The 112,995-nt window shown below is 45.8% G+C and carries 121 protein-coding genes, 1 tRNA gene, 1 pseudogene, 1 riboswitch and 1 other annotated feature (1 of these 125 running past the window's edge); of the genes and pseudogenes, 62 read left to right on the plus strand and 61 right to left on the minus strand.

Annotated elements, in window-relative coordinates; all coding sequences use genetic code 11:
- Window positions 1-111 precede the first annotated feature (111 nt).
- The 5 genes from BQ5375_RS00470 to BQ5375_RS00495 form a co-directional block, all read right to left on the minus strand.
- A complete protein-coding gene (locus tag BQ5375_RS00470; protein ID WP_022132859.1) occupies window positions 112-252 on the minus strand; it encodes a helix-turn-helix domain-containing protein in 141 nt (46 codons plus the stop codon).
- Between the two features lie 505 nt (window positions 253-757).
- Window positions 758-1,531 carry an HAD-IIA family hydrolase gene (locus tag BQ5375_RS00480; RefSeq protein WP_022132861.1) on the minus strand — a complete coding sequence of 258 codons (774 nt, stop codon included), beginning with the start codon at window positions 1,529-1,531 and terminating at the stop codon, window positions 758-760.
- Window positions 1,532-1,743: 212 nt separating this feature from the next.
- Window positions 1,744-1,820, minus strand: a tRNA-Met gene (locus BQ5375_RS00485).
- A gap of 146 nt (window positions 1,821-1,966) precedes the next feature.
- Complete coding sequence (locus BQ5375_RS00490; protein WP_022131396.1) at window positions 1,967-2,245, minus strand: hypothetical protein; 279 nt, start codon at window positions 2,243-2,245, stop codon at window positions 1,967-1,969.
- Between the two features lie 120 nt (window positions 2,246-2,365).
- On the minus strand, window positions 2,366-3,058 hold the full coding sequence (locus BQ5375_RS00495) for a GTP pyrophosphokinase (RefSeq protein ID WP_076917230.1): 693 nt from the start codon (window positions 3,056-3,058) through the stop codon (window positions 2,366-2,368).
- Between the two features lie 356 nt (window positions 3,059-3,414).
- Between BQ5375_RS00495 and trmL the strand changes: the two genes are divergently transcribed.
- The 4 genes from trmL to BQ5375_RS00515 are packed head-to-tail and all read left to right on the plus strand — an operon-like array spanning window position 3,415 to window position 6,030.
- The gene (gene trmL, locus BQ5375_RS00500) at window positions 3,415-3,948 is read left to right on the plus strand and encodes a tRNA (uridine(34)/cytosine(34)/5-carboxymethylaminomethyluridine(34)-2'-O)-methyltransferase TrmL (protein WP_022131394.1); all 534 of its coding nucleotides are present in this window, start codon (window positions 3,415-3,417) and stop codon (window positions 3,946-3,948) included.
- 12 nt (window positions 3,949-3,960) lie between these two features.
- The gene (locus BQ5375_RS00505) at window positions 3,961-4,833 is read left to right on the plus strand and encodes a DegV family protein (protein WP_076917232.1); all 873 of its coding nucleotides are present in this window, start codon (window positions 3,961-3,963) and stop codon (window positions 4,831-4,833) included.
- Window positions 4,834-4,867: 34 nt separating this feature from the next.
- A complete protein-coding gene (locus tag BQ5375_RS00510; protein ID WP_076917234.1) occupies window positions 4,868-5,716 on the plus strand; it encodes a patatin-like phospholipase family protein in 849 nt (282 codons plus the stop codon).
- A gap of 47 nt (window positions 5,717-5,763) precedes the next feature.
- Window positions 5,764-6,030, plus strand: a complete 267-nt coding sequence (locus BQ5375_RS00515; protein WP_076917235.1) for a DUF1294 domain-containing protein — start codon at window positions 5,764-5,766, stop codon at window positions 6,028-6,030.
- 30 nt (window positions 6,031-6,060) lie between these two features.
- On the opposite strand, the gene BQ5375_RS00520 is transcribed toward BQ5375_RS00515, so the two are convergent.
- Window positions 6,061-6,375, minus strand: coding sequence for a sigma-70 family RNA polymerase sigma factor (locus BQ5375_RS00520; protein ID WP_083687439.1), 315 nt, complete (start codon window positions 6,373-6,375; stop codon window positions 6,061-6,063).
- A gap of 155 nt (window positions 6,376-6,530) precedes the next feature.
- Between BQ5375_RS00520 and BQ5375_RS00525 the strand changes: the two genes are divergently transcribed.
- Window positions 6,531-6,773 (plus strand): helix-turn-helix domain-containing protein, encoded by a 243-nt coding sequence (locus BQ5375_RS00525; RefSeq protein WP_076917237.1) that lies wholly within the window; start codon window positions 6,531-6,533, stop codon window positions 6,771-6,773.
- A 41-nt stretch (window positions 6,774-6,814) separates the two neighbouring features.
- Here the strand turns inward: BQ5375_RS00525 and BQ5375_RS00530 are convergent, their stop codons facing one another.
- Window positions 6,815-8,248: an MATE family efflux transporter gene (locus BQ5375_RS00530; RefSeq protein WP_076917239.1), complete on the minus strand. Its 1,434-nt coding sequence runs from the start codon at window positions 8,246-8,248 to the stop codon at window positions 6,815-6,817.
- Window positions 8,249-8,649: 401 nt separating this feature from the next.
- Between BQ5375_RS00530 and BQ5375_RS00535 the strand changes: the two genes are divergently transcribed.
- The 4 genes from BQ5375_RS00535 to BQ5375_RS00550 all read left to right on the plus strand — a co-directional run bounded on the left by BQ5375_RS00535 (window position 8,650) and on the right by BQ5375_RS00550 (window position 13,640).
- Window positions 8,650-9,969 (plus strand): patatin-like phospholipase family protein, encoded by a 1,320-nt coding sequence (locus tag BQ5375_RS00535; protein ID WP_076917240.1) that lies wholly within the window; start codon window positions 8,650-8,652, stop codon window positions 9,967-9,969.
- Window positions 9,970-9,997: 28 nt separating this feature from the next.
- Window positions 9,998-10,744: a gamma-glutamyl-gamma-aminobutyrate hydrolase family protein gene (locus BQ5375_RS00540; protein ID WP_076917242.1), complete on the plus strand. Its 747-nt coding sequence runs from the start codon at window positions 9,998-10,000 to the stop codon at window positions 10,742-10,744.
- A gap of 244 nt (window positions 10,745-10,988) precedes the next feature.
- The gene (locus BQ5375_RS00545) at window positions 10,989-12,497 is read left to right on the plus strand and encodes an IMP dehydrogenase (protein ID WP_022131385.1); all 1,509 of its coding nucleotides are present in this window, start codon (window positions 10,989-10,991) and stop codon (window positions 12,495-12,497) included.
- A gap of 213 nt (window positions 12,498-12,710) precedes the next feature.
- Window positions 12,711-13,640: a helix-turn-helix domain-containing protein gene (locus tag BQ5375_RS00550; protein WP_076917245.1), complete on the plus strand. Its 930-nt coding sequence runs from the start codon at window positions 12,711-12,713 to the stop codon at window positions 13,638-13,640.
- On the opposite strand, the gene BQ5375_RS00555 is transcribed toward BQ5375_RS00550, so the two are convergent.
- Window positions 13,637-13,861, minus strand: a complete 225-nt coding sequence (locus BQ5375_RS00555; protein WP_022131382.1) for a hypothetical protein — start codon at window positions 13,859-13,861, stop codon at window positions 13,637-13,639. The genes BQ5375_RS00550 and BQ5375_RS00555 overlap by 4 nt on opposite strands.
- Window positions 13,862-14,099: 238 nt before the next feature.
- Here BQ5375_RS00555 and BQ5375_RS00560 point away from each other — a divergent pair, with 238 nt between their 5' ends.
- From BQ5375_RS00560 to BQ5375_RS00590, 7 genes are all read left to right on the plus strand, one after another.
- Window positions 14,100-14,576: a hypothetical protein gene (locus tag BQ5375_RS00560; protein WP_022131381.1), complete on the plus strand. Its 477-nt coding sequence runs from the start codon at window positions 14,100-14,102 to the stop codon at window positions 14,574-14,576.
- A gap of 12 nt (window positions 14,577-14,588) precedes the next feature.
- On the plus strand, window positions 14,589-14,867 hold the full coding sequence (locus tag BQ5375_RS00565; protein ID WP_076917247.1) for a hypothetical protein: 279 nt from the start codon (window positions 14,589-14,591) through the stop codon (window positions 14,865-14,867).
- Window positions 14,868-14,988: 121 nt separating this feature from the next.
- Window positions 14,989-15,516: a hypothetical protein gene (locus BQ5375_RS00570; RefSeq protein ID WP_076917249.1), complete on the plus strand. Its 528-nt coding sequence runs from the start codon at window positions 14,989-14,991 to the stop codon at window positions 15,514-15,516.
- A 135-nt stretch (window positions 15,517-15,651) separates the two neighbouring features.
- Entirely contained in the window at window positions 15,652-16,371 is a 720-nt protein-coding gene (locus BQ5375_RS00575) for a hypothetical protein (RefSeq protein WP_076917250.1), read from the plus strand.
- Window positions 16,372-16,459: 88 nt separating this feature from the next.
- On the plus strand, window positions 16,460-16,822 hold the full coding sequence (locus tag BQ5375_RS00580; RefSeq protein WP_143529388.1) for a hypothetical protein: 363 nt from the start codon (window positions 16,460-16,462) through the stop codon (window positions 16,820-16,822).
- A 124-nt stretch (window positions 16,823-16,946) separates the two neighbouring features.
- Window positions 16,947-17,564 (plus strand): hypothetical protein, encoded by a 618-nt coding sequence (locus BQ5375_RS00585; RefSeq protein ID WP_022131376.1) that lies wholly within the window; start codon window positions 16,947-16,949, stop codon window positions 17,562-17,564.
- 32 nt (window positions 17,565-17,596) lie between these two features.
- Window positions 17,597-17,821 (plus strand): hypothetical protein, encoded by a 225-nt coding sequence (locus BQ5375_RS00590; protein WP_022131375.1) that lies wholly within the window; start codon window positions 17,597-17,599, stop codon window positions 17,819-17,821.
- 36 nt (window positions 17,822-17,857) lie between these two features.
- On the opposite strand, the gene gpmI is transcribed toward BQ5375_RS00590, so the two are convergent.
- The 7 genes from gpmI to metF all read right to left on the minus strand — a co-directional run bounded on the left by gpmI (window position 17,858) and on the right by metF (window position 26,911).
- Complete coding sequence (gpmI, locus tag BQ5375_RS00595) at window positions 17,858-19,372, minus strand: 2,3-bisphosphoglycerate-independent phosphoglycerate mutase (RefSeq protein ID WP_022131374.1); 1,515 nt, start codon at window positions 19,370-19,372, stop codon at window positions 17,858-17,860.
- Window positions 19,373-19,925: 553 nt separating this feature from the next.
- Window positions 19,926-20,690: a triose-phosphate isomerase gene (gene tpiA, locus BQ5375_RS00605; RefSeq protein WP_022133401.1), complete on the minus strand. Its 765-nt coding sequence runs from the start codon at window positions 20,688-20,690 to the stop codon at window positions 19,926-19,928.
- Between the two features lie 28 nt (window positions 20,691-20,718).
- Window positions 20,719-21,300, minus strand: a complete 582-nt coding sequence (locus BQ5375_RS00610; RefSeq protein ID WP_022133402.1) for a hypothetical protein — start codon at window positions 21,298-21,300, stop codon at window positions 20,719-20,721.
- Between the two features lie 81 nt (window positions 21,301-21,381).
- Window positions 21,382-22,578, minus strand: a complete 1,197-nt coding sequence (locus BQ5375_RS00615) for a phosphoglycerate kinase (RefSeq protein ID WP_022133403.1) — start codon at window positions 22,576-22,578, stop codon at window positions 21,382-21,384.
- Between the two features lie 331 nt (window positions 22,579-22,909).
- Entirely contained in the window at window positions 22,910-25,369 is a 2,460-nt protein-coding gene (locus tag BQ5375_RS00620) for a homocysteine S-methyltransferase family protein (RefSeq protein WP_022133404.1), read from the minus strand.
- Window positions 25,350-26,018 (minus strand): hypothetical protein, encoded by a 669-nt coding sequence (locus tag BQ5375_RS00625; protein WP_076917256.1) that lies wholly within the window; start codon window positions 26,016-26,018, stop codon window positions 25,350-25,352. The genes BQ5375_RS00620 and BQ5375_RS00625 overlap by 20 nt, the downstream gene beginning before the upstream one ends.
- An 11-nt stretch (window positions 26,019-26,029) precedes the next feature.
- Window positions 26,030-26,911 (minus strand): methylenetetrahydrofolate reductase [NAD(P)H], encoded by an 882-nt coding sequence (gene metF, locus BQ5375_RS00630; protein WP_022131621.1) that lies wholly within the window; start codon window positions 26,909-26,911, stop codon window positions 26,030-26,032.
- Between the two features lie 253 nt (window positions 26,912-27,164).
- On the opposite strand from metF, the gene BQ5375_RS00635 reads away from it, so the two are divergent.
- Entirely contained in the window at window positions 27,165-27,605 is a 441-nt protein-coding gene (locus BQ5375_RS00635; protein ID WP_022131620.1) for a GNAT family N-acetyltransferase, read from the plus strand.
- Between the two features lie 34 nt (window positions 27,606-27,639).
- On the opposite strand, the gene BQ5375_RS00640 is transcribed toward BQ5375_RS00635, so the two are convergent.
- Entirely contained in the window at window positions 27,640-27,894 is a 255-nt protein-coding gene (locus BQ5375_RS00640; RefSeq protein ID WP_022131619.1) for a hypothetical protein, read from the minus strand.
- Window positions 27,895-28,437: 543 nt separating this feature from the next.
- Here BQ5375_RS00640 and BQ5375_RS00645 point away from each other — a divergent pair.
- From BQ5375_RS00645 to BQ5375_RS00660, 4 genes are all read left to right on the plus strand, one after another.
- Window positions 28,438-29,601, plus strand: a complete 1,164-nt coding sequence (locus tag BQ5375_RS00645) for a C39 family peptidase (protein ID WP_022131618.1) — start codon at window positions 28,438-28,440, stop codon at window positions 29,599-29,601.
- Between the two features lie 160 nt (window positions 29,602-29,761).
- Window positions 29,762-30,133, plus strand: a complete 372-nt coding sequence (locus BQ5375_RS00650; protein ID WP_022131617.1) for a GntR family transcriptional regulator — start codon at window positions 29,762-29,764, stop codon at window positions 30,131-30,133.
- A 23-nt stretch (window positions 30,134-30,156) separates the two neighbouring features.
- Window positions 30,157-31,008: an ABC transporter ATP-binding protein gene (locus tag BQ5375_RS00655; protein ID WP_076917258.1), complete on the plus strand. Its 852-nt coding sequence runs from the start codon at window positions 30,157-30,159 to the stop codon at window positions 31,006-31,008.
- A gap of 25 nt (window positions 31,009-31,033) precedes the next feature.
- Window positions 31,034-31,648, plus strand: a complete 615-nt coding sequence (locus BQ5375_RS00660; RefSeq protein ID WP_076917260.1) for an ABC-2 transporter permease — start codon at window positions 31,034-31,036, stop codon at window positions 31,646-31,648.
- Here the strand turns inward: BQ5375_RS00660 and BQ5375_RS00665 are convergent, their stop codons facing one another.
- Window positions 31,649-32,035, minus strand: coding sequence for a hypothetical protein (locus BQ5375_RS00665; RefSeq protein WP_076917262.1), 387 nt, complete (start codon window positions 32,033-32,035; stop codon window positions 31,649-31,651). It lies immediately after the preceding gene.
- Window positions 32,036-32,139: 104 nt separating this feature from the next.
- Window positions 32,140-34,620 (minus strand): peptidoglycan DD-metalloendopeptidase family protein, encoded by a 2,481-nt coding sequence (locus tag BQ5375_RS00670; protein ID WP_022131613.1) that lies wholly within the window; start codon window positions 34,618-34,620, stop codon window positions 32,140-32,142.
- A gap of 410 nt (window positions 34,621-35,030) precedes the next feature.
- On the opposite strand from BQ5375_RS00670, the gene BQ5375_RS00675 reads away from it, so the two are divergent.
- Window positions 35,031-36,269 carry a class I SAM-dependent rRNA methyltransferase gene (locus BQ5375_RS00675; RefSeq protein WP_022131612.1) on the plus strand — a complete coding sequence of 413 codons (1,239 nt, stop codon included), beginning with the start codon at window positions 35,031-35,033 and terminating at the stop codon, window positions 36,267-36,269.
- 67 nt (window positions 36,270-36,336) lie between these two features.
- Here BQ5375_RS00675 and BQ5375_RS00680 read toward each other — a convergent pair whose 3' ends face one another.
- The 4 genes from BQ5375_RS00680 to BQ5375_RS00695 form a co-directional block, all read right to left on the minus strand.
- Window positions 36,337-37,656: a cation:proton antiporter gene (locus BQ5375_RS00680; protein WP_022131611.1), complete on the minus strand. Its 1,320-nt coding sequence runs from the start codon at window positions 37,654-37,656 to the stop codon at window positions 36,337-36,339.
- Window positions 37,657-38,006: 350 nt separating this feature from the next.
- Window positions 38,007-38,822, minus strand: coding sequence for a hypothetical protein (locus tag BQ5375_RS00685; RefSeq protein ID WP_022131516.1), 816 nt, complete (start codon window positions 38,820-38,822; stop codon window positions 38,007-38,009).
- Complete coding sequence (locus BQ5375_RS00690) at window positions 38,816-39,556, minus strand: ABC transporter ATP-binding protein (RefSeq protein WP_022131517.1); 741 nt, start codon at window positions 39,554-39,556, stop codon at window positions 38,816-38,818. The genes BQ5375_RS00685 and BQ5375_RS00690 overlap by 7 nt, the downstream gene beginning before the upstream one ends.
- A 117-nt stretch (window positions 39,557-39,673) precedes the next feature.
- Entirely contained in the window at window positions 39,674-40,039 is a 366-nt protein-coding gene (locus BQ5375_RS00695) for a GntR family transcriptional regulator (protein ID WP_022131518.1), read from the minus strand.
- Between the two features lie 275 nt (window positions 40,040-40,314).
- Between BQ5375_RS00695 and BQ5375_RS00700 the strand changes: the two genes are divergently transcribed.
- The 12 genes from BQ5375_RS00700 (at window position 40,315) to BQ5375_RS00755 (ending at window position 53,166) form a co-directional block, all read left to right on the plus strand.
- A complete protein-coding gene (locus BQ5375_RS00700) occupies window positions 40,315-41,007 on the plus strand; it encodes a GntR family transcriptional regulator (protein WP_022131519.1) in 693 nt (230 codons plus the stop codon).
- Window positions 41,008-41,302: 295 nt separating this feature from the next.
- A complete protein-coding gene (locus tag BQ5375_RS00705; RefSeq protein WP_022131520.1) occupies window positions 41,303-42,001 on the plus strand; it encodes a GntR family transcriptional regulator in 699 nt (232 codons plus the stop codon).
- 132 nt (window positions 42,002-42,133) lie between these two features.
- A complete protein-coding gene (locus BQ5375_RS00710; protein ID WP_022131521.1) occupies window positions 42,134-43,825 on the plus strand; it encodes a peptide ABC transporter substrate-binding protein in 1,692 nt (563 codons plus the stop codon).
- 135 nt (window positions 43,826-43,960) lie between these two features.
- Window positions 43,961-44,884: an ABC transporter permease gene (locus BQ5375_RS00715; RefSeq protein WP_022131422.1), complete on the plus strand. Its 924-nt coding sequence runs from the start codon at window positions 43,961-43,963 to the stop codon at window positions 44,882-44,884.
- 17 nt (window positions 44,885-44,901) lie between these two features.
- Window positions 44,902-45,861 (plus strand): ABC transporter permease, encoded by a 960-nt coding sequence (locus tag BQ5375_RS00720; protein ID WP_022131423.1) that lies wholly within the window; start codon window positions 44,902-44,904, stop codon window positions 45,859-45,861.
- Window positions 45,862-45,874: 13 nt separating this feature from the next.
- Window positions 45,875-46,897 (plus strand): ABC transporter ATP-binding protein, encoded by a 1,023-nt coding sequence (locus tag BQ5375_RS00725; RefSeq protein WP_022131424.1) that lies wholly within the window; start codon window positions 45,875-45,877, stop codon window positions 46,895-46,897.
- Window positions 46,897-47,892, plus strand: coding sequence for an ABC transporter ATP-binding protein (locus tag BQ5375_RS00730; RefSeq protein ID WP_022131425.1), 996 nt, complete (start codon window positions 46,897-46,899; stop codon window positions 47,890-47,892). The genes BQ5375_RS00725 and BQ5375_RS00730 overlap by 1 nt, the downstream gene beginning before the upstream one ends.
- A gap of 64 nt (window positions 47,893-47,956) precedes the next feature.
- Window positions 47,957-49,336 (plus strand): TldD/PmbA family protein, encoded by a 1,380-nt coding sequence (locus tag BQ5375_RS00735; protein WP_022131426.1) that lies wholly within the window; start codon window positions 47,957-47,959, stop codon window positions 49,334-49,336.
- Window positions 49,333-50,676: a TldD/PmbA family protein gene (locus BQ5375_RS00740; protein WP_076917264.1), complete on the plus strand. Its 1,344-nt coding sequence runs from the start codon at window positions 49,333-49,335 to the stop codon at window positions 50,674-50,676. Before BQ5375_RS00735 ends, BQ5375_RS00740 begins: the two co-directional genes overlap by 4 nt.
- 169 nt (window positions 50,677-50,845) lie before the next feature.
- The gene (locus tag BQ5375_RS00745; protein WP_022131428.1) at window positions 50,846-52,123 is read left to right on the plus strand and encodes a M28 family metallopeptidase; all 1,278 of its coding nucleotides are present in this window, start codon (window positions 50,846-50,848) and stop codon (window positions 52,121-52,123) included.
- 167 nt (window positions 52,124-52,290) lie between these two features.
- Entirely contained in the window at window positions 52,291-52,665 is a 375-nt protein-coding gene (locus BQ5375_RS00750) for a desulfoferrodoxin family protein (RefSeq protein ID WP_022131429.1), read from the plus strand.
- A gap of 153 nt (window positions 52,666-52,818) precedes the next feature.
- Window positions 52,819-53,166: a NusG domain II-containing protein gene (locus tag BQ5375_RS00755; protein WP_022131430.1), complete on the plus strand. Its 348-nt coding sequence runs from the start codon at window positions 52,819-52,821 to the stop codon at window positions 53,164-53,166.
- A 37-nt stretch (window positions 53,167-53,203) separates the two neighbouring features.
- Here the strand turns inward: BQ5375_RS00755 and BQ5375_RS00760 are convergent, their stop codons facing one another.
- The 3 genes from BQ5375_RS00760 to BQ5375_RS00770 are packed head-to-tail and all read right to left on the minus strand — an operon-like array spanning window position 53,204 to window position 55,118.
- Window positions 53,204-53,887, minus strand: a complete 684-nt coding sequence (locus BQ5375_RS00760) for a hypothetical protein (protein WP_022131431.1) — start codon at window positions 53,885-53,887, stop codon at window positions 53,204-53,206.
- A gap of 14 nt (window positions 53,888-53,901) precedes the next feature.
- Window positions 53,902-54,753, minus strand: a complete 852-nt coding sequence (locus BQ5375_RS00765) for an ATP-binding cassette domain-containing protein (protein WP_022131432.1) — start codon at window positions 54,751-54,753, stop codon at window positions 53,902-53,904.
- Entirely contained in the window at window positions 54,750-55,118 is a 369-nt protein-coding gene (locus BQ5375_RS00770) for a GntR family transcriptional regulator (protein WP_022131433.1), read from the minus strand. Before BQ5375_RS00770 ends, BQ5375_RS00765 begins: the two co-directional genes overlap by 4 nt.
- Window positions 55,119-55,337: 219 nt before the next feature.
- On the opposite strand from BQ5375_RS00770, the gene BQ5375_RS00775 reads away from it, so the two are divergent.
- Both BQ5375_RS00775 and BQ5375_RS00780 read left to right on the plus strand, forming a co-directional pair.
- Window positions 55,338-55,748, plus strand: a complete 411-nt coding sequence (locus tag BQ5375_RS00775; protein WP_076917265.1) for an SdpI family protein — start codon at window positions 55,338-55,340, stop codon at window positions 55,746-55,748.
- Between the two features lie 172 nt (window positions 55,749-55,920).
- A complete protein-coding gene (locus BQ5375_RS00780; RefSeq protein WP_022131439.1) occupies window positions 55,921-56,694 on the plus strand; it encodes a hypothetical protein in 774 nt (257 codons plus the stop codon).
- 43 nt (window positions 56,695-56,737) lie between these two features.
- Here the strand turns inward: BQ5375_RS00780 and glsA are convergent, their stop codons facing one another.
- The 4 genes from glsA to BQ5375_RS00800 form a co-directional block, all read right to left on the minus strand.
- Window positions 56,738-57,658, minus strand: coding sequence for a glutaminase A (gene glsA / locus BQ5375_RS00785; protein ID WP_022131440.1), 921 nt, complete (start codon window positions 57,656-57,658; stop codon window positions 56,738-56,740).
- Between the two features lie 89 nt (window positions 57,659-57,747).
- Window positions 57,748-58,932, minus strand: coding sequence for a macrolide family glycosyltransferase (locus tag BQ5375_RS00790; RefSeq protein WP_076917267.1), 1,185 nt, complete (start codon window positions 58,930-58,932; stop codon window positions 57,748-57,750).
- A gap of 41 nt (window positions 58,933-58,973) precedes the next feature.
- Window positions 58,974-59,264: an AbrB/MazE/SpoVT family DNA-binding domain-containing protein gene (locus tag BQ5375_RS00795; protein WP_022132405.1), complete on the minus strand. Its 291-nt coding sequence runs from the start codon at window positions 59,262-59,264 to the stop codon at window positions 58,974-58,976.
- Between the two features lie 136 nt (window positions 59,265-59,400).
- Window positions 59,401-60,594 carry an acetate/propionate family kinase gene (locus BQ5375_RS00800; RefSeq protein ID WP_022132902.1) on the minus strand — a complete coding sequence of 398 codons (1,194 nt, stop codon included), beginning with the start codon at window positions 60,592-60,594 and terminating at the stop codon, window positions 59,401-59,403.
- A gap of 239 nt (window positions 60,595-60,833) precedes the next feature.
- Here BQ5375_RS00800 and BQ5375_RS00805 point away from each other — a divergent pair, with 239 nt between their 5' ends.
- Window positions 60,834-62,018 carry a tRNA(Met) cytidine acetate ligase gene (locus tag BQ5375_RS00805; RefSeq protein WP_076917270.1) on the plus strand — a complete coding sequence of 395 codons (1,185 nt, stop codon included), beginning with the start codon at window positions 60,834-60,836 and terminating at the stop codon, window positions 62,016-62,018.
- A gap of 47 nt (window positions 62,019-62,065) precedes the next feature.
- On the opposite strand, the gene BQ5375_RS00810 is transcribed toward BQ5375_RS00805, so the two are convergent.
- Window positions 62,066-62,587, minus strand: coding sequence for a spore maturation protein (locus BQ5375_RS00810; RefSeq protein WP_076917271.1), 522 nt, complete (start codon window positions 62,585-62,587; stop codon window positions 62,066-62,068).
- Entirely contained in the window at window positions 62,584-63,207 is a 624-nt protein-coding gene (locus tag BQ5375_RS00815) for a nucleoside recognition domain-containing protein (protein ID WP_076917273.1), read from the minus strand. The genes BQ5375_RS00810 and BQ5375_RS00815 overlap by 4 nt, the downstream gene beginning before the upstream one ends.
- Before the next feature lie 178 nt (window positions 63,208-63,385).
- Here BQ5375_RS00815 and BQ5375_RS00820 point away from each other — a divergent pair, with 178 nt between their 5' ends.
- Together BQ5375_RS00820 and BQ5375_RS00825 are read left to right on the plus strand one after the other, a co-directional pair.
- Window positions 63,386-63,628 (plus strand): AbrB/MazE/SpoVT family DNA-binding domain-containing protein, encoded by a 243-nt coding sequence (locus tag BQ5375_RS00820; protein ID WP_022132906.1) that lies wholly within the window; start codon window positions 63,386-63,388, stop codon window positions 63,626-63,628.
- A 114-nt stretch (window positions 63,629-63,742) separates the two neighbouring features.
- Entirely contained in the window at window positions 63,743-63,967 is a 225-nt protein-coding gene (locus tag BQ5375_RS00825) for a DUF378 domain-containing protein (protein WP_022132907.1), read from the plus strand.
- A 54-nt stretch (window positions 63,968-64,021) separates the two neighbouring features.
- Here the strand turns inward: BQ5375_RS00825 and BQ5375_RS00830 are convergent, their stop codons facing one another.
- From BQ5375_RS00830 to BQ5375_RS00875, 10 genes and pseudogenes are all read right to left on the minus strand, one after another.
- Window positions 64,022-65,038, minus strand: a complete 1,017-nt coding sequence (locus BQ5375_RS00830; RefSeq protein ID WP_076917275.1) for a permease — start codon at window positions 65,036-65,038, stop codon at window positions 64,022-64,024.
- A gap of 90 nt (window positions 65,039-65,128) precedes the next feature.
- Window positions 65,129-65,362 (minus strand): thioredoxin family protein, encoded by a 234-nt coding sequence (locus BQ5375_RS00835; RefSeq protein ID WP_076917317.1) that lies wholly within the window; start codon window positions 65,360-65,362, stop codon window positions 65,129-65,131.
- A gap of 15 nt (window positions 65,363-65,377) precedes the next feature.
- Window positions 65,378-66,313, minus strand: coding sequence for a CobW family GTP-binding protein (locus BQ5375_RS00840; RefSeq protein WP_076917318.1), 936 nt, complete (start codon window positions 66,311-66,313; stop codon window positions 65,378-65,380).
- Window positions 66,314-66,402: 89 nt separating this feature from the next.
- Window positions 66,403-66,649: pseudogene (locus BQ5375_RS14095) on the minus strand (ArsR/SmtB family transcription factor); the annotation flags it as partial.
- 114 nt (window positions 66,650-66,763) lie between these two features.
- Window positions 66,764-66,991 (minus strand): DUF3006 domain-containing protein, encoded by a 228-nt coding sequence (locus tag BQ5375_RS00850; RefSeq protein WP_022132911.1) that lies wholly within the window; start codon window positions 66,989-66,991, stop codon window positions 66,764-66,766.
- Between the two features lie 24 nt (window positions 66,992-67,015).
- A complete protein-coding gene (locus BQ5375_RS00855) occupies window positions 67,016-68,002 on the minus strand; it encodes a ComEC/Rec2 family competence protein (protein ID WP_022132912.1) in 987 nt (328 codons plus the stop codon).
- 18 nt (window positions 68,003-68,020) lie between these two features.
- Window positions 68,021-69,994 carry a YgiQ family radical SAM protein gene (locus tag BQ5375_RS00860; RefSeq protein WP_083687458.1) on the minus strand — a complete coding sequence of 658 codons (1,974 nt, stop codon included), beginning with the start codon at window positions 69,992-69,994 and terminating at the stop codon, window positions 68,021-68,023.
- Between the two features lie 156 nt (window positions 69,995-70,150).
- On the minus strand, window positions 70,151-70,525 hold the full coding sequence (gene rplL, locus BQ5375_RS00865; protein WP_022132914.1) for a 50S ribosomal protein L7/L12: 375 nt from the start codon (window positions 70,523-70,525) through the stop codon (window positions 70,151-70,153).
- 90 nt (window positions 70,526-70,615) lie between these two features.
- Window positions 70,616-71,170: a 50S ribosomal protein L10 gene (rplJ, locus tag BQ5375_RS00870; protein ID WP_022132915.1), complete on the minus strand. Its 555-nt coding sequence runs from the start codon at window positions 71,168-71,170 to the stop codon at window positions 70,616-70,618.
- Between the two features lie 106 nt (window positions 71,171-71,276).
- Window positions 71,277-71,440: a sequence feature (ribosomal protein L10 leader region), on the minus strand.
- A 126-nt stretch (window positions 71,441-71,566) separates the two neighbouring features.
- Window positions 71,567-72,907 (minus strand): MATE family efflux transporter, encoded by a 1,341-nt coding sequence (locus tag BQ5375_RS00875; RefSeq protein WP_022132916.1) that lies wholly within the window; start codon window positions 72,905-72,907, stop codon window positions 71,567-71,569.
- Window positions 72,908-73,161: 254 nt separating this feature from the next.
- Here BQ5375_RS00875 and BQ5375_RS00880 point away from each other — a divergent pair, with 254 nt between their 5' ends.
- Window positions 73,162-73,578: a Fur family transcriptional regulator gene (locus BQ5375_RS00880; protein ID WP_022132917.1), complete on the plus strand. Its 417-nt coding sequence runs from the start codon at window positions 73,162-73,164 to the stop codon at window positions 73,576-73,578.
- Window positions 73,579-73,610: 32 nt separating this feature from the next.
- Window positions 73,611-74,147, plus strand: coding sequence for a rubrerythrin (gene rbr, locus BQ5375_RS00885; protein ID WP_022132918.1), 537 nt, complete (start codon window positions 73,611-73,613; stop codon window positions 74,145-74,147).
- Between the two features lie 345 nt (window positions 74,148-74,492).
- Here rbr and BQ5375_RS00890 read toward each other — a convergent pair whose 3' ends face one another.
- From BQ5375_RS00890 to BQ5375_RS00910, 5 genes are read right to left on the minus strand one after another with little or no spacing between them, the layout of a single operon-like run.
- Window positions 74,493-75,722 carry a putative glycoside hydrolase gene (locus tag BQ5375_RS00890; protein ID WP_076917280.1) on the minus strand — a complete coding sequence of 410 codons (1,230 nt, stop codon included), beginning with the start codon at window positions 75,720-75,722 and terminating at the stop codon, window positions 74,493-74,495.
- Window positions 75,723-75,776: 54 nt separating this feature from the next.
- Window positions 75,777-76,373 carry an Rnf-Nqr domain containing protein gene (locus tag BQ5375_RS00895; protein ID WP_076917281.1) on the minus strand — a complete coding sequence of 199 codons (597 nt, stop codon included), beginning with the start codon at window positions 76,371-76,373 and terminating at the stop codon, window positions 75,777-75,779.
- Window positions 76,370-77,047, minus strand: coding sequence for an Rnf-Nqr domain containing protein (locus BQ5375_RS00900; RefSeq protein WP_076917282.1), 678 nt, complete (start codon window positions 77,045-77,047; stop codon window positions 76,370-76,372). Before BQ5375_RS00900 ends, BQ5375_RS00895 begins: the two co-directional genes overlap by 4 nt.
- A complete protein-coding gene (locus BQ5375_RS00905; RefSeq protein ID WP_022132922.1) occupies window positions 77,044-78,030 on the minus strand; it encodes an RnfABCDGE type electron transport complex subunit D in 987 nt (328 codons plus the stop codon). Before BQ5375_RS00905 ends, BQ5375_RS00900 begins: the two co-directional genes overlap by 4 nt.
- Before the next feature lie 33 nt (window positions 78,031-78,063).
- Complete coding sequence (locus BQ5375_RS00910) at window positions 78,064-79,119, minus strand: 4Fe-4S dicluster domain-containing protein (protein WP_022132923.1); 1,056 nt, start codon at window positions 79,117-79,119, stop codon at window positions 78,064-78,066.
- Window positions 79,120-79,230: 111 nt separating this feature from the next.
- Here BQ5375_RS00910 and BQ5375_RS00915 point away from each other — a divergent pair, with 111 nt between their 5' ends.
- Window positions 79,231-79,779, plus strand: coding sequence for an adaptor protein MecA (locus BQ5375_RS00915; RefSeq protein ID WP_022132924.1), 549 nt, complete (start codon window positions 79,231-79,233; stop codon window positions 79,777-79,779).
- Here the strand turns inward: BQ5375_RS00915 and rpe are convergent.
- Window positions 79,776-80,420 (minus strand): ribulose-phosphate 3-epimerase, encoded by a 645-nt coding sequence (rpe, locus tag BQ5375_RS00920; protein WP_022132925.1) that lies wholly within the window; start codon window positions 80,418-80,420, stop codon window positions 79,776-79,778. The two genes, BQ5375_RS00915 and rpe, sit on opposite strands and share 4 nt — an antisense overlap.
- A 291-nt stretch (window positions 80,421-80,711) precedes the next feature.
- Between rpe and BQ5375_RS00925 the strand changes: the two genes are divergently transcribed.
- A complete protein-coding gene (locus tag BQ5375_RS00925) occupies window positions 80,712-81,869 on the plus strand; it encodes an aldo/keto reductase (RefSeq protein WP_022132926.1) in 1,158 nt (385 codons plus the stop codon).
- A 57-nt stretch (window positions 81,870-81,926) separates the two neighbouring features.
- Here the strand turns inward: BQ5375_RS00925 and BQ5375_RS00930 are convergent, their stop codons facing one another.
- The 9 genes from BQ5375_RS00930 to BQ5375_RS00970 form a co-directional block, all read right to left on the minus strand.
- Window positions 81,927-82,835, minus strand: coding sequence for a cation diffusion facilitator family transporter (locus BQ5375_RS00930; RefSeq protein WP_022132927.1), 909 nt, complete (start codon window positions 82,833-82,835; stop codon window positions 81,927-81,929).
- 108 nt (window positions 82,836-82,943) lie between these two features.
- Window positions 82,944-83,022: riboswitch (NiCo riboswitch) on the minus strand.
- Between the two features lie 65 nt (window positions 83,023-83,087).
- Window positions 83,088-83,288 (minus strand): helix-turn-helix transcriptional regulator, encoded by a 201-nt coding sequence (locus tag BQ5375_RS00935; RefSeq protein WP_022132928.1) that lies wholly within the window; start codon window positions 83,286-83,288, stop codon window positions 83,088-83,090.
- Between the two features lie 3 nt (window positions 83,289-83,291).
- Window positions 83,292-83,864 (minus strand): DUF3796 domain-containing protein, encoded by a 573-nt coding sequence (locus BQ5375_RS00940; protein ID WP_076917283.1) that lies wholly within the window; start codon window positions 83,862-83,864, stop codon window positions 83,292-83,294.
- A gap of 100 nt (window positions 83,865-83,964) precedes the next feature.
- Window positions 83,965-84,414 carry a GNAT family N-acetyltransferase gene (locus BQ5375_RS00945; protein WP_076917284.1) on the minus strand — a complete coding sequence of 150 codons (450 nt, stop codon included), beginning with the start codon at window positions 84,412-84,414 and terminating at the stop codon, window positions 83,965-83,967.
- A 126-nt stretch (window positions 84,415-84,540) separates the two neighbouring features.
- Window positions 84,541-84,987 (minus strand): Hsp20/alpha crystallin family protein, encoded by a 447-nt coding sequence (locus BQ5375_RS00950; RefSeq protein ID WP_076917285.1) that lies wholly within the window; start codon window positions 84,985-84,987, stop codon window positions 84,541-84,543.
- 270 nt (window positions 84,988-85,257) lie between these two features.
- Window positions 85,258-85,989, minus strand: a complete 732-nt coding sequence (locus tag BQ5375_RS00955) for a class I SAM-dependent methyltransferase (protein WP_076917286.1) — start codon at window positions 85,987-85,989, stop codon at window positions 85,258-85,260.
- 115 nt (window positions 85,990-86,104) lie between these two features.
- On the minus strand, window positions 86,105-87,433 hold the full coding sequence (locus BQ5375_RS00960; protein ID WP_076917287.1) for an MATE family efflux transporter: 1,329 nt from the start codon (window positions 87,431-87,433) through the stop codon (window positions 86,105-86,107).
- Window positions 87,405-87,860, minus strand: coding sequence for a MarR family winged helix-turn-helix transcriptional regulator (locus BQ5375_RS00965; RefSeq protein ID WP_022132934.1), 456 nt, complete (start codon window positions 87,858-87,860; stop codon window positions 87,405-87,407). The genes BQ5375_RS00960 and BQ5375_RS00965 overlap by 29 nt, the downstream gene beginning before the upstream one ends.
- A 133-nt stretch (window positions 87,861-87,993) precedes the next feature.
- Window positions 87,994-88,917, minus strand: coding sequence for a GNAT family N-acetyltransferase (locus tag BQ5375_RS00970; protein ID WP_022132935.1), 924 nt, complete (start codon window positions 88,915-88,917; stop codon window positions 87,994-87,996).
- Between the two features lie 168 nt (window positions 88,918-89,085).
- Here BQ5375_RS00970 and BQ5375_RS00975 point away from each other — a divergent pair, with 168 nt between their 5' ends.
- The 3 genes from BQ5375_RS00975 to BQ5375_RS00985 are packed head-to-tail and all read left to right on the plus strand — an operon-like array spanning window position 89,086 to window position 92,088.
- Entirely contained in the window at window positions 89,086-90,120 is a 1,035-nt protein-coding gene (locus BQ5375_RS00975; protein ID WP_022132936.1) for a FecCD family ABC transporter permease, read from the plus strand.
- Window positions 90,117-90,926, plus strand: coding sequence for an ABC transporter ATP-binding protein (locus tag BQ5375_RS00980; RefSeq protein WP_022132937.1), 810 nt, complete (start codon window positions 90,117-90,119; stop codon window positions 90,924-90,926). The genes BQ5375_RS00975 and BQ5375_RS00980 overlap by 4 nt, the downstream gene beginning before the upstream one ends.
- Before the next feature lie 19 nt (window positions 90,927-90,945).
- Window positions 90,946-92,088, plus strand: a complete 1,143-nt coding sequence (locus BQ5375_RS00985; RefSeq protein WP_022132938.1) for an ABC transporter substrate-binding protein — start codon at window positions 90,946-90,948, stop codon at window positions 92,086-92,088.
- Between the two features lie 49 nt (window positions 92,089-92,137).
- Here the strand turns inward: BQ5375_RS00985 and BQ5375_RS00990 are convergent, their stop codons facing one another.
- Genes BQ5375_RS00990 through BQ5375_RS01000 form a run of 3 tightly spaced genes read right to left on the minus strand, consistent with a single transcriptional unit; the run spans window position 92,138 to window position 93,955 of the window.
- On the minus strand, window positions 92,138-92,677 hold the full coding sequence (locus BQ5375_RS00990) for an AlkZ-related protein (protein ID WP_022132939.1): 540 nt from the start codon (window positions 92,675-92,677) through the stop codon (window positions 92,138-92,140).
- A 36-nt stretch (window positions 92,678-92,713) separates the two neighbouring features.
- Window positions 92,714-93,325 (minus strand): hypothetical protein, encoded by a 612-nt coding sequence (locus BQ5375_RS00995; protein WP_022132940.1) that lies wholly within the window; start codon window positions 93,323-93,325, stop codon window positions 92,714-92,716.
- A 21-nt stretch (window positions 93,326-93,346) separates the two neighbouring features.
- Window positions 93,347-93,955: a hypothetical protein gene (locus BQ5375_RS01000; RefSeq protein WP_022132941.1), complete on the minus strand. Its 609-nt coding sequence runs from the start codon at window positions 93,953-93,955 to the stop codon at window positions 93,347-93,349.
- A gap of 268 nt (window positions 93,956-94,223) precedes the next feature.
- Here BQ5375_RS01000 and BQ5375_RS01005 point away from each other — a divergent pair, with 268 nt between their 5' ends.
- Window positions 94,224-95,099 carry a YitT family protein gene (locus tag BQ5375_RS01005; protein ID WP_235849966.1) on the plus strand — a complete coding sequence of 292 codons (876 nt, stop codon included), beginning with the start codon at window positions 94,224-94,226 and terminating at the stop codon, window positions 95,097-95,099.
- 30 nt (window positions 95,100-95,129) lie between these two features.
- Here BQ5375_RS01005 and BQ5375_RS01010 read toward each other — a convergent pair whose 3' ends face one another.
- Window positions 95,130-96,470, minus strand: coding sequence for an MATE family efflux transporter (locus tag BQ5375_RS01010; RefSeq protein ID WP_076917288.1), 1,341 nt, complete (start codon window positions 96,468-96,470; stop codon window positions 95,130-95,132).
- Between the two features lie 638 nt (window positions 96,471-97,108).
- Here BQ5375_RS01010 and BQ5375_RS01015 point away from each other — a divergent pair.
- From BQ5375_RS01015 to citG, 15 genes are all read left to right on the plus strand, one after another.
- Window positions 97,109-97,948, plus strand: coding sequence for a fumarate hydratase (locus BQ5375_RS01015; protein ID WP_022132945.1), 840 nt, complete (start codon window positions 97,109-97,111; stop codon window positions 97,946-97,948).
- A gap of 12 nt (window positions 97,949-97,960) precedes the next feature.
- Window positions 97,961-98,518, plus strand: a complete 558-nt coding sequence (locus BQ5375_RS01020) for a Fe-S-containing hydro-lyase (RefSeq protein ID WP_022132946.1) — start codon at window positions 97,961-97,963, stop codon at window positions 98,516-98,518.
- A gap of 48 nt (window positions 98,519-98,566) precedes the next feature.
- Complete coding sequence (gene glmS, locus BQ5375_RS01025; RefSeq protein ID WP_022132947.1) at window positions 98,567-98,980, plus strand: methylaspartate mutase subunit S; 414 nt, start codon at window positions 98,567-98,569, stop codon at window positions 98,978-98,980.
- Window positions 98,981-99,028: 48 nt separating this feature from the next.
- Window positions 99,029-100,420 carry a methylaspartate mutase accessory protein GlmL gene (gene glmL, locus BQ5375_RS01030; RefSeq protein ID WP_022132948.1) on the plus strand — a complete coding sequence of 464 codons (1,392 nt, stop codon included), beginning with the start codon at window positions 99,029-99,031 and terminating at the stop codon, window positions 100,418-100,420.
- Complete coding sequence (locus tag BQ5375_RS01035) at window positions 100,416-101,882, plus strand: methylaspartate mutase subunit E (protein ID WP_076917323.1); 1,467 nt, start codon at window positions 100,416-100,418, stop codon at window positions 101,880-101,882. Before glmL ends, BQ5375_RS01035 begins: the two co-directional genes overlap by 5 nt.
- A 150-nt stretch (window positions 101,883-102,032) precedes the next feature.
- Window positions 102,033-103,280 (plus strand): methylaspartate ammonia-lyase, encoded by a 1,248-nt coding sequence (locus tag BQ5375_RS01040; RefSeq protein WP_022132950.1) that lies wholly within the window; start codon window positions 102,033-102,035, stop codon window positions 103,278-103,280.
- An 86-nt stretch (window positions 103,281-103,366) separates the two neighbouring features.
- Complete coding sequence (locus tag BQ5375_RS01045; protein WP_076917289.1) at window positions 103,367-104,344, plus strand: lantibiotic ABC transporter; 978 nt, start codon at window positions 103,367-103,369, stop codon at window positions 104,342-104,344.
- A gap of 87 nt (window positions 104,345-104,431) precedes the next feature.
- Window positions 104,432-104,968 carry a cob(I)yrinic acid a,c-diamide adenosyltransferase gene (locus BQ5375_RS01050; RefSeq protein WP_022132952.1) on the plus strand — a complete coding sequence of 179 codons (537 nt, stop codon included), beginning with the start codon at window positions 104,432-104,434 and terminating at the stop codon, window positions 104,966-104,968.
- 40 nt (window positions 104,969-105,008) lie between these two features.
- Complete coding sequence (gene citD, locus BQ5375_RS01055; protein ID WP_022132953.1) at window positions 105,009-105,275, plus strand: citrate lyase acyl carrier protein; 267 nt, start codon at window positions 105,009-105,011, stop codon at window positions 105,273-105,275.
- Complete coding sequence (locus BQ5375_RS01060; RefSeq protein ID WP_022132954.1) at window positions 105,275-106,156, plus strand: HpcH/HpaI aldolase/citrate lyase family protein; 882 nt, start codon at window positions 105,275-105,277, stop codon at window positions 106,154-106,156. The genes citD and BQ5375_RS01060 overlap by 1 nt, the downstream gene beginning before the upstream one ends.
- Window positions 106,149-107,561: a citrate lyase subunit alpha gene (gene citF / locus BQ5375_RS01065; RefSeq protein WP_022132955.1), complete on the plus strand. Its 1,413-nt coding sequence runs from the start codon at window positions 106,149-106,151 to the stop codon at window positions 107,559-107,561. Before BQ5375_RS01060 ends, citF begins: the two co-directional genes overlap by 8 nt.
- Before the next feature lie 375 nt (window positions 107,562-107,936).
- Window positions 107,937-108,383: a GNAT family N-acetyltransferase gene (locus BQ5375_RS01070; RefSeq protein ID WP_022132956.1), complete on the plus strand. Its 447-nt coding sequence runs from the start codon at window positions 107,937-107,939 to the stop codon at window positions 108,381-108,383.
- 382 nt (window positions 108,384-108,765) lie between these two features.
- Window positions 108,766-109,371 carry an MBL fold metallo-hydrolase gene (locus BQ5375_RS01075; RefSeq protein ID WP_076917290.1) on the plus strand — a complete coding sequence of 202 codons (606 nt, stop codon included), beginning with the start codon at window positions 108,766-108,768 and terminating at the stop codon, window positions 109,369-109,371.
- Window positions 109,372-109,398: 27 nt separating this feature from the next.
- The gene (gene citC / locus BQ5375_RS01080; protein WP_022132958.1) at window positions 109,399-110,445 is read left to right on the plus strand and encodes a [citrate (pro-3S)-lyase] ligase; all 1,047 of its coding nucleotides are present in this window, start codon (window positions 109,399-109,401) and stop codon (window positions 110,443-110,445) included.
- Entirely contained in the window at window positions 110,442-111,836 is a 1,395-nt protein-coding gene (gene citG, locus BQ5375_RS01085) for a triphosphoribosyl-dephospho-CoA synthase CitG (protein ID WP_076917291.1), read from the plus strand. Before citC ends, citG begins: the two co-directional genes overlap by 4 nt.
- A 40-nt stretch (window positions 111,837-111,876) precedes the next feature.
- Here citG and BQ5375_RS01090 read toward each other — a convergent pair whose 3' ends face one another.
- Window positions 111,877-112,995, minus strand: the 3' portion of a protein-coding gene (locus BQ5375_RS01090; RefSeq protein WP_022132960.1) for an oleate hydratase. 657 nt of this gene lie beyond the right edge of the window; only the last 1,119 of its 1,776 coding nucleotides appear in the window; the start codon falls outside the window, past its right edge — the gene reads right to left on this strand; it ends in the stop codon at window positions 111,877-111,879.

Consider the following 112,995-nt stretch of genomic DNA (forward strand, 5'->3'; position numbering starts at 1 on the left):
AGAAAAGGCGGTACGCTACCCCTCCACGGGGCGCATACCGCCTTTTCTTGTTATCCAGCCCTCCGGCTGTATCGGTTGAGCAAAAGTCAGCGTGGGATTGATGTGGTATCTTTAACTTTGGGAAACTCCACGTTCCCATTTAGAAACTGCCTGAAACGAAATATTTAATCTTTCCCCAAGTTGATTCTGCGTCAATCCTTTTGCTTTCCTTAAGGAAGCAATCTGTTTTCCAACCAGAATGGTATCAATCATACTCAAAACCTCCATCATGTGTTTTGAAACCGGTTTCTGATATTGAGTATAACAAGGTTGGTTTGCAGTTTCAATAACGCTGTCGTAGAGTAGATGACAGGAAGATTCAATCACTGGTTTAATCTTAAAGAAGGTAGCGTTATGTTATGAATAAGGCGGCAGCTGGAAAACCAGCTGCCGCCTTGAGAAATTTTGTTCTATTGTATCGGAATTGGAGTCTACATTAAATTTCAGGGGAAGCTGAAATTATTTTTTTCCATACTTGTCTTTTACTTTTTTTACAGTATAGTCAGCCATTCCGATACTTAAAATCAATGCGATGATCCAACAAATCACTGCCAATATATCGGTGAATACACTTAACGTATTTCGAAAGATCAAATCGATGAAAAATAAAAATATACAGAAGTAGACTACTGCAAAAAAGGCCTTGAGCATATCATTTTACCTCACTGGGATTTTTAACTTTGAGATGAGAAAAGAAAAATATGCTGACAAAGTAAGATTAGTCTGGAATATCTCCCACGCCGTTGAGAATCAGTCTTGGACGGTAAGGGAACAGTTTAACCGTTTCGCGGGTGGAAACACCGGACAGAACCAGTGCGGTGTCCAGACCACTTTCGATGCCGGCAACAATATCAGTATCCATACGGTCGCCAATCATGACAGCCTCCTGAGAATGTACGCCGAGCATGTTTAAGCCGGTGCGCATCATCAGAGGATTTGGCTTGCCGATATAGTAAGCTTCTTTGCCGGTAACCAGCTCAATCGGTTTTACAAAGGCGCGGCAGGCAGGCATAATTCCCTGTTCGGTCGGACCGGTGAGGTCATAGTTTGTTCCAATCAGACGGGCACCGTTCTGGACATGGTGAACTGCCTTACAGATATTATCGTAGTTATAGCTGGAAGATTCTCCGATTACAACATAATCCGGGGAGGTGTCATCCAAGGTAATGCCCTTTTCATATAAAGCATTGTATAATCCAGGTTCCCCGATAACAAAGACATGGGCACCAGGACTTTGACGGGAAATGAACTCGGCGGTAGCAAGGGCGCTGGTATAGAAGTGATGCTCGTCGACTTCCAGCCCCATTCGTGCCAGTTTTTCCTGCAATTCTTTTGGTGTCTTGCCGCTGTTGTTGGTCAGGAATAAGAATTGTTTGTTTTCGCGATATAACCATTCAACAAATTCCTTGACACCTGGTAAAATTTTGTTTCCGTGGTAGATAACTCCATCCATATCGCAGATGAAGCCTTTTGCTTTACGAAGCTGTTCCATGTGATAGCTCCTCCTTCAAATTTTTCTCTTTCTTTTTCACACCACTATTGTAACATGAGTAAACCCGAAATTCAATTTAACAGTCTGTGAAAAAACATGAAGATTTGTGGAACGACAGGATGTCATGGATCGAAACTTTTTTTAAACGTTTTGATTTTAAGGAGCAGTATAGAAAAAGAAAAACCTGAACACATTCTGTGTTCAGGTTTTATTGGTTGCGGGAGCTGGATTTGAACCAACGACCTTCGGGTTATGAGCCCGACGAGCTACCAAACTGCTCCATCCCGCGATATATAATTTTGAGTGCTTAAATATAATACCATATTACATTCAAAAAAGCAAGAGCTTTTTTGAAATTTTTAAAAATATATTTTTAAATCCAAAATAAACTTCCTTCCCTAAAAGGGAAGGAAGTTTTTCTAAATCCCAAAAGGATTAGAGCTCGACGTCTGGAGCAAGAGAATCATCCTCATCACTGGATGTTTCTTCCTGTTCTTCCGGCTCGTTTTCTTCTTCTGCCTCTTCTTTTGCAGGATGGTCCATATACTGGGCAGCGATGTATTCGGCATCTTCATCCTCGTCTGTCAGAAGGTCATCGTCAAAATCATCGCAGATGAGGTCTTTTTTCTTGTGCAGCCAAGCTGCCAGTGCAATGACCAGACCGATCAAAGAAATTCCCAATGCAATCAGGGAAATCAATACGCTTTTTTTCATGGAGCACACTCCTTTGTTGATGAATTTCCTTTCATAAAAGGTTCTGATAGGTTCATTATACCCAATTCGGATGAAAATTACAATCAAATTTTCATGTAAATTCGCTTTTTTAGCAGGATTCTATTTTTCGTGGGTGTCGCGAATGCATCGAATCTGCTTGGAAAGACTCTGCATCCGTTCATCTGTGTGTGCGATGATGTCAGCGCACTCTTTGAGTTCATCTACAACACAGTCAGGAACTTCGCGGCTTGCCTTATAATGAATTTGATGTTCCAGACTTGCCCAGAAGTCCATGGCAATGGTGCGCAGCTGAATCTCCACACGGACAGGCTGTTTGCGGTCGGAAAGAAAGACTGGAACTTCCAAAATCATGTGATAGCTGCGGTAGCCGTTCGGTTTTGGATTTTGGATGTAATCCTTCTTTTCGATAACGGTCAGGTCATCTTGTCGGCTGAGCATCTCGACGACAGTATAAATGTCCTCGATAAACGGGCAGATGACGCGGATGCCTGCAACATCGTTGAGGTTAGCCCGCATGGATTCCAGAGAGATAGGATATCCTTTTCGATGCATCTTTTCGATAATGCTCATCGGTTTTTTGATTCGGCTTTTGATCGATTCAATTGGATTGTGTCCTGCTCCAAAACGGGCATCTCGCTGCAAAATCTCCAGTTTTGTCCGTACTTCCTGAATGCCGGATTCGTACAAAGCCATGTCTTGTTCCATGTCCGCAAAGGTTTCCAACAGATCCTGCGGAGACTGGATCGCGTTAATATCCTTTAAGAGTTTTTTTGCGTTGCTGAACTGTCCCATGTGTGATGTTCGTCCTTCCTTTTTATGCTCAATATCGCCGTTTGATTGATCAGTTTTCCGACAAAAATGGTAACTGATATTAGTATATCATATTTTGATGCAAAAATCTATGATATGTTCTATCCCTTTCCTTATAATAACAGCATACTGTTTCCACAGACAAAAATCAATTGCAACAAAGAAAAAAGTTTGTGAATGCATTGGAACGAATATTGCACGACGACAATCGGGGCGTTTTGATTGACAAATGAGGTCAGATTGATTAATATAAAGAATATAACAACTGTTACAAAAATGTAGCAGGCGGTACTACTTAATGTCGTATTGCAAGCTATTTTTGAAAGGAGGAAGTGTAGTTGAGTAAAGAAAATCCAAGGCTCAACATTGTATTGTTTGAGCCGCAGATACCACAGAACACCGGAAACATTGCAAGAACCTGTGCCTGCACAGGGGCAAGGCTGCATCTGGTTGGACCGATGGGATTTTCTATCGATGACAAAAAGCTCAAACGTGCCGGACTGGATTACTGGCATTTTCTGGATATTACCTATTATAACTCCACCCAGGAGTTTTTGGAAAAGCATAAAGAGGATCATCTGTATTTCTTCACAACCAAAGGAAGAAAGGTTTATTCGGAGCAAACTTATCCGGACGACAGCTATCTGATTTTTGGTAGGGAGGATGCCGGAATTGATGAGGAGATTTTATTTCATCACCCGGATACCTGTCTGCGTCTGCCGATGATTGGGCCGGTCAGAAGCTTGAATCTTTCCAACACGGTTGCAATTGCAGTGTATGAAACGCTGCGTCAGTGGGGATTTCCTGCACTGCAGAACGAAGGACAGCTGCATCGCTTGAGCTGGGATCAAATAAACCAAACTGTAGAATAAAGAGGAGATTATATGAATCAGGAAAAAATCTTTTTTATCACCGATTCTGCCTGTGATATTCCGGCAAAGGATGAGCAGGAGCTGGAGAATCTTTGCATCCTGCCAATTCCGGTTACAGCAGACGGAAAAGGCTACTATGAAAGAGAAAGCTTTACACCGGAAGAATTTTATGATCTGATCGATTCCTGCGAAAACATTCCTTCCACTTCGCACATTCCGGCAATCGCCTTTCAGGAAAAATATGAGCAGGCATGGGAAAAAGGTTATACCCATCTGGTGGTAGTTACTATTTATTCCGGTGCTTCTGCAATGTATCAGTCCGCTTTGATGGCAAAAAATGCATTTCTGGAGGAGCATCCGGATGCAATGAGAATCGAAGTAATCGATTCCAACTGCTATGCAATGGGATATGGCTATCCGATTATTCAGGCTTGTCATAAAGCACTGGAAGGGGAAAGCTTTGAAAATGTTGTTTCCTATATTAAGGATTATCTTTCCAGAGTTAAAATTTACTTTAGCCCCTTTACATTGAAATACGTTAAGAAATCGGGACGTGTCAGCTGTACAGCAGCCTTTGTGGGAGAACTGATTGGCCTGCGTCCGGTTATTTCCGCTGTAGGAACAACCAACATCGTGGAGAAGGTGCGCGGCAATGCTGCAATCCTGACAACCATGGTTAAATTCTTCAAGGAACAGCGCAGCAAGGCCGAGGAAAAAGCACCATACATGATTCTGGTTGCAAGAGATACCGAGATGAGTGAAGAGCTTGCAAAAGCTTGCGAGAACGTTGCAGGTTATCCTCCGGTTGGCGTCTTCAAAATTGGCGCAGCAATCACCATCAACACCGGCCCGCAGATTATCGGTATGACCTTCTTAGGTGACTAGTCAAAGACTCCTTGTGGGAAAGGAAGTGCGGGGTTTGTATCAGGGAGCTTTGATTTTGGAAGGCGGTGGATTCCGCGGAGTTTATACAGCTGGAGTATTGGATTATCTGATGGATCAGAACATCCAGTTTTCGGATGTCTATGGAATTTCTGCCGGTGCCTGCAACGCACTCAATTATCTGTCGCAGAATCGGGGAAGATACATCAAGGTGGCGAAGGAATACTGCAATGACCCACGTTATATGGGAATCAAGCAGCTGGTGAAAACCGGATCTATCTTTAATTGGCAGTTTTCCTTCTATGAAATCGGCGAAAAATATGTGCTGTTTGACTATGATACCTTTTATGCTTCACCGATGCACCTCTGGGTTGGAGCAACCGACTGTGAGAGCGGAGACTGTCACTGGTTCTCCAATCAGAATGGGGACGATATGCTTCGCAGCAGTATTGCATCCAGTTCAATGCCTCTTTTGTCGGTGATTCAGCAAATCGGCGGCAGAAAGTATCTGGACGGAGGGGTTGCCGATTCCATTCCAGTGCAGAAAGCGCTGGAGGATGGGCATGCAAAACAGCTGATTGTATTGACACAAAATGATGGTTATGTCAAAAAGCCAAATAAGATGATGCCGATGATCCGCAAAAAGTATAAGGCTTATCCAAAGCTGTGTCAGGCGATGGAGCATCGGCACGAAAAGTATAACCAGAGTGTTTGCCTTGCAAAAGAACTGGAGCAAAAGGGACAGGCAGTGATCCTGTGTCCAAGCAAACCGATGGTACTCAAACGCATTGAGCATGATGTGGATAAATTGCAGGCGGCATACGAAAACGGATATGAGGACGCAAGGGCAGCGTCCGAAAAAATCCGTCGCCTGTTCGAGCAGTAAACATCTCAACGGCATGACAAAGCCAAAAGGGCAAGAGGAGAGAAAATATGGCGCAAAAAATTCTGTTTGGATATATTCTGGTGATGAGCATTGTGGCATTTTGTGTGTGCGGCGCGGATAAATTTGCGGCTCAACGCCAAAAAAGACGTGTGCCCGAAAAGGTGCTGTTTTTGTTGTCGGCGCTGGGTGGAAGTGTCGGAATGTATCTTGGGATGTTTACCTTCCGCCACAAGACCAAACACTGGTATTTTGTAGTCGGTATTCCGGCGATTATTCTGGTCCAGGCGGCATTGATTCTCTACTTTATCCGATAATAAAAAGGATGGTCTTTTGACCATCTTTTTTTATTTGATCTCAAAATACAGCCGCGCCAAGTCGGTCAATCGGTTTAAAGAACGCCGGAGGGTGCGGGATATCGTGGATTTATTTAGCCCCAGTTCCTGCGCAATCTCGGTGATATTTTTTCCCTCGAAGTAATATAACAGCATGACCTGAGTCTGCCGATGTGTCAGTTGAGTCTTGATGGCGCGATAAAGGAATCTTCGGTATTCTTCACGTTCTCTGCGGTTGGTTTGGCCCTGAAAGCAGGTCATCAGATCCGGATAGTGCTCAATGTGGCAGCTGGCAATTTCTCTTGACATTCTGCCCCCTCCTCTCATAAGCTGTGTGTATCATGTGAATTTAATTTTAGGATATCACATGTATTCTGCAGTGTCAATATTATAAACACACAAAATATAAGAAAATTTCATTGAAAATTACACAAATTGTGTTATAATAAAGATGGCAAAAAATCATGGGATGGAGGGATGAAATGTACGGTAAGCGGCTGCGGGAACTGAGAATTTCGCTTGGATATACACAGAAACAGCTTGCTGACAGATTGGGAATCTCGGCAGAATCGGTCAGTATGTACGAGTTAGGAAAAAGAAGGCCACAAAAAGAAATTCAAAAGAGAATCAATCATTTGTTTTGTGTGACAGATCAATACTTTTCTCAGGAGACAGAGAAGGATCGGGTAGAAGAATTGATGATGGAAATAAAAAGGAGAATATAAAAAAAGCAGAGCGGAAACATTCCGCTCTGCCCCAAATGTTTTTAAGCTTTGGCTGTATTTTCTTCGGATGAAGCTTTGAGTGTATAGGCAGTAACCCATTTGCCCTGAAGATAACGATAAAGATAAAGGAAGAAACGCACGATATTGTCCAGACACATTGCTGCACAAACCCAGCGCAGATCCTTGTGGAAAACGCGAACCACCAGAACGGAACCGAGAATACGAACGCCCCACATGGAAAACAGGGTGATGAGGAATGGGCTCTTGGTATCGCCGGCTCCTTTTAATGCACCGGAATAAACCATGGCGAGCATCTGTGGCACCTGAATGAAGGCAAGAATCTTTAAGAGCTGACCACCCAGAACAATAACCTGTTCATCTGGTGTGAAAAGGGCAATAATATTTTCCGAAAGGATAAACAGCAAGAAGCTCATGAACAACATGACGATGGAACCAATCCAACCGGAAAGGCGGACGTACTTCCTTGCAAGGTCTTCACGGTTTGCACCCAGCGACTGTCCAACCAGTGTGGTGGCAGCAGTACCAAAAGCAAATCCCGGCATAAAGCTCAAAGACTCTGCCTGTGCTGCAAGTGAGTTTGCTGCAAGCGATACGGTACCAAGGGTGGCGATGATCGAAGAGGTCATAACGAAAGCACCGGAAATGGTGAAGCGCTCAAACATAACCGGAAGGCTGACGCGGAACACTTCCTGTAAAGTATCGCGGCTTGGACGGAAGCTGTCATGTACTGAGATGCGCATTGGACCAGAACGCGGCAGGAAGCACATCAGCAGCAGTGTCAGGGAACCAAGTGTCTGGGAACAGGTTGTGGAAAGAGCAGCACCGGCAACTCCCAGGTTTGCGCCCCAGACGCTGAAGGTATGTCCGAACAGGGTGACATCGTGCACATCATAGATAAGCAGGTAGTTGCCCACAACGTTTAAAGCATTGATGGCGACGTTAATCAGCATTGGCGTTCGACTGTCGCCAAAACCGCGGTAGATTGCAGTCAGTACCATCAGCAATCCACGGAAGAGCATGGAAAAGGCGATGATTCGAATATAAATCTGTGCATCGTCCAGAATTTCCGGAGCAGCACCCATCCAGATCGGAATTTGTCGGGAAAGCGCAAAGCATAAAGCAGAAAGTGGAATTCCCAGAGCAATAACAACCACGATGGATTGACGAATCAGCAGTTTGCTGTAATCGTACTGCCCTGCACCGACTGCCCGGGCAATCATGGTGGTAAAACCAACGCCCAGAGCCAGAATAACCGAGTTGATCAGGTTGATGGGGTTTTGGCTGATGGCGACCGATGCAGTAGCGTTCGCGCCAAGGAAACCAACCATGGCAGTATCGATCGACTGTACCAGGGATACCAGAACCTGTTCCAAAAAGATTGGCCACGCCAGCGTAATAATGACAGAAAACGGATTGCTGGTGGGGTCTGTAACAGAAACCATACGTTGTCTCATAAAACCCTCCTGAAAACACATAAAAATACAATAAAAAAATGGTTGTTTCATGCAGACCCGACAACTAAAGCACGAAACAACGATTTACTGTGTTAAATATATCATATTTTATTTTTGATTACAAGGCGGCTTGCTTCCATAAAAAAATGAGGTTTTTTGTGTATAACATATAAAGGAAAGGTTAAAACCAAAATACTTCTTGTAAAACAGGGCGGTTTATGGTATTAATGAGAAGATAGATAATAAAAAATAATCTGTAGATAGAAAAGAAAAGGACGATGGGCTACAAATAAAATTCCCGTATCAGATAAAAGCTTTTTTAAAACAGAATTTTATGAATAAAAATTCCCTGTCACTACCCTGACAGGATATAGTCTCAACAAGAAAAGGAAGTGAGGCAGATGAGTAAAACAGCAATTGTGTTGGCAGGAGGAGGTTCCCGTGGAGCGTATCAGCTTGGTGTATGGAAAGCACTGCGGGAGATGGGCGTTGATTATCAGCTTGTGACCGGAACATCGGTTGGAGCGCTCAACGGAACGCTGATGGTGCAGCAGGATTATGAAAAGGCATGTCAAGTATGGGAGAATATTACCTCGGAAGATATTGTCGGGGATATGCTGGCAGAAAAAGGGGACCTCAATGACCATCAGTTAAATCGAATCTTTGCAAGAGAAGCGTTGGAAAAAGGCGGAGCAGATATCTCATATCTGGAAAAGTTTGTCTATTCACTGCTGGACGAAGAAAAATTCTGGAACTCAGAAATTGATTTTGCGCTGGTGACGGTGGAGTATCCATCCCTGAAGCCGTTGGAGCTGAAAAAGAAAGATATTCCAAAAGGAATGCTGGGAGAATATCTGCTGGCATCCGCAGCCTGCTTCCCTGCCTTTCAGACAAAGGAAATCAATGGACAGCGATATATCGATGGAGGATACCACGACAATATGCCGGTGAATCTGGCAATCGAGATGGGTGCGGATGAGATCATTGCGGTGGATTTGGAGTCGGTGGGTGTCAGCCGGAAAATAAAAAAGGGAAATCAGCGGGTGACGTTAATCCGCAGCCTGTGGCCGCTGGGTTCCTTTTTAAAATTTGACGGGTCACTTGCAAAGAAAAATATCCGTCTGGGATATCTGGATACCCTCAAAGCGTTTGGAAGCTTAGACGGACAGCTATATGCTTTTGAAAAGGACAGTGCGTTCTTCTATACTTCCGCTTTGCGCAGCGAAGCAGAAAAGCTGTTTGAGAGGGCAAGAAAAAGGGAGCCTAAAATCTTTTCCGGTATCCACACCGTTTTGATGAGGCGCATGCTGAGGGAATTCCGCAGACGCTCTTTGCACACAAGAGCACAGCATTCCTTCACCCTGTCCCGACAGTTGATGATGGCGGCGGAATATCTGGGCGAAGCATGCCGGATGAACCCGGAAGAAGTCTATGAGTTTGGACATTTTCTGGAACTTTTGCAGGAACGTGTAGCAGAATATCGAAAAAGACCGTTCCCGCAGGATTTTTCTGATCTGAGAAAGGTTGGAGAAGAACTCAAAAAGATCGACAAAATTTTCCTGGTGCTGTTGATTCGGGAGCGAATCGAGCGCTATTTGCAGGGCGGAGGAACATTGGGAGAGCTGGTGTTTGCTTCTGCTTTCTGGAGAGAATTTGTGGCAGCAATCTTTTTATATCTAATAGAACACCTTCCAAAAGAAGAATTTATTCTGGAAGAATAACCTGAGTTATCATACGGAGGAATTACAGATGAAACGACCGATCATTGCGATCACCCCAAAAACAGGAAAAGATCAAAGGGAAGAAAGCCCATATTGCTATGTTTTTCCTAAATTCATTCAGATGATCAGTGAATGCGGCGGCATTCCAATCACCTTGTGCAATCAGGAAGGCTCCTTTCAGGTTTCGGATATGCACAGCATTCTGGAAAGGGTGGATGGTGTCCTGTTCACTGGTGGACCGGACCTGCATCCTGGCTTGTATGGAGAGGATGTGATGGACTGCTGTGGAGAGATTGCAGAAGAAAGGGATGCGCTGGAAATTCCGCTGATGCAGGAAGCAATCCGGATGAACAAACCGGTGCTTGCAGTGTGCAGGGGATTCCAGATCATGAATGTGGCGCTGGGCGGAAGTTTGTACCAGGATATCGGCAAACAGCACAAGTCCTCGGTTCAGATCAATCACAGCCAGGAGGAAAAGGATGCAGTGCATCCAGCGCACAAAGTGAATGTTATTCGGGATACACCGCTGCATCAGTTCAGCAAGGGTTTGCTGCAAATCGGAGTAAACAGCCTGCATCATCAGGCAATCAATAAACTGGCGGAACCGCTGCGCAGCATGGCGGCAGCAGATGACGGCATCATCGAGGCAGTATATCATCCGGAAAAAGACTTTGTAATCGGTGTGCAGTGGCATCCGGAAATCCTGGGAATTTCCGACAGCGTTTCGGAAGAACTTTTCCTGGCATTTGTAGACGCGTGTGCAAAACAGGGGTAAGATGTCCTGACTGCAATGAGCAAAAAGCAGACGCAGAAAGCCAAAAACAAATTCCGAAAAATGTCAGATTTTGCAGCATTTTCATGGAACTGACGGCAGGAATTTTGCTCAAATTTATTCACAGTGCTGTTTTGTATCGATAGTGGTTGAAATTGTGAATGCCTTATAGTATCATAATTAGAAATATAAGCCTTGTGTACACATTGTTTTTTCAGAAAATTATGGATCGAGGAGAGTTGAGATTATGGCGTTTTATTTTAATGAACCATCCCATACCTTTGGTGAGTACCTGTTAGTTCCAGGCTATTCTTCTTCGGAGTGCATTCCAGCAAATGTAAGCCTGAAGACCCCACTGGTTAAGTACAAAAAGGGTCAGGAAGAATGTCCTCTGACCATGAACATCCCGCTGGTATCTGCAATCATGCAGTCGGTATCGGATGACAAAATGGCAATCGCTCTTGCAAAAGAGGGCGGAATTTCCTTTATTTATGGTTCCCAGAGCGTCCAGGACGAAGCGGCAATGGTAGCAAGAGTAAAGAGCTACAAAGCAGGCTTTGTTACAAGTGATTCCAACATCAGCCCGGACAAAACACTGAAAGATATCCTCGAACTCAAAGAAAAGACCGGTCACTCCACCGTTGCAGTTACTGACGATGGAACCGCAACCGGCAAACTGGTTGGTATCGTTACCAGCCGTGACTATCGTGTCAGCAGAATGAGCCTGGACACCCCTGTTTCCGAGTTCATGACCCCATATGAAAACCTCATTATGGCAAGTGCAGACACCTCTCTGAAAGAAGCAAACGACATTATCTGGGATCACAAACTCAATGCACTGCCATTGGTTGACGAAAACCAGAGACTCAAATACTTCGTATTCCGCAAGGACTATTCTTCTCACAAGGAAAACGCAAATGAGCTGCTGGATGCTCAGAAACGTTATGTTGTTGGTGCTGGTATCAACACCCGCGACTATGAAGAACGTGTACCTGCTCTGGTAGAAGCTGGCGCAGACGTTCTGTGTATCGACTCTTCGGAAGGTTTCTCCGAATGGCAGAAACGCACCATCGACTTCATCCGTGCAAAATACGGCGATACCGTTAAGGTTGGTGCAGGCAACGTTGTTGACCGTGAAGGCTTCCTCTTCCTGGCAAAAGCAGGTGCTGACTTCGTTAAAGTTGGTATCGGCGGCGGTTCTATCTGCATTACCCGTGAACAGAAAGGTATCGGACGCGGACAGGCTACAGCAGTAATCGAAGTAGCAAAAGCTCGTGACGAATACTTCAAAGAAACCGGTATCTATGTTCCGATCTGCTCCGACGGCGGTATCGTTCAGGACTACCACATGACTCTGGCTCTGGCTATGGGTTCTGACTTCATCATGCTCGGCCGTTACTTTGCTCGTTTTGATGAAAGCCCAACAAACAAGGTTAACATCAACGGCAACTACATGAAAGAGTACTGGGGCGAAGGTTCTGCTCGTGCAAGAAACTGGCAGAGATACGACCTCGGCGGTGACAAGAAACTGTCCTTCGAGGAAGGCGTTGACTCCTACGTTCCATACGCAGGTTCGCTCAAAGATAACGTATACCTCTCTTTGAGCAAGGTTCGCTCCACTATGTGTAACTGTGGTGCGCTGACCATTCCAGAACTGCAGGAAAAAGCAAAGATCACTCTGGTATCTTCCGTTTCCATCGTAGAGGGCGGTTCTCACGACGTAGTCCTCAAAGACAGAGGCAACCAGATTGTCTAGTTCTTTCTGAGAAAGTAGCAGGCTGAGCCTGCACCTTGTGCAAAGCGGCAGTGTCAGCACACTCTCTCGTTTGAGAAAGAACAGAAGTTTGCGTGGCGTAATAGAATCAAACACCCCACCGGATTTTCCGGTGGGGTGTTTTTGCTATATGACAAAGGTGGCGAAGGTCTTGCCATTATGGTATAATGAAATATGATAGGAAGGTGAAGACTTGTGTACAACTATCATATCGGGGAATATATCAAAAGAAAACGGGAAGAAAAAGAAATCAAACAGGATGAGCTTTGTTACGGTATCTGTGACCGTTCAACCTTATCGCGGATTGAGCGCGGCAAACAGGAACCGTCCTATTATATTTTGAAGGCACTTTTGCAGCGCCTTGGTATTTCAGAAGATCGCTGCCAGATTTTGATGGGAGCGCAGGAGTTCGAAATTGCAGAGTTGCAAAGGGAGATTGTTGCGGACAATGTGCGGAAAGATTTTTCCAGTGCGCTTAAAAAAATCCGCAGACTGGAAGAACTTTCCCAGTCTGCGGAAAATCCACTTTTGCAGCAGTTTATCCTGCGAGTGCGCACGGTTGCAGGATATGAAAAGGATGGAGAGCGTCATGCATATACCCGCCCAGTCCAACGGAAAATACTGATTCATGCGCTGGAACTGACCTGCCCGGGAATCACCATGGAAAACCTGGACAGCTTCCTGCTCGGGGAGGACGAGGCAAAGATCATCAACCAGATTGCGATTACCTACTCAGAAGAGGGAAATCGCAGACAGGCGATTGAAATTTACCGCCAACTCATCCGGTATGTGCAGAGCCATTTTGCCGGCTGTGAAATCGGTCAGGTGATGCTGCCGCTGACTGCATATAACTATTCCAGACTGCTGGGACAGGAACGCAGATATGAGGAAGCCATCGAGATTGCCGAGCTTGGCAGGCAGTGCTGTGTCAAGTACAATAAGTGTCAGGTGTTGGGTGGATTATTACTTAATATTGCCTGTTGTCTGCACGAGTTGGGAGAAGATGAAAAAAGCAGGGAACTGTTGATTGATTCTTATCATATCAGTAAAGCAATGGAACAGACAAGAAGCTGTGAAGTGATGCGAAAATATGCAAAAGAAAATTTAAAGATTGAACTTAATTAATTTCCGTCACCTTTAGGCTCATCAATAAAATCAAATGGGACGGGCTTGCCTTCCTCATCGTCATTTTTCGGTGGCTGGGAGGGTTTTTCGTCTTGCCCTTCTCCGGTTTGTTCGGTTGGTGGCTGGTTATCTGGGTCAGCAGGTTCGGTGGCAAAAGCAAACTGGCTCAGTCCGGTGCAGAGCGTCAGGGCAGCCAGCAGGGAAACAAATAGTTTTTTCATAAGAACAGTCCTTTCGAATAAAAATGTAAAGGTAGAAACACAAATACTTCATTTCCATAGATTGTGTAACTGCCTTTGTTGCGACATTTACATCATAAGTATAGGTTTTATGACTTGTCAAGAAGCATTTGGTGCACATTTTTTTGTGCGTCAAATGCTTCTTGAATTTTGTAGAAAGCTAAGATATTATGTGAATAAGGAGCTCCAAAAATATATTTTAAGAAAAGGAGACCAAATTATGAAAAAAATTATTTCGATTGCATTATCATTGTTTATGTTATTTTCTTTTTCAGTTGTTTCATTTGCTGATTATCAGACAAAGACAGAAAAAAACAATGTTATGCAGATAGGAGATTATTATTTTACACTCGAAGAAGTTAAAGAAGGACCAACAACTTTTGATGCAGAAGCTAGAGCAACAAGAACGTTCAGTGTTAGTGGTGCTATTTCTGAGAAAGACGGAACTCTAATAGCAAGAGTGAGCTTTACTGGAGTAGTATATAAGGGATTTGGAAATTGGGTATTTAGATCTATAGATCATTCCTATACAATTGAAGATAATCGCTGTACCGGAATTTTGTTTGAATATGGAGAAATGGGATCCGATCATAGTGTTATGACATTGTACATTACTTTTGTTTCAGGCGCATCAGAAAGAGCTGTGATAGATTTTACAGTAGATAGTAATGGAGATGTAGAAGCTGAGTGGCGTTAAAAATAGGAGTATATGAAAAAGAAAATAATTAGTATACTGTGTATGGTAGTTGTTTGTATTGTAGCTTTTTCTATTTTTAATAATGAGGAAAAAGAGACAAATGATTATGTTCCTCCAGTCGTAGGAGAATCTCATTCGGAGTCAGGTTTAAATTTCTATATTTATCCTAGCGAAGATTATGTAGATCAACTACATAATGAAGGATACACAGATGAAGAAATTGAAAAAATTTGGGACAGTGCGAAACCAAATAATAAGAGTGAAAAAGAACTATTTAATTCTAAAGAGTAGATTCACCACAAAAAAGGACAGCGAAAGCTGTCCTTTTTGCTAATTGACTTTTGTCAAATAATAGGATATGATGAGGCTAAACAGTTCTACTGAAAATAATTTATAATAAGGAGGTTATCTTATGAAAAAACAACTGATTTGCGCTTTTTTCTGTACATCTATGGTGTTGGCTTCTTCGCTTCCTGTTTTTGCTGAAAAACTGGATGCTCCGCTGGCAAGCTTTGACGATCTTCAGACCTATTCCGGTGTTGAATTTAACAAGACAGAAAAAAATGGTGAGCTGGTTTATGAAACTCTGGATACCTCCAAAGAAGGTTCCCAGGAAATCTTAAAAGCATCCATAGAAGAAAACAACCGCCGCATCGATAAACTTTGGGCGGAAAACGCTATGACCAAGTTTGCAGAAAAAGAAAAGCTGGAAATGGAATTCACCAAGGCAGATTATGGTCTGGTCCAGTTTAACTGCACACTGTCAGATATCACTGTTGATGAGCTTGCGAAAGAACTGCGTTATCAGGTCGTTAAGAAAGTTGATAAAGATCACCAGCATGACTGGATGTACTTTGATGTTACCGATGCAGAAGGCGGCAATAAATTATTCCGTTATTGCCAGACCTGCGAAAGATGGCAGGTATTTGAAGCAGAATAAATCTCTCGTTATAGATTCACCACAAAAAAGGACAGCGAAAGCTGTCCTTTTTTACTAATTGACTTCTGTCGGATAATGGGATATGATGAGACCAAACAGTTCTACTAAAATCTTTTTTGACAAGGAGGTTATCCTATGAAAAAACAATTGATGTGCACTTTGCTTTGCGTGTCCATGCTGCTGGCGTCTTCGCTCCCTGCCTTTGCGGCAAAAACAACAACAGAACCACTGGAAGAACCGGAAGTAAAACCGTTGGTACAAGCAGAAACATTTGAAACCCCGTATGCTCCACTTTGTTTTGTGGACAAGAAAGGAAACCCGGTTCAGGGACTTGTTTTTTCAGAGCCAACCCTTACCCGTTTTACCGATGTAAATGGTTTGAATGAGATCGATGCCGCGGCGGCAACTGGCCTTTATGATGGTGGCTATACGGGCAAAGAAAAGGTAGATTTCTCCAAACCAATTGCTTTTTCTGTCACCAATCCGGTAAACGATGAAACAAAAAAATATAATGTCCGCTTGGATGATGACAAGACAACCAAGCTGGTCTGGGACAAGGAAACACCAGCACAGAGCATAGCAAAGAAGAAAGAAAAGGTTTCTTTCCGTGTGGTTGATCAGAACGGAAAACCGGTCAGCGATGCCCAGTTTGTGCTCCCGTCCCAGCAGTTCCTTTTGCCAACCGACGTTAACGGCAGAACCTATTACTATGGTGAGCCGTTTGAGATGTACAATGTTGAGCTGCACTACACCGATTCTAAGGGAAATGACCAGTACCTGACCAAGCTTGTCACGGTTCGAGACAGCCATCTCAAAAATGGAAAGTTGAGCATTACCTTTAAGGTGACGGTCTAAGCACCTGATAAAACGTTAGAACAAAATATAAATGAAGAACTCCAATACAAATAATGCGAACTGTTTATTCCGAAGGGAGTGTCTGGATATGAAGAAAAGGATATTAATGGTACTTTTTTTGATGACGGTTATGTCGATCAATGCTACGGCAGTATCAACAGCGTCTCCGGATGTTTTTTCGGGCGACGTTTCTCCAAAATGCACGATATGTAAAAGCTGCGGGGAAGAAGCAGTACAGAAGCAAGCTGTTCGTTACGGCGAGTGGAGTTATGCAGGGGATGTTTCCTGCGTTCATGAAGGTGGCGGAGATTGGTATCAGGATGAAAAACAAGTCAGATTGGTTTTCTATCCGGCTGTATGCAAAAAATGCGGAATCAGCGATACAGAATGCAAAGTAGAGGAACGCTTCATCCACATTGGTGACAGAAAAAAGATACAGTATATTTTATAGATTTGTCTACAGTAAAAAAGGACAGCTCTTGCTGTCCTTTTTTACTAATTGGTTTTTATAGTGAAAAAAGAGTATGATAAAATTAACAGCTTTACATAAGCTGATTTGCAATAAGGAGGTTTTTATGAAGAAACAACTGCTTTCTCTGATTGTTCTGGTGGTCGTGCTTTGTTTGACAGCCTGCACTGCAAATCAAAATCAGGTTAGTAAACCAACCTCCCCGGAAAATCTGGGGTACAGCATTTCTCGGGAAAAGATTTCTCAAACTGTTCTGGAAGATTCTGAATTTTTCAATCAGGAAACCTTCTATCATCCTGACCTTTATGGAGATTTTATTGTGGTTGGGGCATATTGGCATGATTATTTGGGTGACGAGCTGTATCCGGTTGCTTTTTTGCAGGCAGTACCAGCTAATACAAGCAAAATTGAACTGCCCTCTGGAGACATTCCAGTTTCTGATTGGGAACAGTATCAAATTTTTAAGGATCAGGATGTTATCATCTATGACCTGTATCCGATGCTCTATCCAGAGGGAACAGTGCCGGAAAGGGTTGCCCAAGAAGTGGAGCACAGCTATTATCAGACACAGGAAGAATATCAAGCAGGTAAGATTCCGGAAGATCGATATTTTCATGAACCGCTCAACAGTCGACTGACCCAGACCAGATATCTAAACTATCTGTGGGATTATTATCAGAACAATCTTCCGGACTTGATTACAAAGATGCCAAATAAAGAATAGATTTACTACAAAAAGGATAGGGCGGGAAAACAATGGACAAGAAAAAACTCAGCGGAATCATTGCAGAGATTACAACGGTGCTTTTTCTGTTGCTGAATGGGCTGGATATTCAGTTTAAGCATAACGCAAGGCAGTGGGTCAGAGAGGTGGTTGCTCATCCGGCTTATAAACCTGCCTGTTGGGTACTGTTTAGCATTGCTCTGGCAGCATGGATTGTGTATTGGGTTTTGGTTTATCGGGAAAAGAGAATAAGATAAAGAAAAAGGACATCCAAACGGATGTCCTTTTTTGCATTACAGAATGATCGATTTTCCGGTCATTGCTTCTGGCTGTGGGAGACCGAGGATTTTCAGCATGGTAGGAGCGATGTCAGCAAGTCTGCCTTCGCGCAGTTTGCAGTCGCCCTGACCGATTACCAAAAATGGAACCGGATTGGTGGTATGCGCGGTGAATGGAGAGCCATCCTCCTCATACATACGGTCTGCGTTGCCGTGGTCAGCGGTCAGCAGAACGGTACCTTCCATCGAAAGAACCTTCTCGACTACCTTGCCAACACAAGTATCGACTGCTTCTACTGCCTTAACGGCTGCATCGAATACGCCAGTGTGGCCGACCATGTCGCAGTTTGCAAAGTTTAAGATCACAACGTCATATTTGCCGCTGTCCAGACGGGAGAGCAGTTCATCGGTTACTTCGTATGCGCTCATCTCTGGTTTCAGGTCGTAGGTTGCAACCTTCGGGGAATTGATGAGGGCACGGTCTTCTCCTTCGGAAACGGTTTCGACACCGCCGTTAAAGAAGAAGGTAACATGAGCATATTTTTCGGTTTCAGCAATACGAAGCTGGGTCAGTCCCTGCTTGGAAATGTATTCGCCGAAAGTATCGTTCAGGCTCTGTGGTTTGAAGGCAACCTGTACGTTTGGCATGGTAGCATCGTACTGAGTCATGCAGACATAGCACAGAGGGAAGAAGTCACGGGCAAAGCCGGAAAAATCAGGATCGACCAGAGTGCGGGTGATCTCTCTTGCGCGGTCCGGACGGAAGTTATAGAAGATAACCGAGTCGTTTGCAGAAATTCTGCCTTCCTCTGGATTGCCGATAACGCATGGAACAACAAATTCATCGGTGACATCGTTTGCATAGGAATCAGCCATTGCCTGTAAAGCATCTTCGCAGACAACACCTTTGCTGCGAACCAGAACGTCGTATGCTTTTTCCACACGTTCCCAACGGTTATCGCGGTCCATTGCGTAGTAACGTCCCATTACCGAAGCAATTTTGCCAACGCCGAGTTCGGAACATTTGTTCTGCAGCTGTTCCACAAATTCTTTACCGGAAGTTGGAGGAACGTCACGGCCATCCATGAAGCAGTGAACATATACTTTGGAAAGTCCATGTTTTTTAGCCAGTTCCAGCAGGCCGTACAGATGTTCGATGTGGCTGTGTACGCCGCCGTCAGACAGCAGTCCCATCAGATGCAGGGAAGAGTTATTCTTCTTGCAATTTTCGACTGCAGAAAGCAGAGCTTCGTTTTCGAAGAAGTCGCCATCCTGAATAGATTTTGTAATGCGGGTCAGCTCCTGATAAACGATGCGGCCAGCGCCGATGTTGGTGTGTCCAACCTCGGAGTTGCCCATCTGACCATCCGGCAGACCAACATCCAGACCAGATGCACCCAGCTGGGTGTGAGGATACTGAGCGAAATATTTATCAAGGTTTGGTTTTTTTGCAGCATGGATGGCATTTCCATAGTCTGCATGATTAATGCCGAAACCATCGAGAATCATTAAAACAAGTGGTTTTTTCATGGGAATACACCTTCTTTTTGATACTGGAGATTATAAGAATATGGTGGATAAAGGTTTCGTTTCGTAGTGTCAAAAATCATCCACCGGATAATTTTTGAGGGATAGTTTGTGTTTACAATCGGTTTTTAGAACCCTTTTCTCTTGTAAAAGGGTTCCAAACCTCCTAAAATGCGCCTGACGATAAGAGTTGAACTTGTTCAACTCGAGCTTCCGCCTTCCGCAGAAGGCGGCCAAAGGCGTTGCCTCTGGACACCACCACCTTTTGAAAAAGGTGGACGAAAACTTTTGTTTTGCTCCGTCGCAACTTTTTTGCTTCAACTACCCGTCCTTGCGCCGTGGGCGAAGGGAAATGTTTTGGGTTCTTCTCAAAACAGGTTTTATGTCCATTGCCCCTGAGAATATCGCTGCGCTCCATTCTCCGGAAGTTTGATTTGAAAACCGGGTGCAGGCTCAGCCTGCTTTTGAAAAAAATTGAGTAAAACTTTTGTTTTTGGCTTACTATCGATAGATCAGCGCGAAGCGAACACTTTTCTTTTAGCAAAGAAAAGGTAACTTAGCGGGCAGCTTCGATAATAGCAGCGAAGTCAGAAGCAACCAGAGCAGCACCACCGATCAGACCGCCGTCAACATCTTCTTTGGAAAGCAGTTCTTTTGCATTGCCTGGTTTCATGGAACCGCCGTACTGGATGGTCAGAGCGTCAGCAGCAGCTTTGCTGTAAAGTTTTGCAACAACCGAACGGATGAAAGCACAAACTTCTTCTGCCTGATCTGCAGTTGCAGTTTTGCCAGTGCCGATTGCCCAAACTGGTTCGTAAGCGATTACGATGCGGGAGAGTTCTTCTTCGCTGACACCGCCCAGAGCAACTTTTGTCTGGAGAGCAACTACTTCTTCGGTGATGCCCTGTTCGCGCTGTTCCAGAACTTCGCCGACGCACAGGATTACTTTCAAGCCTGCATCCAGTGCTGCACGAACTCTTGCCTGAACGGTCTGGTCGGTTTCACCGAAGTACTGTCTGCGCTCGGAATGACCGATGATAACATATTCAACGCCCATTTCAGCGAGCATTTCAGCGGAGATCTCACCGGTAAATGCGCCGGATTTTGCCCAGTGGCAGTTTTCTGCACCAACATGCATGTTGGTACCTTCGCACAGGGAAAGTGCGGTTTCAAGGTTTGTATATGGAACACACAGAACAACTTCACAAGCAGCATCTTTTACCAGAGGATTCAGCTCGGTGATCAGTTTTTTTGCAGCATTGCGGTCGTTGTTCATTTTCCAGTTTCCAGCAACAATTGCTTTGCGGAGTGTTTTATTCATAATAATAACTTCCTTTCAAAATAAAGAATTAATGTACATTATATTTTGGCTGTAATGGTTCACAGCGGCCGGCAACACCGACCGGAACATTTCTGCGCATCAAGAACCATACAATTGCTTCCAGATTGAAGAAGGCAAGAATGGTGTACAGAACACCGCGGGATGGTTCATAGTCCATAACGGTGTAGTAAACGCAGACCAGATACAAAACCTTGCAGGCCAGATTGATGACAGCAACTATCAGAACCAGGAAAAGCAATACCAAAAGCAACGACAGAGAAAAATACATCATCGATGAGATGAGCGGAATGCTCAACAGGATGAATCCGATAACAGGCAGCTGGATGACGCTGGCAACAGTCAGCCAGATAGCAAAAGAAGTCTTTTTCTGGCGGGAAGTGCAGTTATATCGGTCTGCAAGAGAACCGAGAAGATATTCCCGGGCAACAGGAATCCATGCAAGCCATGGGTTTTTCATGCCGGTGTTGTTTGCCATCGAGTACAGCCCGATCGAACCGATGATATAAAAAGCAAGCTCAATCAACGAAGCAAAGGAAAAAAACATCGGGATGAAAGAAGCAAAAAAGGTGATGGATGGATCGTAGCTCATAGGAAATTCCTTTCATCAAAAACTAAAACAGGCAAAAAACAGATGCAAGAGGGTTCCTGCATCTGTTTTGGAAAGGGGCAATTATTTCTCGTTGAGAGCAGCAATGCCAGGCAGTTCCAGACCTTCCAGGAATTCCAGCGAAGCGCCGCCGCCGGTGGAAATGTGGGTCATCTTGTCAGCAAAGCCGAGCTTTGTTACAGCAGCAACGCTGTCGCCGCCGCCGATGATCGAGATAGCGCCCGAAGCAGCAATTGCTTTTGCAACTTCCAGAGTACCTTCTGCAAATGCAGGGAATTCAAATACGCCCATAGGACCGTTCCAGATAACAGTTCCAGCATCTTTTACTGCGTTGCAGAACAGCTCGATGGATTTTGGACCGATGTCCATGCCCATCCAGCCTTCTGGAATCTTGTCGGAATCAGCGTACTGGGTCTGGCAGTCTTCTGCAAATTTATCGCCGAGTTTGTTGTCAACAGGAAGCAGGAATTTAACACCTTTTTCTTCTGCTTTCTTGAGCATATCTTTTGCAAGATCGATCTTGTCTTCTTCGCACAGAGAAGAACCAACACCATAACCCTGAGCTTTGAAGAAGGTGTATGCCATACCGCCGCCAACGATCAGAGTATCAACTTTTTCCAGGAGGTTATTGATAACACCGATCTTATCGGAAACTTTTGCACCGCCGAGGATTGCAACCAGAGGACGTTTTGGATTGTTGAGTGCCTGACCCATAACAGAGATTTCTTTCTGAATCAGATAACCGCAAACAGCTGGCAGGAAGGAAGCAACACCAGTGGTGGAGCAGTGTGCACGGTGAGCGGTACCAAATGCGTCGTTTACATAAACATCAGCCAGGGAAGCCAGTTCCTTGGAGAAGTTTTCTTCGTTCTTGGTTTCTTCTTTTCTGAAACGAACGTTTTCCAGCAGGATAACCTGACCATCTGTCATGGAGGAAACCAAAGCTTTTGCGTTTTCACCGACAACGTTTTCATCTTTTGCAAGTTTTACATCCTGACCCAGCAGTTCGGACAGTCTTGCAGCAACTGGAGCCAGAGAGAATTCTTCTTTATATTCGCCCTTCGGTCTGCCCAGATGGGAGCAGAGGATTACTTTTGCATTGTGGGAAACCAGGTACTGAATGGTAGGCAATGCAGCAACAATTCGTTTGTCGTTTGTGATTACGCCGTCTTTGAGCGGAACGTTAAAATCGCAGCGGACAAGGACGCGTTTGCCGGATACCTCGATATCTTCGATTGTTTTTTTATTCAGAGAGTTCATCGTAAATGACCTGCCTTTCCTTACTTTATGGTAATTTGACTGATAAAACAATGAGAAAAATAGAAAAACAAAATTGCAAAATAAGCAGTATGCAAACTCTACAATTTAAGTAAATTGTACTGGATTTATTCCCTTTTTGCAAGGGCAGAACCGGACATTTTGCATGATTTTAAATAAGGTTTTCCCTTTTGTGGTGAGGGAAGGGAAATGAAAGAATTAATTTGTGTAATTTTTCACAAAGTTTTGCAGGAAAGGATTTTTCCATTCGCATAAAAATGCAGATTTTGCAGGAAATCCTTCCAAATCTTTCTTTTTTCGCACAAGATGGTGTTTATCCCAGTACCTTTTTGGCAATATCGACCGACTGCTTTGCATCTTTGGCATAAAAATCCGCACCGATTTTCATGGCATAATCTTCGGTCAGCACCGCACCGCCGACCATTACCTTGCAGTCGAGATTTTCTGCACGGAGGGCAGCGATGGTTTCTTCCATGCTTTTTAAGGTGGTGGTCATCAGGGCGCTGAGACCTACCAGCTTGATGGAGTGTTCCTTAACAGCAGAAACAACCTTTTGGGCAGGAACATCTCGTCCAAGGTCAAGGACAGGGAATCCGTAGTTTTCCAAAATGACCTTGACGATGTTTTTGCCGATGTCGTGGACATCCCCATGAACTGTTGCAAGTACAATTCCTTTTTGTGCAAGGGAAAGGGATGGTGTGTCGGCTTTCGGGTGGTTTGCCAAAAAGTTTTTGATTTCCTCAAAGCCTGCCTGTGCTGCCTGTGCCGACTGGATCATCTGCGGGAGGAAGATCTTTCCCTGTTCAAATTCCTGTCCCACCACATCCAGTGCCGGGATGAGCTTGCTGTTGATGATCTCTTCCGGTTCCTGGCTGGTAAGCAGTGCAGCAACTTCCCGGCGTACCGATTCGGCAAGTCCTTTTTTGATACCATCGGTCAGTGGATCGTGTCCGGTTTCGGCAGAAGCCGATTCAGGAGCAGAAATCGGGGCAGCAACCGGTTTTGCGCTGATGCGGGCAATCTCTTCCGGGCGGCTGAAGTTTTCGATATAGCGCGCGGAGTGCTCATCCAGATTGTACAGCACCTCGAAGGCGCGGATGGCATCAAGCATCGATGGAATGTTCGGGTTGATGATCGGCAGATCCAGACCGGCTTGCAGCGCCATGAGCAAGAAGCTGTGGTTTAACAGTTCGCGGTTTGGCAGGCCAAACGAGATATTGGATACCCCAAGAACTGTCTTAACACCCAGTTTTTCCTTTACCATCTTCATGGCTTTGAGGGTCTCAACCACTTCTTTTTGCTGGGCAGAGGCGGTCAGGGTCAGACAGTCCACAAAGATATCTTCTTTTGGAATGCCGTACTGCTCAGCGCGGCGGACGATTTTTTCGGCAACAGCAAAGCGCTGTTCGGCAAGCAGCGGGATACCACTTTCATCCAGTGTCAATGTAACAACGGCAGCACCGTATTTTTTAACCAGCGGGAGGATTGCCTGCATGGATTTTTCCTCACCGTTTACCGAGTTGACGATCGGCTTACCATTATAGATACGAAGCGCTGCCTCGACCGCCTGCGGGTTGGAGGAATCCAGCTGCAATGGGGTGTCCAGCACGCTTTGCAGTTTTTTGACCACCAGAGGGAGCATCTGCACCTCGTCGATACCCGGCATTCCCATATTGACATCCAGAATAGAAGCGCCAGCTTCGACCTGAGAGATTCCCTGACTGAGGATATAATCAAAGTCCTGTTCGAGGATTGCCTGTTTTAAGCGCTTCTTTCCGGTTGGATTGATGCGTTCTCCGATGATACGTACGCGGTCCACCGGGACAAAATCAGTCGGGGTGCAGACACAGGAACGGCGTGCTGGAACGGCAGATTTGACCGGATGTTTGCCGGACAGCATCTTTGCCATCTCGCAGATAAATTCCGGATCGGTGCCGCAGCATCCGCCAAATACGCGAATGCCAAGAGAAAGATATTCCTCCATACAGCGGGCAAACTCCTCAGCAGAGATGGAGTAAAGGTTTGTCTGCGGGTCAGGAAGACCTGCATTTGCCTTGATAAAAACAGGGAGGGAGGTACAGGAAACCAGTTCTTTTGCAAGAGGGAGCAGTTCCACCGGTCCCAGCGAACAGTTAAAGCCGATAAAGTCAGCACCCAGTCCCTCAATAACGGCAGCCATGGAAGGTACGCTGCATCCAGTGAAGGTGCGTCCGTTTGCCTCAAAGGTCATCGAAACCATCAGCGGCAGAGATCTGCCCAGTTTTTCACAGGTTTCCTTTGCAGCAAGGATGCCGGCTTTTACCTCATAAAGGTCAGTCATCGTTTCCAGCACGATAAGATCTGCTCCGGCAGTAACGCCTGCGGTGATTTCCTCGGCAAAGATGTCATAGGCTTCCTCAAAGGAGAGGGTACCGGTCGGTTCGAGCAGCTCCCCAATAGGTCCGATGTCCAGCGCAACCAGTGCCTGTGTTGCTGATGCGTTGGCAGCAGCCTTTGCATTTTTAACAGCCGCAGTGATTACCTCTTGGACAGAGTGACCGCAGCCGGAAAGCTTTTTCCGATTTGCACCAAAGGTATTTGCATAGATGATGTTTGAACCAGCTTCGATATATTCCCTGTGGATACCGGTGACGATTTCCGGATGACTTAAATTAAAAAGTTCTGGCTGAAGCCCGAAAGGCAATCCCTTTTTCTGGAGCTGGGTGCCCATCGCTCCATCCAGAAGCCAGAAACGGCTGGAATCTTCCAGCAGGTCATTGATAATCTTTTCCACAAAATACACCCTTTCTTCTTAATTGACAATTTTCCCGAAGATTGCAGATGCTGCATGAATCTGAGTGAGAAGCAGCGGCTCCCTCTGGCAGGATACCGATGACAGCAGTCACTGATTTGATAGGAACCAGCATGCCGGAAGGACTCAGGTGCAGCCCGATTTTTCGTCCGGCATCCAGACAGGATAAAAAGTGCGGCTGAGCAGACAGCGGAAGATCCCCGTATCCGCAGCTAAAACGGGTGGTAAGGCTGCGCTCAAGGCGCTGGGCAATATCCAGCTGAACCTCGTCGCAGACCTGTTCGATGGCGGCGGAAGCGGCAGCATCCAGCCACAGGGTTTTTGCCATGTCGGTGACCTGTGTCCGGCGGATTAGTGCATCCACCTCACTGCCAAGGGTTGCGCACAAAAGAACGCAGTCGCTGCATCCTGAAAGGTGGCGGCGGATGTCCTCACCAGTTAAAAAGGAGTCGAGCAGCGGCTGGACGGGGTATCTTACCAGATGGTATTTTGGCTGACAGCAGGAAAGAACTTCCTGTGCAGCGTTTTGTGCCAAAGACAAGAATTCCTGCGGAATCGGGCTTGGCAGAGCAGTTCCCAGCGCATAACGGACAATCTCAGGAATTGGGATTTGTTTCAGCGAAAAAAGCATGGCGCTTTCCTCTATTCAGCGCGGTTGCTGCATCGAATCAGGCTGGCAACCGACTGGCTGATTCTGCGTGCAATCAGCGGATTGTTCATGGTGTACAGGTGGATTCCCTGAACCCCGTTGGAGATGAGGTCAACGATCTGCTCTACTGCATAAGCAATGCCTGCATCCTGCATAGCGGCAGGGTCATCGCCGTAACGGTGCATGATTTTTACAAACTTTTTCGGCAGACTCGCGCCGCACAGCGAAACCATGCGTTCGATCTGTTTACGGTTGGTTACCGGCATGATGCCCGCTTCTACCGGAACCATGATGCCGGCTTCGCGAACGCGATACAGGAAGTTATAAAAATCATTGTTGTCAAAAAACAGCTGAGAAATCAGGTGAGAGGCGCCGGCATCTACCTTTTCTTTGAGGTGCAGGATATCTTCCTCCATATCAGGACATTCTGGATGAACTTCCGGATAGCACGCTGCGGCAATGTCAAATTCCCCATGGTGGTTCAGTTCCTCGATCAGGTCACGAGCATAGCGGTAATCTGTCTTTGGAGGGACATCCGGATTGCGGTCTCCGCGCAGTGCCAGAATGTTTTCGATCTCATTTGCCCGCAGCTCATCCAGCACCTGTCCGATATGTTCCTTAGTGGAATTTAAACAGGTCAGATGTGCCAGCGGTTCGATGTGGTATTTGTGTTTGATGGTGGAAGCGATCTCTACGGTGGAGTGGTCAGCAGGGTTTCCGCCAGCACCATAGGTTACGCTGATAAAGTCAGGATTCAGGTCGGAAAGTGCATCCAGCGTATCGTAGATGGTCTGGATGGAGCTTGTCTTTTTCGGAGGAAAAACCTCGAACGAAAAGACGATCTTCTTTTGTTCAAACAGAGTGTTCAGTTTCATTGCATTGATCCCTTTCTTTTTTATTACACAGTTTGCTCCACAAATTTGGAGTCAAAAACGATTTATTACATTATAGTGAAAAAGCAGGGAGATGTAAAGTAAATCAAAAAGAAAAATCACACAGGGGTTAAGAGAGCTTCCACATTCTGGTGGTGAATTTTGTAAGGAAAAGAAAAACGTACCTTGTCGGAAATGGCTTGCCAATAAAAAGAGAATCCGATATAATGGAAGAAAACGATGGAAGGAGAATACAATGGAAATTCGTGATTTTAGACCAGAGGATCGACAGGAATATCTGGATATGTCGGTTGATTTTTATTCGGGAGATGCGTCTTTGTTTGACGTAGATATGAAAAAGTTTGAGGATACCTTCGAGCTTGGTGTCAAGGGCTCTCCACTGATGCGTGGACTTACCATCACCGAGGGAGATGAGATCATCGGCTATGCACTGCTTGCATTTTACTGGAGCTGTGAAGCTGGCGGTTTTACCGTTCAGGCAGAGGAACTGTACTTTAAACCCCAGATGCGCGGCAAAGGCTGCGGACACAAATTCTTCCAGTGGTTATTTGAAGAATATCCGCAGGCAAAACGCTTCCGTCTGGAAGTATGCCCACACAACCCAAAGGCAAAACTGTTGTACAGCCGTTTAGGATTTGAAGATCTCAACTATGGACAGATGATTCTGGATAGATAAGAAAAGAAAAACGCGGTCATTTGACCGCGTTTTTTTATGCACTATAAGGCAGAATCATTAGGCTTAAAAAGCAAAGAATCAGCAGGGACAGGTTCACCGAAGTGAGAATCCATCTCTTTTTGACGATGCAGTAGATTGAGGTTGCAATCAGGAGCAGCAAAGAAGCAATCCAGCAGCCAAATACAACCTGATGCTGATATCCGGTGGTAAAGAATAAGTAGACGAAAATGGCAACAATAGAAAGCAGCTGCAAAATCAGATAGGGCTTGTCACTGATAATACGTTTCATAGATACCTCCAGGGGATGGTTTTAGTTTGTTATAAAAATTGGGCCTGTGTTCCATCCCCCCGAGAATGCCGCGAGGTGTTATTCTCCTAAAAAAAGGGGATGGTTTTAGTTTGTTATAAAAATTAGGTCTGTGTCCCATCCCCTCGAGAATGCCGCAAGGCGTCATTCTCCCAAAAAAGGATGAGTAAATAGTAGGATGGTTTTCGTTTAGAGTAAATAATGAGAAGATGTTGCTCTGTAGTGCAGTTTCTGCATAAAATGCCTTGATTTCCAGTATACCACCCAAAGATGAATTTTTCTACAAAAGTCCTGAAAATTATTTTTGTAAGAGTAAATACGACAGGTAATTATAAATTTCGACAGATATTTAAGGAATGTTCACAATGATAACATTTATATTTGTAATTATTTTACCTTGATTATGTCCAATATATTTTATATATTTATATTATAGAATAAAATGAAAAAGGTGAGAAAAATGTGATGATTTTATACTAGAAAATTTCGTAACAGTATAGTAAAATGAAAGGAAGGTATTTTGTTATGAAAAAGTTTTTCAGTTTCTTTCTGATTGTAATGATGCTTCTATCTTGTTCGATTTTGTGTTCTGCTGAAGGTTTGGTCGTTGGAGAAAGTAGAGAAGATGGACGCTATATCTTCTCAAATCCTGTTCCGCAGGAGGTTACCAAATATGCAAAGAGTCGATTTGAATTAGAAAATATCAGCTGGGCAGATGCAATGGGTTTAGTAGATAAAGCTTCTGAATTAAAATTAGGGTCTGGATTTGATATCACTTTGTATGATACAGGAATGAGTACGGAAGTTTATTATTTTCCTGTTTTATACCAAGATAAAATTGAGCGCCTTTATGCTGTAGTTGTAGATGATGATGGTAGTTATCACATCCAGTCAGGCTATGACTATTTAGCAAGACCGCTGAACCAGTTGGAGCTTTCCGCAGAAAATCCCATCCGTGTAATTGCGTCTCAGGATGCAATTTATGCGGTAGACAGCTATAATACAGTAACCATTTTATTTGAAGAGGTGTTGGGAGATCCAACTCAAATCAAAGAACAGGTTCAAAATCTCTCTCAGTCACGATATAAGACTTTAGATGGAGAAGTCGTAGAGATTACCGATATTGCTGTGGATTCGATGAATTTGACAGAACCGCTCAGCCAGTTGGAGGAAAGAGCAACAGCAAAAAAGTTAAGTGTAGCAAAATTAAAAAATCGCTCGGTTGGTGGACGCGGTGTATGCTGGGCTGCGACAACAGCATCTTGCATTGATTATTATAAAGATGGGAAAACTAATACATCGTATGCGGAAACCTTAATGGATGAGTTAATTGAAGATAGAAAAAACAATAATAATGGTTCTACAGCGGCAGGGATTCCAGAAGTGAGGGATTATATTGAGAGTTATTGTCCTGATTTGACCACCTCCTCTACAACAAAATTGACCTACGATAAAGTAAAACCATATATTAACTCAAATCAACCCTTGTATACATCATGGTCAAGAGTTTCTGACGATGCCGGACATGCAATTGTTTTATGTGGATATAGAATGAGCGGTGGAACAGAACAGATGTATTTAATGGATTCCAACTATACAGATAACTATCAAATATGTGACTTTGGAGAAAATTACCAGACACCAGGTTCAGCAGCATTTAAATGGTTTAGAACAGTAACTGTTTCTTAAATACAATGAATAATAAAATATAATGAATAATAAAAAAGTTCGGATTTTGTCCGAACTTTTTTATGTTTACCGCAAAAACCTATTGACAGCGGCAAAATAGTGTGATACTGTATATATACGATATATACAGTATATACGGACAGCAAGGAACGGTGATTTTTTGAATCTGATAATCAGCAATTCCAGCGGCAAACCGATTTATGAACAGATCACCGCGCAGATCAAGAACAGTATCTTGAACGGAGAACTGCAGGAAGGGGAAGCGCTTCCTTCCATGCGGGCACTGGCAAAAGACCTACGCATCAGCGTGATTACCACCAAACGAGCATATGAAGATCTGGAGCGGGACGGTTTTGTCGTAACGGTAGCAGGAAAAGGGTGCTTTGTGGCACCAAAGAATCTGGAACTCATGCGGGAGGAACAGCGCAAAAAGGTAGAAGGAGCGCTGCAATGTGCAGTCGATCAGGCAAAAGCAGCTTCGATTGATCTGGAGGAACTTAAGGAGATGCTTTCCCTTTTGTATGAGGAATAAATCGAAGAAAAGGGGTCAGAAGTATGGAAGATATGATTCTTACAGTTAATCATCTTTGCAAAAGTTATCCGCAGTTTTCTCTTTCGGACGTTTCGTTCTCTCTGCCGAAGGGGGCAATTATGGGTCTGATCGGAGAAAATGGTGCGGGCAAATCCACCACCATGAAGCTGATTCTGGGAATGACCTCGCCGGACAGTGGAAGTATTTCCGTCTTTGGACATGCAGGATGCAGCGCAAAAGACAGGGAGGACATCGGCGTTGTTTTCGATGAGCTTCCCTTTGCCCAGACTCTCTTTGTTTCCCATCTAGGCAGAATCATGAAGGGAAGCTATCAAAACTGGGATCAAAAACAATATGAGGAGTATCTTCAAAAGTTTGCCCTGCCGGACAAAAAGGAACTCAAGGATTTTTCCCGCGGCATGAAGATGAAGCTCTCGCTGGCGGTGGCATTGAGCCACAACGCAAAGTTGCTTATTCTGGATGAACCGACCAGTGGATTGGACCCGGTAGTCCGTGCAGAGATTCTGGATATTTTCCTCGATTTTATCTCGGACGGCGAGCATTCGGTGCTGGTTTCTTCCCATATCACAAGCGATCTGGAGAAGGTGGCGGACTACATCACCTTTATCCATCAGGGAAAACTGATGCTGTGTGAAAATAAGGATAATATCATTTATGGATACGGCATTGCAAAGGCAGATAAAGCGACCATTGATGCTATCGACAGCCAGTTTGTCCTGAAAAAGAAGCATGGAAAATATGACAGCGAAGCACTCGTCAGCGATAGGGCGGCATTTAGCCGACAGTATCCGGAAATTCTGGTTGACCCGATCAATCTGGATGAGTTGATGCTGATGCTGTGTTCGGACAAGTAGTAACAAGCCAGAAAGAAGGGTCTTTATGAAGGGGCTTATTTTAAACGATTTTCTTTCGATGAGAAAGCTGCTCAAGAGTATTCTGTTTGTATTTTTTGCCTTTGCAGCAATCTGGGGGTTTATGGATCAGCCAGAAACCGGAGCGATAATCATCTGTGTAATGGGAATCAGTTACCTGTTTAACCTCTTTACCTACGATGAATATTATCACTGGGACCAGTACAGGAGTATTCTGCCGGTGAGCCATAAACAGATCGTGCTGGCAAGATATGCAGCTTTTGGTATCACTTCCCTGATACTGCTGGGTATTTCTTCGATTTACACCCTGATTCTGGGTGGAGCTGCTCGGTGCGGACTCATGCTGCTGGTATCCCTATGCATGCAGGGATACACCACCGCGGTCATTATCCCGATTGCATATAAGTTTGGGATGCAAAAAGGCAGAATGCTTTATCTCCTAACGATGTTGATTCCGTTCGGTGTTATGATGGGCGTTACTATAGCTCTATCCGAGGCAGGAATGCTCCCGACAGGCGGAATGCTGGCTTTGATGCTGGCAGCGTTGATTGTTCTGATTGTACTGATGGTTATGGTGTCCATCCATATTTCCATTAAAATTGTCAGCAGAAAATCCTTTTAGTTAGGAAGCAAGCTGCCACAAAAGCCAGAGACCTTCTGCAGGAGCGCGGTATCTGGCAGGGATTAAAATACCATAGTTATGATATATTCTGGAAGCCTTGTCAGAGATTTCCAGAAACTCAGAAGCAGAAATCTTCCAATTCCATCCAAGGAAACTCATAGAGAAAACGTCCGGATCTTGATTCGGGCGTTTTTCCTTTTCCTGAGAGACTTTTTCTGAAGATGAGATACTCACCGAAAGAACCGGCTGCTGAATGGAGCTTTCCTGTCCGGACGCCACATAAAAAAACGCAGTCAAAAAGAGTAAGAACATGGCGCTGACAAAAAAACTTTCCCAAAACCAGCGCAGCTTGCGGCGTGTTTGCCAGGATAACGATTTAATCTGCAAATGAATTCCTCCTTTTTACATTAAAAGAGGATGTACAAAATGCAGGGGAATATACAAAAACAGGATGGATGCATCTGCATCCATCCTGTTTATTTTTAGAGATGTTATCCGATATAGTTTCGTGCATCCAGATAAGAACCACCACTGATAATTTCAAAGTGACAGTGGTTTCCGGTTGCCCATCCGGTACGACCGACATAGCCGATAACCTGTCCTTGTGATACCTGCTGACCTGCATAAACAGCAAGGCTGCTGCAGTGTGCATATCGGGTCTTGGTACCATCCGCATGGTTGATCAGAACATTGTATCCATAACCGTTGGACCAGCCAGCATAAGCGACTGTTCCGGCTTTTGCAGCCCAGATGGTAGTTCCAGCAGGAGCTGCAATATCAGTACCAGTATGACCGCTGTAACCCCAGATTGGGCAGGAAATATAACCGCCATCAACCGGCCAGATATAACCGCCGACATTGCTCTGAGTAGAGTTGGTACCAGAGCCATTGAAATTATATGGAGAAGAGGACGAGCTCTTAAGCGAACCGACAACAACCTTTGCAGTAACAGGTTCCACCAGAGTGGTTTCTGCGGTAACAGTTCGTTCGGTCTCATATCCATCGATATAGGTAATTTCGGTGGTAACCTCTTTCAAGCCGTTCTTACCTTCCTGAACAACCTTTTCATAGCTGGATTCCTTGTTCTGGTCCACCTCGGTTTCGGTGGTGAACTGGATTTCCTGCTCCTGAGTAACGGTGCGGACAACCTTGGTCTGCAGGAATGGCTGTTCCTGCGAGATTACAAAGGTTTCGCCGACCAGCATGGACTGACTGACCTCTGGATTCAGGTTCAGAAGTGTCTCGGTTGGGATGTCAAATTTGTTGGCAATATCCCAGGTAGTATCGCCTTCCTGAATGGTGTAGGTCTGCTCGCCTTCGACAACGGTGTCCAGTTTAGCATTGATGCTGTCTAAAGATTCCACAGAGGAAACTGGATATAATCCTTTTTCTACGCGGATATCCTGTACAAAGCTGACAACCTCACTGTCCAAAGTAACGCCTTCCTCAGTAATTGGAGGAAGCGGGCTTGTTTTGGAAGTTGTTGTGGAAGATTGTGTCTGCTCTTCCGAATCAGATTCTTCCGCAGCAGTTTCAGAGTCGGTGGACTCAGAGCTGGTTTCGGTTTCTTCCTCTGCAGATGTTTCCGAAGAGGTCGAAGAAGTTCCAGCTTTAATGATAAGGGTATCGCCGATCAGCATGGAATCGGTGATGCTTGGGTTTAACTCAATTAACTCATCGACAGAAAGATCAAACTTGTTGGCAATATCCCAAGGAGTATCACCTTCCTGTACGGTATAGGTCTGTTCTGTCTGGGCAGTGCTGGAGGTCGATTCCGGTTCTTCTGTTTCTTCAGTCTGTTCTGGCTGAGAATCAGAAGAAGTATTTTCGGAAGAAGCACTTGCAGAAGAGCTTCCCGCCGAAACGACCAGAGTTTCACCGACCAGCATGGTCTGGCTAACCTCAGGATTTAATGCAATTAGTTCATCGACAGAAAGGTCAAACTTGTTGGCAATATCCCAAGGGGTGTCGCCTTCCTGAATGGTATAGGTCTGTGCAGCAGATTCCTCAGCAGCTGGTGTTTCTTCTGCAGCAGGAGTCTCTTCCTGTTCTGGCTGAGAAGATTCGGAAGATTCTGTCTGATCGGAAGGGGTTGGTTCCTCAGAAGAAGATTCTTCCTCAGTGCTTGTCTCTTCTGCTGGTGCAAACAGTTTTTCTAACTCCTCTTCGGTCATACCCGGCTGGTAGGTTCCTTCTTTGCGGGCTTTTAAACTGAGCAGGAGGGTGTCACCGTCTTTTACTGCACCGATAAATTCATCGTCCACGTAAAGACCGGCAGCTTCTTCGATTTCGTTGCCGGAAGCACGGATAATGTTGTTAATCAAAATGCTTTGATCGGAAATCTGGTCTTCCTCAACCACTTCCAAAGAGTAGATCGGGACACTGTCTTCGGGTGGAAGATATGCCTCATTGACGATACGTTCCTTTACCTTGGCTTCTGCTTCGGAGAAGTCAGATTCCGAAAGGATATAACCGATGTGTTCTCCGTTGTACTGGACACGAAGACCAAAGGTCAGAGTAGAAAAATGGTGGATGGTGGAGATCAGAACGATCATCCCTGCAACAGGGAGAATATAATTGACCGTGCCGGCAAGTTTGCGCAGCGACGGGAAAAAGGCTTTCAGCAGTTCATCAAGATGCAGCCCCGAATCAGGCTGCTTGCGATGTTTGTTCCAGTCATGCAGTGCATCGCGGGTTTGCGAGAAGGCTTTTTTCCATTCCCGTTTCCAATACCCCTTCGATGGAGCTGCGGCTGAACGTTGTTCCTTGAGATCAAAATAAAAACGCCGAACTGCCCATTTAATATGAAGGCAATTTAATCTGACGATACGCCTTAAGCGGCGGTAATATCGAATAATTCTCGCGCCAACGAGATAACATACGGCATAAAGCAAAGAAATCAATGCGGAAAAACTTTCAGGAAGACCGGAAGCAGATTTTTTATTGTTCTTACTGTTTTCCGGATTCGACACCGGACATCCGCTCCTTTCCCAATTTAAAAAGTTACAACATCTTTTTTACAATAGCATTACTTATTATAAGCGTTTATGCGCTCAGATTCAAGATTTATTACAGAATTGACATAGAAATCATGCCATTTTAGGGCAAAAAATCGTCCTTTTTGAGCGCTTCTTTTTTATTGTAGCCTGATTTTTTAAATAAGAACAGGGGAAAAATATAGATATTTTATGAAGAAAAGAGCATAGATTCAAAGAAATCTTAAAATTTTTTGGAAGTCTAATCGGAAAGGAAAAGAAATTTCCCAGGAAATACACAGGGAAATTCTTTTATCGACACAAATTTTAATGGATTCCCTTTAAAAGAGCCAAAAGATCTGATAAAATAATCAGCAGAAGAAAAGTGTTTGATAAGGAGGACGCAGATGAAACAGGCAAGGGAATACCCGCAGGTAAAGGTCAGCAAAAAGGCAGAACACGCCATTATCAAAGGACATCCGTGGGTTTATTTTAATGAGATTACCGAAGCACAGCCATTTGAAAATGGAGAGCTGGTGGATGTTGTCAGCCAGAAGGGAAGCTATTTGGGAACCGGATTTGCAAACGAAAACAGTAAAATCCGTGTTCGTCTGATTTCCCGCAATGCGAACGATAAATTTGATGAAGCATTTTTTGAGAGACGTCTTCGTCATGCGATTGATTACCGTAAAACTGTTATGGGAGACGATTTTTCCAACTGTCGCCTGATTTTTGGAGAAGCAGACAGCTTTCCAGGATTGACTGTAGACCGCTTTGGCGACATCCTGGTAGCACAGGTTCTGTCCTTGGGTATCGAAAAACGCAAAAAGATGCTGTTTGAACTTCTGGCAAAGATCTTTGCACAGGATAACCAGCCGATTCGCGGAATCTACGAGCGCAACGATGTGGCAATCCGAGAGCTGGAAGGAATGGAACAGTACAAAGGCTTTTTCCCGCTGGAAGGATATCCGATTCCAGATTCTACCGAGACAACCATTACCGAAAATGGAATCACCTATGCGGTCGATTTTGAGAATGGACAGAAAACCGGATTCTTCCTGGACCAGAAATACAACCGCCTTGCGGTCGCAAAATTAAGCCGCGGAAAACGGGTGCTTGATTGCTTTACCCACACAGGTTCCTTTGGCCTGAACGCAGCGAAGGGCGGCGCGGAGTATGTGCTGAGTGTGGATATTTCCGAGTCGGCTGTCGAGATGGCGCAGAAAAATGCAAAGGCAAATGGGCTGGATGGAACGGTAGAGTATCTGGCAGCCAACGTGTTTGACCTGCTTCCGAAGCTTTCTGAGGGAGAGATGATCAACCGGTACGGAAAGTTTGATTTTATCATTCTTGACCCGCCGGCATTTACCAAGTCCAGACAGACAGTGGAAAGTGCAATGCGTGGATATAAGGAAATCAATCTGCGTGCAATGCGACTTTTGCCTCGTGGAGGATATCTTGCGACCTGTTCCTGTTCTCATTTTATGACCGAGCAGCTGTTTGTCAAGATGCTGCACCAGGCAGCAGCAGATGCGGGAGTTTCCCTGCGTCAGATTGAAGCAAGACAGCAGTCTCCAGACCATCCGATTCTGTGGAATGTGGAGGAGACAAACTATCTGAAGTTCTATTTGTTCCAGGTAGTATAAGCAAAATATAGAAAAAAAGAGGGATTCGATCATCAGATCGAACCCCTCTTTTGGGTTTTATATTATGTTACTTCTTTGTTTCAGAAGCAGCTTTTTCGGCTTTTTTGCCTTTTTTCATCATATGCTCGTTAGCACGGATCAGGCTCTCGCCAATGTAATCGAGCTGTTCGACTTCGTCGTAACGGTCGACCAGAGAGCTTTCTTGCATATCTTCGTAAGCATCGCTCTTGCGGTAAGCAAATTTGAGAAGGATTGGGGTCAGAATCGTGGTTGCAACAACCATGATGATGACAGGACCAAAGAATACTTCCGGCATCAGTCCAAGAGCAGCACCTTTGTCTGCAACGATCAGGGCAACCTCACCACGGCAAACCATGCCGACACCGATCTGTTCACACTGATGACCTTTCAGACCACACAGTTTTGCACCCAGTCCACAACCGATCCATTTGGTCAGGACAGCAACAACAACCAACAGAATCGAGAAGATTACGATGGTAGCATTCATTTCAGGCAGTTCTACCTTCAGACCAATGCTTGCAAAGAAGATTGGAGTCAGAAGCAGGTAAGAAAGAGGAGCAAATTTGAGCTCGATATATTTTGCTTTGGAGGTGGTGGAGATGATAAGACCAGCTGCAAATGCACCGGTGATATCGGCAACACCGAAGAATTCCTCTGCACAGAAGGAAAGAATCAGGCACAGGATGAAGGCAAAGATTGGATAACGCTGCAGGTCGGTGGAATGAACGTTTGCAATGTACCAATCCATTGCTTTTTTAACCACAATACCAACAACAACAACCAGAACAAAGAATGCAACGATTTTGAGCAGAACAACCAGAAGGTTTGCATCTGCCGAACCGCCGATGCTGGTAACGATGGTCAGAGCAATCAAACCGAGAACGTCGTCGATCAGTGCTGCTGCAAGAATGGTATTACCAACAACAGTGTTGAGTTTTCCCATTTCTTTGAGCGCTTCAACAGTGATGGAAACAGAAGTTGCGGTCAGAACAACACCGATAAATACGTTCTGCATAAATGCGTTTGGATCGGTGGATGTATTGAAGAAGAGGGAAAGGATGGTACCGCCAATTAAAGGTACGATAACACCGCACAGTGCAACCAGAAAACCTGCTTTTCCGGTCTGCTTCAAGTCATTCAGGCTGGTTCCCAGACCTGCGGTAAACATCATAACGATAACGCCCAGCTCCGAAACCTGAGACAAAAACTCGGTACTGTGAATAATATTGAGCATTGCCGGACCCATGACAAGACCTGCAATCAACGCACCCACAACCTGCGGCATTTGCAGTCTCTTGGTGATCATTCCAAAAACTTTTGTTGTCAGAAGAATCAACGCAATGTCGATAAGATAATGATATGACATAGAAAAAACCTCCCAATACAAGAATCTATTTGTTCAACAATTATACTTCAATAGGAAAAACATTCAAGAGCTAATGTATAATTTGTTGTTTTTTTCTAAAAAAAACGTGAACTTACCTAAAAAAAAGAATTAGCTGTGGATTTTAATGTGATTTTTGATTGATAAAAGTGACAGAAAGAATAAAGAATATGCCTATTTTGCAAAAAGAAAGACAAAAGAAAGGATTATAACATGGAAATAATGACCAATAATTTTTTAAAATAAAAGGCAAAATAAATAAAAAATGAAAAAGTCAAGAGACAAAGAAAGACGCCTGACCATTCGGTCAGGCGCTTTCTTTATGGATGAAGTTATTCGAGATTTAACTTGTTTTTAAGGATATAACGAATTGGAACATAAAGCAGAATATTGAGAAACAGGATTACCAGGCTGACCGACAGGATGGCTATAAACATCATTGGGTATCCGGATAAATTTTGAATCCACTCAAAACTTGTTCCTGTAAACCCAACTGCAGAAAAGAGAACGGCAGTTAAAATAGAAAGGGGAATGTTGATCAGCAGGTAGGCAATAAAGGAACCAGCAATTCTATTTTTGGTAAATGGATAAATCTGAGAACAGGACATAGCACAATAGAAATGAAGAATTTCGTTTGCGATCAGTAAAACTGCAAAGATAAAAAGCAGTACAAGCAAAAGGATAATCAACAAAGCATCTTTAAAATATTCTGGTGTGGAGATGAAATCGAATGCGGACTGGAAAACCACAGCAACACTGGTAAAGAAATCACCAACGTTATCCATCGATCCCATTAAGATAATCAGAAAAGCAAGGATGGCAACAATGCCGCTTGAGATCAACCAGAAAATAGCAGAAAAAAGTTTGGAAAGGATGATGGTATCCACGCTGACAGGCAGGGTGTTGGTCAGGTATCCCTGGTCACCCAGTACGTTTTTATAAAACTGGGTGATAATCAAAACAAGGCTAGTGACAAAAAGAGCAATACCGAGACCAAAGAGAATGGTGGCTCCTCCAAAGATGCCAATCAGCCACTCCAGATGCATGGAAAGAGCACTAAAAACAGAAATTACTAAAATTGCAATGAAAAAGGGAATGAAAGTTTTGGACATTGCCTGAATATCATATTTAAGCATTTTTCTTAGCATCGAAATACCTCCCGGAACAATCCGTCGATGGATTTTCCGTATTTTTCACGGATTTCATCGACTTCACCGTCGATCACGATTTTGCCCTGATTCAAAAACAGAACCTGATCAAAAATGGTTTCTACATCCTGAATCAGATGTGTAGTAATTAAAATAGAAGAGTTTTCATCAAAGTTTTTTAAGATAGTATGGAGAATGTATTCTCTGGTGGCAGGGTCTACACCGCCAATCGGTTCATCCAGCAGGTAAAGGGAAGCGCGACGGGACATAACCAGAATCAGCTGAATCTTTTCTTTAGTTCCTTTACTCATGGTTTTAAGCTTTTCCTCTTTGCTGATTTTGAGGTCGGTCAGCATCTGCTCTGCACGTTCACGGTCAAAATCCGTATAAAAATCAGAAAAGAGATTTAAGATATCGGAAATCTTCATCCAATCATTCAGATAGCTGCGCTCCGGAAGATAGGAAATCATGGATTTTGTTTGTTGACCTGGACAGATTCCATTGATTCGAATTTCACCTTCATCCAGTTGCAGCAATCCGGATATTAATTTCAGAATGGTGGTTTTTCCACATCCGTTTGGTCCCAGCAAACCAACAATCTTTCCTCTTGGAATGGAAAAACTTACTCCTTCCAAAACGGAATGGGACAGATATTTTTTATGAACGTTTTTTATCTCCAGCACAGGAAGTTCCATTATAGAACCGCCTTGCATCAGTTCAGTGTTTTGATTCATTACACAGACTCCTTCCTTATCTTATACAGGAATGATGGATAATAAGCTATTTTCTGGGAAATGGTTTTGCATAAATAGGAGAGAAAGGTCGAAATATTTCCCGGGAAAACAATAAAGTTAATGTTCGTCCAGATACTTTTCAATTAATTGCGGGATTTCTTCTTTGCGATATCCAAGAGAAGAAATATTTTCTACCATTCGGGCAATCTCATCATAAGCAAGTGTTTTTGCGACTTCCATAATCTTCTCCTTATCATCAGTGACAAAACGTCCAGCAGTTCGCTGACTTTTTACTAACCCATCCCGTTCCAGTTCGGCGAGTGCTTTTTGCATAGTGTTTGGATTGACTCCGGCTGTCATGGCAAGCTCTCGTACAGCGGGGAGTTTTTCACCGGGTTGGTATTTTCCTCGTGCAAGCTCATATTTTAAGATGCGGATAATTTGCAGATAAATGGGAAGGTTGTCATCAAAGGACCAGGTCATATTCCCGCCTCCTTTCATTATTGTATTAAGTGCTTAATACAATAATACCAGAGCAACCTTAAAATGTCAAGAGAAAGAATCAAAAAATAAATTTCGTTAAAATCGGTGAAAAAAAGCAAAAATAAACAGATGTCAAAGGATAAAAGTGATGAATTTCGTAGAAAAAACATTTTTTGGATTGCAAAGAAGGTAGCATTATGATATCGTAAAAATGTCTGCTTATCTTTTCAGGAATGAAAAGAATCTATTTTTGCAGCTGGGAGGGAAATAAAAACATGGCGAAGATAATGCGCCAGACCCTGCGAGAACAAGTCACTCAGGCAATACGAATGAAGCTTTTAACAGGAGAGCTTAAGCCTGGAACCAAGATTGTGGAGCAAGAAATGGCAGAAGAACTGGGAGTCAGCCGTGGACCGGTTCGGGAAGCTCTGCGTCAGATTGAACAGGAAGGTTTAGTGGAATATACTTCTCATGTAGGTTGTTCGGTGAAAGATTTTACCGCTCAGGATGTGTATGAAGTTTATTTGTTGCGGGCAAATCTGGAAATTTTATCGGTAAAAATGTGTGAAGGACATTTTTCTCAACAAACGCTTAAGCGGATGGAGGAGATTTTGAATCGAATGGACTCCATTGAAGATCTGGAACACTTTGATGAAGCGATTGAAAACGACAATGAATTTCATGAATGCATTATAAAAGAGTCCAAATTGACCAGGCTGTATACTTTGTGGAACAGCATGTCTGGGGGAAACACCATCGTCTTTTATCGGGGAGCTGGTAAAAGTGAGTATGTCATTCACAATCAGCGCAAGATCCATCAAAAGGTTTTTGATGCGCTCAAAACAGGGGATGTCAGCCTGATTTGCTCGACATTAATGGAACATTATATGGAAACAATTAATGGTTATTTGAGAGAACACAAGATTTCTACGCAGGATTTTCCTTATAAGATTAATATGGAATTTTAAGAAGAGAACAGACCGTTTTGGTCTGTTCTCTTTTGTATATAGTACAAAATGAGGACAGGAAGATTGTTGTGAAAAACAACGAGAATTTTTAAATAACTGTGACAAATAAGAATTTATTATGTATTTTGTATATAATGCAAGAATAAAAAGAGTGTAACATTAACAAAATGTTAGCGACTTTGTTGCAATTGATAAAGAACTATGGTACAATACAGGACATAAGATTGTATACAATCTTCAAAATACTGTAATCTACATACACACAACCTGCAAAGCTAAGGGAGATTAACAAGGTATGCCAAAACTGAACTATAAAACTTTGCGGCAGGAAGTCGTGGATGAAATCCGTCAAAAGATTCTGGGAGGCGAATTTAAGCCAGGGGATCGGATGAAGGAAAACGAGATCGCAGAATTGTTTGGTGTCAGTCGCGGACCGGTTCGGGAAGCACTCAGGCAGATCGAACAGGAAGGCCTGGTTCGATATGAACGGAATGTAGGTTGTTCGGTCGCTGCGGTGACAGAGCAGGATATCTATGAAGTGTGCCTGCTGCGTGCCACACTGGAAATACTGGCAGTGAGGTTGAACAAAGGAAACTTTTCTGCTGAAAGCCTGCAACAGATGAGAGAGAGTTTGGAGCGGATGAAAGCTCTGGAAGATGACCTATATCAGCTGGCACAGGAGGACAATTATTTCCACAGCCGCATTATTGAACAGACAGGATTTCGAAAGATTGAACATGTCTGGAAAAGTATGAATGTCAATAATTTTGCGATTTTTTGTGCAATCGACAAACAAAGTGTCAAGGACAGTTATCAAAGACATCTCGATTTGCTTACCTGTTATGAACAGGGTGATGCGGAAGCGATGGTGGACGAGCTGAAAAGACACTATGACGTGGGAGCAGGAAGCACCACAGCCGAGAGTATAGTGAAAAAATCAAATCAGGAATCGTTAGCATCCGTTTTAGCGATCAACGCTGATTTGTATTTATAAACAGGATATCCTGTTTTGCTTTTGGGATTATGATAATCCCAATTTTCATTGTCAATCACACGAGTCTTTGTAAATACGAGGAAACGTGTCGAAATAAGAGAGAGTTTGATAAGCCCGAAAGGAGAAATTATCATGAAACTGAAGAAAATCCTGGCAGTTATGATGGCAGGCGCAATGATGCTTTCCATGGCAGCTTGCGGCGGCGAAGAAACAACAACTGCTGAATCTACTGGTGAACAGAAAACCATCGATGGTAATGTTCTGGATGCAGAACAGTACTTTAATGGTTATCTGAGCAGTGAGCCAACCACTCTGGACAGCGTAACAGGTAACGACACTTACAGCTCCAGCATTCTGACCAATGCTATGGAACCACTGACCAGACTGGCTGAAAAAGACGGCGAGAACGTTCGTGAAGGCGCTGCTGCTGAGTCTTGGGAATCCAACGAAGATGGTACTGTTTGGACCTTCCATCTGCGCGACAACAAATGGAGCGATGGACAGCCTGTAACAGCAAACGACTATGTTTACGCAATCACCCGTGTTCTGACACCAGAAACCGGTTCTCCAAACTCCTGGCTGCTGACCTGTGTTAAAAATGCAAACGCAGTTCTGGCAGGCGAGATGGATCCTTCCGAACTGGGCGTAAAAGCAGTTGACGACAAAACAATCGAATTCACTCTGGAAAGCCCAACCCCATACTTCCTGGCTCTGACCGATACCCGTGTTATGATGCCACAGCGTCAGGATATCGTAGAACAGTACGGTGAAAGCTATGGTGCAGAAGCTTCCAACATGGTATACAATGGTCCATTCAAACTCGAAACCTGGACCCACAACTCTGAACTGATCCTCGTTAAAAACGATCAGTACTGGGATGCAGAAAATGTAAACCTGCAGACCATCAACTACAAGATCATGAACGATGAGAACACCATCTTCAACTCCTTCACAAACGGTTCCATCGACTCCTGTGGTTGCGGTACTCCAGAATGGATGCAGAAATTTGAAGCTATGGAAAATGTAGATTATATCCACTACACTTCTCCAGCAGTACGTTTTAACTTCTACAACACCAAAGATGAACTGTTCCAGAATGCAAACATCCGTAACGCATTCACCCTTGCTCTGGACCGTGAAGACATCGTTGAAACCATCTATCATGGTACCATGTCTCCAGCATACGGTTGGGTACCGGATGGCGTTTCCGTTGGCGATCAGGGTATCTACAGAGAAAAAGTTGAAGAACCTCTGAAAGCTATGGTTGGTTCCGAAGATCCAAAAGAACTGCTCCTCAAAGGTATGGAAGAACTCGGTCTTGGTTCCGATCCTTCCACTCTGGAAGTAACCTTCAGCCTCGGTGGTGTTGACCAGTGGATGAAGAACTACGGCGAATACTATCAGCAGACATTCAAAAACGTTCTGGGCGTAAACGTTGTTCTGGACTTCAATGAATGGGGAACCTTCCAGTCCAAAGTTAACTCCGGTGACTACCAGATGGGTTACATGTCCTGGGGTATCGACTACAACGATCCATACTCCATGCTGGCTGTTATGTACTCCTCTTCCGGTAACATCAACACTGGTTGGGTAAATGAAAAATATGATGAGCTGCTGGATCAGGCTGCAGTAGAGATGGACGATGCAAAACGTCTGGAACTGTACAAAGAAGCAGAAACAATCCTCTTCGAGGAAGGCCCTCTCTGCCCAGTTGTTAACGAAGCTGCTAACACCTTCCGTTACAACTACATCAAGAACAGCAACACAATGCCATTTACTTCTACCGGTCTGAAATACGCTTATGTAAGCGGACGCAACGCATAATTTAATTTCATAACGAAGTAAGGCTTTCTTTTACAAGCGAAGCGCGGACAGGCAGCCGGTTTTGGCTGCCTGTTCCTTTATCAAAAATGTAAGAATCAGAAGTGTAAGAAATAGAAGAGGATAAGGGGGAAAAGTATGCTTAAGTATGTGCTCAAACGAATTGGCTACATGCTGATCACACTGTTTATCATTGCAACAGCAACCTTCTTCATGATGCACTCGATCCCAGGTGACCCTCTGGGTGCGATGGCGAACAAGCTGCCGGAACAGGCAAAAGCAAACTACTACGCAAAATACGGTTTGGATAAACCACTGACCGAACAATATACAATCTTTATGAAAAACCTGATCACAAAAGGTGATCTGGGTGAGTCGCTCAAATATCCAGGTAAGAGCATTACCGAAACACTGCTTACAAACTCCAAAGTTTCCGGTGTAACTGGTGGTTTGGCTCTGGTATTCGGTGTAGCAATCGGTGTTACTTTGGGTATTGTCGCAGCACTTAACAAAAACAAATGGCCGGACTATCTGGTTATGTTCATTGCGATTTTGGGTATCACCATCCCAGTATTCGTTATGGCGTCGTTGCTCCAGTATCTGTTTACCGTTAAATGGATGATCCTTCCAACTACCGGATGGGGCAAACCGGAGAACCTGGTTCTGCCGGTTATCGCAATGTGTTTTGGTACCATTGCAACCTACGCACGTTACTTAAAATCCAACATGCTGGAAGTTATGGGACAGGATTACATCCTGACTGCTGAGGCAAAAGGTGTCAGCGGTTTCCATATCATTAAGGACCATGTTTTGAAAAACGCATTCCTGCCATGTATCACCATTCTGGGTGGACAGATTTCCGGTATCTTTACAGGTTCCTTCGTTATCGAAAAAATGTTTGGTATCCCTGGTCTTGGTTTCTACTATGTATCTTCGATCAATGACCGTGACTACACCATGATTATTGGTACCACCATCTTTGCAGCAGCACTGTTTGTTGTAGCACAGCTGCTCATCGATATCGCTTACACAATCCTTGACCCACGTATCCGCGTAAAATAATTTAAGGAGGAGAACATATGTCTACAGAAGAAAATAAAGTGACATCTGCGACAGAATGGGAAGACATTCCAGCAGAAAAGTTCCAGATTATTGGAACCGACGATTTCTCCGGCGACATTATTGCTCGTCCAAAGGTAGGCTATTGGGCAGACGCGTGGAGAAGATTTAGAGAAAACAAGATTGCTCTGGTTGCTTTGATTATCCTTGTTGTTATGGTTATCATGGTAATCTTTGGCCCTGCAATCTCCGGATATAACTTTGAACAAATGGATACTTCTGCAATCAACCAGACTCCGAATGCACAGCACTGGTTTGGTACTGACTCCCTGGGTCGTGACCTGTTTGCACGTGTATGGCAGGCTGGTCGAGTTTCTCTGGCAATCGGTATCGTTGGTGCAGTTGTAGCCAGCGTTGTCGGCAGTATCTACGGCGGTATCGCTTCCTATTTTGGCGGCATCGTTGACGATATCATGATGCGTATCGTAGAGGTATTGCTGAGCATTCCTTATCTGATTATCGTTATTTTGATCTCGGTTGTAACCGATTCCAAGAGCATGGGAACCATGATGCTGGCACTGACCCTGACCGGTTGGTGTGGTATTGCCCGTCTGGTTCGCGGACAGATGCTCCAGTTAAAATCTCAGGAGTACGTTCTGGCTGCAAATGCTCTGGGTGTATCTCCATTTAAAACCATCATGCGCCACATGATTCCAAATACCATTGGTATCATCATCGTAGCAATCACCTTCGATATCCCAGGCTACATCTTCTCCGAGGCATTCTTGAGCTACATCGGTCTGGGTATTCAGCCACCGGATACCAGCTGGGGTGCTCTGGCTTCCGCAGCACAGCAGAACTTCATGTTCTATCCATATCAGCTGTTCTTCCCATCGATTATGATCGCGCTCACCATGCTCTCCTTTACCCTGCTGGGTGACGGCCTGCGTGACGCACTTGACCCGAAACTGAGAAAGTAGGAGGAGGATACAAATGGCAAACGATAAGATCTTAGAAGTAAAAGACCTCAGCGTGTCCTTTAATACCTACGCAGGAGAGGTTAAAGCTGTTCGCGGTGTCAGCTTCGAATTAAACCGCGGTGAAACCCTCGCATTTGTAGGCGAGTCCGGCTGTGGTAAAACCGTAACCGCAAAATCCATCCTTCGTCTGCTCAAACCTCCGTTTGCAGTAATTAAGGAAGGTTCCAAGATTACCTGCGATGGCAAAGACGTTCTCTCTTTAAATAAGAAAGAACTGTGTGAGTTCCGCGGCGACGAAGTCAGCATGATTTTCCAGGACCCAATGACTTCCCTCAACCCAACCATGACTGTTGGTAAACAGATCATGGAAAGCCTGCGCATTCACCGTCATCTGGACAAAAAACAGGCAAGGGAAGAAGCAATCAAAATGCTCAAGATGGTAAACATCCCAAGCCCGGAAAAAAGAATTGACAGCTATCCGCACGAAATGTCCGGTGGTATGCGTCAGCGTGTTATGATCGCAATGGCTCTGGCATGTAGTCCAAAGATTCTGATTGCGGACGAGCCAACCACCGCTCTGGACGTTACCATTCAGGCACAGATCATGGATCTGATGCGTGAGCTGAAAGAAAAGATGAACACCGCAATCATTCTGGTAACCCATGACCTTGGCGTTGTTGCAAACTTTGCAGACCGCATTCAGGTTATGTACGCTGGTCAGGTTGTGGAAAGAGGTACCGCTAGAGAAATCTTCTATGATTCCAAGCACCCATACACCTGGGCCCTGCTGAGCTCTGTTCCAAAACTGGCAAAAGAATCCAAACAGGAACTGTATGCACTCAAAGGTACTCCACCGGATCTGATCCTGCCACTTAACCATTGTCCGTTTGCATCCAGATGTGAATACTGCATGCCGATCTGTAAGGAAAAGAATCCACTGGAAACCACCATTACAGATACTCATCGCGTATCCTGCTGGCTGCAGCATCCAAATGCGCCGAAGGTAAAATCCTTCTATGACAGGGAGGCAAAATAATGGATCAGGTAATTGAAAAACTGCAGAACGCCGACAACATCCTGGAAGTTACCGACCTGTGCAAGTTCTTTAAAGCAGGACGCAAACAGACACTGAAAGCGGTAGACCATGTAACAATCGGCATTAAACGAGGAGAAACACTGGGTCTGGTAGGTGAGTCCGGCTGCGGAAAAACCACCTGCGGCCGTACCATGATCAAGCTCTACGAGCCAACATCTGGTAAAGTTGTTTTTGACGGCAAGGATATCTCCACCCTCAAAGGCAAAGATCTTCTGGAGTTCAAAAAGAATGTCCAGATCATTTTCCAGGACCCATATGCATCTTTGGACCCTCGTATGACAATCGGTGAAATTATTTCCGAGGGAATGGACATCCATTTCCATTTCAGCGAAGAAGAAAAAACAAAACGAGTTGCAGACCTGCTCAACAAGGTAGGCTTGAGCGCAGAATATGCAAACCGTTTTGCTCATGAGCTTTCCGGCGGTCAGCGTCAGCGTGTCGGTATTGCCCGCGCACTGGCAGTAGAACCAAAATTCATTGTCTGTGACGAGCCAATCTCCGCGCTGGACGTATCCATTCAGGCTCAGGTAGTAAACCTTCTGATCAAACTTCAGAAAGAATTTGGTCTGACCTACCTGTTCATCTCCCACGACCTGTCGATGGTAAAACACATCTCTGACCGAGTTGGTGTTATGTACTTAGGTTCGATGGTAGAACTTGCAAGCAACTATGACCTGTACGGTGAGCCGCTGCATCCATATACACAGGCACTGATCTCTGCAATCCCAATGGCAGATCCGGATGGAGAAGCTACCAGAGAAAGAATCAAACTGGAAGGCGAAGTTCCAAGCCCGATCAACCCACCACCGGGATGCAAATTCAGACCAAGATGCAGATATGCAATGGATATCTGCGAAAAAGAAGCACCAAAGCTGATTGAAGTAAAACCAAATCACTTTGTAGCGTGCCACCTGTGCCATCAGCAGCACAAATAAAGAAATTCGGGCGGTTGCAAATTTTTGCAGCCGCCTTTTTTGTAACAAAGAATGGAGGGGTTTTGTGTTAAGCCAGAATCTGATGGAAAAAATCCTTGACTATGCAGTCAGCCACGGTGCAGATTTTGCTGAAATTTTCTGCGAAGATGTACGCAGAAGCAATCTGACCGTATTGGGAGAAAAAATCCTCAACTCATCTTCGGGAAGAGAAAAGGGAGTGGGCATCCGCCTGTTTAAGGGGCTGGAGAGCGCTTACCTGTATACTTCCGATTTAAGTGAAGCGGAAATTTTCCGCCTGCTGGAAGAAACCTGCCGCTATCGTGACGGAAGCTTTGAGCGTGCAGCGCTGGAAGCAATGCGCCGTGTTTCGTTAAATCCAATCAGCCGCTATCCGCAGAGCGTCAGCTTAAAGGATAAAATGGCACTTGCAAACCGTGTTGTTTCTGCTGGTAAGAAGGCAGATGAAACAGTCAGCCAGGTTCGTGTCAACTATGTTGATATGGATCAGAAGGTTTGGATTGCAAACAGCGAAGGTTTATTTGTAGAGGATAACCGCGTTAAGACCAGACTGCATATGACCGTTTTCTGTGAGGAAGGCGGCGACAGACAGTCCAGCTATGTTGGACCTGGTGCAATGAAGGGATTTGAGTTCTATGACGAGATCAATGTCGAGGACTATGTAAAGCAGGCAGCAAAGAAGGCAAAAGCAATGCTGCATGCTAAAGCATGCCCGACAGGAAGAATGCCGGTTATCATCACCAATGGATTTGGCGGATTGTTCTTCCACGAGGCATGCGGACATTCTCTGGAAGCATCCGGTGTAGCAAAGGGCAACTCCGAATTCTCCGGAAAACTGGGTCAGAAGGTAGCTTCTGACAAGCTGACTCTGATTGATGATGGTTCGATTCCGGGTCAGTGGGGTTCGCTCAAGGTGGATGACGAGGGTGTACCGACCCAGAAGAATGTACTGATCGAAAATGGTATCCTCAAAGGATATATGGTAGATAAACTCAATGCAAGAAGAATGGGATGTGCTCCAACTGGTTCCTCCAGACGCCAGAGCTTCCGTTTTGCTCCAACTTCCCGTATGACCAACACCTATATCGCACCGGGAGAAAGCACACCGGAAGAGATGATCGCAGCAACTGAGCGCGGCATCTTTGTCAACAGCATCAACGCAGGTTCGGTAAATCCGGCAACTGGAGAGTTTAACTTCAACACCAGCGAAACCTTCCTGATCGAAAACGGAAAGATCACCACACCGGTACGTAGTGCAACCCTGATCGGTACTGGCGGCGATATTCTGCAGAAGGTGGATATGGTCGGAAACGACTACGCACTGGGACAGGGCTTCTGCTACGCAGCAAGCGGTGCGCTTTATATCGGAGCAGGTCAGCCGACCGTCCGTGTAACTGAAATGACAGTAGGAGGGGATCAGGCATGATGGTATCGGAGAAAACAGCACTCAGAGAACTGACAGAAAAGCTCAAACAGGAAGGTTTTGCAGACATTCGTTTTTATATTGCAAAGACCAGAAAGTTTGGACTGAATGTTCTGGATGGCGAGAAGGAAAAATCGGTTCGTTCCAGTGAAAGTGTTTATTTTGTGGAAGCTGGCAAGGATGGAAAAAGATGTTGTACCTTCTTTAATCAGCTGGACTGTGCAGAAGATGTTGTAGAGCAGATGCAGGTTTCTGCAATGGCATCCGAAGAAGATTACCACCCAATTCCAGCATTTGAGAAGGAATTGTCCTATACAGAGGAGTTTGCTTCGCTGGATGAAAGGGAAGCAGCAGAAACTCTGGTAAAAGCAGAGCAGGTTCTGCGCAAAGAAAGCAAGATTGACTCGGTCAGCGATTGTTCCTGTCATCAGTATGATGAGGAAATTATTCTGATGGACGATAACGGAACTACTCTGACCGACTATGGACATTCCGTTTCGGTTTCGTTGGGCGTAGTTTCCCGCGAAGATGGCGACACCGAGATCGCTTGGGGCGGACGCAGTGCACAGAGCCTCGATGCAATTGATACCGAAGCACTGGCACAGGAAGTAGCAGAGCTTGGCGCACAGCGCCTACATGCAAAACCGATTGCTTCGGGAAAATACGCGGTTATCCTCAAAAACGATGCAGCAGCAGAACTGCTGGAAGCATACCTTCCAATCTTTTATGCGACCGAGATGCAAAACGAGATGAGCTCTCTTGCAGGAAAAGAAGGGGAAATGATCGCAATTTCCGATATCAACCTTGTGGAAGATCCTCAGTTTGCACAGGGCAGAGTACATCGTCACTTCGATGATGAGGGCACACCAGTCAGCAAAAAATACCTGATCCATGCAGGAAAATTTGAATCGGCTCTGTACAACCGCAAGAGTGCGGGCAAAGCAAACTGCCAGAGCAGCGGTAACGGATTTAAGTCGGATGTACAGGCAGCAGTCGGCACCGGAGTCACAAACGTTGTGTTCGAGAGCATTTCCGGCAATACCCTTTCGATGGAAGAACTCTGCCAGAAGATGGGAAATGGTCTGGTTGTAACAGGGCTGGAAGGTGTGTTTGCAGGTGTCAGCACCATTACCGGTAATTTCTCTCTGCTGTGCAAGGGAATGGTTGTAGAAAATGGAAAGATGACAAAGCCGTTCTGTGAGGTTACCATTGCAGGCAGCATCTATGACTTGCTCAAAGAGATTGTTGCAATCGGAAACGATCCGGTTCCAACAGCATCCGGAAGCCAGTTTGTACAGACTCCTTCTCTGCTTCTGAAAGGTTTGGCTGTCTCGGGATTGTAACCGAAGAAAGATTGTGCTATACTAGGAAAAGGGAAATTAAGCATATATTTTGACAAAAATATATGTAAAATTATGTAAAAGTTGTACATACGACAGGCTGCAAAAGCAGCCTGTCGCTTAACGACCCAGTCTGATTTTATGAGTTTAAATAGACAAGGAGTGTGGCAACATGGACATTTTGAAGAACACAGAAGCAATGGGAAAACGAATCTTTGAGGATTTGCAGAAAATCAACTTTATTCGTACCAGCACTTCTCCAGAAGAAACCAAAGCGGCTGAAATCATCCGCGATGAGCTTGCAAAAGTTGGTCTGGAAGCTGTAATCGAGGAATTCCCGGTTCAGACCGCAGACATCGAGAAGGTTTCCCTGACAGCAGCAGGAAAAGAGTGGGAAATTCAGGGCTATCGTCGTTCCGGCAGCACACCGGCAGAAGGTCTGACCGCTCCATTTGCATATGTTCAGCAGGGAACTGATGTTGACCTGTATGATAAAAAAGGCATGATCGTCCTTGTCAACAACGGCAAGATGAACGAAGAAGTTTACGAAAGAATGGTTCGCTACGGTGTAGCAGCATTCCTGACCTGGAACGGCAACGTTTCCGATGTTCGCGAACAGACCGATCTGCCAGAAAGAGAACTGCGCGGTTGGGCTCTGCGTTACGGCAAGATCCCAGGCGGTGTTCTGCGCGCAATCGATGCAATGGAACTGGTAAAAGCTCAGCCTGAAACTGTAACCTTCACCCTGATTCAGGAAGATGTTACCCGTCCATCCAGAAACGTTATCCTGCACATCAAAGGCACCGATGAAACCGAACAGAACATTACCTTCGGCGCACACTTTGACAGTGTGCAGTTCAGCCATGGTGTATATGACAACGGTGCTGGCTCGGTTATCCTGATGGAGCTTGCACGCCACTATAAAGAGAACCCACCAAAGAGAAACCTGACCTTCTGCTGGTACGGTTCCGAAGAGTGCGGTCTGCTCGGCTCCAAAGCTTATGTAGAAGCACATAAAGAAGAACTCAAAGATATTCAGCTGATGATCAACGTCGACGTTGCAGGTCCTGTTCTGGGCGCTGACTGGGCTGCTGTTATGGCAGATGAATCCCTCTGCCGCTATGTAGAATACCTCTCCAAAGAGCTTGGTTTCTCCACCGACGTTACTCAGGAAGTGTACTCCAGTGACTCGGTTCCATTCTCCAATGAAGGTGTTCCAGCTATCAACTTCTGCCGCTTTGGCAGAAACGGCGGTGCAATGATCCATTGCCGCCACGACGTAATCGATTACCTCGATTACAAGAACTTCGGCAAGACCGCAGCTTTCGTTCAGGAATTCTCTGACCGTATGGTAAACTCGGTTGTATTCCCAGTTCCAAGAAAGATGCCGGAAAATATGGTAGAAGCAATCGACAAATATCTGCGCAAAAAGAGAGTCGACGAGAAATAATTCCTCTGACAATCGAAAACAGCTGCTTTTTCTTTTATTTAAAACAGAAAATTTTTGTTAGCCTATTGCAATTTGTCTACAGAAAAGGTATACTATAATCAAAGAGAAAATAAACTAAATCGGTATACTTAAGATAAACACGATAACAAAGAAAGAAGGAAATGAATATGAAATTTTACGTATGCAAACACTGTGGAAATATTATCGCTTATGCAAAAAACAAAGGTGTTCCGGTTATGTGCTGCGGCGAAAAGATGAGCGAACTGGTTCCAGGAAGCGTTGACGCTGCAACCGAAAAACACGTTCCAGTTATCTCGGTAGAGGGCAACAAAGTAACCGTAACTGTTGGTGAAGTAGAACATCCAATGGCTGAAGAGCACTTCATCGAGTGGATCGCTCTGGAGACCCAGGAAGGCAACCAGCGCAAAGAGCTCAAACCAGGCAGCAAGCCACAGGCAGTATTCATGCTGGCAGAGACAGACAAGGCAGTTGCTGCTTACGCATACTGCAACCTGCACGGTCTGTGGAAAGCAGAAGCTTAATTTTGACATCTAGTTTAAAACTTTTCCCCTAGATTACTTTTCTAAAAGCAAAAGGACCATCATGGCAAAGCCTTGATGGTCCTTCTGTTATCTTGACGGAGGAGGCTTTTCTTCGTATAATGGTTCTATGTTTTTACAGATTGGAGAAAATAAATGGGAAAAGCAGATAAAATTATTTTAGCAATCATCGCATTTGTGGCGCTGGTTTCGATGGGGATTTTTTTGCTGATGTGGCAAAACCAAACGGAGGGTGCAACAGCACTGGTTTCCATCGACGGGGAACAGATCATGGAACTTAAGCTCGAACAGGAGAAGGACCGGCAGATCGACCTTTCAGAATATGGGGTCGAGGTTGTGCTGGAAATCAAGGACCATCAGATCCGGTTTTTATCCTCGGACTGTCCCGACCATCTATGCATGGGCTTTGGATGGATCGATCATGAACCGCAAAGTGCGGTCTGTATGCCAAACCGTGTGGCAATCTCGATTGTTGGAGAATAAAAAAAGCACTCATCAAAAGATGAGTGCTTTTTTCATGTTATGCGGTTTTTGCAGGCATTTTGCGGATGAGCAGCCAGCAGAAGCTGAGAATCATTGCTGCAACAACAAGGAAGATTCCCGATACAATAAATGGATGGGATGAAGGATAAAGGAAAATCGCGTCAATGTATGACTCAAACGGTTCTATCAGGAAAATTGCCAGCATTCCACATCCGCCCATCAGAGTACCAACGATCCATTTTCCTGTCTTGTTCAAGCGATAAAATCCACTGGTGATAAGGTATCCGACAGAGGTTAGCATGAGGTACTCACAGAAATAATAGACAGTGCCTGCAATAAGGCGAAGAAAAACGTTGTCGATCTGGATGGAAAAAACAAAGGAACCGATGGGGAAGTGGAGCAGCAGACTTAACACCAGCAGCAGAATAAGGTTAATCAGTGACATACCGAGGCAGATGGTTCCGGTAGAGAAAAGCCAGCCCTTAAACAGGGTTTTGCGGGTGGAACCAAACTGTAAATGAAACAGAAAGTTTGCTCGGAAGGTGTTCATACCGTAGACAAACAGAAACCAGGCGGTGCTGGCTTCCAGCCCGGAAGTGGAACTATCGGAAGACATTCCAATTGAGGCAATGGCAAAGATGAGCAGGATAATAATATAATAGATCGTAAGTGCAGAACGACATTCTTTTAATTGAAGACGAAAGGACGTTGCAGTATTCATCGAGATTCCTCCTCTTATGATGGGTTTTCGCTGCCTACCAGCTGCACAAATAGCTGCTGTAAGCTCAGTCCGGTGACTTCCAATGTGTCAGGAACTTGTTCCCGTTCTCCCAAGATGGCGGTGGTTTTCAGTCCGCCGACGACACTGGAACCGATTACATTTTTGCCGGAGCAGTAGTCATCCACATCGGAGATTCTGCCAGATACGCAGTATCCCTGTGCAAGCAACTGCTCGGAGGATTCGTCGATCAGCACCTTGCCGTGGTCCAGAATAATAACATTTTCCAGAAGCCCTTCCACTTCACTGATCAGGTGGGTGGACAGCAGGATGCAGGACGGAGACTCACTGTAACTTTCGATCAGCAGTTTGTAAAACAGCTCGCGGTGGAAGGCATCCATACCCAGTGTCGGTTCATCCAGAAACAGGAACGGTGTGTGTACCGATAAGGAGAGAACTGCGCGCAGGACCGATTTGTAGCCGGTGGAGAGAGCGGTATATTTTTTGTTTAAATCAAGCTCAAAGCGCTTTGCATAGTCCAGACACTGTTGTTTGTCAAAGCTGGGATAGATTTCTGACATGAGTTGAATGAGCTTGTGTGCATTCATTTCGGCAAAGTAGGAAGTTTCGGTGACCAGAAAAATCTGATGCTGCGCTTTTTCGTTTTCCCAGACATTTTGTTCGTCCAGTGTAATAGAGCCTTCGGTCGGCTGGATGTAGTTGGTGATCAGGCGGAGAAGGGTGGTTTTGCCGGCGCCGTTTCGACCAAGTAATCCATAGATTTTCGGTTCATCTAAGCACAAGTTTACTCCATTTAAAGCAGTGGTGTCCCCAAATTTGCGGGTCAGATTATGACAGCTTAGTTTCATCTTGCAAATCCCCTTTCAATCCATTCCTGAAGTTTTGCAGGTTCGATGTCGAGACGTTTTGCCTCCTGTACCAAAGGCAGGATGTATTGATTATAAAATTCCTCCTGCCGCTTTTCTTTCAGCTTCTGCACAGCTCCTGACGCAACAAACATGCCGATTCCTCTTTTCTTATAGACGATTCCGCCATCCACCAGCAGGTTGATTCCCTTGAGTGCGGTAGCGGGATTGATTTTGTAGTTTGCAGAAAGTTCGGTGATCGAGGGGATCTGTTCTTCTTCCCCGTAGATGCCGGACAAAATTTCATCTTCCAGTCCCTGCGAGACCTGAAGGAAGATTGGTGTCTGGCTTTGAAAGTCAATCTTCAATCTGTGTCCTCCTCTCTGGTTGTATACTGGTTAGTTAGTTGAGTAATTAACTATGGTTCCATTATAACCACGTCTAATTCGTTTGTCAAGGGGAGCAGAAAAAATTATGGAAGAATTTTCATGGAAAAGGATTTTTTTAAAACCTTTTTCCAAAAATCTTTTTTACAAAAGGGAAAAAGTGTGTTATACTGAACACTGTGAATCAAAGGGATGCACAGCATGAAACAGAAAGGATTGTCAAACAGAATGTTGCTTTATTTATTGTTGCTGCTGATACCAGCTATGATGATTGGATGCGGATTGCGCTGGAGAAGAAAACCACCGAAATACCCAAAACATCAGGATACCGTTTTTGGAGGAATTTTCTTTATTGATTACCGCACCGAGTGGGCAATGAAGAGCATTGAAACTTGGAACTATTCGCACATCTGCTATGGCAGAATGATGCTGCCAATCGGCATTGTAGCAATGGTATTTTCGATTGTAGGAATCATTTTGCTGCCGCTGATGACAGCAGCAAAATGGCTGATTGTCATGGATATTATCGGTATTTCGATTCCATATTTTTCGATTGAGAAAAAGCTCAAACAGAACTTTGACCAAAAGGGAAGATGGAAAGAAGGACTGTAAAAGACTAGAAAAATCCCGGAACTTTGGTTCCGGGATTTTTTGCATCTATTGACTATTAGCAAAGAAGTCAAATTATTTTTGTAGAATGATGTGATAGAATTTGTAAAAATATTATGCTATCATTGTAATAAAAAATATCTGGTATGAAAACTAAAATCTATGGAGAGAAAAGATGGAACAGAGTAAACAGATAAAATGGAACGGAAAAATCACAGTAGTAAGTGTTTTATGGCTGATAGCAGCTACGGTTTTGCATGGCGTATGGAGTGTGGTTATCAGCGCATTTTGTCTTTGCTTTTTGATTTGGTCGGGATGGTGTCAAAGAAAATATTCGTTTTCGACAATCCTCCTGTCAATATTATGTATGCTTACCGTAGTTTCCGGCGTAGTATTTGTGGTTGATCACGCTGCACCAACCAAACTATTAGAGTCACTCTGCGAAAAGATGATTGCTTCTCCGTCGGAGTATCAGGTGATTGATCGGCAGCAGCAGGATATTACCGAGCGTTTTTTGCAGGAGATATCCGAACAGAAGGATGAAGAAGCTCTGCGAAAAATGATTGTGGATGAAGTATCATTTATTTCATGGACAGATCAGGAGGAAAAGACTCTGGATGGAGATAGGACAGAAACTCGTTTTGTGAGCAAATTTTATCATTTGGGTAAAACAGCAACAGAGAATCCAAAATATTATGAGATGATTACTTCTATCCGATCAAGTTTTATTCGTGATAATCAAACAGGTAAAATCCTGGAATACGAAAACGGAGCAATGAGTGAGGAAGATTCCTATATTAAAGGTGGTCAAAAAATCCACGCCAATGGATTTTCCAACGATGCCCACTTGAGTGAGGATAAAAAATCTATTTCTTTTTCTGAAAGTTTTTATGTGGAGCTTTCGGATAAAAGAAAGCAGGGAACTTGCGAAGCAAAAGTGGAGTTTTAAGTTAAATGAAAAGGAGTCTGAGAAAACTCTCAGACTCCTTTTATTAGAACAAATTAAAATCCATCTTCTTGGAAAGATATTCCAGAATCTTGATGCCGCCAATGCTGTTGCCTTTTTCGTCCAGAGCAGGTCCGAATACACCAATTCCCATGCGGTCAACCAGTGCAGCTGCGATACCGCCACCGACACCGCTCTTTGCAGGGAAGCCGACAGTCATGGCAAATTCACCGGAGCCATCATACATGCCGCAGGTAAGCATCAGCGCACGAATTGCTTTTGCACTTTCCGGCTCGATGAGCACCTCACCGGTGGATGGGCAGGCACCGTGATTTGCAAGCACTGCACTCATCTGGGCAATGTCCACCGCAGTGACATTGACCGAGCACATCTTGAAGTAAAAGTCCAGACATTCCTCGACGTTGCCTTCCAGAATACCGGAGGCTTTGAGGTAATAGGCAAGAGCGCGGTTGCGGTCACCAGTGGATTTTTCCGAGAGATAGACCGCTTCATTGAGGGCGATTTCTTCGTTGCCGCAGACTTTGCGGATAAACTGCAAGAATCGCTCAAATTTTTCGTCCGAATCCTTGCCGTCGATGCAGCTGGCAACAGTGATTGCGCCGGCATTGATGAACGGATTAAACGGTTTGGTCTTGGTTTCCAGCTTGATGATCGAGTTGAACGGGTCACCGGTTGGTTCGACTCCCACCTTGTCATGGAACAGATAGTCCGCGCCGCGGTCGCTGATGGCAAGGATCAGCGAAGCAAGTTTCGAGATACTCTGGATGGTAAATGGGGTGCGGGTGTCGCCGTATTCCATCACAGTACCGTCCAAGCCGACAATGCAGGCACCAAGGTGATACTTGTTGACCCGAGCAAGTTCGGGGATGTATTCGGCAGTTTTGCCGAACTTAATGAAACATTCTCCGTATTTAACAGCGTCCTGAAGACACTCTTGCGTAAGCATAACATCTTCCTCCCTAAAAAGTCTGTTATCCTTATTTTACAACAGATTTTTCAGGATGCAAGCCTTTTGCACACAGAAAAAACAACCATTCAGGAGATCGTCTTTTGTTTTATCTGCTGCAGAATATGTTCTGCAGCAGCGTAGGCTCCCCCAGCACGGTGGAAGCTCTCAGATATTTCGGCCGCTTTTTGATATAGATGAGGATCTGATAGAACAGCTTCCACGGCTTTCCGGATCGATTCTGGTTGCCCTTCTTTGAGAAGTAATCCGGCTCCCAATTCCAAGACACGGTTAGCGACACCGGACTGTTCCTGCGTTTGTGGGAAGAGCACCAGAGGAACACCACAATACAGGCTTTCACTGACGCTGTTCATACCACAGTGAGAAAGAAACACATCCGCCTGCTGCAAAATAGCAAGCTGATTGACCTGATGTTCTACCGTACAATTTGGCGGTATTGTCCCCAGTGAGCTGATGTCGACTTCGTTTCCTACAGACAAAATTACAGCATACTTCTCATCGGAAAAGGCAGCCAGACAGTTTTGATAGAAATGGGGCAGTCTGTTATTGACAGTGCCCATAGAAATGTAAACCAGCTTTTTTCCCGGAGTTTTGGAAATAGGGGAAGGAAGGCAAACGGAAGGACCTACAAAAGCATACTTATCGGAAAAGGTATCTGAGCAGGGCTGGAACTCTTTGGAGGTATAGACAATGGTAGGGGTACCCTCTTCATTTTGGAGGATAGAAAGAAAGTTTTTGACAGGATATCCCTGCTTTTTCAGTCGTTTGAGGTCACGATGAACGCCTGGAAGAGATTTGAGCGTAGACAGCATCTGATGCAAACTGGGCTTCATTATCCGGGCAGAGAAACGGTTAAAAGCAAAGGTTGTCGTGGAAGAAACAAACGGAATACCAAGTTTATATGCAGCAAATTTCCCCCATACTGCCATCGAGTCGGCAACGATACAGTCGGGCTGGAATTCTTTCAATGTCCGGCAGATCATTTCATCCAAAGCCAGAGCCGTATCAGTCAGAATATGGATAGAACAGGCAAGATCAAACGCAACCTGTGCCTGATTGTCCGAATTGACTGTCGTCTTCCCATATTCATCGCAGGAAATAAAAACGGCTCCGCTTTCTTCGATTTTTTCTCGAAACGCCAGATAAGAATAGTATCGTACCTCACAACCGCGTCGGGTCAATTCTCGAACAACTGCAAGGGTTGGATTAGTATGTCCATGGGCAGGAATGCAGAAAAAAGCAATCTTATACATACAATTCCCTCCTTATTTCCGGATGATACAGTAAATAAGGACTATTCATCCTCTTTCAGATTTTTAATATCCTGCGCAAATTCCATAGACTCAGTTTCCGGATGCTCCGGATAGATCTCTCTTGCTTTTCCTGCAAAGATTGCATCAGCAATATGAGAAAAAACTTCGTAACGTTCCAATGCGATTCCTTTCTCAGCATCGGCAAGAAGAATCATCGTATCACCGGGATAAATCCCAAACATTTGGCGTACTTCTTTTGGAATTACGATCTGACCCTTTGGTCCAACCTTGACTGAACCCATAAATTTTCCATTTTTCATTGAAGACGGCATAGGATCACCTCATGAATAAAAGTATAACTTATATAACTAATTATACTTTAGATTTCTGTATCCGTCAATCTCTTTATTTAAACAAAAAAAGGACCTGTCCGATCGGACAGGTCCTTTGCAGGTTTCATCAAAAAACTTAGATGAGAGCCAGAGTGTCTCTAGCGATTGCAAGTTCTTCGTTGGTTGGGATAACCATAACTTTAACTTTGGAATCAGCAGTAGAGATAACTTTGTTTTCGCCTCTGGTGTGGTTAGCTTCTTTGTCAACTTTAACGCCGAGGTAACCCCAGTATTTTTCGCAGAGTTCTTCACGGATTTCGATGTCGTTTTCGCCAACACCAGCAGTGAATGCGATAGCGTCAACGCCGTTCATAGCAGCTGCGTATGCACCAACGTATTTTGCAATGCGGTAGGTGTAAGCATCCAGAGTAACTTTAGCGAGGTGGTGACCTTCTTCAGCAGCTTTGGTGATATCTCTGCAGTCGGAGGACAGGCCGCCGCTCATGCCAAGCAGACCGGATTTCTTGTTGAGCATGTTGAGAACTTCGTCAACGGATTTGTTTTCTTTGTTGCAGATGTACTGGATAACAGCTGGATCCAGGTCACCGGAACGGGTACCCATGATCAGACCTTCCAGAGGGGTCAGACCCATGGAGGTATCTACACATTTGCCGCCGATAGAAGCGGAAACGGAAGCACCGTTACCGATGTGGCAAACGATAACTTTTGCATCAGCTGGGAGGTTGCCGAATTTGATTGCTTCTTTGGAAACAAAGCCGTGGCTGGTTCCGTGGAAGCCGTAACGACGAACACCGTATTTTTCAAAGTATTCGTGTGGAATTGCATACAGGTAGGATTTTTCATCCATGCCCATACCGAAGGTGGTGTCAAATACAGCTACGTTTGGTTTGCCTGGGCAAACTTTTTCGCAAGCTTCGATACCCATCAGGTTAGCTGGGTTGTGGAGAGGACCGAGGTCGAAGCATTCACGGATAGCAGCTTTAACATCTTCGTTAACAACGATGGATTTTGTGAATTTTGTGCCGCCGTGGAGTACGCGGTGACCAATAGCATTGATTTCATCAACGGAAGCGATAACGCCGTGATCTTTGTCGGTCAGAGCGTCCAGAACGAGCTGTACTGCTACAGAGTGGTCTGGCATTGGAGTTTCAACAACATAGTTGTCTTTGCCAGGAACTTTGTGGGTCAGGACAGAACCGTCGATACCGATTCTTTCGCACAGACCTTTGGTCAGAACATGCTCATTTTCCATATCAATCAGCTGATATTTCAGAGAAGAGCTTCCGCAGTTTAAAACGAGAATTTTCATATCAAATTCCTCCCATAATTTTTAACGCCGACTGCCCGAAAAAAGGGGCAGATTGACACGATTTTACACTTACTATATTATTATATCTAACGAAAGTTTTCAAGTCCAAATATCAAATTTCGGAGTTTTTACTCAGGTTTTTTTGTCAATTAAATTGAAGTATCAAAAGATATGATGTTTTGCCTGATCTTTTAAGAGATATAAAATATAGAAAATCCATCCGGGAAGGAGAAAACAAAATGCAGATTGGGGCAGTGATTGCCGAATACAATCCCTTTCATAAAGGACACCAGTGGCAGTTGGAACAGATAAAAAAACAGGGTATCAGCCATGTGGCAGTGATCATGAGCCCGGATTTTACCCAAAGGGGAACACCAGCTGTCTTTCCAAAGCGAGTGCGTGCTCAGGCTGCTTTACAAAATGGAGCAGATTTGATTTTGGAATTGCCGGTCTGTTACGCTTGTGCAGGGGCACAGGGTTTTGCATTTGGTGCAGTACAGCTGGTCAAGGCGATGGGCTGTGTCGACTTTTTAGCGTTCGGGGCAGAGGATGCAGACCCTATGCTGCTTTGGCAGGCAGCGGATGCATTGGAACATCCACAGGTGCAGCTTGTCCTCAGAGAAAAGCTTGCCGCAGGAATTACCTTTGCTAAGGCAAGGGAACTTGCTGTGGAACGCGTTTTTGGAAAAGAGGTTTCTCAGGTTTTGCAAAAGCCCAACAATATTCTGGGCGTGGAATATCTGGCACAGCTGACAAAGAAAAGCAGTATTCAGCCGCTGCCGATTTCCCGCATTGGAAATGCGCATGATGGAAAGCCGGAAGAGGGGTTTGCTTCTGCAAGCCATATCCGCAGCTTGATTTTAAGTGGAAACTGGGATGAGGCAAGGGAGTATCTTCCGCAATCGGTATGGGAAATTTATCAGCAAGTAATACAAAACGGGGAGACAGCCTGGATGCAGACAGGAGAGAGGGCAGTTCTGTCTGCCTTACGCCGGATGAGTCGGGAGCAGATGGCAGCATTGCCGGATGTTTCGGAGGGAATTGAGAACCGACTGTATCAGGCAGTGAGAAAGAGCTGCGGTATCGAAGAACTGTATGAGCAGATCAAAACCAAACGGTATCCGCTGTCAAGGGTGAGAAGGCTTGTGTTATCTGCATTTTTACAGATTCCATCGCAGATGCACAAGCAGGTACCGCCTTATCTGCGGGTGCTGGCGATGAACGAGAAAGGCAGGGAGATTCTGGGCAGGATGAAGCAGACGGCAACCCTGCCAGTATCGGCAAGTCTGGCAAAGCTTGAGAAAATTTCCCCACAGGCAGCACAGTTTGCAAAACTGGAAGCGGAATGTGCCGATCAGTACCGGATATTTACGGAACGGATTTTTTCCTGCGGCAGCGATTATGCGGGGGTTTGCAAAAATTAGTAAAAATAGGGGTACATGCAAAAACAGAAGTTTGCGAGTGATTGTTTTTAATTGATCAGCAATTTTACTGCCAGCACGCTGGCACAAAAGCCCATCAGATCTGCACAGAGCGAAGCCGGTACAGCGTACCGGCTTTTTTTGATGTTAGCCGCCGAGCAGTACAGCGCAATGGTATAAAAGGTGGTTTCGGTGGAACCCATCATAACGCTGGCAATCTTTCCGATCAGGCTGTCCGGACCATATTGAGTCAGGATATCCTCAAAGACAACCAGCGCACCGCTGCCTGAGAGGGGACGAAGCAGGGTAAGGGGAAGAATTGGAGAGGGAATCCCCAAAGCGGCAGCAGGAGTCTCCAGAGCCCGGGACAGAAGCTGCAGAGCGCCGGAGGAGCGAAAAGCGCTGATAGTCAGGGTAAGAAGCAGCAAGGCGGGAAACATGTTTAAAACGATTTTAAGTCCGTCACAGACCCCGGTGGAAAAGGCAGAGACAAGATCCACCTTATGGGTTAAGGCATAGGCAAAGATCAGGCAGATGAGAAAGGGAATCATAAAAGAAGACAGAAAGCTCATGCGTTTTCCCTCCTTATGATTTTGGAATGAGAAGGGAGTTTTGCGTTAGCAATATGAGCCATTCCTTTTGCGGCAATAATACCGGTGGTGACCGAAAGAACGGATGCCATCCATACAGCAGGCAAAATCTCCATGGGAGCAGCGGAGCCAGCCTGTAAGCGCAGAATCGCGGCAGTGGTTGGAATTAATTGCAGGGAGGCGGTATTGAGCAGAATGAGCAGGATGCTGTTGTCGCTCGCAACGGACGGGTCAAGACAGGCACGCTGAAACTGTGACACCGCACAGATTCCCGCCGGAGCGGCCGCTGCTCCCAGTCCCAGCAGATTGGCGGCAAGGTTCAGGCAGACCGCTTGAGCAGCCGGAGAGTCTTTTTTGATGCCGGGAAATAGCAGGGAGAGGATGGGAGAAAAAAATTTTGATAAAAAGCGCAGCAGACCGGACTGGCGAGCAACCTCCATGACACCACTCCAAAGGCAGATACTGCATCCAACCGTGACGGTCAGTTCAACCGCCTTTTGGGGGGAATCAAGCAGTTGATTGCACAAAAGGTCCATCTTTCCATTGAATAAAGCGGTAACCAGGGAGAACATCAGAATCAGTAAAATCAGGAAATTCAGCATACAAAAAACTCCTTGCTTTGATGTTTTGTGACACTGCTCGACAATCAGTCACGAAAAGTTAACTTTTTTCATGCAAATTTTCCAAAAAATGGGAATATTCTCGATTGACAGCATTTAACAAATCAGGTATATTTATCAAGAACCGACAAATCTTGCAAATAAAAAGGAGTGTTAAAAGTTGAAATCGACGGGAATCGTAAGAAAAGTGGACGAATTAGGACGAATCGTTCTTCCAATTGAATTAAGAAGGGTCATGGACATCCAGATTAAGGACTCGTTGGAGATTATGACCGAGGATGATCGCATCATTTTGAAAAAATATGAGCCATCCTGCGTGTTCTGTTCCTCCAAAGAAAACCTGGAAGAGTTTAAAGGCAGATGCATCTGCAAAAAATGCAGGGAGGAACTGTTAGGAAAATAATTGGTGGGAATATTTTCCAGGTTCTTTTTAACGTATGAGAGAAAAATGCAGAATAGAACGTACAGAAACTGCTCACAATAACATTGTCCTTAAAAATGATAAGGAGATGTTATTATGATTGATAAACTGGTACTTGCGCTGGTAGTAATCGGTGCACTCAACTGGGGAAGCATCGGTATTTTTCAGTTTGACCTGGTAGCTGCTCTGTTTGGCGGTCAGGCATCCATGATCAGCCGTATTGTTTATACCCTGGTTGCACTGGCTGGTGTCTGGGCGATTTCTTTCTTTTTCCGGGATACCGAAGTGCATCATGAAACGGCAAGAGAACGACGGATTTAGCAAAACAGAAAAAGAGCGGTGAGGCTTTGCCTCACCGCTCTTTTTCCTTTAATCTTAAACAACAAACAAGAAAGAAAAATAGTTAAACAAAAATCCAATCAGCATAATTCCGACTGTTACGATGGAAAAGAATACTGCCAAAAGTTTTGGTTTTACTGCTTTTCGCAGCATGATCATCGAAGGAAGGGAAAGTGCAGTTACCGCCATCATAAAAGAAAGAATGGTTCCAAGTCCTGCACATTTTGCAAACAGACTTTCGGCAACCGGAATGGTGCCGAAGATATCGGCATACATCGGTACACCAACCAGAGTTGCAAGAGGAACCGAATACCACTTATCACCGCCGAGCACCGTCTCAACAAAAGACTGCGGGATAAAGTTGTGAATCAATGCACCAATACCAACACCGATGAAGATGTAAGGAGCAACCTTTTTTACGGTGGCGACAACCTGATCCTTTGCGTATTCCAGTCGGTCGGAAAGGCTTAGCTCGGGAGAATCCAGATCGATTCTTCCTGCCTTGCGGATAAATTCTTCCACCTCATTTTCCAGATGCAGGCGCTCAATCAGCGAGCCGCCCAGTACCGCCAGAACCAGACCAACGATAACATAGGCGATTGCAACCTTTCCGCCAAAGATGCTGGTTAACAGAACCAGCGAGCCAAGGTCTACCAGAGGGGAGGAAATCAGGAAGGAAAAGGTAACACCCAGCGGAAGTCCTGCACCGGTAAATCCGATAAAGAGCGGGATGGAGGAGCAGGAACAAAATGGAGTGACGGTACCGAGCAGTGCAGCAAGGGTGTTTGCTCCGATGCCGTGGAAGCGGCCAAGAATCTTTTTGGTGCGTTCCGGCGGAAAGTAGCTCTGAATATAGGAGATGACAAAAATCAAAACAGACAGCAGGACAAAAATCTTGATGGTGTCATAGAGAAAAAACTGAACAGCACCGCCGATTCGGGAGCTGATATCCAGCCCTAGGGCAGTCAGAAGATTTCCAATCAGAGCATTGAGCCACTTCATTCCCAGAATTTGATCCTGAAGGAAAAACCACACGTTTTGTACGATAGCCATAAAACATTACACCTCAAAACAGATTGATAAATATCGATATATTGTGGGATAAAATCGGCCGCCTTACCAATGTTCGGCGACCGGTTTTTGTTATTTTTGCAGGAGCTTTACGATTTTATCGGTGGAAACAACCTGACCGCTGATAATGAGCTTTCCGTCCTTCATCAGGGAAGGAGCAGTCATGACGCCTAATTTCACGATCTCCATCAGGTCTTCGACCTTTTCGAGTTCTGCCTCAATCCCCAGCTGAGCGATTGCCTGTTTGGTATTTTCGTACAGGCGGTCGCAGTCCTCACAGCCAGTACCGATTACTTTGAGATTCATCATGATTTTTCCTCCTTAGTTTTTCAGCTGCATTGGCAGTCCGACGGTTTCTTCCCATGCGCTCATAATTTTGCGGATGACAGCAGGGCCAATCTTAGAGATAAATACCATCTGGGATTTTTCCTGTGGTTCACATGGTTTTACATCCACACGTTTTCCAACCAGATCGATCTGATTCCAGCCTTTGCCGGAGAGATGGAAGAAGCCCTTTGCACGGTAGAGGTCAGCTTCCACAGCCTGAAGGAAGTGCTCCAGTTTTTCCAGCTCTACTTCGCCTTCGAAGTTTAAGAACAGGGTTTTTGGTTTGGTTTCCTCAGAGTTGGTGGTTTCTTCGCCTTCTGCCCAACGATACTGCATCAGATCTTCGTTTAAGAAGGAAAGGTCGAGGTTTCCGTTGGAGCTGACATCAATGCGGCAGACAGGGTTGATCTCACGGATTTTTTCTTTCAGTTCCATGATGCGCTGACCATCCACAAGATCTACCTTGGTGAGCACAGCAAGGTGGCAATGTTTGAGCTGACGGTAAACGGTTTCCAGGTCATCAAGCTGGTCAAAGAAGTTGACAGCGTCCACCAGACAGATTGCACCTTTGAAGTTGTATTTATCACCGCACAGAGTAGCGGCAGCAGAGAGGATTTCTTCCACATTGGATGGATCGCCCAGACCGGAACTTTCGACAAACAGGTAATCAAATTCGTGTTCTGCCATCTCTGCCAGAGCCTGAACAAAGGAGAGCTTTAAGCAGGAACAGAAGATGGAGCCGCGGTTGATCTCCACCATCTGGATGTCGTCGTTGCGCAGGATGGTGCCGTCAATGCCGAGCTTACCAAATTCATTCTGGATGATGCCCACCTTTTTGCCTTTTAAGCTGTCCAGCAGTTTTAACAGGATGGTGGTTTTACCGGAACCTAAAAATCCGGTCAGAACATAAAGCTGTGTTTTGTTTTCCATGATACCGTTACCTCGCTTTTCGGAATCAGAACAGCCGCAATCGCATCTATCGCTGCGGCTATCCAAAGTCAATGTATTTAAAAGCTGACAAGCAGCTTCGACTCCTGGCTTATTAATGGAATAGTGGGTCCATTTTCCCTCTTTGCGCCCATTTACCAGTCGGGCATCGCAGAGAATCTTCATGTGGTGGGACAAAGTCGGCTGGCTGATTTCCAGTTTGTTGAGCAGCACACAGGCACATTTTTCGCCGCCTTTGAGAATGTCGAGTATTTTCCAGCGGTTTTCATCCCCAAGCGCTTTGAAAATCGCCGCTCTATTTTGATAGCAAGAATCCATCCCATCACCTCATATTGATATATTTCGATATATAGTATAATCAATACATAGATAAATGTCAATATGTATGATAAAAAAATCGGGACGATTCTGAAAATCGTCCCGAAAAGCAAATTAATATTTGCGTTTGAGCATATTTTTCATGCGGTACATGTTTGCAAGACGGCGGCGGATGGTTTTTTCCTCGTCGATCTCAACGGTGCCGTCATCATGAATGACCAGCCAGCTGCCTTCCTCTGCGCCTTCTGGAAGACGTTTTCTTGGGAAAGCATCGAGCTGTCCGTCCGGTGTCTGGCAGACAACATAGGTTTCCTCAAAGCGGTCGATAATCAGTTCTCTCATATTGTGACACTCCTTTTTGTGCGGTTATGGTTTTTCGGTGCGGACCGAGATGTTCTCTCCGTCACTGGTAAAGGTGATATTGCCCGAAAGGTCGGTGCGGTAATATTCTACCCCCATTTCTTCCAGCTTTTCTACGGTTTCCTCGTGCGGATGGCCGTATTTGTTGCCGCGTCCGCAAGAGATAGAAGCATATTCCGGGGAGACTGCGTCCAGATATTCCTGAGAAGAAGAGGTGGAACTGCCATGGTGTCCCATGGTCATCATATCGCAGTCAAGGTTCGCGCCGCTTTGCAGCAGAAGTTCTTCCATAGGGGTTTCCTGGTCACCATTAAACAGGAAGGAGGTTTCTCCAAAGTCAAGGCGGCAGACCACCGAGGTGTTGTTGAGGTCATCGATATCTTCGGTAACAGGGCCCAGAATGGTGACGACCGCTCCGCTGCCAAGGTCAATGGTCTGACCAGGTGTGGTGGTGGAGAGAGGAATGTCCTTTTCCTCAATAACATCCAGCACATCCTCAAAGGTTTTGGTGGTTGGAACGATTTTGTCCGGAATTGGTCCGAAGAACACTTCGCCAACCGGAATTTCCTGCATCACAGTATCCAGTCCGCCGATATGGTCAGAGTGAGGATGGGTCGCGATAGCATAGTCGATTTTCTCAAGTCCCAGCGTATCCAGGAAGGTGAGGACATCGTCGCCCATATTGTTTTCACCGGCGTCGATGAGCATGGATTTTTCTTCGGTGGTGATCAGGATGCTTTCTCCCTGACCGACATCAATGATGTAGACCTTAGCCTGACCGGAGGTCGGCAGCGTCGGAGTCGGGGAGGTAGGACCGCCATAGAGGATGCGGTCGATGGTATTCATGCATTCGGTCAGCAGAGAGGTGTCCAGCCCTATCATATCGCCGCCAAAGGTCAGGATACTTAAGATAACGGCGATGACGGCAAAGACCGAAATAACCCATTTGGGAAGGGCCTGCTGATAGGAATTTTTGCGTTTACGTTTTGCCATAGAAAAAAGGCCTCCGGTTTATCTGTATTTACGGGAACGGGAAGAACGGGTATCGTTGGTCAGCACGCCGCCGCGGTCAACCACCGGTGTCTTGCGAGAAGTGTTTCTTCCTCGGGTATTTTTGCTGGCAGGTTTGCCTGCTCTGCGGGAATCCTGCTTTTTGTTTGGTGCAGGCTGCTGCTTGTGGGTGCGGATATATTCGATATCCGGAGTGACCAGACAGTTTGGTCCGTTGCCAATCAGATCCTCGCGGTGAGCGCGGATGAGCGCCTCGATGACATTGCGACGGTTTTCCGGTTTATAGTATTGCAGCAGGGTGCGCTGATAGAATTTTTCTTCCGCTGTTTTTGGAACATAGACCGGTTCCATTGTCTGCGGGTCGAGTCCGGTATAGAACATGCAGGTGGAGTTTGTACCCGGGGTTGGGTAGAAGTCCTGTACCTGCTCCGGGCGCATGTGGTGTTTTTTGAGGTAAACGGCAAGTTCCACCGCATCCGCGATGGTGCAGCCAGGGTGGGAGGACATCAGGTAAGGAACCAGATACTGTTCCTTGCCGATTTTCTTGGTTTCCTCATAGAAACGCTTGCAGAAGCGGTCGAAGTCCTGAACGTGTGGCTTGCCCATCTTGTCCAGAACGTGGTTGACACAATGTTCCGGTGCAACCTTGAGCTGTCCGCTGATGTGGTATTTTACCAGCTCCTGCATAAAGGTTGGGTCTGGATCAGCGATTGCATAATCGTAGCGGATGCCCGAGCGGACAAACACTTTCTTGACGCCCTTGATCTTGCGCAGTTTGCGCAGCAGGTCTATATATTCGCTGTGGTCGATGTCCATATGCGGACATGGTTTCGGAGCCAGACACTTGCGATTCTGGCACAGACCGTATTTCAGCTGCTTTTTGCAGGAAGGATAGCGAAAGTTTGCGGTTGGGCCGCCTACATCATGGATATATCCCTTGAATCGTGGATTGCGGGTCATTTCTTCCGCTTCTGCGATGATGGATTCCTCGCTGCGGGAAACGACCTGTCTGCCCTGATGGAAGGTGATGGCGCAGAAGTTGCAGTTGCCAAAGCAGCCGCGGTTCTGCATGATGGAAAATTCGACCTCCTCGATGGCATCTACACCGCCGAGTTTTTCGTAGGAAGGGTGATAGGTGCGGGTGAATGGGAGCTTGAAAACTTCGTCCAGCTCTTCACGGGTGAGGGTCGGCATTGGAGGATTCTGTACCAGATATTCGGTGTCGGTCTGTTTCTGGACAATAATCTTGCCGTAGACAGCATCCTGCCACTCGTTTTGAATCTGATGTGCCTTGGCATAGCTTTCCTTGTTTTCGGAAACCTTACGGAAAGAAGCACAGGAAACGCTTTCAGCAGGGATCTCATCCTGAGTGCAGAGATAACAGGTGCCGCGGATATCGCGGATGGAATGGATATCTTTGCCCTCCTGCAGCTGTTCAGTCAACTGCTTGATGACCTTTTCGCCCATACCATACAGCAGCAGATCGGCCTGAGAGTCGATCAGGATGGACGGACGGACCGCATCATCCCAGTAGTCGTAATGGGCAAAACGGCGCAGAGAAGCCTCCAGGCCGCCGATAACGATGGAGGAATCAGGGTAAAGCTCGCGCAGTTTGCGGGAGTAAACGATGGTTGCGCGGTCAGGACGTTTGCCAGCCTTGCCGCCAGGGGTATAAGCGTCGTCGCTGCGTTTGCGTTTGGCAGCGGTGTAGTGGGCAACCATCGAGTCGATGTTGCCTCCGGTGACCAGAAAGGCATATTTTGGTTTGCCAAATTCCTGATAGTCCCGGTCGGATACCGGCTGTGAGATGATGCCGATGGAAAATCCCAGCGATTCAATCAGGCGGGAGATGATGGCAGCACCGAAGCTCGGATGGTCAACATAGGCATCGCCGATGATATAGACAAAGTCAAGCTGATCCCAGCCGCGCTCGAGTGCCTCCTTTTTTGTGATAGGAAGAAATGTTGAGCTCATGCTACGCTCCTTTTTATTTTGAAAGAGTGTTTTTTCATCTGATACCAGATAGTATACCATAGACAAGGCGTTCTGGCAAAGAAAATCAGGACATAAAAAAACCGGATACAGATTGCTCTGTATCCGGTAAACTGTAAACTAGGTTTAAAATCAGAACTATTTGAGTTCGATTTCTGCGCCAGCTTCTTCCAGTTTTGCTTTGATTTCTTCTGCTTCTGCTTTGGAAGCGCCTTCTTTGATTGGCTTTGGACATTCGTCAACCAGAGCTTTTGCTTCTTTCAGGCCGAGACCAGTGATCTCTTTAACGATTTTGATAACGCCCATTTTGCTAGCGCCAGCGTTTTTGAGGATAACGTCAAATTCAGTTTTCTCCTCAGCAGCTGCAGCAGCAGCAGGAGCAGCTGCAACAGCTACAGGAGCTGCAGCAGAAACGCCAAATTCTTCTTCCAGTGCTTTTACGAGCTCAGCAAGCTCAAGAACAGTCAGTTCTTTAACATTTTCAACAAATGCTAAAACTTTCTCAGAAGCCATGATAGTACCTCCATAATTTTCAAATAAAATGTAGTGGCGTCGGTTTATAAAACCGCGCATGTTTCGGACAGTTTGTCCGTAAAAGATGGATTATTCAGCAGCAGGTGCTTCTTCAGCAGCCTCTACAGCTGGAGCGCCAGCTTCTTCCTCTTTCTTCTCACCGATTGCTTTAATAGCAACAGCAAGACCTCTGAGGTTGCCAGTAAGTACACTGAGCAACATAGAAACAAGGCCTTCTTTGTTTGGCAGTTTGGACAGAGTCTCAACGCCAGCCTTATCCATCGGTTTACCATCAGCAAAACCAGCTTTTACAGCGTAAGAAGTGTTTTTGTTATCTTCAATGTATTTGCAGATGATTTTTGCAGCAACGATCGGATCATCGTTGGAGATTGCGATAGCGGTGGTGTTTTCCAGAACACTGGAGATTTCCTCGTATGGAGTATCTTTCAGTGCCAGACGGAGCATGGTGTTTTTAACAACACGGTACTCAACGCCAGCTTCACGCAGCTCTTTACGAAGTTTGGTATCGTCTGCAACGGTGATGCCCTTGTAATCAACCAGGACACCTGCAGCAGCGTTAGAGAGCTTTTCTTTCAGCTCAGCAACATACTGCTGTTTTTCGAGTAAAACCTTTTCGTTTGGCAAATCAGTTCACCTCCTGAAAGTTGTTTGCCCCGGACACGATGCCCGCGGCGCGGATTCGATGCAAAGCCGCCCTGAGAAGAAGCCCGTCAGGGTCTTCTCAGAAAACCCGAAAACTAAAAAAGCTCCTTTCTCCCAGTGGAGACCACCGAGGCAGAAAAGAGCGGATGAAAAGTCATAAAATATCCTTATCATCGTTTCCTCGGCAGGCTAACTTTAAGCAATGCTTTTTGCATTTGCACCTGCTGTCTATGGAATCATGACAGCTTTTTTATTATAGCCGAGGAAAGATGGCGTGTCAATAGGAAATTTGTGGTTTTTAAGCCATTTTTCAAAAATTATGAATTGTGCATAACAATCAGCCGGGATTGTCCTTTTGACACGGCAAAAATGCAGTGATTATGCGGCTTTGTGGTACAGGCTCTTGGTTTTCCACTTGCCGCTTTTCCAGCGCAGCTGCATGAGCAGACCGCGCAGGCATTCGTCAGCGGCAAAAGCAATCCAGATGCCAGGAAGTCCGAGCCCCATCGGAACTGCCAGGATAAACGCACCGAGTGTGGCGACAAGCCACATCGAAAATACCGCGACCACCGATGGAAAGACGGTGTCGCCGGCTCCGCGCAGACCATTGATAACTACGATATTAAAAGTTCGTCCCAGCTCTACAAACAGATCGATAAAGAACAGAGATGCACCAATCTGTACGATCACCGGATCGGTGGTGAATACCATCATCAGATACTGGCGCACAAACAGTGCTCCGATGCTGATGGACATGGCAATCAGCAGGGAAACTTTGAGCGAATGCATACAGACGTGGTCGGCAGAGTCGGTGTCCCCGTTGCCGATGTGATAGCCGACCAGAATCTGTGCTGCCTGTGCAATCGAGTTGGAAAAGACATAAAAGAAGATGACGATGTTGGAAAAATAGGTTTTCGCAATAAAATCGTTGTCCGATAAAAAGTGAAAGATAATGGAAGTAACGACCAGCTGAGCAACGTTATAGTTGATCGTTTCAAAGGCAGAAGGAATACCCACCAGCAGGATCTTTTTGGCCTCCTGTTTTGGAAAAGGTTTAAGCAGGGCAAAGATGCTTGGGGATTCCACTCCTTTAAACAGCAAAAAGCACAGGATACAAATACCGGCAACGCGGGCAAGGGTGGTCGCAATAGCAACGCCCCGAACACCCAGAGAAGGCAGTCCGAACAGTCCCAGAACAAATGCGGTATCCAGTACGGCATTTAAAATGTTCATGATGGCGGTGACGTACATGGAAGTTTTGGTGTATCCATGACTTCTTAAAATAGCAGTGACTGAGTTTAAAATTGCCTGGGTAAAGATGAATCCGCCTACGATCAGCAGATATTCACAGCCATATTCCAGAATCTGACCCTGTGCACCCAGAGCAGCCAGCAGCGGACGATGGAACAGGGCAATCAGCGCGGAAATGACAATACCAATAATGCTGCTGAATACCAGCGAAAGGGCAGCGATCATCGAAGCAGTCTGACGTTTTTGTGCACCCAGGCTCTGGGAAATCAAGATAGCCGTAGCACCAGAGATGATGCTGAACACCAGATTGCAGATGGAAATTACCTGATTGGCAGCGCTGACAGCACTGGCAGCAATGTCGTTGTAACGACTGAGCACAAAAATATCGATGAAGCCCAGCAGCATGAACAGCACATTCTCAATAAAGATCGGCCAGGTAAGGCTTAGCAGATTCATTCTTTTCTCCATACAAAATCCTCCGTTTTCTATACACAAAAGTTACCTGACTAAAGGTACAGCCAAAACAGGTGCTTGTCAATTCCTTTTCGACATCATTTTTAACTTCTTATCTTTAGAATAAAAATAAAAAAGCAGGGGGAAAATGACTTGTGTAATCGGTATAGAATTTTTTAAAAAAATCGAAGAAAAATGCTTGACAAGAAGAGAAAGAACTGATATACTTTAGTCAGTAACAAGAATCATTACTGATAAGGAGCTAAGAAATGGCACAACCAAGAAGAAATTCAAAACAGCGGACGCTTGTGCTGGATGTGCTCAAAGCTTCTCACGAACATCCCAATGCAGAGGAAGTTTATCTCGCTGTCAAACAGCAGCTTCCCGATATCAGTTTGGGAACGGTATATCGCAACCTCAATCTTTTAGAAGAGATGGGCCAGATCATCCGAATTCAAACAGGAATCGGCGGAGATCGCTTTGACGCAGTGACCCGGATGCATCCGCATTTAATCTGCACCGAGTGCGGCGGCGTATCCGATCTGGACTGCCAGATTGACAAGGAGACCGAACTGCTCAGGCAGGCATTACAGACAAGCGGCGCGCAGATTCAGGATGTCCAGATCAGGGCATGGGGAATTTGCGGACGGTGCAGAGAAAACAAAGAAAGCAAAGACACATTATAAATATTATTTTAGAAGAAAGGCGGAAAATGGTTATGAATTTGAAAGGTACAAAAACAGAGAAAAACTTACAGGCAGCTTTTGCAGGAGAATCCCAGGCTAGAAACAAATACACCTACTATGCTTCCCAGGCAAAGAAGGAAGGTTTTGAGCAGATCTCTGCAATCTTTACCGAAACTGCAAACAACGAAAAAGAACATGCTAAAATCTGGTTCAAACTGCTCAATGGCGGCATCGGCAATACAGTAGAAAACCTCAAAGATGCAGCAGCTGGCGAGAACTATGAGTGGACCGATATGTACGCAACCTTCGCAAAAGAAGCAAGAGAAGAAGGTTTTGATCACATCGCATTCCTGTTTGAAGAAGTAGGCAAGATCGAGAAAGAACACGAAGAACGCTACAAACAGCTGTGCGAAAACATCGAGGCTGGCAAAGTATTCAACCGTGAAGGCAAAAAAGCTTGGATCTGCCGCAACTGTGGTCACATCCACTTTGGCGAAGAAGCTCCAGAAGTTTGCCCAGTATGCGCTCATCCAAAAGCATACTTTGAACTCAGAGCACAGAACTATTAATAGACAGATAACAATTCCCCTGAAAATCCCGTGCAGATTTTTCTGCACGGGATTTTTGTTCTTCTCCCAGAAGATAAGGTCAAAGGGAGGGAAAGTAGAGTGCAAAAAATTTTCCTTCCGCTTTGTTTTGAAAACAGCAGAACAAAAAGCAGATAATACCGGCAGAATACCCCAGGGGAACAGAAGCAGGAGATATCAAAAGAAACGCTCCTTTTGCAAAAGCAGGAATGAATGCATAGGATAGGAGTGTCAGGGAAAGGGGAGAAACCCCTGTACCGTTTTGATATAAGGAAAGCGGCTGAGAAACTTTTAGTTTCTCAGCCGCTTTGTGCTTTTAAAGAAATGTTATTGAGCGAGAGAAGGCTCAAAGACGATGCAGTGTTCGATGCCGCTTTCCGAAGCGCCCTGAATCAGGGAAGCAACCTCATCCTCAGAAAGTCCGGAGCCATCCACCATGACTGTCAGCTCTTTGCCGGAAAGCTGCTGATTTACAGCGGCACTGGCAGTCTTAACGGTATTGTAGAGGTCAGTGGATGGGTCAGGGATCGAAAGAAGATCGGTTTGAATTCCGTTTCCGAACACTTCCAGACGCAGGTCAAGGACAGCAGAATCTCCAATAATGGTGGAAACATCGCCAAAGTACATCTTGGTTTCGCCGCCCAGCACACTGGTTGCCGGGAACAGGGCGGTGAGCTCTACCCCATTGCCTTCGGCATAGGTGGTCATTTCCTGCAGATACTGCTGCAGGAAAGCATGTTTATCATCCGAAGCGTGTTCTCCGTAGTCGATCATATCCAGAGAATAGCCTTCCGGGAACTGAACACCCTGAAGAACGATCTGTTCAAATCCGGCAGCACAGGCATCATCGACAATCTTGCGGATATAGTCCTGCGTCTGCTGCGAGAATGGATTGAGCCATGCTTTTCCGCCTTTTTCAGGGTCGTTGTCAACCCACAGGAAATCGGAGTCCATATACTGGGTAGCAGCAGCGTTGTTTGCGGAAGGATAGCGGTGGTCGCGGAAGGTATAGATGGATGCCATTGGAACAAGTCCTGCATCCCGAATCTGCTGGACAACTGTATTTAGGTCAACGGTGGTTGTGCCGGTTACCAGAGCATCGGTTGATGGGTTATAGGAGATCGGATAATTTACCGTTCCGTCCGAAGACTTTAAGTCAAACAGAATGCTGTCATATCCCTGTTCCTTTGCAAGCTCCAGAGCCTGAGCAAATTTCTGCTCGTCCGCAACCGTTTCAATTGGCAGATAAGCGGTCTGTGCCTGAGAAAGAACAGCCTGCTGCTGGTCCTCGGTTCCGGTTTCTTCTGAAACACCCGATTGATCAGATGTTGTTTCGTCGACATCAAGTCCGTCGGACTGTGCGGAGGACTCACCAATGACAGCGGTATCCGGATTTTGACGCTGTGAGATCCAGTCCGAGACCGGGGTGTACAGCATCCAGCCAATACCGAACAAAGCAGCCACAGCAGCGACGATAATCAACACGCGCAGGATGATATTTCCCGCAGAACGGCGGTAAATCCTTTTGTGACGTTTAATTTTATAAGGTCTTCCCATAGAGAAATCCTCCCTGAGCAATCACGAGAAGGCAGGCGATTGCAGTACAGAAATTTAGGATGGAAGCTGGTTCCCGAGCAAACCAAACAGCGCAAGGGAAACAATTCCAAGATAGATAAAGGTGATTGGAAGCCCGCGGAACGTCTTAGGCGTATGAGTGAGGGCAAGTTTTTGGCGGATCGACCAGAGCACCAGCATCGCGCAGGTAAATCCTACGCCGGCACCCAGGCAGTAGCCAAAGAAGGAAGAAAAATGTGAGCTGTTGCTCATCCTTGCCGCAATCAGAAGGGTTCCCAGTGTGACACAGTTGACACCATAGAATGGAAGGGACTTCTGAATTGAGGCAAAGCGTTCCGGCATCAGACGCTGCATTGCAAAATAACAGAGGATAAAGACAATGCCGTTGATGAGCAGAAAGCTCAGAGTCATGAACGGAACGAAAGCAGCGTGACTGCGGAAGATCCCGCTTGCAAGGTAAGCAGGAATCGATGAGATGCAGTTAATAACCATCAAAACAGCACCAATGGTGAAAATCTGTCCGGGAGTTCGTTTTTCATACAGTCCCGGAATATCGATTGCGCGGGCAAAGAGCAGGTTTTCAACCATCATTGCGGATAAAAATGCGGCAAAAAGTTCAGTCAAAAAAATCATTTGCCAGCTTCACCCCTTTCGGTGGAAGACTGCGGCAGATTACTGCCGGCTTTTAAGGAGAAGGACAGGATCAACCGATGGATCAAACGGCACAAAGCAGCAAGGAATCCAAACAGGATAAATCCGCCCAAAGCCATCTGGGCTACCGGCAGTCGGGGCAGATCCTTGAGGATCACAAAACCCCAGAGAGAACCATTTGCAAGCAGTTCACGGATTGCACCGCAAAGAAAAGCGATCAAGCAGGCGCCCAGCCACTGGCGCAGAGCAAAGGTCAGAACAGCGACCGGCTTTTTGTTTTGAACCTTTTCGATCGAGTACATCAATAAAGAGTTTACGCAGATCAGAGAAAAGTAAACGCCAATCGTATCAAAAATCAGAGGAGAGATGTTCTGAACCAGATATCTTGCCGGAATCAGCAAGAGACAGGAGACAACCGGATAAACCACAACTCTCAGCCAGAGAGGAAGTCGATTGCCGATCAGTCCCGAAAGAAAAACAGTAGGAACAAAGCAGACCAGCATGGCAACCGAAACGGCAGCGGTGCCGATCAGACCATAGGATGGAATGATGGCGAGCGGAAGGGCAAGTCCCAGTGTCAGCAGAGGATTGTGAAGCAAAATACCATCTGTTTTTCGAAGCAGCTTGTTATATTTTCGTACAAGGGTCAGATTCATTCGTTGGTTCCTCCTTTTTCTGTTGCTGTCTGGAGTTTTGGCATCAGCCATTCACAGAAGCAGTCAAAGGCAGGGGAAAGCGCATTCATCAGCAGAATCGCAAATACGGCGCTGAGCTCGAACGGGCTGTTGTAGCGGAAGAACATGGTCATCAGTCCGGCAGAGAAGCCGTAAAGAATCCGCGCAATGCGGTATTTTGGTGTGGTGACAGGGTCATTTAACAGATAGACCGAGACAAAGAAGAGGGAACCGGCAAACATTTCGTTTGCAATCGACTCCAGCGGATCAACACCGTATGGATGGTTAACGGCAGAAAGCAGTGCAACCGGAATCAGATAACTTAAGGTCAGATACCACTTTGCCGCATTTCTTGCAATCAGATAGATCAGACACGCAAAAATAATCAGTGTGTAGGTGGAACCAATGGTGCCAGGGAAATTACCCAGCAGCAGCTCGGTCAGACCAAGACGCGGGATACCACCCAGTTTGAGGGTAGCGGTTGGTCCCTGAAGAATGGAGACAGATTCGTCAATCGTAAAGGGGAGTTTTTGCAGAGGCTGCACATACTGGAACATCTTGCTGCTCCAACACAGGGTTGCAAAAGCAAGACCTGCGGCGGCCGGATTAAATACGTTGTGTCCGGTACCGCCAAACGGAGCCTTTGTAACCAGAATAGCAAACAGGCAGGCGGCGGCAACAACATAAAAATCGATGGTTGGAGGCATCAGCATCGAGATGATGATGCCGGTGACCAGCGCGCTTAGGTCGCGGAAATTGATTCGGCGGTACAGCAGATAGTTGCATGCCCAGTCGCAGGCCAGACACAGCAGCGCAGAAAAGGCGCCAACAAACAGTACGCGCGAACCATAGTAAAAGTAAGACATGAAATACAGAGGCACCAGCGCGATCACAGCATCGCTCATAACAGTCCGGCTGGATTCAGGATGCCGGATATATGGTGCATGGTGACGTAATGAATTCAACGATACAATGCTCCTTTCTGGAAAAGGGAGATCCTAGTCCTTAGCGTTTGGGAACTTTTGTTTTCCCTTGGTGATGGTGTAGGCAAGGTCCAGGCGCGAAGGGCAGACATAACTGCAGGTGGAACATCCGATGCAGTTGTGCAGTCCTAAAGAAATGGCTTTTTGAGCATGGTTTGTGGTAACACAGCGGTACAGCTTGTGTGGATTTAAGCCGGAAGGACATGCTTCGATGCAACGGCCGCATCCAATGCAGTTGTAAAGCTGTTCCTGACGGTCAATGTGGAAAGCCAGGATGGAACGGGTATCCGCACGAACCATGGTATGCAGCGGATTTTGAATCAGGATACCGTGCATCGCACCGCCTTCGATCAGGCAGGATGGCTCACGAGAAAGGCCGCAGCGTTCTAAAACCTGGTCGACCGAAGTGCCGATGGTGACTTCCAGATTGCAGGGATTGGTGACACAGTTTCCGGCAACAGTGATAAAGGATGTAGTTTGTACCCTTCCTTCGGTGACCGCGCGGTACAGATGCAGAAGAGCAGCGGAACCGATAATCAGGGTGTTTTTGCCCAGGTTGCGGAAAGCGCGGATCTCCATCGGGTAGCGGCCTTCCATACGGCGCACTTCTACCGATTCGATGGAAGCCGGAATTTTTGTGTCCAGTGAGGACATATTTTTATATACAGCAATAAAGCGATGTTTTGCTTCAAAAGCGTCTGCCAGCCAGTTGAGTGCAGTCACAATCTCGGTGCGGCAGTGCAGCAGGGGATTTAGCTGGCTGGATACGTACGGCTCATCATCGATGGCATCAGCACACAAAAAGTCGATGCTCTGCTTGGTGCAGCTGTCCAGTTTTTGGGACAGAGGTTTCCCGTCGCGCTCGTCGATGATGTGGGCAAGGGCTGCGATATGACTCAGCTGTGCCTTGCTCAAAGGCTTCGACAGGTCATATCCATGAGAAAAAGGCTGAGTCTGCAAAGAAACGGAACTTAAAAACGGCAGAAACGGCTTGGAAAGAGCAGGCTCTTTTTCCTGTTCCAGCAGAATGCCGTGAGAAGAACCGGTGGTCAGCCAATCGAAAAAAGACATTCGGGAAAAGACTCCTTTCAATCAAAAACAAAATGGGTGGTGGAAGGGTCAGAGCAAAATTTCTGTTTTTAATACAGAACAAGATTTTTCTGGAAAGGTATGGTGGTCACGATGAAGTTAAAACGCCTGGGAGAAAATAAGCTGGAAATTATCCTCAGCGCAGCAGAGCTTGCCGCGTGGGAATTGTGTCCCCAGCAGATCAAACAGCCGGACCCGCTGACCCAGAGTATTCTGGCTCGGCTTTTACACAAAGCATCCCAGCAAAGCGGGTTTCCGGTCGAAGAGGGGGAGTTTGCAATCGAGATTTCCCAGGACGAGGATCAGACCATCTTTCATCTGACCCGCATTGTGCAGGATCAGGGACAGCTGCAGGTGTTTCGCTTTGGCACCAGTGAGGAGATGCTGGGTGGATGCCTGCGGCTGTATGAACGGATGGGAAATAAAGCCGGAGAAAACAGGCTTTATTGGATGGATGACAGCTACTATCTGACCGTATTGCTGTCGGAAGAAGAGGTAGCTGCCGCAAAAGAAATCCTGCTGGAGTATGGAAGCTGTGCCCTGCATCCAAACGGGGCTGCCGCGGTACTTTCCGAGCACGGCAGCTGTTTAATGAAAGAGGATGCACTGCAAAAGCTGGATCACCATTTTTCAAAAGATTAATCAACCAGAGTCTTGATTGCAGCCGCATAATCCGGCTTGGAGAAGAGGTAGGAGCCTGCAACCAGCACATTTGCGCCAGCTTCGACGCAAACCTTTGCTGTTTCAGCATTGACACCGCCATCAACCTGCAGGTCGATTTCTCTGCCGCTTTCGGAAATCCACTGACGGATCTGGGTAACCTTCGGCATCATGTCGGTCATGAATTTCTGTCCGCCAAAACCAGGTTCCACGGTCATGACCAGAACCATGTCAACGCGGTCAAGATATGGTTTTACTGCTTCAGCAGGGGTTTTTGGCTTGATCGAGATGCCGGCTTTGCAGCCCTTTTCATGAATAGCAGCGATGGTAGCATCCGGATCACTGTCCGATTCCAGATGGAAGGTAATCATATCAGCGCCACCTTTTACAAAGTCATCCAGATAGCGCAGCGGCTCGCTGATCATCAGATGAACGTCAAAGATACCGTCAAAATCCTTGCGGATACATTTCATAACCGGAGCACCAAAGGAAATGTTTGGAACGAAATGTCCGTCCATAACATCGATGTGCAGCCATGGAGCACCAGCCTGCTGCATTTTGCGTGCTTCTTCTCCAAGATTTGCAAAATCAGCCGAGAGAATGGAAGGAGAAACCTTTATCATAAAGTGACATCACCTTTCTGAAATAAAAATTGCGTTTTGGGCAGATAAATTCCATTTTATTTTAAACCAACTGCTGTAAAAGGTCAATCTTTTCGGCTTTTTTCGGGGAGAAAAAGGCGTAAATTTTAGGAATGTTCATATTTGAGGCGGAATATTTCTGTGGTAAAATCTGCATGGAAATATTTTGTCAAAATGCAGATTGTATCGAACGGAATGTTGTGATACCATAAAGTGGTAAAGAAGAAAATCAAAAGCACAAAATTTGTTTTTGAGAAGAAGGAGCGAGAAAACATGATTGACCGCAGAATGATTCCACAGTTTGGATGTGAGATTTCCCGTCTGGGTTATGGCGGAATGCGTTTCCCAAAGAACGGTGATGAAGTAGATGTTGAGGAAGCTGTAAAACTTCTGAGAAAAGCATACGACATGGGCGTCAACTATTTTGATACCGCTGTGGTTTACCATAAAGGAGAATCTGAAAAGATTTTCGGCAAAGCATTTGAAATCTACGATCGCAGCAGCTACTATCTGGCAGACAAGATGAGCATCTGGGTCTGCAAGGATGAGCAGGAGATGAAAGATCTGTTTGAGCGTCAGCTTAAGACACTCAAAACCGATTACATCGACTTTTATCTGGTACACAGCTTAAACCGCAATCATTATCAGAAGGTAAAAGAATTCCACTGTGTGGAATTTCTGCAGGAAATGAAGCGTCAGGGCAAGATCAAACATCTGGGCTTCTCCTTCCATGACACCTATCCGGTATTTACCCAGATTCTTAATGACTATGACTGGGATTTTGTTCAGATTCAGTTAAACTATCTGGATTGGCAGAATCAAGGCGCAGAACAGCTGTATCGTGAACTGGAAAAGAGAAATTTGCCTTGTATGGTTATGGAACCGGTTCGCGGCGGATATCTGGCGACACTGGATGAACAGAGAGCAAAACCATTTTTGGAGATGGAACCGAACCGCTCGATTGCAAGCTGGGCAATCCGTTGGGTAGAATCTCTTCCTCAGGTTACTGTTGTGCTCAGCGGTATGAGCGATATGGCACAGCTGGAAGATAACGTTGCAATGATGACCAACTTTGAGCCAATGAACGAGAAGGAACTGGAAGCAGTTGCAAAGGTAGTGGAAGAAATCCGCAAGGTAAACGATATTCCATGTACCGGCTGCCGTTACTGTATGGACTGCCCGATGGGTGTGGATATTCCAGAAATCTTTGCAATCTATTCCCGCCTGAAGATCTTTGGAAAGGACAAATCATTTGTAGAGGACTACAAAGAGGTTATGGAAAACGGCAACGGCGCAGAACACTGTGTTGGCTGCCAGCAGTGCATGAACCATTGTCCACAGAGCATTGAGATTCCGGATAAACTGGCGATGATCCACCGCCTCTATCTGGATAAAAAAGCAGAACTGGAAGCTGCTGAAGCTGCAAAATAATCATGAAAATAAAAAAGGGACTGTTCCAACGGAACAGTCCCTTTTCTTTACCATAGGTTATACATTGTGAACCGGATTTACATGCACCATGCAGTGCTTTACATCCTGGAAGGAGTCTTCAATCGACTGATGAACTTCCTCGGCGATATCGTGCGCCTGTACCAGTGTCAGGCTGCCGTCTGCTTCAATCTCGGCATCCACATAGATGCGGGAGCCGAACATTCTGGTCTGCAGGCTGCTGATGCCCAGCACGCCATCCTGTTTGCAGATGACCTGGCGCATTTCCTCCATGGTCTTTTCATCACAGGATTTGTCGACCATCTTGTCGACTGCATCGCGGAATACATCGATGGCAGCTTTCAGAATGAACAGGCAGATAACCACGCTGGCAATCGGGTCCAGAACAGGGAATCCCAGTCTTGCGCCGCCGATACCAATTAAAGCACCGATAGAAGAAAGCGCATCGGAACGGTGATGCCATGCGTCAGCACGCAGTGCATCCGAGCGAATTTTGTCTGCGGTGAATTTGGTGAACCAGTACATCCATTCTTTGGTGACGATGGAAACAAGCGCAGCAATCAGTGCAAGCATTCCCGGAACTTCCAGAGAATCTGAGTTCATAAAGAAAATCTTCTGGATACCGCTCCAACCGATTCCAAGTCCGGTTGCAAAGAGGATGACAGCAAGGACAATGGCGGCCACACATTCCATGCGCTCATGTCCGTATGGATGTTCTTTATCTGCTTTTTTGCCCGAGATAGTGACACCGATCATGACGATGAAGGTGCTGAACACGTCCGAGGCGGAGTGGACAGCGTCCGAGATCATCGCGCCGGAATTGGCGAAGATACCTGCCAGTAACTTAAAGGCGGACAGCACCAGATTGACAATGACGCTGATGACCGAAACGCGCATGGCAAGGTGAGTTTCGTTGACGATGGTTTGGGATGGGTTTTGGTTTTTCATGGTAAGTTACCTCCAGTGTAAAAAGTGAAAGATAACTCTGTGACCTGCAAAGTTTATCAGGTTACCGTCCCGAAAAAAAGAGCACCTGCGGGACAATAACTAGTAAACTACTGTCCCGCAGATGCCCATACTGTTCATCCGCTGTCACCAAGGTGACCCGGCATTACGCCTGCTCAGTTTGTACTGTAGATAAGATGCAGTGCAAAGAGTATACCCAACATTATATCATATGCAGATGGGAAGGTCAAGGTGTTAATCAAAGATGAAGATATCTTCAATCGGTGCTCCCACAACACGGGAAATATCCACCGCCAGTTTCAGCGAAGGGTTATATTTTCCAGCTTCCAGGCGCATGATGGTTTCCCGGCGTACCCCCACCATCTGACCGAGCTGTTCCTGTGTCAGGTTTTTGAGTTGTCTGTATTTTTTCAGTTCGCAGCGAAATTCCGGCATATCCTAGTCCTCCAGTTGGTCGTAGCGGTACAGCAGATAGGGCTGTAAAAATTTGACCAATCCCAGACACAGCCCCAGAGAGGACATTAAAAACGGAGAAAGGAACTGAGAGGAGTTCAGCTGTGCAGATATGACGACGCAAAAAGCGATCATCTGGATGCAAAAACGAGAGGCATTTGCGGTGGCGCGCAGTTCATTTTGACAAAAGCGTTCGTCGCGCAGGATATCGGAAAGTTTTCCCTCGAAAAAGAATCCGAAAAATCCGAAGAAACAGAAGAAAAGGAAGGGAAAAGTCTGTCCGGAAAGCAGATAACAGGGGATTCCGGAAAATCCCAAAAATCCCAGCAGACCCAGCCAGCCCAGCTTAGGGTTGACATGAGGAGTGCGGGAAGGTTGTTCTTTTGACTGATCGGAAACAAGCTGAGTGTAGTCCTGTCTGAATACGATCAAAATGGTAAGACATAAAATGACCTCTTTCATGGGGAGATCAGGGTTAATGAGCATGAGGATAATGGAAATTGTAATCAGCACAGCATAAACTTTCCACAGGAATTTGAGGGAGAAGCATTGCTTCATAAAGGTTCCTCCTTAAAAGTGATAAATATATCTCTTTATAAGATAAATATATCACTTTTTAAGAGAAAAATCAACTCCCATGAAAGGAAGTTGAAAAGATTTAGCTTAGTTTTAAGCGGTAGATACGATGTGGTTTGATTCCTTCCTCCCAGTAACAATAGGTTTTTGGAACATCGCATATTTCAAGTAATTCTGCGCCAAGGTGTTCCATCGTTTTATAGGAAGCGATGTTGTCTTCGTTGCAGGTAATATCCAGATAATCCATCCCATGCACTTTTGCAACAGGCAGTAGCATCTGACAAGCGATCATGGCATAATGGTGCCCGCGATATGGTTCATCAATTTCATAACCTAAATTTCCGTTATAGTAGGAGTGGAAATTATGGCCGATCCGAATGCTGATCTTTCCGATGGGCTGGTCGGAATCGTTTTTGTAAATATCATAATAGTAAAAAGGAATTGCCTGCTCATCACCGGGATTTTTCTCGATGATTTTTAAGGTAAGAATTTCTCCAGTAATTCTGTCAAAACGATCCAAAAAGGAAAACATGAAACCTTCCTCCTTTAAGATAGATATTTGTCGGAGCTTTGTATCAAGTATAGCATAATAAAAGCAGGGAGCCAAGAACCATTCGGTTCTTGGCTCCCTGCTTTTTGACGCATTTAGAGAGGAAAATTACTCAATTGCGATGTATTTGTTTTGCTCGATTTTAGCTGGCTCTTTTTTCGGAACGGTCAGTCTCAGGATACCATCCTCGAATTTTGCATGAATGTCGTTCTGGGTCAGAGCATCGCCGACATAGAAGGTACGGCTCATGCTGCCTGCATAACGTTCTCTGCGGATATACTGACCATCTTTCTTTTCTTCGTCTTTATCAAGACCTTTTGCAGCCTGGATGCTCAGATAGCCGTTGTCCAGCTGGATGCTGATTTCATCTTTCTTGAATCCAGGCAGGTCGATGTCCAGTTCATAACTGTTTTCAGTTTCACGAACATCGGTCTTCATCATGTTCTTATTATGTTTTCCGTACAAAGGTCTGGTCATACGTTCCAGTTCTTTGTCGAAATCAAAGTTCATCATTTCATCAAAAAGGTTTTCTCCAAACAGGCTTGGTAATAACATAAATCATTCCTCCATTTAAATCCATTATAACTGTTCGTAAGAACATCGGGATTGGATCTCTGCGAGGAGCTTTCGTTCCTCTGGAGGTCTTTTTCTTTTGTTCTGAACATAGTATAACTCTGAATATTAGCACTGTCAATAGGAGAGTGCTAATATTTACAAACCATCCATAAAGAACATATTTTATGCAATAAGTTTACAAAATACTGTAATTCTTTGGTAAAAGAATATAAAAAAGGCTCCCTGTTTCGGGAGCCTTTTCAGAGAAACTTATTTTTTGACTGCACGAACAATCAGCATCATCGGGCGGCGCATCTCATCCTTCATGCCGGGGAGATCCAGCGTATCTTCCGGCGGCATAGGTTCTGCAACAGCGGTAATTTCAAAACCGTTGTTGAGCAGACCCATCAGATAGGTGGTAAGGGTACGATGATATTTCGTTACCGATTCCCCCAGAAAGTTTGCGGTGCGCTTTCCTTCATAATAATAGTTATCGACAGGGAAGTGCGCAATACTGCCATCCGGATTGGTCACCCACTGCTGGGAGCCTTCTGCGGTAAAGACAGGATGCTCACAGGAAAACAGGAAGGTTCCTCCCGGTTTTAAGAAGCGGGAAACTTGTTTTGCAACCATATCAAAGGATTCGATATAGTGCAGGGCAAGGGAGGAAAGCACAATATCAAAGCTGCTTTCCTCAAACTGAGCGTCTTCGATTGCGGTGCAGCGATATTCCACCTGTTCAAAATGAGTCTTTTCCCGGGCAACAGCAAGCATGCGATCAGAAATATCGATGCCGATGACCTGTTTGGCACCGTGCTCCGCGGCATAGATGCAGTGCCATCCATAGCCACAGCCGAGATCCAGCACCGCTTTTCCACGAAAATCAGGAAGGAGCGGCTCAAGTGTTTTCCACTCACCTGCTCCTGCAAGACCCTGTTTGGAGCGGCTCATCTGACTGTATTTTTCAAAAAAGGTTTTTTCGTTATATTTGTTCTCTTTCATGGTAAAATCCCCCATACGAAAATAGATTCAGTTTGTTTGGCTTTCGTATGGGACTATTTGCGCTTGTGGCCATGCATGCCTCATCAGCCCTTTCTAAGCATAAAATCGTGTAAAATTAATAGTGATAAACTTTACGAAGTCGAATGAAGTAAAAAATAGAAACGCCCAGTGTCAGCAATTCTGCAACCGGAACGGTCAGCCAGATTCCGTTTACTCCCATCACCATTGGAAGCAAGAACATGGACAGCAGCAGAAAGACGAAGGTTCGCAGAAAGGAGATGATTGCGGAGACCTTTCCGTTGGAGAGTGCGGTAAACATACCGGAAGAAAAGATATTGGTTCCCACAAAAAGAAAGCTTGTGGCAAACAGTTTAAATCCCGATGAGGTAATGGAAAATACCTCACTGGAAGGAGAGACGAAGATGGAAATCAGCATATCGCAGGCAAGGAGCGCAAACAGCACGACACCGACAGCGCTGATAGCAACAAAACGGATGCTGATATTGAAAATGCGGTGCAGCTGTTCATGGTTTTCACAGCCGTGATTATAGCTGAATACCGGTGCAACACCGGAAGCAAATCCAAAATAGATTGAGGTCAAAAACCATTGTGCATACAGAGCAATGGTAATGGAAGCAACGCCTGCTTCCCCGAGATAATGCAGCATGGTGAGGTTAAAAAACAGAGTTGTTACGGCATTGGAGAGGTTGGTTACCATCTCGGAGGAACCGTTTGCACAGATGTGTGCCAGAACAGGGGCGTCAAAGGTCGGCTTCACAAAGTGCAGACTGCCGTTTCGATCCAGAGAGAAGAAGATAAGGCCAAAGATTGCCGGGATGCAGTAGCCGATGGCCGTTCCATAAGCGGCACCCTTTACACCCAGAGGGATGACAACGATAAACAAAAAGTCGAAAAAGATATTGGCAATTCCGGCAAGGACAGTAACGACCAGGCCAAGATGAGGTTTGCCGGCTGTGATAAAGAAGGTTTGGAACAAAAGCTGAAGCACAGCAAACGGAGAGAACAGCATCAAGGTATACAGATAGTCGTAGCAGTAAGGGTCCAAGGCAAGGGTGGAACCCATCAGATGAATCAGCGGGCGGGTAAAGAAAATCCCTACCAGAGTCATGGCGATACCAAACAGCACACCGATCAGCACCACCATCGAGAATAACTGACGGGCAAGGGCATGTTCTCCCTCTCCCATCTTTTTGGCGATGACAGCACTTCCTCCGGTGGCAAGCATGACAGCCACTGCAATGATGAAGCTGATCAGCGGATAAACGATATTCAGCGCGGACAGCGCAGTTTCAGAAACGAAATTTGATACAAACACCGCATCCACCATCTGATATAATGCCATAAACAGCATCATAATCATAGAGGGAAGAGTGAATTTTAACAGGGATAGGGTATCAAATTTTTTTGCAATCTGGTTGTTCATGGTTTATGTCCTCCATATATTTTTCTCCGATTTTTTCCAGTACGCGGCAGAAAACATCGATCTCTTCCTGAGAAACTTCCTGCTCTGCAAGAGAAACCGCACGACAAAGGCTGCGGTTATAATTTTCATAAGCTTTGGCAACCTGATCGTTGAAGGTGAGATAGTAGACCCGTTTGTCTTTCTGGCTCTGAACCTTTTTGACCAGCCCCTGTGCGATCATATCATTGATTTTTGAGGTGACTGCTGGCTTTGAGATATGAAGCTGCTGGGCAATCTTGCTGGCAGTACAGTCAGGGATAAAGTAGATCAGATCCAGATAAAGCAGAGTGTTATAGCTGACATCCGGACAAAGCTGGTTATGGTTCATCAGATTCAGTTCATTTAAGGAAAGAGTATAGAAAAATTTTTTTACAACATCGCGTGTCAAGGAAAACACCTCCAAATAGTTAAGCAAATATAATTAAATTAACTTAATGATATTACCATAGAATTTTTAAACCGTCAAGTGTCGAAAAAGAAAAGCCCTCCACCATGATGGTGAAGGGCAGACAAACAAGAAATCAGGTATGGCTGGTGACAGGAAGACAGAGCTGTTTTGTAAAGAACAAATCGGTTCCCCGAACAAATAGGGTGGAGTCTTTTTGCTCAAGAGGGAAAACGGAAAAGCCGGACAGTTCTTCCGGAAGAAAATAAAGCTCCGCCCGCTTGGTCTGGGAATCAGACAGGGAAGAAATGATGTGGTTAAGTGGAACTTTTTTCGGGGACAGAACATCATAGACAGCCAGAGTATCCTCTTTGACAGAAGCAATGGCAACAGCATCCATTTCCGGGAAATAGTACAGGCTGTTTTCCAGAAAGGTTAGCTCGGAAAAGCCGCTGTACAAAAAGAGCATCGATTGGTTTTGCAGTGGTGTCATCCGGTATTGCGCAGTTGTTTGAGAAGCGATACGCATAAGAATCTGTTGGTCCTGCTGCTGTGTTACATCCAGCTTGCGGACATCAGCCTTATTTGCAGCAATCCTGTCTTTATCAGTCTGTTCAGCGGCGGCAAAAAATTCCGGAGCACGCTTAAATCCAAACTTTGGATAGAAGTCCAGCACACTGTCGTTAGCGTATAAAAAGACAAAATCAACCTGCTGCTCAAAATTTTCCAGCACCCTGTCGATCAGCCAGCGGCTCAGTCCACGACCGCGATAATCCGGGTCGGTCATCACTGTGCCAAGCTGGAGCGCTTTGAGCGTTTTCCCTTCCAGTGCAAAGGTGAAAATCGTTGCGGTGACATGGGAGACCATCTTTTGCAGGTCAAACAGGGAATAGGGCACGCAGCTGTCCGGCCAGAAACCGTTCTGATACCAGCGCTCAAAGGAAAATCCCCAGGTTTCTTTGGTCATCCGATTGAGCGCCTCCCGGCGGAAATCGGTGTTTTTATAGTCATAGTCAAACTGATAAACCTTGTTTTGTATGGTGACAAATCGAGTCGGCATGTTGTTTCCTCTGCAAGAACTTTGCATGATGGGAGAATATACGGACAAGATGATTGTATCACAAATCCGATTTTTGTAAACAGGAAACCAGGACGAATCCAATCTATTGACGAATCAGAAGAAATACGTTATTCTTATCTGAGAATAACGCAGAACAGGAGGAATTGGATGCAAAAAAAAGAAGGGATCAGAAAAGAAAGCAGGGAAGGCAGGATTCGGACAATTCTGCTGCTTGGGATTTTGTTTGTTGTTTGCTTTCTGGGGTCTTTTTTGCTGGGAAGATATGCAGTTTCCCCAAAAGAACTGGGAGGAATCCTTCTCTCCCGCCTGATTTCAATAGAACCATTCTGGAGTTCAGCGGCAGAACGTGTTGTGTTCAATATTCGATTGCCGCGCGTGCTTTCGGCAGCCCTGATCGGAGCAGGGCTTTCTGCAGCGGGTCTTTGCTATCAGGGACTGTTTCAAAATCCGATGGTTTCCCCGGATGTGCTGGGTGCTTCGGCGGGAGCTGGTTTTGGTGCGGCACTGGGAATTTTGCTGGGCTTTTCCTATTTTAACATTTCTGCCTTTTCCTTCGTCTGCGGTCTTGGTGCGGTGCTTCTGGTGCAGCTGGTTGCGTCCCAGGTAAAATCCAGCCCGATGATCGGTCTGGTATTGGGCGGCATCATGATAAGTTCATTGTTTTCTTCGGGAATATCCTTTATCAAGCTGGTGGCAGACCCAAACGATACTTTGCCTGAGATTACCTACTGGCTGATGGGAAGCCTGTCTGCCATTCGAATGCAGGATCTCCTGTTTGCAGTTATCCCGATTGGGATTGGATGTTTCATTCTGCTGCTGCTTCGGTGGCGGCTTAATATTCTGACGTTGGGCGAGGAAGAAGCAAGGAGCATCGGGGTGAATACCAGAATACTGCGCTATGTGGTTATTCTGTGCGCTACGCTGATTACAGCCGCTTGTGTGTCGATTAGCGGTATGATCGGCTGGGTGGGACTTGTGATTCCGCACTTTGCGCGAATGATGGTCGGATACGATTACCGCGCCACACTGCCAGCGTCCCTCTTGCTGGGCGCAAGCTTTATGATGCTGGTGGACAATCTGTCGCGCACCCTGACTACGGCGGAGATACCACTGGGGATTCTGACCTCCTTTGTGGGGGCACCGTTCTTTCTCTATCTGCTGTTAAAGGAGGGAAAGAGATGATGGAACATGTGATGAAACATCAAGAGATCCTTTCAGTCAGAGAGGTTTCGTTTGGATATCGAAATCATCCTGTGCTTCAAAAGGTGAGCTTTTCCCTTGCACCAAAGGATTTTCTCTGTCTGCTTGGACCAAACGGCGTTGGAAAAAGCACACTGTTTCGCTGCATTCTGGGAATCAATACCGGTTATTCGGGCAATATTTTCCTGGGAAATAAAAATCTGCGCACCTTAAGTACGAGAGAGCTTGCAGAAAAGATCGCTTACATTCCGCAGTACAGCACACCGGTGTTTGGATATACTGTCTTTGAGATGGTGCTGATGGGAACAGCTGGTTCCCACAGCCTTTTTTCCAGTCCCGGCAAAGCGCAGAAAGAGGCAGCGCATAGGGCAATCGAACGGATGGGAATTTCCCATCTGAGCGACCGCAGCATTGCGGAGATTTCCGGAGGAGAACGCCAGCTTGCACTGATTGCGCGGGCATTGGCACAGGATGCGGACTACCTGCTGATGGACGAGCCGACAGCAAATCTTGACTACGGCAACCAAATTCGGGTTATGCAGATGATTTCCTCCTTAGCCCAGCAGGGATACGGTATCCTGCTTTCTACCCATAATCCCGAACATGCATTAAATTATGCAAACCGGATTCTGGTACTCAAAGATGGAAAAGTATTAAGTGAGGGCAGTCCGCAGACAGCAGTTGACCGACAGATTTTAAATGAGGCTTATGGAGTAAATGTCCGGATTCACTCGATTGAGCAGTCGGATGGAAGCTATCTGGTGTGCGTGCCGGATCAGATACAATAATCGAAAGGAAGAATTTTATATGATGAAAAAACATTTTACGATCAGACTGATGGCTTTGATGCTGGCAGCACTGATGATGGGAGCAGCATTTTCTGCCTGCTCGCAGACACAGCAAACCGAACAGACTGAGCAGACACAGGAGACACAGACAGCAGAAAAAACGGAAGAAAGTGCTCAGGATACGGAACAGACAAAGGAAGGTCAGTGGGAGTTTACTGACTCGCTGGGAAGAACGGTTTCTTTTGAAGGGCAGATCGAGCGGGTCGCTCCGTCCGGAAATATGGCGCAGCAGTGTCTGTTTTCCATTGCAGCAGACAAGATGGTGGGACGTGCCGGTGAGGTTGCCAAGAATGCAGAGGCTTATTATGGAGAAGAGTTTGTAAATCTTCCAGTCTTTGGGGCTTTTTACGGAAGCAAATCTGACCTCAACAAAGAAGCGGTAATTGCGGCAGATCCACAGGTCATTATCGACATCGGTGAGGTCAAGGACGGCATGAAAGAGGAACTGGACGATCTTCAGGAACAGCTGGGAATTCCGGTCGTTTTTATCGAAGCAGATTTGGAAGGAACAGGAACAGCCTTCCGTACATTGGGACAGCTGCTTGACTGCGAAGAAGAGGCAAACAAAATTGCGGACTACTGTGACCAGACCATGCAGGATGCACAGGAAAAGTCGGCATCCATTCCGCAGGAGGAGCGCAAGAGCGTTTATTATGGACTGAATGAGAACGGACTGAGCAGTTTTGCACAAGGCTCTTTTCATACCGAAGTAATTGAACTTGTGGGCGCTGACAACTGCGTGCAGGTGGAAGGTGCTGGCAGCGGTGCAATAGAGATCAGCTTTGAGCAGCTGCTCAACTGGAATCCGGATGTTCTGCTGTTTGGCGAGCAGTCAATGGCAGATGGTGTGGCAAATGATCCGGTTTGGCAGGAGCTGACAGCGGTGCAGGAAGGCAATTACAGCAAAATTCCATCTGAGCCGTACAGCTTTCTGGACCAGCCTCCGGCAGCAAACCGCGTCATCGGTGTCAAATGGCTGGGAAATCTGCTTTATCCTGAAATCTATGACTATGATATGGTGAAGGAAGTGCAGGAATTTTACAGCCTGTTTTACCACTATGACTTGACCGAAGAGCAGGCACAGGAAATTTTGGGCAGATAGGATAAAAAAATCGTATAAAAAAACGCCGCTTAAATCAAGCGGCGTTTTTTTATCGCAGTAAGGAACAAAACAGTTTTTCTGACATGATGTGAGATAAAATCTCCCAAAGACGCTCCTTTGCGTTTTCCATGCAATAGCAGTTAGGGGAAACATCCTCCCACGTCACACTGGTACAATACCGAAAAGAGGACCAGTTAGGGTTGAGGGTTTGGCAGTTGGAAAATGCGGTCACATACAGGTTTTGCAGCAAAAAGTCAAAGCCCTGCTGATAGCTTTTGGGAGAAAGAGCGGAGACGCTTTTCAAAAAGGTGGTCTCTGCGGGAGCTTTGTTGAGCAGAAAAGAATAAATTCTCTCGGCGGATGGAGTAAGAGGTTTTGGGAAACGAAGATTTTTCAAAAGGTAGTAACATTCCGCACTGAGATAGGTGGTGCGCTTTTGAAAGACCTTACAGTAAAACAGCTGATGGTTGTCAATCAGTTCCACCACATCGTTCCAGCTGCATCCGATATCCTCCAACGCGGGAAGAAACGGGTTTTGGTTGCACAGCAAGATGCCGTTGTGCTCAAGATAATTCAGAAGATGGTTCATCTGTCCGCCTTCTTTCAGAATCTATTTTAGCGTATATCAGGACAAAGGTTTATCTGAAAAGGTAATGGCAACAATCTGAGCATAGTCGCTGTCGATTTCTTCCGGATGCTCCAGCGCATAGTCCGGGAAATAAGCGGTGTGGGAGGTCTGGCTATCCGAGTAACCGTAGTATACGTGAAACGCAATTGGTTTGTTTATCTGAATTTCGGTGCGGCTGCTCAGAGAAGTGGTGGAATGAGCAGAATATTCCGGTACGCTTTCATCCGGCATCGGAGCGGAATGGGTAAAACCGGTCTTACTCTGTACTGCAATCAAAAGGAGAGCGCCAGTTTTTTCATCCTGCCGGATGGCAATGCGTCCATCGATCGGAAGGTTATCCTGATTGATGCTAGAAGAATAGCCCTGTGAAGCGACCCACTGTCCATCCTGAAGCTCAAAGGTTTGAATGGTAAAGGATTTTCCCGTGTTGACGGTAAAGTCAAACAGGAGTGGTTCCTGTGCCTCTGCCAGCTTGAGAATATTGATTTCCTCTTCGGTAAGCTCTGCCTTTTCAAGATAGTTGCCGACTTTTTCCTGCTGCGGCGTACAGCCGGAAAGCAGGAAAATCAGCATAAGGATACTCAGCAGAGAAAGAAGCAGTTTTTTCATCGGTACCTCCGTGACTGGATTTTAGTGAAGTGGTTTATCAGAAAAGGTGACGGTAATCATCTCAACGTACTCGCTGGTAAAGGTTTCCGGGTGAGCAAGCGGGTCGGTTGGGACAGTTCCATCGCTGGAGTTATCCGGTTTGTCTGCGCAGAAGAGCAGCAGGTAGACCGGCTCATTGAGGGTAACGGTAGTCTCATTCTGGTTGGTAGCTGCACTGCGCATCTCGTATTCGGAGTGATTGCTCAGCTCAGCGGTGCGCGCAAGGCTTCCGGCAGTTTCCCGCACCGCAGCGGAGGTAAGTCCGAAACTGTTGGACTCGGTGCTGTAATTGAGCGCCATGCGGCCCTCCATCGGCTTGGAAGCGTCATCTGTTTCCATAGCAAACAAGGAACCTTCTTCCTTGACCCATGCTCCATCTTTTAAGATCATCTTTTCGATTGCCATCGATTTTGCACCCTCGACATGGTAGTCCAGCAGAATCGGAAGGTTTGGATTGGTAAGTGTCAGCAGCTCACGCTCGGATTCAGTGAGTTTGACCGGTTTGAGATAGTTTCCTTTTTGTACCTGACAGCCGCAGAGCAGCGTCATACAAAGGGTCAGGGAAAGCATCAGCCCAAGGATTCGATTCATAAAAAGCACCTCGATTCGATAAAAATCAGGATTACTATTAAAATTATCATATCATGGAAGTTTTGAAAAAACAAGGAGGTTTGTAGAAAATAAAAAAAGGATATTTTTTAGCTAAAAAGAATAAAAATACATTGCTTGACTTTTAAAAAACTGTATGATATAGTTAAAAACAGAAAAGAGCGTTTGCGGATCATATGGAAGATCTGCAAACGCTCTTTTTTCGTAGGAAAGAAAATGGAAAAAAGACAGAAAGAAAAGAGGAAACGGCATGAGTTTGACAATGAAGGAGAAATGGGAACGGAGGATTATCCCATTTTTGATGGAAACACTGGGCGGAATTTTGGTTGCAGTTGCACTGGACAGCTTTGCGGTCAATGCTGAATTTCCGCTGACCGGATTTTCGGGCATCGCCCTGATTTTCAATCGTCTGTTTGGGCTTCCGCTGGGCGCAACCATCGTGGTGCTCAACATCCCGCTGGCATTGCTGTGCTATAAGCTGCTGGGAAAGGGATTTTTCTTCCGTTCTATCCGCTGTATGATTATCTCTTCTTTCTTCATAGACTATATCGGGCCGATGTTCCCGGCGTATGACGGGGATCGTCTGCTTGCTGCCCTCTGCACAGGGGTTATTATGGGAATCGGTTATGCACTCATTTATATGCAAAATTCCTCTACCGGAGGTGCAGATTTCATGGTGATGGCGCTCAAGAGCCTGCATCCGCATCTGTCTTTGGGAAAACTGGTTTTCCTGACCGACTTTGTCATTGTCATGGCAGGCGGCATCCTTTTTAAGGATGTGGATGGTGTTATCTACGGTATGATCGTGAACTTTATCTTCTCCGCGGTGATCGATAAGGTAATGTACGGTGCAAATGCCGGAAAGCTCACCCTGATTGTTACCGACCATGGGGACAAGATTTCCCAGACCATCGAGGATACCTGTCATCGCGGTTCCACCCTCATCAAGGCGGCAGGCGATTACAGCAAGGATGACAAACAGGTCGTTATGTGTGCATGCAGCGATAAACAGATGTATCAGGTACAGCAGGCGGTCAAAGCGGCAGACCCGGCTTCCTTCATGGTAGTGCTGGAATCCAACGAGGTACATGGAGAAGGCTTCAAGTACATCCAGATGGGTGACTAGGACCAGTACAAAATTTTCTGGGTCAGGGAGTTATTTGACTGCCCGGATTTCTTCGCTGCGGTAGAAGGAAAACCACAGCTGCAATGCCATACAGCTCCAGACAAACGGCTCACAGAAGCATACACCGAGATACCCCATAAATGGGATGAGCAGTGAAGCAAAGATGACCTTTCCGACCAGTTCGATGATACTGGAGAACAATGGAATGATTTTGCGTCCCATTCCCTGAAGAGCGTTTCGCAGATTAAGTAGTACGCCCAGCACGATAAAAAATGGGGAATTGATGCGCATATACATGGAACCGGTTTGCAGGATAAACGGGTCGGAGGAACCGCTCATGACATGAACCAGAAATGGAGCCGATAAAAAGATCAGAATGGTGACGACAACAGAATAGATGGTGGTCAGCATATTTGCCTGATATACACCCTGACGGATGCGGTCATATTGCTCTGCACCCTTGTTCTGGGAAGTGAAGGTAGCGATTGCTGCAGCTACGGTGGCAAATGGCATGGTCAGCAAACCGAACAGTTTGCGGGCTGTTGTATGTGCAGCGATAATCTGGGTGCCCAGTACATTGATAGAGGACTGCAGGGCAACCGTTCCCAGAGAGACAATGGAGAGCATAAATCCCATCGAAAAGCCCTGTTCCAGAAGTTCCCGGCACAGAGCCGAATCAAAGGAAAAATCCTTGCGGGAAGGCACCAGGACCTTTGCGCGGCGCAGGATAAACCAGAAGCAGAAAATACAGCAGACGCCCTGCGCGATGACGGTGGCGACGGCAGCCCCGGCAATCCCCATGGAAAATCGGGTCATAAACAGAAAGTCCAGTGCAATATTTAATACCGAAGCAATCAGCAGAACAATCAGCGGGGTGATGCTGTCACCGATGGCACGTAAAAGAGCAGCCCCAAGATTATAGAGCATGGTGATGGCGACCGCCATGCAGATAATGGAAATGTAGCCATAGGCTTCTTCCAGAATGTCAGCAGGCGTTTTGAGAAGGATCAGCAGGGGCTTGAGCGCAACAAAAGAAACGATCATCAAAACAGCGCTTAGCATCAAACTCAAAATTAACGAGGAGGCTACCGCCTTTTTCAGTTTTTCACGGTCGTTGGCGCCCCACAGACAGGCAATTACAATGCCGAATCCGCTGCCCACACCGTTTGCAAATCCGATGATCAATTCAAACACGGCGGAGGTGGAGCCGATAGCGGCGAGTGACTGATCGCCCAATACGTTTCCGACAATCATAGTGTCGGCGGTGTTGTACAGCTGCTGGAACAGGTTGGAGATAAAAAGCGGTACAGCAAACAAAAGCAGTGCTTTCATAATGCTGCCGCGGGTCAGATCGATGGTTCTGGTCTGCATCATCATTCCTCTTTTCACAGTGATTGGTTGTGCTCAAAAGCAGCTCCTATTATAGCACAACACAATATCCGAAGCTATGTTAAAACAAAAGATATTTATGAAAAATGACATTCTTTTTTCATCAATACAGCAATTCTGGTTAGATAAAATATTTAAAAATAAAACCAATAAATTTATCACATAAAAGTGTTTCAAAACCGAGGGATTTGTGGTATATTGTACTTGAAAGCATCCGGTATTTTCTGGTACTTTTTATGGAAAATGCACCCACAAAAAAATATTGAATTTTATAGATAAATTAAACAAAAAAATACGCTCGTCAAAGAAATCACAGGTGCGTTTCGTTTAAAGTGATTGGAAACTTCAAACAAATTTATGGTTTCTGTATAAGAAAGGAAAGAAACCATAAAAAATCTATTTTGAATCAAAACTTGCAAACAAAATGTATTGGTGATAAATTAAAACACGCAGTAGTTTTTTGTTAAAAATGAAAATGGATATACACGCAAGGGAAACCCGAAGCGTTTATCAAAACAGAATGAATTTGTGCAGCAAGGGGAAAACAGGAATTGGCCTGGCGCAGATTTGTTCTGGAACGATTTATAACCAAACCAAAAACAACCGGGAGGGAAAACACGATGAGAGAGATTAATGCGAAGGACATTACCGCTCAGGTAAAACGTCTTTGCATGGAAGCAAACTCCTATCTTCCTGAGGATATTAAGGAGAAGATCAACGCAAGCGAACAGGCAGAGCCTTGGGCACTGGCTAAAAACATTCTGGGCATCATCCGCGAGAACTATCTGATCGCTGAGGATGCATACGTTCCAGTTTGTCAGGACACAGGTGTTGCCTGCGTATTTATGGAAATCGGACAGGATGTTCATATTGTGGGCAACCTGGAAGAAGCAGTAAACGAGGGTGTTCGCCAGGGTTATACCGAAGGCTGTCTGCGCAAATCGGTCGTAAGAGATCCACTGGACCGTGTCAACACCACCGATAACACTCCTGCAATGATCTACTATGATATTGTTCCTGGTGACGGCTTTAAACTGACCGTTGCTCCAAAAGGTTTCGGAAGCGAAAACATGAGCCAGATCAAGATGCTCAAACCATCCGATGGCCTGCAGGGCGTCAAGGACTTTATCCTCAAAGTTGTTGAGGATGCAGGTCCAAACCCATGTCCACCAATCGTAGTTGGTGTCGGCATCGGCGGAACCTTTGATAAAGCAGCACTGCTTGCAAAGAAAGCACTGATGAGAAACACCAACGTCCGCAACGCAGACCCGTTCTATGCACAGCTGGAAGAAGAGATGCTCGAAAAGATCAACGCTTTGGGCATCGGCCCACAGGGTGTCGGCGGCAAGACCACCGCTCTGGCAGTTAACATCGAAAAGATGCCGACCCATATTGCCGGCCTGCCAATCGCAGTTAACATCAACTGCCATGTGACACGTCATAAATCTGTAGAGTTATAAGAGGAGAAGGTTATGGAAAAACGAGTAACAGCTCCACTTACCTTAGAGCAGGTAAAAGACTTAAAATGTGGAGATAGCGTATTAATTTCGGGAGTCATCTATACAGCAAGAGACGCAGCTCACAAACGTCTGTGCGAACTGGTAGAACAGGGCAAAGAACTGCCATTTGATCCAAAGGATTCTGTTATCTACTATGTAGGTCCGGCTCCGGCAAAAGGCAATCAGGTTATCGGTTCTGCAGGTCCAACCACCAGCTACCGTATGGATGCATATTCCCCAACCATGATCAAACTCGGTCAGAGAGGTATGATCGGAAAAGGTAAGAGAAGCCCTGAAGTTATTGCTGCAATGAAAGAACACGGTGCAGTTTACTTTGGTGCAATCGGCGGCGCAGGCGCACTGCTCTCCCGCTGCATCAAAAAGGCAGAGATCATCGCATACGAAGATCTGGGCGCAGAAGCACTCAGACGTCTGGAAGTTGAAGATCTGCCAGCTTTCGTTATCATCGACTGCGAAGGCAACAATCTGTATGAAACCGGAAGAAAAGAATATCTTGAATCTCTCCGGTAACTGAGATAAAAAAGCATACCACAAAACATTGTTAAGAGGTGCAAGAAAATGGAAAAGAAAAAACTGATCCTTGGCGTTATCGGTGCAGACGTTCATGCAGTAGGTAATGCAATCCTCAACCGTGCATTTTTGGACGCTGGATTTGACGTAACAAACCTGGGTGTACTGGTTCCGCAGGATGAGTTCATTAAAGCAGCAGTAGAAGTTGGTGCAGATGCAATCATCGTTTCTTCCCTTTACGGACAGGGCGAAATCGACTGCACAGGCATGAGAGAAAAATGCGACGAGGCAGGCCTCAAAGGAATCCTGCTGTACGCAGGCGGTAACCTGGTTGTTGGTAAAGTTCCGGTTGAAGAAATCGAGAGACGTTACAAAGCAATGGGCTTTGACCGCGCATTTGGTCCTGGCACCGACCCACAGGTTACCATCGACTGCCTGAAAAAAGACCTGGGTATTGAATAAGGAATCGTTTGTCAAAAACAAGCAGATTACTTAAAGAGGGTGAAGGCAATGAAGCCTGTTTTACTGATCGACTTCGGAAGTACCTATACTAAAATTACCGCAGTCGATGTGGATGAAGAAAAAATTCTGGGTACAGCACAAAGCTATACCACAATTGAAACCGATATTATCAATGGCTTAAACAATGCGCTCGCAATTTTAAGAGAAAAAATTGGCAATATCGAGTTTGAGGAGCAGTACGCTTGCTCCAGTGCAGCCGGAGGTCTCCGTATGGTTGCAATCGGCCTGGTTCCGGAGCTGACCGCAAAAGCAGCAAGACAGGCATCGCTTGGCGCAGGAGCAAAGGTTCTCAAAACCTACTCCTATGAACTGACCGAAAAAGACCTTCAGGAAATCGATGAGATCAATCCGGATATCTGCCTGCTGACCGGTGGAACGGACGGCGGCAACAAGGAAAACATCGTTTATAACGCTCGCATGCTGGCAAGAGCAAAGAACCATTTCCCGATTATTATCGCAGGAAACCGCAACTGTGCTGACCAGTGTGAAGAGATCTTAAAAGACAAACAGACCTATGTCTGCGAAAACGTTATGCCAAGGCTCGATATTCCAAATGTTGAGCCGGTTCAGCAGAAGATCCGCAGCATCTTTTTGGAGCAGATTGTCAAAGCAAAAGGTTTAAGCAATGCCGAACAGCTGATTCAGGGCATCCTGATGCCTACCCCTTCGGCAATGCTGACCGCGATGAAGCTGCTTGCAAAGGGAACCAAGGACGAGGACGGAATCGGCGATCTGGTCGGCGTTGACTTAGGCGGAGCAACCACCGATATCTACTCGATGTCCTACGGACTTCCAACCACAGGCATGACTGCATTAAAAGGTCTGCGTGAAGAGTATGCAAAACGTACCGTAGAGGGCGACATCGGCATGCGTTACAGCATTCATGGAATCGTGGATGCAACCGATATCATGCGTGTGTCTGAACTTTCGGGGTTGAGCGAGGAACGCTGCAAGGAACTGATCGATTATCTGGGAACCCACACCGACGTGGTTCCATCCAATGATGACGATGAGCTGGAAGCAATCGACTTTGCACTTGCATCCCTTGCTATTGAGGTTGCAGTAACCCGTCATGCAGGACATCTGGAACAGTACTATTCTCCAATGGGTATCAGCTATATGCAGACCGGAAAGGATCTGACCGCAGTTAAGACGGTAATCGTAACCGGAGGAGCACTGATCCACACCAAGAGAACAGCCGAGATCGCATCGCACGCGCTGTTTAATCCAATCGATGCATTCTCCCTCAAGCCAAAGGACGCTCAGGTTCTGGTAGACAGAAAGTATATTCTGGCTGCAATGGGCCTTTTGAGCACCGAATATCCTGACGTGGCGTTGAGAATCATGAAAAAGGAGCTGGTAAAAGATGGAAATGATTGATATCAAAAATAAAAAGCTGAGAGACGACGAATTTTACAAAATCCGTAAAGAAGTTCTTGCTACCTGGGAAACCGGTAAAGAAGTAGATCTGGACGAAGCAATCGCTTACCACAAATCCCTGCCAGAACATAAAGTTTTCTCCAACAAGCTCAACAAGGCAAAGAAAGAGGGCAAAACCCTGGTTCAGCCAAGAGCTGGTGTTGGTCTGATCGAAAACCACATCGAACTGCTCAAACATCTGCAGGATGCTGGTGAAGCAGACCTGCTGCCAACCACCATCGACTCCTATACCCGTCAGAACCAGTATGAAAACTGTGCAGAAGGTATCCGTCGTGAAAAAGAAGGTATGGCAAACGGCAACTTCCATCCATTCCTCAACGGCTTCCCAGCAGTTAACCATGGTGTACGCGGCTGCCGTCAGGTAGTAGAAGCTCTGGATACTCCTCTTCAGGTAAGACATGGTACCCCAGATGCAAGACTGCTGACCGAAATCGCTTACGCAGGCGGCTTTACCTCCTACGAAGGCGGCGGTATCTCCTACAACATCCCATACGCTAAAAATATTCCGATTGAACAGACCATGTATGACTGGCAGTACGTTGACCGTCTGACCGGTATTTATGAAGAGGCTGGCGTTGCAATCAACCGTGAGCCATACGGCCCTCTGACCGGTACTCTGGTTCCACCATGTATCTCTCACTCGGTTGCAATCATCGAAGCTCTGGCTGCTGCTGAACAGGGTGTTAAGAACATCACTGTTGGTTACGGCCAGCTGGGTAACCAGATTCAGGACGTTGCTGCAATCAGAACTCTGGAAGAGCTGACTGACGAATACATGCACAAATTCGGTTATACCGATGTTAATGTTACTACCGTATTCCATCAGTGGATGGGCGGTTTCCCAGCTGACGAAGCAAAAGCATTCGGCGTAATCTCTTGGGGTGCTGCTTGTGCTGCTCTGGCAAAAGCTACCAAAGTTATCGTTAAAACTCCACATGAAGCTGCTGGCGTTCCAACCAAGGAAGCTAACGCACAGGGTCTGCGCTGCACCAAACAGCTGACCAACATGCTGGTTGACCAGGTAACCGTAGGAAGCCGTCTGGAGCATGAAAAAGAAGTTATCAAAGCTGAAACCAGATGCATCATGGACAAAGTAATCGCTCTGGGTCATGGCGACATCATCCTGGGTGCAATCGCTGCAATCAATGCAGGTGTTATCGATATCCCATTCGGTCCTGCAAAATGCAACGCAGGCATCATGCTGCCAGCTCGTGACAACGGCGGTGCAGTTCGTATTCTGGAAGTTGGCAACCTGCCATTCACCGATGACCTGAAGAAATTCCACAAAGAAAAACTGGCAGAACGCGGCAAAGCTGAAAACCGTGAAGTTTCTTTCCAGATGGTTATTGACGACGTTTATGCAATCAGCAAAGGCCGTCTGGTAGGCAGACCAAGATATTAATCGATCAGGGATTTTACTTACTGTGACAAACCGGCGCAGTAAAACTCTGCGCCGGATCAATGAATATTTCAAACCCAGGTTTTAACATCCGGGTTTGCACCCAAAAGACCAAGATGCCTTTTGGGTCAAATAAGAAGGGAGATTTTTAAAATGAAAATCGTAAACGTAGTATGCGCACCAGGCCGTACAGGTTTCTTCTTTGACGACCAGAAAGCAATCAAATCTGGAGCAGTTTCCGACGGTGCTGCTTACTTTGGCGACACAATGACTCCTGGATTCAAATCCATCCGTCAGGCAGGCGAGTCCATCTCGGTTATGCTGGTTCTGGAAGACGGACAGGTTGCATGGGGCGACTGTGCAGCAGTTCAGTACTCCGGTGCAGGCGGCCGTGACCCTCTGTTCCTGGCTGAGGACTTCATCCCAGTTATCGATAAATATATCAAACCTGCTCTGGTAGGCAAAGAAGCAGACAACTTCAGAGAACTGACCAAAATGATGGAAGCAATCGAAGTTGACGGCAAGAGACTGCATACCGCAATCCGTTACGGCGTTTCCCAGGCAATCCTGGACGCAGTTGCAAAAGCTACAAAACGTCTGATGAGCGAAGTTGTTGCTGACGAATACGGCACAACCGTTTCCGAAACACCAATTCCGATCTTCACCCAGTCCGGTGATAACCGTTATGAAAACGCAGATAAGATGATCCTCAAAGGTGCTGCAATCCTGCCACACGCTCTGATCAACAACGTTGATACAAAACTGGGCAGAGACGGCTCCAAACTCAAAGAGTACGTTTGCTGGCTGAGAGATCGTATCCTCAAACTGCGCACAGATGATTCCTACGCTCCAATCTTCCACATTGACGTATACGGAACCATCGGTCAGGCATTTGGCGATGACAACTTCAAAGCAATGGCAGATTATCTGGCAGAGCTCGAAGAAGCTGCTAAACCATTCCACCTGAGAATCGAAGGCCCAATGGATGCAGGCGAAAGAGAAAAACAGATGCTCTGCCTCAAAGGCCTGAGAGAAGAAGTTGACAGACGCGGCATCAACGTTGAGCTGGTAGCTGACGAATGGTGCAACACTCTGGAAGACGTTATCTACTTCTGCGACAACAAAGCTGGCCACATGGCTCAGATCAAGACCCCAGACCTTGGTGGTATCAACAACACCATCGAAGCAGTTCTCTACTGCAAAGAACATGGATTCGGCGCATACCAGGGCGGTACCTGCAACGAAACAGACCGTTCCTGCCAGGTTTGCGTAGACTGCGCAATGGCTACCAAACCAGACCAGATCCTTGCTAAACCAGGTATGGGCGTTGACGAAGGCTTCATGATCGTTTACAACGAAATGAACCGTGTTCTCGCTCTGAGAAATGCAAAAAAATGCTAGTCAAATAAACAAACCGTAAAAGGTGAAAACGGATAGGGATTCTGGCACAGAATCCCTATCCGCGTATCAGGACAGGGAGGCATTTCATGTCGTACATCAGCCATCTGTACAGTATCTATTTTGCTCCGCGAGGCAATATCCGTATGGCCGAACTGGGAATGCAGATTGCCCAGCAGTATCTTCGCCCGACCGACAAGCTCATCGGCGTAATCGGTGACGCAGGTTCGGGAAAAAGTATGCTGGTTAAAGGTATGTTCCCAGGTTTGGAACTGACAAATGATGATGAAGGTGTCAACGTTCGCCCTCTGCCGCTGCTGGAGATGCTGGATGACCCGTTGGGAATGGGAAGTATCAGCAAAAAGGGATTTTCCCTCTTTGCTACCCCGCACACCTATCATTTGGATATCCGCTTTGAGCAGGGATTCACTCAGTGCCCTGAGCTGGCCCGCGCCATCATGGCGGCAATCCAGAAGGGAAAGAGAGTGGTCGTAGAACACTTTGATCTGGTTTATCCTTTCCTCAAGAGGGAAGGAAGTGACCTGCCGGTCAACGCGGACCTGATGCTTGGCGTCGGGGAAGAGGTCATCGTAACCCGACCGGACCTGTTTGGACCAATCCCGCAGGACATTGCCAACATCGTCTTTAAGTCGATCCGTTACCGCAAGATGGTACATTCTGCGGAGGATATTACCGGTTACTTCCTTTCGCACGGACATCCGGAGGACTATGAGCACGCAGAGGTAAAACATGGCTTCGTGCTTTGCTTTAAGGAAAAACCAATTGTTTCTCTGGATATGATTGAAAAGAAGGTAAAGGCAGTCATTGAGCAGAATGTTCCGATTTCCTTCCACGATGAGGAGCACATCAGCATCGGAGACGTCATCTATGAATGTACCGCTCCGCGAAACCACGTTCGAAGCAGTGGAGAGATCGAAGGATTTACCCTGATCAAGGATATTCCATACGATCCGGTCAGAAAATGTTATCTGATCGTCGGACTGGTAGGACAGAAGGAAGAACCAAAGATTGGATCGGATATCGATAAGATTGAACGAATCTATTAAAAGATCGGGACAAAGGCTGCACACAATACAGGTGCGGCCTTTGTTATGAAAAAAATTTTACCTTAAGGAAGGGAGGGCACATTCATTATGCAGAAAGGCTGTATTCAGCTCTACTATGGAGACGGAAAGGGAAAAACTACCGCAGCAATGGGACAGATTGTGCGCTGTGTTGGACATGGTTTCAAGGTTCTGGTTTATCAGTTCCTCAAGGAGCCAAACAGCGGTGAGGTATCGGTAATCCGTTCCCTGCCAGGTGTCGATTACATCGAAAATGAAGGCCCAATTCCATTTATGTTTAATCTGACCCCGGAACAGCAGGAATTTTACAAAGAAAAATTCCAGAAAAAATTTGATGAGGTCAGAGAAAAATATTTCTCCGGAAATTATGACCTGGTGGTGCTCGATGAGGTCATCGATGCCTATAATCTGGGAACCATCCCGAAAGATCAGCTCCTGGAAATGATGGACAAACGTCCGGAAGGAACAGAACTTGTTATCACCGGACATCAGTACGGAATGGACATCAGTGCGCTGACCGACCGCGCGGACTATGTGACCAAGTTTGTCAAGGAAAAACATCCTTTTGACCTTGGTATGCCATGCCGCAAGGGAATTGAAGAATAAAGGATTATCCCAAAACAATATGAGGGGAGAATACAAAACCATGAACATTAAAACAAACGCCGTTGCAGGAACACTGGAATCGAGCGACGTATATGTAAAGGTAGAACCTTCTGATAAACTGGAAATCAGCATCGAATCGGTTGTATATAACCAGTTTGCACAGGAAATCGAAAAGAGCATCCGCGAAGTTGTGGATGAGCTGGGCGTTACTTCCGGCAAAATCTCTGTTAATGACAAAGGTGCAATCGACTGTGTTATCAAAGCGCGCGTAGAAACCGCCATCAAGAGAGCAGGAGGGGAACAGTAATGAGAAGATCTATGTTATTTATCCCTGGCAACACCCCAAACCTTCTGATGAACGGTGACGTGCTGGGTGCAGACAGCATCATCCTCGACCTTGAGGACGCTGTTTCTCCGGCTGAAAAGGATTCTGCCCGTATTCTGGTGCGCAACGCGCTCAAATCCCTGCACTACAAAGGCTGCGAAATCATCATCCGTATCAATCCAGTTGAAACCGATTACTGGACCCACGACCTGGATGAAATCATTCCGCTCAAACCAAACATGATTATGCCTCCAAAGGTAAGCTGTGCTCAGGACGTAAAAACCGTTTCCGAGTACATCACCAAGCTGGAAGAAAAATGCGGCTTCGAAAAGAACACTGTAAAACTGATCCCACTGATCGAAACTGCAATGGGCGTTGAAAACGCATTCCAGATTGCTTCTGCTGACGAGAGAGTTGCTGCACTGTTCTTAGGCGGTGAGGACCTCACTGCTGACCTGCGCTGCAAGAGAACCAAAGAGGGCAACGAGATTTTCTATGCCCGCACCAGACTGGTTTGTGCAGCTCGTGCATGCGGCGTTGATGTTTACGACACACCATTTACCGATGTTGACGATATCGATGGTCTGTATGCAGATGCTCGATTTGCAAAATCTCTGGGCTTCTCCGGCAAGGCTTCGATTTCTCCAAGACACGTTGAGGGAATCAACGAAGTATTCAGCCCAACACAGGCAGAGATTGATTATGCACATGAAGTTATGGAAACCATCCGCATTGCAAAAGAACAGGGCAAAGGCGTTGTTTCTCTGCGAGGCAAGATGATCGATGCTCCAATCGTAGAACGTGCAAGACAGGTCATCGAGATGGAAAAAGCAATGTTTGGAGAGGTGGAAGACGATGAGTAAGTTAGTAGCATCTATCAAAGAAGCAATTGAAAAATGTGGTTTGCAGGATGGCATGACCATCTCCTTCCATCACCACATGAGAAACGGCGACTATGTCCTGAACATGGTTCTGGAACAGATCGCACAGATGGGATATAAAAACCTGACTGTCAACGCAAGCTCTGTTTTTGATGTTCACGAACCAATTATCGGACACATCAAAAACGGTGTTGTAACCGGCATCGAATGCAACTACATGGGTGCAAAGGTTGGTAAAGCAATCTCTGAAGGCATCATGGACAAACCGGTTATCTTCCGCAGCCACGGCGGCCGTGCTTCCGACATGGAAAAAGGCACCTCCAAAATTGATATCGCATTTATCGCAGCTCCTACCTCCGATGATATGGGTAACTGCACCGGTAAATTCGGTAAATCTGCCTGCGGCTCTATCGGCTATGCATTTGCAGATGCCATGAACGCAAAGAAGGTTGTTGTTATCACCGATAACCTGGTAGAATATCCGCTGGTTGATTTCTCCATCCCAGAAGTTTATGTTGACTATGTGGTAGCGGTTGACCAGATCGGCGATCCTGCTGGTATCGTTTCCGGTACCACCAAGATCACCCGTGACCCAGTTGGCTTAAAGATGGCAAGCTACGCTGCAAAGGTTATCGATGCTTCCGGACTGCTCAAGGACGGCTTCTCCTTCCAGACCGGTGCAGGCGGCGCAACCCTGGCTACTGCAAAATATGTCAAAGAGATGATGCTGGAAAAAGGTATCCATGGTAGCTACGGTATGGGCGGTATCACCGGATATATGGTTGATATGCTGGAGGAAGGTTGCTTCAAGGCTCTGCTGGACGTACAGTGCTTCGACCTGAAAGCAGTTGAATCCATCCGTTCCAATCCAAAACATATGGAAGTTTCTGCAACTCAGTATGCAGGTGTCAGCGGCAAGAGTGCCGGTGTTGATAATCTGGACGTTGTTCTGTTGGGTGCAACTCAGGTTGACCTTGACTTTAACGTTAACGTACACACTGATTCCAACGGCTATATCATGGGCGGTTCCGGTGGCCACTGTGATACCGCAGCAGGTGCAAAACTGGCTATCATCATTGCTCCGCTGACCCGTGCTAGACTGCCACTGGTTGTAGACAGATGCCTGTGCATCTCCACTCCTGGCAAGACCGTTGACGTTGTTGTTACCCAGAGAGGTATCGCAGTCAACACAGCAGGCGGAAAGAATCAGGAACTTAAACAGAAACTGATCGATGCAAAACTGCCGGTTGTTGAGATTGCTGACCTCAAACGCATGGCAGAAGAACTTGCAGGCGTACCGAAGCCAGTTCAGATGGGTGAGAAGGTTGTTGCTAAGGTTATTTACCGCGACGGAACCTTGCTGGATGAAATCCACTCGGTAAAATAGGGAGCATAAGAACCCATGCTAAAACGAACAAAATTTGTTCTATATTTATTCTAAAAAGGATTCCCGTTTTATCGGGAATCCTTTTTGTATCATGATAAACACATGGACTATCATTGACATTATCAACGATTAGTATTATAATCATATAAAATCTAATAGAAAGCGAGGTGCTTCATTATGACAAATAACAGAACGAATATAAAATCTGAATATCTTTTGAGGACCTCGGTTGCGTTATAATATTTTTATAGGTTTTTTGCCGTGGTTTATTAACCACGGCTTTTTATTTGCTTTTTGATGTAATCTTCTGTTCTCGATAGATGTTCATACAAGACCAACTTACCAGTGAAATTAAGACAATTTATGGAGGAACTTATGATTAATCTTAGAAAAATTACAGAAGAAAATTTCATTGACGCATTTAATCTAAAACTTGCACCTGGACAGGAGCGATTTGTTTCACATCCGATTCGCAGTCTTGCACAGGCTTATGTGTATAGGGAGCAATGTCAACCTTTTGGAATATATGAAGATGATACAATGGTTGGCTATGTTATGGTGATTTACGATTATGATATCCCGGAATATGATATATGGCATATGATGATTGATGAATCAAAACAGAGACGGGGTTATGGTGGAGCTGCATTGGATCAGGTACTTGATTATATCAAAGTCAAACCTTTTGGCTCTTCAAATCGGGTAACCTTAACCTGTAATAGAGATAATATCCAAGCGCTAAATTTGTATAAAAGCAGAGGCTTTACAGAGACTGGAACAGTGGACGAAGATGAAATAGAACTATCATTAACGATACAGTAACTTCCATTTGTTGCGGAGACAGGAAAGCCAGCCGAGTCAAGCAATGGCAAACTGAACGAAGTATAACACAGGCAATCGAGGAAGGAAAGTCCTTAAAAGGCTTTCCTTCCTATTTAATTTTAAGAGGAAAATCTGTCTGTTTTTTGCCGTTTCAAATGCCATTTCTTTGCTAGGCAGCAAGGAAATGATGTCAACAACGGTTATGTGCCAAAGAACAAGCCACTTTGTTGTTAGAAGTCTATTTCTGCTGCCTTCATAAGTTCTTTGTAAACTGACCTAGAGGATTGTGCAAAACATTGCGGGAAAAGACAAAGTAAGCCCTTTTAAAGGACCGAAGAAAAGGGTATAATAAGGGATAAAGGAAAGGAAGGGAGGACATTTTATGGCAGATTTTTTGTATCAGGGACATGGCAGTTTTCGACTGGTAAGTGATGCCGGATGTGTTATTTATATTGATCCGTTTGCAGGGGAAGGTTACGACCTCCCAGCCGATTTGGTATTGGTTTCCCATGAGCACGGCGATCACAATCAGGTTCAGTTGGTTGCGCTCAAACCAGATGGCAAGATACTGCGGGCAAAAGATTTTATCAGTCAGGACAAAGATGGAACAATCCATTATCAAAAGATCCAGCAGCAGGATGTACAGATTCAGGCTGTGGCAGCTTACAACCGAAACCATCCAAAGAATGCCTGTGTGGGTTTTGTTATTACAACAGGCTCAAAGAAGTTGTATCTTGCCTGCGATACCTCCGAGACCGAAGAAATGCAGGAACTTGCAAAAGAACAGCTTGACTATGCCTTTTTGCCGATCGACGGCATCTATAATATGGATGCACAGCAAGCAGCAAGATGCGCTAAAATTATTGGGGCAAAGCAGAATGTACCGGTACATATGAAGCCCGGTGAGCTGTTTTCACAGCAGATGGCAGAGAGCTTCCCAGCGGATAATCGCCTGATTTTAAAACCAGGAGAGGAGATTTGCTGGTAATCAAAGAAAGAACAAGGGAGAGGCACGATGGAATACAGCCAGTTTTACGAAGAATTTGGAACTCCGTTTACCGGAAGAAAAAAGAAAAAGGTGCAGGAATTTCTAAAATCCATGCAGCTGCAGTATGACGAAGGGGTGGAATATACTGTCAATCTCACCACACAGGACGGACAGATCGCAGCGACCGGTTCTTTGCAGCAGAACGTGATTAAATGTGTGGCGGTGGATGACCGTTATCAGGGCGAAGGCCTTTCGTCCCGCGTGGTTACCCTACTTTTAAACCATGCCTCCGAAGTGGGACAGCAACATCTCTTTGTCTTTACCAAACCCAAAAACAGGGCAATGTTTTCCGATCTGGGATTTTTTCCAATTATTGAAACAGCCGATGTTCTGCTGATGGAAAATGTCCGCGATGGAATCAAACAGTATGTACAGAACCTCGAGCGTCCGAAAGGAAACCCGAAAACCATCGGTGCCATCGTTGCAAACTGTAATCCATTCACCAATGGTCACCGCTATCTGATTGAAACAGCAGCTTCTCAATGTGATGTGCTGCATCTGTTTGTTCTTTCGGAAGATCGCAGCGCCTTCCCGGCATCGGTTCGCTATCAGCTGGTCAAAGAGGGAATCAGAGGACTGGAAAATGTTATCCTGCACCATACTTCGGATTACCTCATTTCTTCCGCAGTGTTTCCGACCTATTTTATCAAGGAGCAGCACCGAGCAGAAGCAATCAACTGCGAGCTTGACCTGCGCATCTTCTGCGAATATTTTGCAAAGGAACTGGGTATCACAAAGAGATTTGTCGGCACTGAGCCGTTCTGCCCGGTAACCAATGCCTATAACAGCGCGATGAAGGAAATCTTGGGCGAGTATGGCATCGAAGTCGTGGAGATTCTGCGTAAAAAAGAGGATGGTGTGGAGATCAGTGCATCCAGGGTGCGCGCGTGCATGGTAGAAGGGGACTATGAAACCATCCGGCAGTTGGTACCGCAGACGACCTTTGATTTTCTGGTATCCGAAGAAGGACAGAAAATAGCTGAAAAATTAGCAAAGGAAAAGAAAAACGGATGAGAACAGCAGAACTTCTGGACAGCTTAAAACAGCAGGAACCGATTTCTCTTTCGCAGATTCTGGACGCAAAGGAGCAAAGGGTTTGCCGTCAGCAGGAGATGATGAGCAGAGAAACAGGAAACTCCCCGAAAACGCTCATCAGTTTTACCTTAAATATTGCAGGGGCAATTAAAAGTTTTCCACTTTTTACCCAGGCGTTTGTGGAAGGAAAGCGGCAAATTTTGCGCGAACTTTCCTATGCAGGGGTGGAAATCCTCGAAAAACGGGAGTTTTGTGGAAAAACAGGGGACGAATGTTATCTACTGGTAAGGGAATCTCCGAAGAAAATCAAAGAGCTGATGGTAGCAATCGAGGAAGGTTCAGAGCTGGGACGGCTGTTTGATATTGATGTTATGTCGCCGGATATTCCCAAAATTTCCCGGAGTGATCTTGGCCTTCCGCCGAGAAAATGTTTTGTCTGCGGTCAGAAGGCGGCAGTTTGTGCCCGCAGCCGCGCCCATTCGATCGAAGAGATATGGGCAAGGACAGTGGAGATCATCTGTGAGTTTTTGAATCAGTGTCTGGCTGACCGGATTGCGCGGGATGCCTGCCGCGCTCTGCTATATGAGGTTAATGTAACCCCAAAACCAGGACTGGTAGACCGAAACAACAATGGTTCACATCGAGATATGGATATCTTCACCTTTGCAGACAGTGCCTGTGCACTCTATCCCTATTTTAAAAGCTGCGCCTTGCAGGGATTAGCAGGAAAAGAAAATCCACAGGAGCTGTTTTGCTCCCTGCGTCCGCTGGGACGGGAAGCAGAAGAACAGATGAAACAGGCAACTGGTGGAGTAAACACCCACAAGGGGGCGATTTTTTCGATGGGGATTTTCTGTGCCGCGGCAGGAAGAATGGCGGATAAAAGCGCTTCGGAAAAGGATTTTTCCAACCTGTGTGCACAGATGTGCCGACATCTGATGGATGATTTTAAAGACATCGAGAAAAAAGAGACGCTTTCTTATGGAGAGAAATTATATAAAGAATATGGGATTACCGGAATCCGCGGAGAAGCAGCACAGGGTTTTCCTTCGGTGTTTGAGATTGGCTTGCCAAAGTTAAAGGAAGAAATCTCTCGGGGAAAATCCATGAATGACGCAGGTGTTTCTGCACTGATTGCATTAATTTCCAAGGTACAGGATACCAATATCATCACCCGCTCGGACGGAGAGACCCTTCTCTGGGCACAAAAAGAGGCCCAACAGGTGCTGAAAAATGGTGTGAAAGAGGAGCAAGTACAATCCTTGGATAAACTTTTTATCGAGAAAAACATCAGCTCGGGCGGCTGTGCCGATCTGCTGGCGCTGTGTTTCTTTGTTTATTTTTGTCATCAAGAAAAGGAGGACACCTAAACGGTGCCCTCCTTTTCTTTGAGAGATAACTGATGAGAAGTTAGATCAGGTTATAGCGTTTTAACATCTCTTCGATGATGGTTCCTTCCACCTTTTCCAGTGCTTTTTTCTCGATCATTCGGTATCCGAATGGGAGTTTGATTTCGGTGAGTTTTTTGCCGTCCATCATCTTGGAAGTAGCATCCAGCAGAGCACGGATATCATAGCAGGAACCCCAGACTTCCGGTACACCGCGGTCGATGTTGAGCAGGGTGTAAGCTGCTTCCATACCGGTGCGGACAGAGTATTCGGTGGTGAAGATGGTGTCACGGATGGTTTCGGCAAACTGTCCGATGAAGGCGAAGTTGACACAGCCGTCCGGTACGACATTTGGACGGTCGCCCTTTGCACGAGGCATAAAGAATGCGGTGATATATGGCATCATACATGGAACGGTGCTTGCAGAATGTTCTGCCAGATCCATGATCTGGTCTTCCGGCACGCCCATGTGGTACAGCCATTCTGCGCAGATTTCGATGCCGGTACATTCTTTCATCGGCTTTTTGATGAAGTTTCCAGGAACATCGGTAAACAAACCGTAGATCCAGCCGACCAGCTGACCTTCCGGCTGCGCTTTGAAATGAGGCTGACGGTTAAAGGTGTAGCTTAACATCCAGGCAGAATCTTTGACAGTGATGATGCCGCCGGTGACAACCTTTCCAGAGAATGGGTCACGTTTGCAGATCTTCTGGAGATAAGGAGGAATGCGGTCATTCAGTGTGGTGACGGTTGCGGATTCCCAGTTGGTTGCTTCGATATTGGAACAGAATTTTTCCGGATGTCCAAAGTCAGGATGCTGTGCAGCGATATTTTTCCACAGCTGCCAGCAGCCACCTTCTCCCGGCTTGGTGTTCATGACAGGTGCATGATAATTGTCACCCAGAGAAGAATTTTCGGTGCAGGAACCATTGGTGACAAAAACAAGATCGTTTTCGGTAAGTTCGATGGTTTTTTCTTCACCCTGCTGGATGCACAGAATCTGACGGGCAATCTTCTTGTTGCCTTCGAATTCAAATTTTACGTTGGTGACCTGTGTATCATATTCAAACTGTACGTTGTGCGCTTCCAGATAACGGATGAGCGGCAGAATCAGGGATTCATACTGATTGTATTTGGTGAA

This window comes from Negativibacillus massiliensis (genome assembly GCF_900148495.1).
GTDB classification, from domain to species: domain Bacteria; phylum Bacillota; class Clostridia; order Oscillospirales; family Ruminococcaceae; genus Negativibacillus; species Negativibacillus massiliensis.

Coding starts and splice junctions, on each gene's coding strand:
- BQ5375_RS00470 (WP_022132859.1), bottom strand. CDS start 252: ATGATTGATACCATTCTGGTTGGAAAACAGATTGCTTCCTTAAGGAAA.
- BQ5375_RS00480 (WP_022132861.1), bottom strand. CDS start 1,531: ATGGAACAGCTTCGTAAAGCAAAAGGCTTCATCTGCGATATGGATGGA.
- BQ5375_RS00490 (WP_022131396.1), bottom strand. CDS start 2,245: ATGAAAAAAAGCGTATTGATTTCCCTGATTGCATTGGGAATTTCTTTG.
- BQ5375_RS00495 (WP_076917230.1), bottom strand. CDS start 3,058: ATGGGACAGTTCAGCAACGCAAAAAAACTCTTAAAGGATATTAACGCG.
- BQ5375_RS00505 (WP_076917232.1), top strand. CDS start 3,961: ATGAATCAGGAAAAAATCTTTTTTATCACCGATTCTGCCTGTGATATT.
- BQ5375_RS00515 (WP_076917235.1), top strand. CDS start 5,764: ATGGCGCAAAAAATTCTGTTTGGATATATTCTGGTGATGAGCATTGTG.
- BQ5375_RS00520 (WP_083687439.1), bottom strand. CDS start 6,375: ATGAGAGGAGGGGGCAGAATGTCAAGAGAAATTGCCAGCTGCCACATT.
- BQ5375_RS00525 (WP_076917237.1), top strand. CDS start 6,531: ATGTACGGTAAGCGGCTGCGGGAACTGAGAATTTCGCTTGGATATACA.
- BQ5375_RS00530 (WP_076917239.1), bottom strand. CDS start 8,248: ATGAGACAACGTATGGTTTCTGTTACAGACCCCACCAGCAATCCGTTT.
- BQ5375_RS00535 (WP_076917240.1), top strand. CDS start 8,650: ATGAGTAAAACAGCAATTGTGTTGGCAGGAGGAGGTTCCCGTGGAGCG.
- BQ5375_RS00540 (WP_076917242.1), top strand. CDS start 9,998: ATGAAACGACCGATCATTGCGATCACCCCAAAAACAGGAAAAGATCAA.
- BQ5375_RS00545 (WP_022131385.1), top strand. CDS start 10,989: ATGGCGTTTTATTTTAATGAACCATCCCATACCTTTGGTGAGTACCTG.
- BQ5375_RS00555 (WP_022131382.1), bottom strand. CDS start 13,861: ATGAAAAAACTATTTGTTTCCCTGCTGGCTGCCCTGACGCTCTGCACC.
- BQ5375_RS00560 (WP_022131381.1), top strand. CDS start 14,100: ATGAAAAAAATTATTTCGATTGCATTATCATTGTTTATGTTATTTTCT.
- BQ5375_RS00565 (WP_076917247.1), top strand. CDS start 14,589: ATGAAAAAGAAAATAATTAGTATACTGTGTATGGTAGTTGTTTGTATT.
- BQ5375_RS00570 (WP_076917249.1), top strand. CDS start 14,989: ATGAAAAAACAACTGATTTGCGCTTTTTTCTGTACATCTATGGTGTTG.
- BQ5375_RS00575 (WP_076917250.1), top strand. CDS start 15,652: ATGAAAAAACAATTGATGTGCACTTTGCTTTGCGTGTCCATGCTGCTG.
- BQ5375_RS00580 (WP_143529388.1), top strand. CDS start 16,460: ATGAAGAAAAGGATATTAATGGTACTTTTTTTGATGACGGTTATGTCG.
- BQ5375_RS00585 (WP_022131376.1), top strand. CDS start 16,947: ATGAAGAAACAACTGCTTTCTCTGATTGTTCTGGTGGTCGTGCTTTGT.
- BQ5375_RS00590 (WP_022131375.1), top strand. CDS start 17,597: ATGGACAAGAAAAAACTCAGCGGAATCATTGCAGAGATTACAACGGTG.
- gpmI (WP_022131374.1), bottom strand. CDS start 19,372: ATGAAAAAACCACTTGTTTTAATGATTCTCGATGGTTTCGGCATTAAT.
- tpiA (WP_022133401.1), bottom strand. CDS start 20,690: ATGAATAAAACACTCCGCAAAGCAATTGTTGCTGGAAACTGGAAAATG.
- BQ5375_RS00610 (WP_022133402.1), bottom strand. CDS start 21,300: ATGAGCTACGATCCATCCATCACCTTTTTTGCTTCTTTCATCCCGATG.
- BQ5375_RS00615 (WP_022133403.1), bottom strand. CDS start 22,578: ATGAACTCTCTGAATAAAAAAACAATCGAAGATATCGAGGTATCCGGC.
- BQ5375_RS00625 (WP_076917256.1), bottom strand. CDS start 26,018: ATGCTTTTTTCGCTGAAACAAATCCCAATTCCTGAGATTGTCCGTTAT.
- metF (WP_022131621.1), bottom strand. CDS start 26,911: ATGAAACTGAACACTCTGTTTGAACAAAAGAAGATCGTCTTTTCGTTC.
- BQ5375_RS00635 (WP_022131620.1), top strand. CDS start 27,165: ATGGAAATTCGTGATTTTAGACCAGAGGATCGACAGGAATATCTGGAT.
- BQ5375_RS00640 (WP_022131619.1), bottom strand. CDS start 27,894: ATGAAACGTATTATCAGTGACAAGCCCTATCTGATTTTGCAGCTGCTT.
- BQ5375_RS00645 (WP_022131618.1), top strand. CDS start 28,438: ATGAAAAAGTTTTTCAGTTTCTTTCTGATTGTAATGATGCTTCTATCT.
- BQ5375_RS00655 (WP_076917258.1), top strand. CDS start 30,157: ATGGAAGATATGATTCTTACAGTTAATCATCTTTGCAAAAGTTATCCG.
- BQ5375_RS00660 (WP_076917260.1), top strand. CDS start 31,034: ATGAAGGGGCTTATTTTAAACGATTTTCTTTCGATGAGAAAGCTGCTC.
- BQ5375_RS00675 (WP_022131612.1), top strand. CDS start 35,031: ATGAAACAGGCAAGGGAATACCCGCAGGTAAAGGTCAGCAAAAAGGCA.
- BQ5375_RS00680 (WP_022131611.1), bottom strand. CDS start 37,656: ATGTCATATCATTATCTTATCGACATTGCGTTGATTCTTCTGACAACA.
- BQ5375_RS00685 (WP_022131516.1), bottom strand. CDS start 38,822: ATGCTAAGAAAAATGCTTAAATATGATATTCAGGCAATGTCCAAAACT.
- BQ5375_RS00690 (WP_022131517.1), bottom strand. CDS start 39,556: ATGAATCAAAACACTGAACTGATGCAAGGCGGTTCTATAATGGAACTT.
- BQ5375_RS00695 (WP_022131518.1), bottom strand. CDS start 40,039: ATGACCTGGTCCTTTGATGACAACCTTCCCATTTATCTGCAAATTATC.
- BQ5375_RS00700 (WP_022131519.1), top strand. CDS start 40,315: ATGGCGAAGATAATGCGCCAGACCCTGCGAGAACAAGTCACTCAGGCA.
- BQ5375_RS00705 (WP_022131520.1), top strand. CDS start 41,303: ATGCCAAAACTGAACTATAAAACTTTGCGGCAGGAAGTCGTGGATGAA.
- BQ5375_RS00710 (WP_022131521.1), top strand. CDS start 42,134: ATGAAACTGAAGAAAATCCTGGCAGTTATGATGGCAGGCGCAATGATG.
- BQ5375_RS00715 (WP_022131422.1), top strand. CDS start 43,961: ATGCTTAAGTATGTGCTCAAACGAATTGGCTACATGCTGATCACACTG.
- BQ5375_RS00720 (WP_022131423.1), top strand. CDS start 44,902: ATGTCTACAGAAGAAAATAAAGTGACATCTGCGACAGAATGGGAAGAC.
- BQ5375_RS00725 (WP_022131424.1), top strand. CDS start 45,875: ATGGCAAACGATAAGATCTTAGAAGTAAAAGACCTCAGCGTGTCCTTT.
- BQ5375_RS00730 (WP_022131425.1), top strand. CDS start 46,897: ATGGATCAGGTAATTGAAAAACTGCAGAACGCCGACAACATCCTGGAA.
- BQ5375_RS00740 (WP_076917264.1), top strand. CDS start 49,333: ATGATGGTATCGGAGAAAACAGCACTCAGAGAACTGACAGAAAAGCTC.
- BQ5375_RS00745 (WP_022131428.1), top strand. CDS start 50,846: ATGGACATTTTGAAGAACACAGAAGCAATGGGAAAACGAATCTTTGAG.
- BQ5375_RS00750 (WP_022131429.1), top strand. CDS start 52,291: ATGAAATTTTACGTATGCAAACACTGTGGAAATATTATCGCTTATGCA.
- BQ5375_RS00755 (WP_022131430.1), top strand. CDS start 52,819: ATGGGAAAAGCAGATAAAATTATTTTAGCAATCATCGCATTTGTGGCG.
- BQ5375_RS00760 (WP_022131431.1), bottom strand. CDS start 53,887: ATGAATACTGCAACGTCCTTTCGTCTTCAATTAAAAGAATGTCGTTCT.
- BQ5375_RS00765 (WP_022131432.1), bottom strand. CDS start 54,753: ATGAAACTAAGCTGTCATAATCTGACCCGCAAATTTGGGGACACCACT.
- BQ5375_RS00775 (WP_076917265.1), top strand. CDS start 55,338: ATGAAACAGAAAGGATTGTCAAACAGAATGTTGCTTTATTTATTGTTG.
- BQ5375_RS00780 (WP_022131439.1), top strand. CDS start 55,921: ATGGAACAGAGTAAACAGATAAAATGGAACGGAAAAATCACAGTAGTA.
- glsA (WP_022131440.1), bottom strand. CDS start 57,658: ATGCTTACGCAAGAGTGTCTTCAGGACGCTGTTAAATACGGAGAATGT.
- BQ5375_RS00790 (WP_076917267.1), bottom strand. CDS start 58,932: ATGTATAAGATTGCTTTTTTCTGCATTCCTGCCCATGGACATACTAAT.
- BQ5375_RS00795 (WP_022132405.1), bottom strand. CDS start 59,264: ATGCCGTCTTCAATGAAAAATGGAAAATTTATGGGTTCAGTCAAGGTT.
- BQ5375_RS00800 (WP_022132902.1), bottom strand. CDS start 60,594: ATGAAAATTCTCGTTTTAAACTGCGGAAGCTCTTCTCTGAAATATCAG.
- BQ5375_RS00805 (WP_076917270.1), top strand. CDS start 60,834: ATGCAGATTGGGGCAGTGATTGCCGAATACAATCCCTTTCATAAAGGA.
- BQ5375_RS00810 (WP_076917271.1), bottom strand. CDS start 62,587: ATGAGCTTTCTGTCTTCTTTTATGATTCCCTTTCTCATCTGCCTGATC.
- BQ5375_RS00815 (WP_076917273.1), bottom strand. CDS start 63,207: ATGCTGAATTTCCTGATTTTACTGATTCTGATGTTCTCCCTGGTTACC.
- BQ5375_RS00825 (WP_022132907.1), top strand. CDS start 63,743: ATGATTGATAAACTGGTACTTGCGCTGGTAGTAATCGGTGCACTCAAC.
- BQ5375_RS00830 (WP_076917275.1), bottom strand. CDS start 65,038: ATGGCTATCGTACAAAACGTGTGGTTTTTCCTTCAGGATCAAATTCTG.
- BQ5375_RS00835 (WP_076917317.1), bottom strand. CDS start 65,362: ATGAATCTCAAAGTAATCGGTACTGGCTGTGAGGACTGCGACCGCCTG.
- BQ5375_RS00840 (WP_076917318.1), bottom strand. CDS start 66,313: ATGGAAAACAAAACACAGCTTTATGTTCTGACCGGATTTTTAGGTTCC.
- BQ5375_RS00850 (WP_022132911.1), bottom strand. CDS start 66,991: ATGAGAGAACTGATTATCGACCGCTTTGAGGAAACCTATGTTGTCTGC.
- BQ5375_RS00855 (WP_022132912.1), bottom strand. CDS start 68,002: ATGGCAAAACGTAAACGCAAAAATTCCTATCAGCAGGCCCTTCCCAAA.
- BQ5375_RS00860 (WP_083687458.1), bottom strand. CDS start 69,994: ATGAGCTCAACATTTCTTCCTATCACAAAAAAGGAGGCACTCGAGCGC.
- rplL (WP_022132914.1), bottom strand. CDS start 70,525: ATGGCTTCTGAGAAAGTTTTAGCATTTGTTGAAAATGTTAAAGAACTG.
- BQ5375_RS00875 (WP_022132916.1), bottom strand. CDS start 72,907: ATGGAGAAAAGAATGAATCTGCTAAGCCTTACCTGGCCGATCTTTATT.
- BQ5375_RS00880 (WP_022132917.1), top strand. CDS start 73,162: ATGGCACAACCAAGAAGAAATTCAAAACAGCGGACGCTTGTGCTGGAT.
- rbr (WP_022132918.1), top strand. CDS start 73,611: ATGAATTTGAAAGGTACAAAAACAGAGAAAAACTTACAGGCAGCTTTT.
- BQ5375_RS00890 (WP_076917280.1), bottom strand. CDS start 75,722: ATGGGAAGACCTTATAAAATTAAACGTCACAAAAGGATTTACCGCCGT.
- BQ5375_RS00895 (WP_076917281.1), bottom strand. CDS start 76,373: ATGATTTTTTTGACTGAACTTTTTGCCGCATTTTTATCCGCAATGATG.
- BQ5375_RS00900 (WP_076917282.1), bottom strand. CDS start 77,047: ATGAATCTGACCCTTGTACGAAAATATAACAAGCTGCTTCGAAAAACA.
- BQ5375_RS00910 (WP_022132923.1), bottom strand. CDS start 79,119: ATGTCTTTTTTCGATTGGCTGACCACCGGTTCTTCTCACGGCATTCTG.
- BQ5375_RS00915 (WP_022132924.1), top strand. CDS start 79,231: ATGAAGTTAAAACGCCTGGGAGAAAATAAGCTGGAAATTATCCTCAGC.
- rpe (WP_022132925.1), bottom strand. CDS start 80,420: ATGATAAAGGTTTCTCCTTCCATTCTCTCGGCTGATTTTGCAAATCTT.
- BQ5375_RS00925 (WP_022132926.1), top strand. CDS start 80,712: ATGATTGACCGCAGAATGATTCCACAGTTTGGATGTGAGATTTCCCGT.
- BQ5375_RS00930 (WP_022132927.1), bottom strand. CDS start 82,835: ATGAAAAACCAAAACCCATCCCAAACCATCGTCAACGAAACTCACCTT.
- BQ5375_RS00935 (WP_022132928.1), bottom strand. CDS start 83,288: ATGCCGGAATTTCGCTGCGAACTGAAAAAATACAGACAACTCAAAAAC.
- BQ5375_RS00940 (WP_076917283.1), bottom strand. CDS start 83,864: ATGAAGCAATGCTTCTCCCTCAAATTCCTGTGGAAAGTTTATGCTGTG.
- BQ5375_RS00945 (WP_076917284.1), bottom strand. CDS start 84,414: ATGTTTTCCTTTTTGGATCGTTTTGACAGAATTACTGGAGAAATTCTT.
- BQ5375_RS00950 (WP_076917285.1), bottom strand. CDS start 84,987: ATGTTATTACCAAGCCTGTTTGGAGAAAACCTTTTTGATGAAATGATG.
- BQ5375_RS00955 (WP_076917286.1), bottom strand. CDS start 85,989: ATGAAAGAGAACAAATATAACGAAAAAACCTTTTTTGAAAAATACAGT.
- BQ5375_RS00960 (WP_076917287.1), bottom strand. CDS start 87,433: ATGAACAACCAGATTGCAAAAAAATTTGATACCCTATCCCTGTTAAAA.
- BQ5375_RS00970 (WP_022132935.1), bottom strand. CDS start 88,917: ATGCCGACTCGATTTGTCACCATACAAAACAAGGTTTATCAGTTTGAC.
- BQ5375_RS00975 (WP_022132936.1), top strand. CDS start 89,086: ATGCAAAAAAAAGAAGGGATCAGAAAAGAAAGCAGGGAAGGCAGGATT.
- BQ5375_RS00980 (WP_022132937.1), top strand. CDS start 90,117: ATGATGGAACATGTGATGAAACATCAAGAGATCCTTTCAGTCAGAGAG.
- BQ5375_RS00985 (WP_022132938.1), top strand. CDS start 90,946: ATGATGAAAAAACATTTTACGATCAGACTGATGGCTTTGATGCTGGCA.
- BQ5375_RS00990 (WP_022132939.1), bottom strand. CDS start 92,677: ATGAACCATCTTCTGAATTATCTTGAGCACAACGGCATCTTGCTGTGC.
- BQ5375_RS00995 (WP_022132940.1), bottom strand. CDS start 93,325: ATGAAAAAACTGCTTCTTTCTCTGCTGAGTATCCTTATGCTGATTTTC.
- BQ5375_RS01000 (WP_022132941.1), bottom strand. CDS start 93,955: ATGAATCGAATCCTTGGGCTGATGCTTTCCCTGACCCTTTGTATGACG.
- BQ5375_RS01005 (WP_235849966.1), top strand. CDS start 94,224: ATGAGTTTGACAATGAAGGAGAAATGGGAACGGAGGATTATCCCATTT.
- BQ5375_RS01010 (WP_076917288.1), bottom strand. CDS start 96,470: ATGCAGACCAGAACCATCGATCTGACCCGCGGCAGCATTATGAAAGCA.
- BQ5375_RS01015 (WP_022132945.1), top strand. CDS start 97,109: ATGAGAGAGATTAATGCGAAGGACATTACCGCTCAGGTAAAACGTCTT.
- BQ5375_RS01020 (WP_022132946.1), top strand. CDS start 97,961: ATGGAAAAACGAGTAACAGCTCCACTTACCTTAGAGCAGGTAAAAGAC.
- glmS (WP_022132947.1), top strand. CDS start 98,567: ATGGAAAAGAAAAAACTGATCCTTGGCGTTATCGGTGCAGACGTTCAT.
- glmL (WP_022132948.1), top strand. CDS start 99,029: ATGAAGCCTGTTTTACTGATCGACTTCGGAAGTACCTATACTAAAATT.
- BQ5375_RS01040 (WP_022132950.1), top strand. CDS start 102,033: ATGAAAATCGTAAACGTAGTATGCGCACCAGGCCGTACAGGTTTCTTC.
- BQ5375_RS01045 (WP_076917289.1), top strand. CDS start 103,367: ATGTCGTACATCAGCCATCTGTACAGTATCTATTTTGCTCCGCGAGGC.
- BQ5375_RS01050 (WP_022132952.1), top strand. CDS start 104,432: ATGCAGAAAGGCTGTATTCAGCTCTACTATGGAGACGGAAAGGGAAAA.
- citD (WP_022132953.1), top strand. CDS start 105,009: ATGAACATTAAAACAAACGCCGTTGCAGGAACACTGGAATCGAGCGAC.
- BQ5375_RS01060 (WP_022132954.1), top strand. CDS start 105,275: ATGAGAAGATCTATGTTATTTATCCCTGGCAACACCCCAAACCTTCTG.
- citF (WP_022132955.1), top strand. CDS start 106,149: ATGAGTAAGTTAGTAGCATCTATCAAAGAAGCAATTGAAAAATGTGGT.
- BQ5375_RS01070 (WP_022132956.1), top strand. CDS start 107,937: ATGATTAATCTTAGAAAAATTACAGAAGAAAATTTCATTGACGCATTT.
- BQ5375_RS01075 (WP_076917290.1), top strand. CDS start 108,766: ATGGCAGATTTTTTGTATCAGGGACATGGCAGTTTTCGACTGGTAAGT.
- citC (WP_022132958.1), top strand. CDS start 109,399: ATGGAATACAGCCAGTTTTACGAAGAATTTGGAACTCCGTTTACCGGA.
- citG (WP_076917291.1), top strand. CDS start 110,442: ATGAGAACAGCAGAACTTCTGGACAGCTTAAAACAGCAGGAACCGATT.